The organism is Amnibacterium soli (assembly GCF_039544415.1).
GTDB lineage: Bacteria > Actinomycetota > Actinomycetes > Actinomycetales > Microbacteriaceae > Amnibacterium > Amnibacterium soli.
In genome coordinates, this window is the sequence record NZ_BAABLP010000001.1 from 503414 (window position 1) to 612594 (window position 109181).

The 109181-nt window shown below is 72.8% G+C and carries 121 protein-coding genes, 1 tRNA gene and 3 pseudogenes (2 of these 125 running past the window's edge); 72 read left to right on the forward strand and 53 right to left on the reverse strand.

Annotation, left to right across the window (positions count from 1 at the left end):
- Positions 1 to 348: the 3' portion of an amidase gene (locus ABEA53_RS02425; protein ID WP_345479334.1), read on the forward strand. It extends 1086 nt beyond the left edge of the window; the window shows 348 of its 1434 coding nt (coding positions 1087-1434); its start codon lies off the left edge, out of view; its stop codon occupies positions 346 to 348.
- A gap of 48 nt (positions 349 to 396) precedes the next feature.
- Here the strand turns inward: ABEA53_RS02425 and ABEA53_RS02430 are convergent, their stop codons facing one another.
- The 6 genes from ABEA53_RS02430 to ABEA53_RS02455 form a co-directional block, all read right to left on the reverse strand.
- Positions 397 to 1557 (reverse strand): ArsB/NhaD family transporter, encoded by a 1161-nt coding sequence (locus tag ABEA53_RS02430; RefSeq protein ID WP_345479335.1) that lies wholly within the window; start codon positions 1555 to 1557, stop codon positions 397 to 399.
- Positions 1558 to 1596: 39 nt separating this feature from the next.
- Positions 1597 to 2424 (reverse strand): SDR family NAD(P)-dependent oxidoreductase, encoded by an 828-nt coding sequence (locus tag ABEA53_RS02435; protein ID WP_345479336.1) that lies wholly within the window; start codon positions 2422 to 2424, stop codon positions 1597 to 1599.
- Between the two features lie 26 nt (positions 2425 to 2450).
- Entirely contained in the window at positions 2451 to 3878 is a 1428-nt protein-coding gene (locus tag ABEA53_RS02440) for a dihydrolipoyl dehydrogenase family protein (protein ID WP_345479338.1), read from the reverse strand.
- Between the two features lie 43 nt (positions 3879 to 3921).
- Positions 3922 to 4716: a crotonase/enoyl-CoA hydratase family protein gene (locus ABEA53_RS02445; RefSeq protein WP_345479339.1), complete on the reverse strand. Its 795-nt coding sequence runs from the start codon at positions 4714 to 4716 to the stop codon at positions 3922 to 3924.
- Between the two features lie 64 nt (positions 4717 to 4780).
- Positions 4781 to 5632 carry an arginase family protein gene (locus tag ABEA53_RS02450; protein WP_345479340.1) on the reverse strand — a complete coding sequence of 284 codons (852 nt, stop codon included), beginning with the start codon at positions 5630 to 5632 and terminating at the stop codon, positions 4781 to 4783.
- 68 nt (positions 5633 to 5700) lie between these two features.
- Positions 5701 to 6051, reverse strand: a complete 351-nt coding sequence (locus tag ABEA53_RS02455; RefSeq protein WP_345479341.1) for a hypothetical protein — start codon at positions 6049 to 6051, stop codon at positions 5701 to 5703.
- A gap of 192 nt (positions 6052 to 6243) precedes the next feature.
- On the opposite strand from ABEA53_RS02455, the gene ABEA53_RS02460 reads away from it, so the two are divergent.
- The 7 genes from ABEA53_RS02460 to ABEA53_RS02490 all read left to right on the forward strand — a co-directional run bounded on the left by ABEA53_RS02460 (position 6244) and on the right by ABEA53_RS02490 (position 11480).
- Entirely contained in the window at positions 6244 to 7020 is a 777-nt protein-coding gene (locus ABEA53_RS02460; RefSeq protein WP_345479343.1) for an alpha/beta fold hydrolase, read from the forward strand.
- Positions 7021 to 7048: 28 nt separating this feature from the next.
- The gene (locus ABEA53_RS02465) at positions 7049 to 7735 is read left to right on the forward strand and encodes a trimeric intracellular cation channel family protein (RefSeq protein WP_345479344.1); all 687 of its coding nucleotides are present in this window, start codon (positions 7049 to 7051) and stop codon (positions 7733 to 7735) included.
- A gap of 53 nt (positions 7736 to 7788) precedes the next feature.
- On the forward strand, positions 7789 to 7998 hold the full coding sequence (locus tag ABEA53_RS02470) for a hypothetical protein (RefSeq protein ID WP_345479346.1): 210 nt from the start codon (positions 7789 to 7791) through the stop codon (positions 7996 to 7998).
- A 4-nt stretch (positions 7999 to 8002) separates the two neighbouring features.
- The gene (locus ABEA53_RS02475; RefSeq protein WP_345479347.1) at positions 8003 to 9184 is read left to right on the forward strand and encodes an MFS transporter; all 1182 of its coding nucleotides are present in this window, start codon (positions 8003 to 8005) and stop codon (positions 9182 to 9184) included.
- Positions 9185 to 9264: 80 nt separating this feature from the next.
- Positions 9265 to 9744 carry a peptide-methionine (R)-S-oxide reductase MsrB gene (gene msrB / locus ABEA53_RS02480; RefSeq protein WP_345479348.1) on the forward strand — a complete coding sequence of 160 codons (480 nt, stop codon included), beginning with the start codon at positions 9265 to 9267 and terminating at the stop codon, positions 9742 to 9744.
- An 11-nt stretch (positions 9745 to 9755) separates the two neighbouring features.
- Complete coding sequence (gene msrA, locus ABEA53_RS02485; RefSeq protein ID WP_345479668.1) at positions 9756 to 10289, forward strand: peptide-methionine (S)-S-oxide reductase MsrA; 534 nt, start codon at positions 9756 to 9758, stop codon at positions 10287 to 10289.
- 102 nt (positions 10290 to 10391) lie between these two features.
- On the forward strand, positions 10392 to 11480 hold the full coding sequence (locus ABEA53_RS02490) for a DNA glycosylase AlkZ-like family protein (protein WP_345479350.1): 1089 nt from the start codon (positions 10392 to 10394) through the stop codon (positions 11478 to 11480).
- Positions 11481 to 11627: 147 nt separating this feature from the next.
- On the opposite strand, the gene ABEA53_RS02495 is transcribed toward ABEA53_RS02490, so the two are convergent.
- Positions 11628 to 13661 (reverse strand): potassium transporter Kup, encoded by a 2034-nt coding sequence (locus ABEA53_RS02495; RefSeq protein WP_345479351.1) that lies wholly within the window; start codon positions 13659 to 13661, stop codon positions 11628 to 11630.
- Positions 13662 to 13900: 239 nt separating this feature from the next.
- Between ABEA53_RS02495 and ABEA53_RS02500 the strand changes: the two genes are divergently transcribed.
- The gene (locus ABEA53_RS02500) at positions 13901 to 14161 is read left to right on the forward strand and encodes a DUF6458 family protein (RefSeq protein WP_345479352.1); all 261 of its coding nucleotides are present in this window, start codon (positions 13901 to 13903) and stop codon (positions 14159 to 14161) included.
- 26 nt (positions 14162 to 14187) lie between these two features.
- On the opposite strand, the gene ABEA53_RS02505 is transcribed toward ABEA53_RS02500, so the two are convergent.
- The gene (locus ABEA53_RS02505; protein WP_345479353.1) at positions 14188 to 15024 is read right to left on the reverse strand and encodes an undecaprenyl-diphosphate phosphatase; all 837 of its coding nucleotides are present in this window, start codon (positions 15022 to 15024) and stop codon (positions 14188 to 14190) included.
- Positions 15025 to 15262: 238 nt separating this feature from the next.
- Here ABEA53_RS02505 and ABEA53_RS02510 point away from each other — a divergent pair, with 238 nt between their 5' ends.
- The 4 genes from ABEA53_RS02510 to ABEA53_RS02525 are packed head-to-tail and all read left to right on the forward strand — an operon-like array spanning position 15263 to position 18185.
- Positions 15263 to 15934, forward strand: a complete 672-nt coding sequence (locus ABEA53_RS02510; protein ID WP_345479354.1) for a flagellar M-ring protein FliF C-terminal domain-containing protein — start codon at positions 15263 to 15265, stop codon at positions 15932 to 15934.
- A gap of 42 nt (positions 15935 to 15976) precedes the next feature.
- The gene (locus ABEA53_RS02515) at positions 15977 to 16474 is read left to right on the forward strand and encodes a DUF2127 domain-containing protein (RefSeq protein WP_345479355.1); all 498 of its coding nucleotides are present in this window, start codon (positions 15977 to 15979) and stop codon (positions 16472 to 16474) included.
- Entirely contained in the window at positions 16471 to 17166 is a 696-nt protein-coding gene (locus tag ABEA53_RS02520) for a response regulator transcription factor (RefSeq protein ID WP_345479356.1), read from the forward strand. The genes ABEA53_RS02515 and ABEA53_RS02520 overlap by 4 nt, the downstream gene beginning before the upstream one ends.
- 8 nt (positions 17167 to 17174) lie before the next feature.
- Complete coding sequence (locus tag ABEA53_RS02525; RefSeq protein ID WP_345479357.1) at positions 17175 to 18185, forward strand: sensor histidine kinase; 1011 nt, start codon at positions 17175 to 17177, stop codon at positions 18183 to 18185.
- Here ABEA53_RS02525 and ABEA53_RS02530 read toward each other — a convergent pair.
- Both ABEA53_RS02530 and ABEA53_RS02535 read right to left on the reverse strand, forming a co-directional pair.
- Positions 18155 to 18856 (reverse strand): response regulator transcription factor, encoded by a 702-nt coding sequence (locus tag ABEA53_RS02530; RefSeq protein ID WP_345479358.1) that lies wholly within the window; start codon positions 18854 to 18856, stop codon positions 18155 to 18157. The two genes, ABEA53_RS02525 and ABEA53_RS02530, sit on opposite strands and share 31 nt — an antisense overlap.
- Positions 18853 to 19650 carry a COG4705 family protein gene (locus ABEA53_RS02535; RefSeq protein ID WP_345479359.1) on the reverse strand — a complete coding sequence of 266 codons (798 nt, stop codon included), beginning with the start codon at positions 19648 to 19650 and terminating at the stop codon, positions 18853 to 18855. The genes ABEA53_RS02530 and ABEA53_RS02535 overlap by 4 nt, the downstream gene beginning before the upstream one ends.
- Before the next feature lie 99 nt (positions 19651 to 19749).
- On the opposite strand from ABEA53_RS02535, the gene ABEA53_RS02540 reads away from it, so the two are divergent.
- Complete coding sequence (locus tag ABEA53_RS02540; protein WP_345479360.1) at positions 19750 to 20349, forward strand: DedA family protein; 600 nt, start codon at positions 19750 to 19752, stop codon at positions 20347 to 20349.
- Between the two features lie 106 nt (positions 20350 to 20455).
- On the opposite strand, the gene ABEA53_RS02545 is transcribed toward ABEA53_RS02540, so the two are convergent.
- The 4 genes from ABEA53_RS02545 to ABEA53_RS02560 form a co-directional block, all read right to left on the reverse strand.
- Positions 20456 to 21025 (reverse strand): FMN-binding protein, encoded by a 570-nt coding sequence (locus ABEA53_RS02545; RefSeq protein WP_345479361.1) that lies wholly within the window; start codon positions 21023 to 21025, stop codon positions 20456 to 20458.
- Between the two features lie 17 nt (positions 21026 to 21042).
- A complete protein-coding gene (locus ABEA53_RS02550; protein WP_345479362.1) occupies positions 21043 to 22422 on the reverse strand; it encodes a ferredoxin reductase family protein in 1380 nt (459 codons plus the stop codon).
- A complete protein-coding gene (locus tag ABEA53_RS02555; RefSeq protein WP_345479364.1) occupies positions 22419 to 23243 on the reverse strand; it encodes an FAD:protein FMN transferase in 825 nt (274 codons plus the stop codon). Before ABEA53_RS02555 ends, ABEA53_RS02550 begins: the two co-directional genes overlap by 4 nt.
- A 193-nt stretch (positions 23244 to 23436) precedes the next feature.
- Positions 23437 to 23871, reverse strand: a complete 435-nt coding sequence (locus tag ABEA53_RS02560; protein WP_345479365.1) for a YsnF/AvaK domain-containing protein — start codon at positions 23869 to 23871, stop codon at positions 23437 to 23439.
- Positions 23872 to 24167: 296 nt separating this feature from the next.
- Between ABEA53_RS02560 and ABEA53_RS02565 the strand changes: the two genes are divergently transcribed.
- Positions 24168 to 25028 (forward strand): phosphatase PAP2 family protein, encoded by an 861-nt coding sequence (locus ABEA53_RS02565; RefSeq protein WP_345479366.1) that lies wholly within the window; start codon positions 24168 to 24170, stop codon positions 25026 to 25028.
- A 36-nt stretch (positions 25029 to 25064) separates the two neighbouring features.
- On the opposite strand, the gene ABEA53_RS02570 is transcribed toward ABEA53_RS02565, so the two are convergent.
- The gene (locus ABEA53_RS02570) at positions 25065 to 25895 is read right to left on the reverse strand and encodes an oxidoreductase (protein WP_345479368.1); all 831 of its coding nucleotides are present in this window, start codon (positions 25893 to 25895) and stop codon (positions 25065 to 25067) included.
- Between the two features lie 161 nt (positions 25896 to 26056).
- On the opposite strand from ABEA53_RS02570, the gene ABEA53_RS02575 reads away from it, so the two are divergent.
- Genes ABEA53_RS02575 through ABEA53_RS02590 form a run of 4 tightly spaced genes read left to right on the forward strand, consistent with a single transcriptional unit; the run spans position 26057 to position 31294 of the window.
- Entirely contained in the window at positions 26057 to 27703 is a 1647-nt protein-coding gene (locus ABEA53_RS02575) for an ABC transporter substrate-binding protein (protein ID WP_345479369.1), read from the forward strand.
- Positions 27700 to 29370, forward strand: a complete 1671-nt coding sequence (locus ABEA53_RS02580; protein ID WP_345479370.1) for a dipeptide ABC transporter ATP-binding protein — start codon at positions 27700 to 27702, stop codon at positions 29368 to 29370. The genes ABEA53_RS02575 and ABEA53_RS02580 overlap by 4 nt, the downstream gene beginning before the upstream one ends.
- A complete protein-coding gene (locus tag ABEA53_RS02585; protein WP_345479371.1) occupies positions 29367 to 30302 on the forward strand; it encodes an ABC transporter permease in 936 nt (311 codons plus the stop codon). Before ABEA53_RS02580 ends, ABEA53_RS02585 begins: the two co-directional genes overlap by 4 nt.
- Positions 30299 to 31294 carry an ABC transporter permease gene (locus tag ABEA53_RS02590; protein WP_345479372.1) on the forward strand — a complete coding sequence of 332 codons (996 nt, stop codon included), beginning with the start codon at positions 30299 to 30301 and terminating at the stop codon, positions 31292 to 31294. The genes ABEA53_RS02585 and ABEA53_RS02590 overlap by 4 nt, the downstream gene beginning before the upstream one ends.
- 3 nt (positions 31295 to 31297) lie before the next feature.
- On the opposite strand, the gene ABEA53_RS02595 is transcribed toward ABEA53_RS02590, so the two are convergent.
- From ABEA53_RS02595 to ABEA53_RS02630, 8 genes are all read right to left on the reverse strand, one after another.
- Complete coding sequence (locus tag ABEA53_RS02595; RefSeq protein ID WP_345479373.1) at positions 31298 to 31726, reverse strand: DUF6069 family protein; 429 nt, start codon at positions 31724 to 31726, stop codon at positions 31298 to 31300.
- Between the two features lie 116 nt (positions 31727 to 31842).
- Positions 31843 to 32205: a VOC family protein gene (locus ABEA53_RS02600; protein ID WP_345479374.1), complete on the reverse strand. Its 363-nt coding sequence runs from the start codon at positions 32203 to 32205 to the stop codon at positions 31843 to 31845.
- 425 nt (positions 32206 to 32630) lie between these two features.
- A complete protein-coding gene (locus tag ABEA53_RS02605; RefSeq protein ID WP_345479375.1) occupies positions 32631 to 33839 on the reverse strand; it encodes an MFS transporter in 1209 nt (402 codons plus the stop codon).
- A 236-nt stretch (positions 33840 to 34075) separates the two neighbouring features.
- Positions 34076 to 34993, reverse strand: a complete 918-nt coding sequence (locus ABEA53_RS02610) for a 5'-3' exonuclease (protein ID WP_345479669.1) — start codon at positions 34991 to 34993, stop codon at positions 34076 to 34078.
- 57 nt (positions 34994 to 35050) lie between these two features.
- Positions 35051 to 35413 (reverse strand): PRC-barrel domain-containing protein, encoded by a 363-nt coding sequence (locus tag ABEA53_RS02615; RefSeq protein WP_345479376.1) that lies wholly within the window; start codon positions 35411 to 35413, stop codon positions 35051 to 35053.
- 25 nt (positions 35414 to 35438) lie between these two features.
- Positions 35439 to 35603, reverse strand: a complete 165-nt coding sequence (locus ABEA53_RS02620) for a hypothetical protein (RefSeq protein ID WP_345479377.1) — start codon at positions 35601 to 35603, stop codon at positions 35439 to 35441.
- A gap of 326 nt (positions 35604 to 35929) precedes the next feature.
- Entirely contained in the window at positions 35930 to 36814 is an 885-nt protein-coding gene (locus tag ABEA53_RS02625; protein ID WP_345479378.1) for an NAD-dependent epimerase/dehydratase family protein, read from the reverse strand.
- Between the two features lie 87 nt (positions 36815 to 36901).
- Positions 36902 to 37672, reverse strand: coding sequence for an SDR family oxidoreductase (locus tag ABEA53_RS02630; protein WP_345479379.1), 771 nt, complete (start codon positions 37670 to 37672; stop codon positions 36902 to 36904).
- Positions 37673 to 37852: 180 nt separating this feature from the next.
- Between ABEA53_RS02630 and ABEA53_RS02635 the strand changes: the two genes are divergently transcribed.
- A complete protein-coding gene (locus ABEA53_RS02635; RefSeq protein ID WP_345479380.1) occupies positions 37853 to 38803 on the forward strand; it encodes a Gfo/Idh/MocA family protein in 951 nt (316 codons plus the stop codon).
- Positions 38804 to 38806: 3 nt separating this feature from the next.
- Here ABEA53_RS02635 and ABEA53_RS02640 read toward each other — a convergent pair whose 3' ends face one another.
- The 4 genes from ABEA53_RS02640 to ABEA53_RS02655 all read right to left on the reverse strand — a co-directional run bounded on the left by ABEA53_RS02640 (position 38807) and on the right by ABEA53_RS02655 (position 41571).
- Entirely contained in the window at positions 38807 to 39271 is a 465-nt protein-coding gene (locus tag ABEA53_RS02640; protein WP_345479381.1) for a class I SAM-dependent methyltransferase, read from the reverse strand.
- A 187-nt stretch (positions 39272 to 39458) separates the two neighbouring features.
- Positions 39459 to 39794: a hypothetical protein gene (locus tag ABEA53_RS02645; RefSeq protein WP_345479383.1), complete on the reverse strand. Its 336-nt coding sequence runs from the start codon at positions 39792 to 39794 to the stop codon at positions 39459 to 39461.
- 59 nt (positions 39795 to 39853) lie between these two features.
- The gene (locus ABEA53_RS02650) at positions 39854 to 40783 is read right to left on the reverse strand and encodes a chloramphenicol phosphotransferase CPT family protein (protein ID WP_345479384.1); all 930 of its coding nucleotides are present in this window, start codon (positions 40781 to 40783) and stop codon (positions 39854 to 39856) included.
- Between the two features lie 32 nt (positions 40784 to 40815).
- Complete coding sequence (locus ABEA53_RS02655) at positions 40816 to 41571, reverse strand: ribonuclease E inhibitor RraB (RefSeq protein ID WP_345479385.1); 756 nt, start codon at positions 41569 to 41571, stop codon at positions 40816 to 40818.
- Positions 41572 to 41728: 157 nt separating this feature from the next.
- Here ABEA53_RS02655 and ABEA53_RS02660 point away from each other — a divergent pair, with 157 nt between their 5' ends.
- Genes ABEA53_RS02660 through ABEA53_RS02670 form a run of 3 tightly spaced genes read left to right on the forward strand, consistent with a single transcriptional unit; the run spans position 41729 to position 44065 of the window.
- Positions 41729 to 42799 carry a CDP-glycerol glycerophosphotransferase family protein gene (locus ABEA53_RS02660; RefSeq protein WP_345479386.1) on the forward strand — a complete coding sequence of 357 codons (1071 nt, stop codon included), beginning with the start codon at positions 41729 to 41731 and terminating at the stop codon, positions 42797 to 42799.
- A gap of 7 nt (positions 42800 to 42806) precedes the next feature.
- Complete coding sequence (locus ABEA53_RS02665; RefSeq protein WP_345479387.1) at positions 42807 to 43562, forward strand: MFS transporter; 756 nt, start codon at positions 42807 to 42809, stop codon at positions 43560 to 43562.
- Positions 43502 to 44065: an MFS transporter gene (locus tag ABEA53_RS02670; protein WP_345479388.1), complete on the forward strand. Its 564-nt coding sequence runs from the start codon at positions 43502 to 43504 to the stop codon at positions 44063 to 44065. Before ABEA53_RS02665 ends, ABEA53_RS02670 begins: the two co-directional genes overlap by 61 nt.
- A 7-nt stretch (positions 44066 to 44072) precedes the next feature.
- Here ABEA53_RS02670 and ABEA53_RS02675 read toward each other — a convergent pair whose 3' ends face one another.
- Positions 44073 to 44402: a hypothetical protein gene (locus ABEA53_RS02675; RefSeq protein WP_345479389.1), complete on the reverse strand. Its 330-nt coding sequence runs from the start codon at positions 44400 to 44402 to the stop codon at positions 44073 to 44075.
- A 1-nt stretch (position 44403) separates the two neighbouring features.
- On the opposite strand from ABEA53_RS02675, the gene ABEA53_RS02680 reads away from it, so the two are divergent.
- Positions 44404 to 45651: an MFS transporter gene (locus tag ABEA53_RS02680; protein WP_345479390.1), complete on the forward strand. Its 1248-nt coding sequence runs from the start codon at positions 44404 to 44406 to the stop codon at positions 45649 to 45651.
- Positions 45652 to 45666: 15 nt separating this feature from the next.
- On the opposite strand, the gene ABEA53_RS02685 is transcribed toward ABEA53_RS02680, so the two are convergent.
- Together ABEA53_RS02685 and ABEA53_RS02690 are read right to left on the reverse strand one after the other, a co-directional pair.
- On the reverse strand, positions 45667 to 45960 hold the full coding sequence (locus tag ABEA53_RS02685) for a DUF2277 domain-containing protein (protein WP_345479391.1): 294 nt from the start codon (positions 45958 to 45960) through the stop codon (positions 45667 to 45669).
- Between the two features lie 66 nt (positions 45961 to 46026).
- Positions 46027 to 46902: a hypothetical protein gene (locus ABEA53_RS02690; RefSeq protein ID WP_345479392.1), complete on the reverse strand. Its 876-nt coding sequence runs from the start codon at positions 46900 to 46902 to the stop codon at positions 46027 to 46029.
- 417 nt (positions 46903 to 47319) lie between these two features.
- Here ABEA53_RS02690 and ABEA53_RS02695 point away from each other — a divergent pair, with 417 nt between their 5' ends.
- Genes ABEA53_RS02695 through ABEA53_RS02710 form a run of 4 tightly spaced genes read left to right on the forward strand, consistent with a single transcriptional unit; the run spans position 47320 to position 50976 of the window.
- Positions 47320 to 48273 carry an ABC transporter ATP-binding protein gene (locus tag ABEA53_RS02695; RefSeq protein ID WP_345479393.1) on the forward strand — a complete coding sequence of 318 codons (954 nt, stop codon included), beginning with the start codon at positions 47320 to 47322 and terminating at the stop codon, positions 48271 to 48273.
- On the forward strand, positions 48270 to 49085 hold the full coding sequence (locus tag ABEA53_RS02700; RefSeq protein WP_345479394.1) for a hypothetical protein: 816 nt from the start codon (positions 48270 to 48272) through the stop codon (positions 49083 to 49085). Before ABEA53_RS02695 ends, ABEA53_RS02700 begins: the two co-directional genes overlap by 4 nt.
- A 5-nt stretch (positions 49086 to 49090) precedes the next feature.
- The gene (locus ABEA53_RS02705; protein ID WP_345479395.1) at positions 49091 to 50311 is read left to right on the forward strand and encodes a sensor histidine kinase; all 1221 of its coding nucleotides are present in this window, start codon (positions 49091 to 49093) and stop codon (positions 50309 to 50311) included.
- A complete protein-coding gene (locus ABEA53_RS02710) occupies positions 50308 to 50976 on the forward strand; it encodes a response regulator (protein ID WP_345479396.1) in 669 nt (222 codons plus the stop codon). The genes ABEA53_RS02705 and ABEA53_RS02710 overlap by 4 nt, the downstream gene beginning before the upstream one ends.
- Before the next feature lie 9 nt (positions 50977 to 50985).
- On the opposite strand, the gene ABEA53_RS02715 is transcribed toward ABEA53_RS02710, so the two are convergent.
- The 3 genes from ABEA53_RS02715 to ABEA53_RS02725 all read right to left on the reverse strand — a co-directional run bounded on the left by ABEA53_RS02715 (position 50986) and on the right by ABEA53_RS02725 (position 53381).
- Complete coding sequence (locus ABEA53_RS02715; RefSeq protein WP_345479397.1) at positions 50986 to 51873, reverse strand: MBL fold metallo-hydrolase; 888 nt, start codon at positions 51871 to 51873, stop codon at positions 50986 to 50988.
- A gap of 143 nt (positions 51874 to 52016) precedes the next feature.
- Entirely contained in the window at positions 52017 to 52184 is a 168-nt protein-coding gene (locus tag ABEA53_RS02720; RefSeq protein ID WP_345479398.1) for a hypothetical protein, read from the reverse strand.
- 114 nt (positions 52185 to 52298) lie between these two features.
- Positions 52299 to 53381: a hypothetical protein gene (locus ABEA53_RS02725; RefSeq protein ID WP_345479399.1), complete on the reverse strand. Its 1083-nt coding sequence runs from the start codon at positions 53379 to 53381 to the stop codon at positions 52299 to 52301.
- A gap of 111 nt (positions 53382 to 53492) precedes the next feature.
- Between ABEA53_RS02725 and ABEA53_RS02730 the strand changes: the two genes are divergently transcribed.
- A complete protein-coding gene (locus ABEA53_RS02730) occupies positions 53493 to 53936 on the forward strand; it encodes a BLUF domain-containing protein (RefSeq protein WP_345479400.1) in 444 nt (147 codons plus the stop codon).
- 10 nt (positions 53937 to 53946) lie between these two features.
- Here the strand turns inward: ABEA53_RS02730 and ABEA53_RS02735 are convergent, their stop codons facing one another.
- The gene (locus ABEA53_RS02735; RefSeq protein ID WP_345479401.1) at positions 53947 to 54996 is read right to left on the reverse strand and encodes a hypothetical protein; all 1050 of its coding nucleotides are present in this window, start codon (positions 54994 to 54996) and stop codon (positions 53947 to 53949) included.
- A gap of 211 nt (positions 54997 to 55207) precedes the next feature.
- Here ABEA53_RS02735 and ABEA53_RS02740 point away from each other — a divergent pair, with 211 nt between their 5' ends.
- Both ABEA53_RS02740 and ABEA53_RS02745 read left to right on the forward strand, forming a co-directional pair.
- On the forward strand, positions 55208 to 55384 hold the full coding sequence (locus ABEA53_RS02740) for a hypothetical protein (RefSeq protein WP_345479402.1): 177 nt from the start codon (positions 55208 to 55210) through the stop codon (positions 55382 to 55384).
- Between the two features lie 172 nt (positions 55385 to 55556).
- Entirely contained in the window at positions 55557 to 56630 is a 1074-nt protein-coding gene (locus ABEA53_RS02745; protein WP_345479403.1) for a hypothetical protein, read from the forward strand.
- Between the two features lie 12 nt (positions 56631 to 56642).
- Here ABEA53_RS02745 and ABEA53_RS02750 read toward each other — a convergent pair whose 3' ends face one another.
- Entirely contained in the window at positions 56643 to 57122 is a 480-nt protein-coding gene (locus tag ABEA53_RS02750; protein ID WP_345479404.1) for a hypothetical protein, read from the reverse strand.
- Between the two features lie 28 nt (positions 57123 to 57150).
- A complete protein-coding gene (locus ABEA53_RS02755; RefSeq protein WP_345479405.1) occupies positions 57151 to 57429 on the reverse strand; it encodes a hypothetical protein in 279 nt (92 codons plus the stop codon).
- Between the two features lie 123 nt (positions 57430 to 57552).
- Between ABEA53_RS02755 and ABEA53_RS02760 the strand changes: the two genes are divergently transcribed.
- Positions 57553 to 57984, forward strand: coding sequence for a hypothetical protein (locus ABEA53_RS02760; protein WP_345479406.1), 432 nt, complete (start codon positions 57553 to 57555; stop codon positions 57982 to 57984).
- A 40-nt stretch (positions 57985 to 58024) separates the two neighbouring features.
- Here the strand turns inward: ABEA53_RS02760 and ABEA53_RS02765 are convergent, their stop codons facing one another.
- Positions 58025 to 58402, reverse strand: a complete 378-nt coding sequence (locus ABEA53_RS02765) for a bifunctional nuclease family protein (RefSeq protein WP_345479407.1) — start codon at positions 58400 to 58402, stop codon at positions 58025 to 58027.
- Positions 58403 to 58680: 278 nt separating this feature from the next.
- Here ABEA53_RS02765 and ABEA53_RS02770 point away from each other — a divergent pair, with 278 nt between their 5' ends.
- Positions 58681 to 58860, forward strand: a complete 180-nt coding sequence (locus ABEA53_RS02770) for a hypothetical protein (RefSeq protein WP_345479408.1) — start codon at positions 58681 to 58683, stop codon at positions 58858 to 58860.
- Positions 58861 to 58902: 42 nt separating this feature from the next.
- Here the strand turns inward: ABEA53_RS02770 and ABEA53_RS02775 are convergent, their stop codons facing one another.
- The 4 genes and pseudogenes from ABEA53_RS02775 to ABEA53_RS02790 all read right to left on the reverse strand — a co-directional run bounded on the left by ABEA53_RS02775 (position 58903) and on the right by ABEA53_RS02790 (position 60645).
- Positions 58903 to 59469: a hypothetical protein gene (locus tag ABEA53_RS02775; RefSeq protein ID WP_345479409.1), complete on the reverse strand. Its 567-nt coding sequence runs from the start codon at positions 59467 to 59469 to the stop codon at positions 58903 to 58905.
- Positions 59470 to 59576: 107 nt separating this feature from the next.
- Positions 59577 to 59699: a hypothetical protein gene (locus ABEA53_RS02780; RefSeq protein ID WP_345479410.1), complete on the reverse strand. Its 123-nt coding sequence runs from the start codon at positions 59697 to 59699 to the stop codon at positions 59577 to 59579.
- Positions 59700 to 60043 (reverse strand): annotated as a pseudogene (locus tag ABEA53_RS02785) (DUF1348 family protein); the annotation flags it as partial. It abuts the gene before it with no gap.
- Positions 60044 to 60102: 59 nt separating this feature from the next.
- Complete coding sequence (locus tag ABEA53_RS02790; protein ID WP_345479412.1) at positions 60103 to 60645, reverse strand: NUDIX domain-containing protein; 543 nt, start codon at positions 60643 to 60645, stop codon at positions 60103 to 60105.
- A 116-nt stretch (positions 60646 to 60761) separates the two neighbouring features.
- Between ABEA53_RS02790 and ABEA53_RS02795 the strand changes: the two genes are divergently transcribed.
- The gene (locus ABEA53_RS02795) at positions 60762 to 61031 is read left to right on the forward strand and encodes a hypothetical protein (RefSeq protein ID WP_345479413.1); all 270 of its coding nucleotides are present in this window, start codon (positions 60762 to 60764) and stop codon (positions 61029 to 61031) included.
- Positions 61032 to 61083: 52 nt separating this feature from the next.
- On the opposite strand, the gene ABEA53_RS02800 is transcribed toward ABEA53_RS02795, so the two are convergent.
- From ABEA53_RS02800 to ABEA53_RS02815, 4 genes are all read right to left on the reverse strand, one after another.
- Complete coding sequence (locus ABEA53_RS02800; RefSeq protein ID WP_345479414.1) at positions 61084 to 61512, reverse strand: hypothetical protein; 429 nt, start codon at positions 61510 to 61512, stop codon at positions 61084 to 61086.
- Positions 61513 to 61754: 242 nt separating this feature from the next.
- Entirely contained in the window at positions 61755 to 62141 is a 387-nt protein-coding gene (locus ABEA53_RS02805) for a hypothetical protein (RefSeq protein ID WP_345479416.1), read from the reverse strand.
- A gap of 134 nt (positions 62142 to 62275) precedes the next feature.
- Positions 62276 to 63379, reverse strand: a complete 1104-nt coding sequence (locus ABEA53_RS02810; RefSeq protein WP_345479417.1) for a DUF6226 family protein — start codon at positions 63377 to 63379, stop codon at positions 62276 to 62278.
- A 137-nt stretch (positions 63380 to 63516) separates the two neighbouring features.
- Positions 63517 to 63834, reverse strand: a complete 318-nt coding sequence (locus ABEA53_RS02815) for a cold shock domain-containing protein (protein WP_345479418.1) — start codon at positions 63832 to 63834, stop codon at positions 63517 to 63519.
- 94 nt (positions 63835 to 63928) lie between these two features.
- On the opposite strand from ABEA53_RS02815, the gene ABEA53_RS02820 reads away from it, so the two are divergent.
- From ABEA53_RS02820 to ABEA53_RS02830, 3 genes are all read left to right on the forward strand, one after another.
- A complete protein-coding gene (locus tag ABEA53_RS02820; RefSeq protein ID WP_345479419.1) occupies positions 63929 to 64255 on the forward strand; it encodes a hypothetical protein in 327 nt (108 codons plus the stop codon).
- A 178-nt stretch (positions 64256 to 64433) separates the two neighbouring features.
- Positions 64434 to 65012, forward strand: coding sequence for an RNA polymerase sigma factor (locus ABEA53_RS02825; protein WP_345479420.1), 579 nt, complete (start codon positions 64434 to 64436; stop codon positions 65010 to 65012).
- A complete protein-coding gene (locus ABEA53_RS02830) occupies positions 65009 to 66142 on the forward strand; it encodes a DUF4232 domain-containing protein (protein ID WP_345479421.1) in 1134 nt (377 codons plus the stop codon). Before ABEA53_RS02825 ends, ABEA53_RS02830 begins: the two co-directional genes overlap by 4 nt.
- Positions 66143 to 66504: 362 nt before the next feature.
- On the opposite strand, the gene ABEA53_RS02835 is transcribed toward ABEA53_RS02830, so the two are convergent.
- A complete protein-coding gene (locus tag ABEA53_RS02835) occupies positions 66505 to 66906 on the reverse strand; it encodes a heme-binding protein (protein WP_345479670.1) in 402 nt (133 codons plus the stop codon).
- Positions 66907 to 67475: 569 nt separating this feature from the next.
- On the opposite strand from ABEA53_RS02835, the gene ABEA53_RS02840 reads away from it, so the two are divergent.
- The 3 genes from ABEA53_RS02840 (at position 67476) to ABEA53_RS02850 (ending at position 70153) form a co-directional block, all read left to right on the forward strand.
- Positions 67476 to 67742 (forward strand): hypothetical protein, encoded by a 267-nt coding sequence (locus tag ABEA53_RS02840; protein WP_345479422.1) that lies wholly within the window; start codon positions 67476 to 67478, stop codon positions 67740 to 67742.
- Positions 67743 to 67748: 6 nt separating this feature from the next.
- Positions 67749 to 69305, forward strand: a complete 1557-nt coding sequence (locus ABEA53_RS02845) for a deoxyguanosinetriphosphate triphosphohydrolase family protein (protein ID WP_345479423.1) — start codon at positions 67749 to 67751, stop codon at positions 69303 to 69305.
- 239 nt (positions 69306 to 69544) lie between these two features.
- Entirely contained in the window at positions 69545 to 70153 is a 609-nt protein-coding gene (locus ABEA53_RS02850) for a dTMP kinase (protein ID WP_345479424.1), read from the forward strand.
- Here the strand turns inward: ABEA53_RS02850 and ABEA53_RS02855 are convergent.
- The 3 genes from ABEA53_RS02855 to ABEA53_RS02865 all read right to left on the reverse strand — a co-directional run bounded on the left by ABEA53_RS02855 (position 70115) and on the right by ABEA53_RS02865 (position 73497).
- The gene (locus ABEA53_RS02855) at positions 70115 to 71146 is read right to left on the reverse strand and encodes a nucleotide kinase domain-containing protein (protein WP_345479671.1); all 1032 of its coding nucleotides are present in this window, start codon (positions 71144 to 71146) and stop codon (positions 70115 to 70117) included. The two genes, ABEA53_RS02850 and ABEA53_RS02855, sit on opposite strands and share 39 nt — an antisense overlap.
- A 321-nt stretch (positions 71147 to 71467) precedes the next feature.
- Positions 71468 to 72307: a hypothetical protein gene (locus ABEA53_RS02860; RefSeq protein ID WP_345479425.1), complete on the reverse strand. Its 840-nt coding sequence runs from the start codon at positions 72305 to 72307 to the stop codon at positions 71468 to 71470.
- On the reverse strand, positions 72304 to 73497 hold the full coding sequence (locus tag ABEA53_RS02865; protein WP_345479426.1) for a toll/interleukin-1 receptor domain-containing protein: 1194 nt from the start codon (positions 73495 to 73497) through the stop codon (positions 72304 to 72306). Before ABEA53_RS02865 ends, ABEA53_RS02860 begins: the two co-directional genes overlap by 4 nt.
- A gap of 68 nt (positions 73498 to 73565) precedes the next feature.
- On the opposite strand from ABEA53_RS02865, the gene ABEA53_RS02870 reads away from it, so the two are divergent.
- The 3 genes from ABEA53_RS02870 (at position 73566) to ABEA53_RS02880 (ending at position 75369) form a co-directional block, all read left to right on the forward strand.
- Positions 73566 to 74033, forward strand: a complete 468-nt coding sequence (locus ABEA53_RS02870) for a TIR domain-containing protein (protein WP_345479427.1) — start codon at positions 73566 to 73568, stop codon at positions 74031 to 74033.
- Between the two features lie 6 nt (positions 74034 to 74039).
- Positions 74040 to 74684 (forward strand): Nmad2 family putative nucleotide modification protein, encoded by a 645-nt coding sequence (locus ABEA53_RS02875; RefSeq protein ID WP_345479429.1) that lies wholly within the window; start codon positions 74040 to 74042, stop codon positions 74682 to 74684.
- A gap of 226 nt (positions 74685 to 74910) precedes the next feature.
- Positions 74911 to 75369, forward strand: coding sequence for a hypothetical protein (locus ABEA53_RS02880; protein ID WP_345479431.1), 459 nt, complete (start codon positions 74911 to 74913; stop codon positions 75367 to 75369).
- A gap of 70 nt (positions 75370 to 75439) precedes the next feature.
- Here ABEA53_RS02880 and ABEA53_RS02885 read toward each other — a convergent pair whose 3' ends face one another.
- Positions 75440 to 76312: a TIR domain-containing protein gene (locus ABEA53_RS02885; RefSeq protein ID WP_345479432.1), complete on the reverse strand. Its 873-nt coding sequence runs from the start codon at positions 76310 to 76312 to the stop codon at positions 75440 to 75442.
- A gap of 1032 nt (positions 76313 to 77344) precedes the next feature.
- On the opposite strand from ABEA53_RS02885, the gene ABEA53_RS02890 reads away from it, so the two are divergent.
- The gene (locus ABEA53_RS02890) at positions 77345 to 78496 is read left to right on the forward strand and encodes a tyrosine-type recombinase/integrase (protein WP_345479433.1); all 1152 of its coding nucleotides are present in this window, start codon (positions 77345 to 77347) and stop codon (positions 78494 to 78496) included.
- Positions 78497 to 78545: 49 nt separating this feature from the next.
- On the opposite strand, the gene ABEA53_RS02895 is transcribed toward ABEA53_RS02890, so the two are convergent.
- Positions 78546 to 78617: transfer RNA gene (locus ABEA53_RS02895), tRNA-Arg, on the reverse strand.
- Positions 78618 to 78686: 69 nt separating this feature from the next.
- Positions 78687 to 79334: an NADPH-dependent F420 reductase gene (locus ABEA53_RS02900; RefSeq protein WP_345479672.1), complete on the reverse strand. Its 648-nt coding sequence runs from the start codon at positions 79332 to 79334 to the stop codon at positions 78687 to 78689.
- A gap of 80 nt (positions 79335 to 79414) precedes the next feature.
- On the opposite strand from ABEA53_RS02900, the gene ABEA53_RS02905 reads away from it, so the two are divergent.
- The gene (locus tag ABEA53_RS02905; RefSeq protein WP_345479434.1) at positions 79415 to 80125 is read left to right on the forward strand and encodes a transglutaminase-like domain-containing protein; all 711 of its coding nucleotides are present in this window, start codon (positions 79415 to 79417) and stop codon (positions 80123 to 80125) included.
- Between the two features lie 88 nt (positions 80126 to 80213).
- Here the strand turns inward: ABEA53_RS02905 and ABEA53_RS02910 are convergent, their stop codons facing one another.
- The gene (locus tag ABEA53_RS02910; RefSeq protein ID WP_345479435.1) at positions 80214 to 80888 is read right to left on the reverse strand and encodes a hypothetical protein; all 675 of its coding nucleotides are present in this window, start codon (positions 80886 to 80888) and stop codon (positions 80214 to 80216) included.
- Between the two features lie 129 nt (positions 80889 to 81017).
- Here ABEA53_RS02910 and argS point away from each other — a divergent pair, with 129 nt between their 5' ends.
- The 27 genes and pseudogenes from argS to ABEA53_RS03045 all read left to right on the forward strand — a co-directional run.
- Positions 81018 to 82685 carry an arginine--tRNA ligase gene (argS, locus tag ABEA53_RS02915; RefSeq protein WP_345479436.1) on the forward strand — a complete coding sequence of 556 codons (1668 nt, stop codon included), beginning with the start codon at positions 81018 to 81020 and terminating at the stop codon, positions 82683 to 82685.
- Positions 82682 to 83509 carry an LmeA family phospholipid-binding protein gene (locus tag ABEA53_RS02920; RefSeq protein WP_345479437.1) on the forward strand — a complete coding sequence of 276 codons (828 nt, stop codon included), beginning with the start codon at positions 82682 to 82684 and terminating at the stop codon, positions 83507 to 83509. Before argS ends, ABEA53_RS02920 begins: the two co-directional genes overlap by 4 nt.
- A 57-nt stretch (positions 83510 to 83566) precedes the next feature.
- Entirely contained in the window at positions 83567 to 84031 is a 465-nt protein-coding gene (locus ABEA53_RS02925; RefSeq protein WP_345479438.1) for an SRPBCC family protein, read from the forward strand.
- A gap of 90 nt (positions 84032 to 84121) precedes the next feature.
- Positions 84122 to 85504: an HNH endonuclease signature motif containing protein gene (locus tag ABEA53_RS02930; protein ID WP_345479439.1), complete on the forward strand. Its 1383-nt coding sequence runs from the start codon at positions 84122 to 84124 to the stop codon at positions 85502 to 85504.
- 93 nt (positions 85505 to 85597) lie between these two features.
- Entirely contained in the window at positions 85598 to 87010 is a 1413-nt protein-coding gene (lysA, locus tag ABEA53_RS02935; protein WP_345479440.1) for a diaminopimelate decarboxylase, read from the forward strand.
- A complete protein-coding gene (locus ABEA53_RS02940) occupies positions 87007 to 88314 on the forward strand; it encodes a homoserine dehydrogenase (RefSeq protein WP_345479441.1) in 1308 nt (435 codons plus the stop codon). The genes lysA and ABEA53_RS02940 overlap by 4 nt, the downstream gene beginning before the upstream one ends.
- Positions 88315 to 88324: 10 nt before the next feature.
- Positions 88325 to 89416, forward strand: a complete 1092-nt coding sequence (gene thrC / locus ABEA53_RS02945; RefSeq protein WP_345479442.1) for a threonine synthase — start codon at positions 88325 to 88327, stop codon at positions 89414 to 89416.
- Positions 89413 to 90363, forward strand: coding sequence for a homoserine kinase (gene thrB / locus ABEA53_RS02950; protein WP_345479443.1), 951 nt, complete (start codon positions 89413 to 89415; stop codon positions 90361 to 90363). The genes thrC and thrB overlap by 4 nt, the downstream gene beginning before the upstream one ends.
- A 170-nt stretch (positions 90364 to 90533) precedes the next feature.
- Entirely contained in the window at positions 90534 to 92819 is a 2286-nt protein-coding gene (gene rho, locus ABEA53_RS02955) for a transcription termination factor Rho (RefSeq protein WP_345479445.1), read from the forward strand.
- Positions 92816 to 93900 (forward strand): annotated as a pseudogene (gene prfA / locus ABEA53_RS02960) (peptide chain release factor 1). The gene rho and the pseudogene prfA overlap by 4 nt, the downstream one beginning before the upstream one ends.
- A 46-nt stretch (positions 93901 to 93946) precedes the next feature.
- A pseudogene (gene prmC, locus ABEA53_RS02965) lies at positions 93947 to 94765 on the forward strand (peptide chain release factor N(5)-glutamine methyltransferase); the annotation flags it as partial.
- Positions 94766 to 94837: 72 nt separating this feature from the next.
- Positions 94838 to 95518: an L-threonylcarbamoyladenylate synthase gene (locus tag ABEA53_RS02970; protein ID WP_345479446.1), complete on the forward strand. Its 681-nt coding sequence runs from the start codon at positions 94838 to 94840 to the stop codon at positions 95516 to 95518.
- A complete protein-coding gene (locus tag ABEA53_RS02975) occupies positions 95515 to 96753 on the forward strand; it encodes an MraY family glycosyltransferase (RefSeq protein WP_345479447.1) in 1239 nt (412 codons plus the stop codon). Before ABEA53_RS02970 ends, ABEA53_RS02975 begins: the two co-directional genes overlap by 4 nt.
- Complete coding sequence (locus tag ABEA53_RS02980; protein WP_345479449.1) at positions 96750 to 97178, forward strand: Cg1360 family ATP-synthase-associated protein; 429 nt, start codon at positions 96750 to 96752, stop codon at positions 97176 to 97178. The genes ABEA53_RS02975 and ABEA53_RS02980 overlap by 4 nt, the downstream gene beginning before the upstream one ends.
- A gap of 124 nt (positions 97179 to 97302) precedes the next feature.
- The gene (gene atpB / locus ABEA53_RS02985) at positions 97303 to 98127 is read left to right on the forward strand and encodes a F0F1 ATP synthase subunit A (protein ID WP_345479450.1); all 825 of its coding nucleotides are present in this window, start codon (positions 97303 to 97305) and stop codon (positions 98125 to 98127) included.
- An 80-nt stretch (positions 98128 to 98207) separates the two neighbouring features.
- A complete protein-coding gene (gene atpE / locus ABEA53_RS02990; RefSeq protein ID WP_345479451.1) occupies positions 98208 to 98438 on the forward strand; it encodes an ATP synthase F0 subunit C in 231 nt (76 codons plus the stop codon).
- A gap of 31 nt (positions 98439 to 98469) precedes the next feature.
- Positions 98470 to 99027: a F0F1 ATP synthase subunit B gene (locus ABEA53_RS02995; protein ID WP_345479452.1), complete on the forward strand. Its 558-nt coding sequence runs from the start codon at positions 98470 to 98472 to the stop codon at positions 99025 to 99027.
- Complete coding sequence (locus ABEA53_RS03000) at positions 99027 to 99815, forward strand: F0F1 ATP synthase subunit delta (protein WP_345479453.1); 789 nt, start codon at positions 99027 to 99029, stop codon at positions 99813 to 99815. The genes ABEA53_RS02995 and ABEA53_RS03000 overlap by 1 nt, the downstream gene beginning before the upstream one ends.
- A gap of 42 nt (positions 99816 to 99857) precedes the next feature.
- The gene (gene atpA, locus ABEA53_RS03005) at positions 99858 to 101495 is read left to right on the forward strand and encodes a F0F1 ATP synthase subunit alpha (protein WP_345479454.1); all 1638 of its coding nucleotides are present in this window, start codon (positions 99858 to 99860) and stop codon (positions 101493 to 101495) included.
- 3 nt (positions 101496 to 101498) lie between these two features.
- A complete protein-coding gene (locus tag ABEA53_RS03010; protein WP_345479455.1) occupies positions 101499 to 102395 on the forward strand; it encodes a F0F1 ATP synthase subunit gamma in 897 nt (298 codons plus the stop codon).
- Between the two features lie 15 nt (positions 102396 to 102410).
- Positions 102411 to 103868 (forward strand): F0F1 ATP synthase subunit beta, encoded by a 1458-nt coding sequence (atpD, locus tag ABEA53_RS03015; RefSeq protein ID WP_345479456.1) that lies wholly within the window; start codon positions 102411 to 102413, stop codon positions 103866 to 103868.
- A gap of 2 nt (positions 103869 to 103870) precedes the next feature.
- Complete coding sequence (locus tag ABEA53_RS03020) at positions 103871 to 104131, forward strand: F0F1 ATP synthase subunit epsilon (RefSeq protein WP_345479457.1); 261 nt, start codon at positions 103871 to 103873, stop codon at positions 104129 to 104131.
- A gap of 49 nt (positions 104132 to 104180) precedes the next feature.
- Positions 104181 to 104897 (forward strand): YaaA family protein, encoded by a 717-nt coding sequence (locus ABEA53_RS03025; protein WP_345479458.1) that lies wholly within the window; start codon positions 104181 to 104183, stop codon positions 104895 to 104897.
- A gap of 10 nt (positions 104898 to 104907) precedes the next feature.
- Entirely contained in the window at positions 104908 to 105996 is a 1089-nt protein-coding gene (locus ABEA53_RS03030; protein WP_345479459.1) for a dipeptidase, read from the forward strand.
- Between the two features lie 129 nt (positions 105997 to 106125).
- Positions 106126 to 107715 carry an ABC transporter substrate-binding protein gene (locus tag ABEA53_RS03035; RefSeq protein ID WP_345479460.1) on the forward strand — a complete coding sequence of 530 codons (1590 nt, stop codon included), beginning with the start codon at positions 106126 to 106128 and terminating at the stop codon, positions 107713 to 107715.
- Positions 107716 to 107782: 67 nt separating this feature from the next.
- Entirely contained in the window at positions 107783 to 108793 is a 1011-nt protein-coding gene (locus tag ABEA53_RS03040; RefSeq protein WP_345479461.1) for an ABC transporter permease, read from the forward strand.
- Positions 108790 to 109181: the 5' end (the start) of an ABC transporter permease gene (locus ABEA53_RS03045; RefSeq protein WP_345479462.1), read on the forward strand. Its footprint extends 484 nt past the window's final position; the window shows 392 of its 876 coding nt (coding positions 1-392); its start codon is at positions 108790 to 108792; its stop codon lies off the right edge, out of view. Before ABEA53_RS03040 ends, ABEA53_RS03045 begins: the two co-directional genes overlap by 4 nt.

Below are 109181 nucleotides of genomic sequence, written 5' to 3' on the forward strand. Positions count from 1 at the left end.
GCCGCCGCCGCGTTCGAGCGCCGCGCGATCAGGGCGTTCGCGTCCTACGACGCGGTCCTCACCCCGACGACCGCGCTGCCGCCGCGCCCGCTCGGCTGGCACTCGGCGGCCGGCGAGGACGCCGACGCGGTGTTCGACCGGCAGGTGCAGGCCGCGCCGTTCACCTCCTTCGTGAACGTCGCCGGGCTGCCCGCGATCACCCTGCCGGTCGGCGCGACCGACGAGGGCAGGCCCGCGGGCGTGCAGCTGATCGGGCGCCCCGGCGGCGAGCGCGCGCTGTTCGACCTGTCGCGGCAGCTCGAGCGCCGCTTCGGCTGGTCCCGCCGCCACCCGCCGGCCTTCTGGTAGTCCGGTCCCCGTGTCGGAGGCGATCCGCGGCGGCCCGCCGCGGATCGCCTAGACGAGGGAGAGGGAGAGGGTCGCCAAGCCGACCGTCAGCGGGGCGGCGATGAGGCCGAGGCCCGCGAAGCGCCACCACGAGATCTTCACGTCGAGCGCGGTGAGCCGCTCGTGCCAGAGCAGGGTCGCGAGCGACGCCCACGGGGTGATCAGCGGCCCGGCGTTGACCGCGACGAGCAGGGCGAGCAGCCGGTGCTCGTTCCCGGCGACCGGCTCGAGCGCGAGGTAGGCGGGCAGGTTGTCGGCCAGGTTGGCGGTGACCGTGCCGACGCCCGCGAGTCGGAGGAGCTCGAGCGGCCCGCCGCCCGTCCCCGCGGCGGCGGTCAGCACCTCGGTGAGCCCGAGGCGGCCGAGCGCCGTGACGGCGAGGAAGAGCCCGCAGACGAAGAGCACGAGCGGCACCGGCAGCAGCCGCAGCGACAGCACCTGCGGCCGCCGCACCGCCGCCGCGATCACGAGGACCACCGCTGCGATCGTCGCCGGGATCCACACGGGCACGTGGAGCACGGGGTCGCCCAGCGCGAGCGCCGGCACCAGCAGCGCGGTGACGACCGCCGCGACCGTGAACAGCACGCGGTCCTCGATCGGCTCGGGCGCCGGCGGCTCGTAGCGGTGCGCGAGCGCCTTGCGCGACAGCACCGCCAGGATCGCGACCGGCACCAGCACGGCGATCGTCGCGGGCAGCCAGGACCGCGCGACGTAGGCCGACCCGAACGCCGGGTCGGACTCCGCCAGCAGGTTGGTCAGGTTCGAGACGGGCAGCAGCAGCGAGCCGGTGTTCGCGAGCCACACGGTCGCGAGGGCGAAGGGGAGGGGCGGGAGCCCGACGCGGCGGGCGAGCGTCACGACGACCGGCGTCAGCAGCACTGCCGTCGTGTCGAGCGACAGGAACACCGTCGAGGCGACGGCGACGACCACGACGAGCACCCAGAGCAGTGCTCCGCGGCCCCGGGCCAGGCGGGCGGCGGCGGATGCGAGGCGGTCGAACAGCCCCGCCTCCGCGGCGATCGCGGCGACGATCGTGATCGCGACGACGAAGCCGAGGATCGGCGCGATGCGGTCGCCGAGGGCGGCCGCGTCGGCCGCGGGCAGCACCCCGGTCGCGACCGCGACGAGGCCCAGGAGGAGGAGCCCGCCACCGAGCAGCGCGAGCACCACGGGGAGGAACCTACCGGTTCCCTCGCGTGATCCTGGGAATCAGCCGACCCCGACGATCCGCGCGCTCGCCTCCCACAGCCCGCGCGCCAGGGCGGCATCGTCGGCCTGCCCCGGGGTGCGCCCCGGCGCCGTCAGGCGGTCGAAGAAGTTGCCGGAGGGGACGGGCAGGGGATCCGCCGCGGCGAGCCCCACGAGCGGCGCGGCGCCCGCCTCGGGCGGGATCGCCAGGCGCTTGACCGCCGACATCACCACGCCCTCGCCGCCGAACGACGTCGCGACGAAGCCCGGGTGGAAGGCGTAGGCGGAGACGCCCGTGCCCTGCAGCCGGCGGGCGAGCTCGCGCGTGAACAGGATGTTCTCGAGCTTGCCCGTGCCGTACGCGCGGAACCCGCCGAGCCAGGGCCCGGTGCGGTTCTCGAGGTCGTCGAGCCGCACGCGGCCGGACCGCGCCGCCGCGCTCGAGGTCTGCACGATCCGCACCGAGCCGGTCGGCGCCGCCTTCGCGGTCGCCTTCAGCCGGTCGAGCAGCAGGCCCGTCAGCAGGAAGCCGCCGAGGTGGTTCCGCTGGAACGTCAGGTCGTGCCCGTCCGGGGTCGTGTCCCGGGCCGCCGTCCCGCCCGCGTTGTTCGCGAGCACGTGGATGGCGGGGTACGCCTCGAGCAGCGCCGCGGCGAGCTCGCGCACCGACTCGAGGCGGTCGTAGTCGACGAGGAAGGCGCGCCCGCCGGTCTCCGCCGCGACCGCCTCCGTCCGCTCGCGGTTCCTGCCGACGACCGCGACGTCGGCGCCGAGCAGCGCCAGCTCGCGGGCGGCCGCCCGGCCGATGCCCGAGCTGGCGCCCGTGACGACGACCGTGCGTCCCTCCATGCGAGCCGGATCGGGGAGGCGGACGCTCATGCGACGCCGTCGGTCTCGAGCAGGCGCAGCCAGATCTCGCTCAGCGTCGGGTAGGCGGGCACCGCGTGCCAGAGCCGCTGCACCGGCACCTCGCCGACGACGGCGATGGTGGCGGACTGCAGCATCTCGCCGACGTCGTAGCCGGCGAAGGTGGCGCCGATCACGGTGTCCTTCGCGTCGTCGATCACGAGCTTGGCGCGCCCGACGTACGAGTCGTCGTAGACGCCGGCGCCCGCGACGGCCGCCATGTCGTACTCGGCGGTGCGGATCGTCCGACCGGCCTTGCGCGCGGCGTCCTCGGTGAGCCCGACGGAGGCGACCTCGGGGTCGGTGAAGGTCACCTGCGGCACGCCCTCGTGGTCGGCCGTCGCGGTGAAGCGGGTCCAGGCGCCGGTGTTCGGCGACCCCTTGGCCCGGGCCGCGATGACGCGGCCGGCGGCGCGCGCCTGGTACTTGCCCTGGTGGGTGAGCAGCGCGCGGTGGTTCACGTCGCCCGCCGCGTAGAGCCACGGGTCGGTCGCGTTCGTCTCGGCGTCGACCAGCATCGTGTCGTCCACCGCGATCCAGTCGCCGTCGGTCAGGCCGACCGACTCGAGCCCGAGCCCGTCGGTGCGCGGCGTGCGGCCGGTGGCGACGAGGATCTCGTCCGCCTCGACCGTCGAGCCGTCGTCGAGCGTCGCCGTGACGACGCCGCCCTCGCGGCGCACCGCGGTGATGGAGGCGCCGAGGCGCACGTCGGCGCCGCGGTCGCGCAGGGACTGCGCGACGAGCTCGCCCGCGAACGGCTCCATGCCGGCGAGCAGCTGCCCGCGCACGACGATCGTCACCTTCGAGCCGAGGGAGGTGTAGGCGGTCGCCATCTCGGCGCCGACCACGCCGCCGCCGAGCACGATGAGCCGACCGGGTGCCTCCGTCGCGCTCGTCGCCTCGCGCGAGGTCCACGGCTGCGCGTCGGCGAGGCCGTCGATCGGCGGGATCATCGCCGCGCTGCCGGTGCAGACCGCGACCGCGGAGCGGGCCACGAGCTCGACCTCGCCGCCGTCGGGCTTCGTCACGACGACCCGCTTCGGGCCGGCGAGCCGCGCGCTGCCGCGCACGAGGTCGATCCCGGCGGAGTTCAGCCACGACACCTGGCCGCTGTCGTCGAAGTCCGCCACCTCCTCGTCACGTCGCGCGAACACGGCGGCGACGTCGAGGCCGCCGGTGACGGCCTGCTTCGCGCCGGCCACGTGCTCGGCCCCGCGCAGCGCGGCGCCGGGGCGCAGCAGCGCCTTCGAGGGCATGCACGCCCAGTAGGAGCACTCGCCGCCCACCAGCTCGGCCTCGACGATCACCGTCGACAGGCCCTCCCGGTGCGCGTAGTCGGCCACGTTCTCGCCCACCGGGCCCGCACCGATCACGATCAGGTCGTACGTCTCCGCCATGTCCTCTTCCTCCTGGTCAGTCCGGTCGCAACGCGCCGGTGGTTCAGCGCCCGGTCCACACCGGGTCGCGACGATCCTGGAACGCCCGCGCGCCCTCTGCGGCGTCGGCGGACGCGGCGAGGGCCGCGAGCGCCGGCTGCAGCCCGGCGAGCACCGGGGCCTCGGCCGCGCGCCGCCCCGCCCGCGCGGACCGCAGCACGGCCTGCACCGCGAGCGGCGCCTGCGCGGCGATGCGCTCGGCGATCGCCGTGGCGGCCGACAGCTCGGTGCCGTCGGGCACGACCTCCTGCACGAGGCCGATCCGGAGCGCCTCCGCCGCGTCGAAGCGGTCGCCCGTCAGCATCCAGCGCATGGCGTTGCCCCAGCCGACCGCCGCGGGCAGCCGGGCGGTCGCGCCGCCGAACGGCAGGATGCCGCGGCTCACCTCGATCTGGCCGAAGCTCGACGAGTCCGCGGCGACCGCGACGTCGGCGGCGAGGATCAGCTCGATGCCGAGCGTCAGGCAGGTGCCGTGCACCGCGACGACGACCGGCTTCGTCCGCTCCGGGCCGGAGAGGCCCCACGGGTCGATCTCGTCCTCGGACCGGTAGTCGATCGTGCCGGTGGCGAGGGAGGGCCCGACGTCCGCGAGGTCGAGCCCGGCGGTGAAGTGGTCCCCCTCGGCGTGCACGACGCCGACGCCGACGGTGTCGTCGCGCTCGAGCCGCGTGTAGGCCGCGGCCAGCTCGTGCAGCAGCGCGCGATCGGCGGCGTTGCGCTTCTCGGGGCGGTTCAGGCCGATGCGCAGCACGGCGCCGTGCTGCTCGACCACCACGCGACCAGCACCCGTGTCCGACATCCCCCGCACGCTAGCCGCGCCCGGCGGGGCGCCCGCTGGGTGCCGGGGCGACCGGGTGCCGTGGTCAGCGGCGGCGGGTGGAGGCGGTGAGGGCGCTGACCACGCGGAGGATCGTCGCCTGGTCGCCGATGACGTCGTCGGGGGAGGCGGGCGCGAACATCGTGAGGCCGGCGCCGACGACGGTGCGTCCGGCGGAGGCGGCGGCGAGCGCCGCGGTCAGGTCGGCGACGCTCGCGCCGAAGGGCTGCGGGTCGGTGACGCCGTCGAAGACGCCCGGGTCGAGCACGTCGAGGTCGACGTGGAGGTAGACCTCGTCGACGTCGAGCGCGTCGACCGCCGCCCCGAGGCCGTCGCCGAGCGCGTCCGCGCCGACGACCGCGATGCCGGACGCCTGCACGAACTCGGCCTCCTGGTCGTCCATGTTGCGGGTGCCCGCGAGCACCACGTGCTTCGGATCGATCGGCGCGGCGGAGGCGAGCCCCTCCGCGCCCTCGCCGAGCAGGGCGCGCAGCACCATGCCGCAGAACGCGCCGCTCGGGCTCGTCGCGGGCGTGTTCAGGTCGGGGTGGGCGTCGAACCAGACGAGGCCGAGGCGGGCGCCGCGCGCCGCCGCCGAGCGGGCCGCGCGCTCCACCGCGGCGAGCTCCACGCCGCAGTCGCCGCCGATGACGACGGGCAGGTCGCCCTCCGGCACCGTGTCGAGCACGGTCGCGAGACGCTCCCGCACGGTCGCGACGGAGGAGTACCGGGCGACGCCGGTGCCCATGCCGTCCCCGGCGCCGAGCGGCACCTCGACGCGCACGGTCGCACCCGGCGGCAGGTCCTCCCGGATCGCCTCCGCCCCGTCGATGAGCCGCATCGCGCGGCTCGACGAGGACCCCTGCCACTGGGGCACGACGACGAACCTGGCCGGCATGGGGCGAGCCTATGTCGCCCGCGCCTCCCGGCCCCGCTGATCCGTGAACACGCGCGGGGCGGCGAGGGTCAGCGGCGAGGGCGGGTGTCGCACTCCCGGCAGATGACCCGGGTGGAGTGCGGCGAGATGCCCGCGGGCGTCATCGCGTAGAACGGGACCTCGTACATGCTCACGCGGTTGCACTTGTCGCAGGTGCCGCCGGTGCGCTTCGCGTCGCCGTTCGTGATGGTCGCCTTCGGGGCGGTCGGCTTCGTCTCGCAGACGCAGAAGACGCGTTCCCCGACCTGGCGGGGCCCGTCCATCGTCAGCACGAAGAGCGCGATCGTGAAGACGCCCTCCCGGCGGCAGCGGCAGCACACCGCGTCGACGGGCACGGGGCTGCCGGAGATGACGGCGGAGGAGGTGCGGGGCTCGGCCATGGCTCACGATCACCCGGGGCGGGGGACCCGCCCGCTCCACACCCTGAGCGTTCGCCCTGGGCGAACAGCCCTCCTCGGGGTGGGGGTCCGGCGGGCGCCTGACACGCGCTGACCGGACCCCGCTCGGGGCAGCACGAGTCTGCGCCCGTTCCGCCCTTGTCGTGCGCCCGCCGGGCGTGCTCGACTGGGCGGATGGAGACCGTCGAGTCCGCGGACGGCACCCGCATCGCCTTCTCCCGCACGGGCGCGGGCACACCGGTGGTGATCGTCGGCGGCGCGTTCTCGACCGCCGCGGCGGGGGAGCCGCTGGCGGCCGCGCTCGCCGCGGAGGGGCTGCAGGGCGTCACGGTCGACCGGCGCGCCCGGGCGGCCAGCGGCGACACGAGGCCGTACGCCCCGTTCCGCGAAGCGGAGGACGTGGCGGCGGTCGTCGGGGCGGTCGGCGGCCGGGCGGCGGTGCTCGGGCACTCCTCCGGCGCGGTCCTCGCGCTGTTCGCCGCGGGGGAGGGGGTGCCGATCTCGCACCTGTTCCTGTCGGAGCCGCCGTTCCTGTTCGGCGTCGGCGACAGCGCGGCGACGCTGCCCGAGCGGCTGCAGGCGCTCGTCGACGAGGGGCGGCCGGAGGAGGCGGTGCCGCTGTTCCAGCGGGAGGCGGTCGGCCTGCCGGAGCCGGTGATCGAGCAGATCCGGTCGAGCCCGATGTTCGCGCAGCTGGTGCCGCTCGCGCAGTCGCTGGTCTACGACGCGACGCTGACGAACGCCGTCGCGACGCCGACCCCGGCGATGACGGGCGCCTCGATGCCGGTCGTGATCCTGCGGGGCGACCCCACATACCCGGTGCTCGTGACGGCGACGGACCGCCTCGCCGCGGCGATGCCCTCGGCGGAGCTCGTGGTGGTGCCGGAGTCGCACGACCACGGCGTCGACCCCGCCGCCACGGCGCGCCTCGTGCGGTCGCGCATCGCCTGACCCGCGCGGATCGGGGACGATCGTCGGTGTGCATGAGACGTTCGTCATCCCCCTCTGGGCCGACCTGACCGCGGTCGGGCTGGGCGGGGTGCAGGGGGCGCTGTTCGCGTCCGGCTTCCAGGGGCAGCGCCGGCTCGACCTGCTCGGCGTCGCGATCATCGGGATCCTGATCGGCATGGGCGGCGGCCTCATCCGCGACCTGCTGCTCGGGGTGGAGCCCGCCACGCTGCAGAGCGACTGGTACCTCGTGACCGCGGCCGGCTCCTCCCTCGTCGGCATGCTGATCGCGCGCCCGCTGCAGCGCCTGAACCGGATGATCGTCGGCCTCGACGCGGTGGTGATCGGCATGTTCGGCGCCTTCGGCACGAGCAAGGCGATCGTGCTCGGCCTGCCCGTGGTGCCGGCCGTGTTCGTCGGCGTCGTCGCGGCGGTGGGCGGTGGCGTGCTGCGCGACGTGATCATGGGGCTGCCGGTCGCGGTGATGCACGTCGGCTCCCTGTACGCCGTCGCAGCGGCGAGCGGCTCGACCGTGCTCGTGCTGCTGCACCTGGTCGGCGTGCCCGTGCCGCTCGCCGCGGTCATCGGCATCGCGGTCACGTGCGTCGTGCGCCTGCTCGCGGTCGTGTTCGACGTGTCGCTGCCGGAGCAGCGCACCCTGCACCGCCGCCGCGTCGCCGCGGAGACGGGCGTCATCCCGGTCGTGCGCCGGCGCTGACCGCCGCGGGAACCCTGGCAGGGGGTGCGGCGGGCGCGCTGTACCGTGCACCGGTGCTCGGTCGCCCCTCCCGTCCCGGCGTCGTGCTGCTGCTCGCCGGCGTCCTGGTCCTGTTCGTCGGCGTCATCGCGCAGCTCGCGGTCACCGACGGCCTGGCGGAGACGCTCTGGGTGGTGGTGTCGATCATCGGGGCCGTCGGCATCGTCGCGGGCGTGACCGTGCTGGTGCGGCACGCGAACGCGAACCGGCCCCCGGAGGACTGATCCCGTGAGCCGCCGCCTCACCCTGCTCTTCGCGATCGCCGGCGGCGCCGCGGTCGGCAACCTCTACTGGGCGCAGCCGCTGCTCGACTTCATCGCGCGCGACCTGCGGACCGACACGGCCGTCGCCGGGGCGCTCGTGACCGCGACCCAGCTCGGCTACGCCCTCGGGGTGCTGCTGCTCGTGCCGCTCGGCGACGTGCTGGACCGCCGGGTGCTCGTGCCGGTCGCGCTGCTCTGCGCCGCGGTCGCCCTGCTCGCGAGCGCCCTCGCGCCGACGTTCGCCGTGCTGATCGCCACCCTCGCCCTCGTCGGGCTGACGACGGTGTCGGGGCAGATCCTCGCGCCGCTCGCGGGCGACCTCGCCGACGACGCCAGCCGCGGCCGCGTCGTCGGCACGGTGGTGTCGGGGATCCTCGTCGGCATCCTGGTGTCCCGCACGGTCAGCGGCCTGATCGCGGGCGCGCTCGGCTGGCGGGCGATCTACCTGGTGGCGGCGGTGCTCGCCGTCGTGCTCGCGGCGCTGCTCGCCCGGGCGATCCCGCACCTCGAGCCGCGGACCCGGCTGCGCTACCCGGCCCTGATCGGCTCGGTGTTCGGCATCGTGCGCCGCGAGCCCGCCGTGCGCTGGAGCCTGCTGCTCGGCGGCGCCTCGTTCGGCGTGTTCACGCTGTTCTGGACGTCGCTGACCTTCCTGCTCAGCGCGCCGCCGTTCTCCTACTCGGTGACCGTCATCGGGCTGTTCGGCCTCGTCGGGCTGGCGGGCGCGATCACGGCGCAGCGGGCCGGGCACCTGCACGACCGCGGGCTCGCGCTGCCCGGCATCGGGATCGCGTGGCTGCTCGTGCTCGCGTCCTTCGTGATCGCCGGGTTCGGCGCCCGGTCGACGGCGGTCGTGGTCATCGCGATCCTGCTGCTCGACGTCGCGATCCAGGGGCACAACATCCTCGTGCAGTCGCGGATGTTCCAGGTCGACCCGTCCGCGCGCAGCCGCATCAACACCGCGTTCATCACGAACAACTTCCTGTGGGGCGCGGTCGGCTCCGGGCTCGCCGCGTTCCTCTGGTCGCACGGCGGCTGGACCGCGGTCACGGTCGCCGGCGCGGTCGGCAGCGGGTTCGCGCTCACCGTCTGGGCGCTCGGCCGGCGCGGTCCGCTGCGGGTCGCGGCGCCCGGCGCCGCGGCCTGATCGGGAACGATCCGCACCCCCTCCGCGTTGCACCACCCGAGGGCCACAGCCGGTGGCCCGCGCACAGGAAGGTCGTCCGGATGACCACCACCCAGCCCGCTGCCGGGCAGTACCGCAAGGACCCCGCGGCGATCGCGAGGCTCACGCGGAACCAGTTCGCCGTCACCCAGGAGGACGCCACCGAGCCGGCGTTCCGCAACCAGTACTGGGACAACCACGAGGACGGGATCTACGTCGACGTGGTGTCGGGCGAGCCGCTGTTCGCCTCCACGGACAAGTACGACAGCCGCTCCGGCTGGCCGAGCTTCACCCGGCCGATCGACCCCGCCACGGTCGTGCGCCGGTCGGACGACAGCTACGGCATGGTCCGCACGGAGGTCCGCTCCGCGACCGCGGACAGCCACCTCGGCCACCTGTTCGACGACGGCCCCGCCGCCGAGGGCGGCCTGCGCTACTGCATCAACTCGGCGGCGCTGCGGTTCGTCCCCGTCGCCGAGCTCGAGACCCAGGGCTACGGCGAGTACCGCAGCCTGTTCACCACCGAGGAGGCACGCTCTTGACCGACACCGCCATGACCGACACGACGGGCACCACGACCGAGACCGCGATCCTCGCGGGCGGCTGCTTCTGGGGCGCGCAGGAGCTGCTGCGCCACCGCCCGGGCGTGCTGTCCACCCGCGTGGGCTACTCGGGCGACGACCGCACCCCGAACGCGACGTACCGCCGCCACGGCGACCACGCCGAGTCGGTCGAGATCGTCTTCGACCCGGCGCGGATCGGCTACCGCGAGATCCTCGAGTTCTTCTTCCAGATCCACGACCCGTCCACGCGCGACCGGCAGGGCAACGACCGCGGCCGCAGCTACCGCTCGGCGATCTTCTTCACCTCGGAGGAGCAGCAGCGCGTCGCGCTCGACACGATCGCGGACGTCGACGCCTCCGGCCTGTGGCCCGGGAAGGTCGTGACCGAGGTCGAGCCCGCCGGGGCCTTCTGGCAGGCGGAGGAGGAGCACCAGGACTACCTGGAGAAGCACCCCCACGGCTACACCTGCCACTACGTGCGCCCGGGCTGGAAGCTCCCGCACCGCGAGCAGCAGCCCGCCTGATCGCCCGACCCGCAGCGCGCCCGTCGACCCCGGTCGGCGGGCGCGTCGCCGTGCGCGGCCTCCCGCTTCCGTCGCGTCGGGAGCGCGTCCTACGCTCCCGCCATGACGCCGCACCGGCTGAGCCTCGACGAGGCGCGCCGCATCGCCGTGCGCGCGCAGCTGCTCGACGCCGAGCGGCCGGCTGCGCCGGTCGAGGTGGCGGAGCAGCTCGCCGCGATCAAGATCGACCCCACCTCGGTCGTCGCGCCCTGCGAGCACACCGTGCTGTGGTCGCGCATCGGGGACGCGTACGAGCCGGGCCAGCTGAAGAAGGCCGTCGAGCAGGACCGGCTGCTGTTCGAGCTCGACGGCGCCTTCCGGCCGACGACCCTGCTGCCGGACCTGCTCGTCGAGCTGCGCCGCTGGACGGAGCGGGACCGCGTGCGCGACTGGCTCGAGGCGAACGCGCGCTTCCGCGTCGAGGTGCTGGCCCGCCTCCGCGGTGAGGGCCCGCTGCTCGCCGCCGCGATCCCCGACACCGCCGCGGTCGCGCGCTCGAACGACGGCGGCTGGTACAGCGACAACCAGGTGCCCCGCATGCTCGAGGTGCTCGCGCTGCGGGGCGAGGTCGCCGTCGCGTCGCGGCAGGGGCGCAACCGCGTGTGGGACGTCGCGGAGCGCGTGTACCCGCCGGGCCTGCCCGAGCCGACGCGGGAGGAGGCGGTGCGGGCGATGTCCGAACGCCGCCTCCGCGCCGCCGGCGTCGCGAAGCACACCGCGTGGACGCCGGTCCGCGAGGCCGGGGAGCCCGTGGTCGTGGAGGACCTGAAGGGCACGTGGCGGGTGGACCCGGACGCGCTCGCCGCGCTCGACGAGGACCCGGGCGGCCGCGTCGCGTTCCTCAACCCCTACGACGGGATGCTCGGCGACCGCGCCCGGCTCAAGGACCTGTTCGGCTTCGCCTACGTGCTCGAGCAGTTCAAGCCGAAGCCCGAGCGGAAGTACGGGCTGTTCGCGCACCCGATCCTGCTCGGCGACCGCTTCGTCGGCATGCTCGAGGCCGAGCACGACCGGAAGCAGGGCGTGCTGCACGTGCGGGCGGTGCACGAGCTCCTGCCGTTCGAGGAGGAGGAGCGGCAGATGGTCCGCGCGGAGGTCGAGGCGCTCGCCCGCTGGCTCGGCGTCCCCCTCAGCGACACCAGCGACGTCTGACCCCGCCGCTCCATCGGGAGCACGACAGCAGGACGATCCGAGCAGGTCGGCAGGACGAACGAGCTCCAGCAGGAGGCAACGGGCCGTTCCGTCCTGCTGACGTCGTCCCGTCCTGCTGACGTGCTCGGCTCGCGGGGAGGCGGCGGGTCAGATGCCGACGTCGCTGCCCATCGTGACCGTGCGGTCGGAGGGGAGCTGGAAGCGGGCCGCCGGGTCCGCCGCGTTGTGGGCGAGGGTCACGAAGAGGCCCTTGCGCCACCACGCCATGCGGGTCGCCCGGGTGCGGCGGATGCCGCCGCGGGAGATGAAGAACGACGCGTGGTCCATCGCGTTCGGCTCGAGGTCGAGCACGTGGGCGACGCACGCCGAGCGCAGCGCCTCCGGCACGTCGGGCGTCTCGGAGAAGCCGAACCGGATGGTCAGGTGCTCGATGCCGTCGTCGGCGTACCCGAGCTCGTCGTAGGTGAAGCGCTTGCGCTGCGGCACCTGCGGCACCCCGACGACCTCGATGGAGACGACGATGACGCGCTCGTGCAGCACGTGGTTGTGGTCCACGTTCGCGCGCAGGGCGAGCGGCGTCGTGTCGCGGTTCGGGTGCGGGAACACGGCGATGCCGGGCACGCGCACGAGGCGCTCGGTGCGCACCTCCTCGACGAAGTCGGCGAGGGAGCCCTCCTTCTCGCGCCGGTCCTCCGACACGAGCTGCCGGCCGCGGCGCCAGGTCGTCATCACCAGGATGACGGCGGCCGCGATGAGCAGCGGCACCCAGCCGCCGTGGAGCACCTTCGACAGGTTGCCCGACAGGAACGTCAGCTCGAGGCCGCCGAACGCGACCGCCGCGAGCGCGACCTTCCACGGCCGCCAGTGCCAGAGCAGCGGTGCCACCGTGAGCAGCAGGACCGTGTCGACCACGAGCGCACCGGTGACGGACACCCCGTACGCCGTCGCGAGGCGGGAGGAGGACTGGAACGCGAGCATGATCGCGAGCACGCCGAGGAACAGCAGGGTGTTCACGACGGGCAGGTAGATCTGGCCGCTCTCCTCCTTCGACGTCTGCCGGATCGTCAGCGGCGGCAGCAGGCCGAGCTGCACGGCCTGCCGCGACAGCGAGAACGCGCCGGAGATGACCGCCTGGCTCGCGATGATCGTGGCGACGGTGGCGAGCACGACGACGGGCAGGCGCAGCACGTCGGGGAACAGGAGGAGGAACGGGTTGCTGCGCGCGGACGGCTGGTGCAGCACGAGCGAGGCCTGGCCGAGGTAGTTCAGGGTCAGCGCCGGGAAGACGACGAAGAACCAGGCGCGGCGGATGGGCGAGCGGCCGAAGTGGCCCATGTCCGCGTAGAGCGCCTCCGCACCGGTGATGACGAGCACGACGGCGCCCATCGCGACGAACGCGATCGCGGGGTGCTCGAAGACGAACAGCACGGCCCAGGTGGGGGAGAGGCCCTGCAGCACCGAGGGGTGCTGCACGACGGTGAACAGCCCGGAGACCGCGAGCACCGCGAACCAGAGCACCATCACGGGGCCGAACAGGTTGCCGACCTTGCCCGTGCCGAACCGCTGCACCGCGAACAGGATCGCGAGGATCACCGCGGCGATCGGCACGGTGAGGTGCCCGACCGCGGGCGCCGCGACCTGGAGGCCCTCGACCGCGGAGAGCACGCTGACCGCTGGCGTGATGATCGAGTCGCCGTAGAACAGGGCCACGCCGACGATCCCGATGACGAGGAAGACGCCCGTGCGCCGCTGCCGGTGCTTGTAGAGGCGCTGCGCCAGGGCGGCGAGCGCCATGACGCCGCCCTCTCCGTCGTTGTCGGCGCGCATCAGGATGCCGACGTACTTGATCGACACGATGATCGTGATGCTCCAGAACATCAGCGACACGACGCCGTAGACGTCGGGCGGGGTCGCCTTCACGATGCCGCCGTCGATCGTGAAGACCGTCTTCAGCGCGTAGAGCGGGCTCGTGCCGATGTCGCCGAAGACGACGCCGAGCGCGGCGAGCGCCATCGCCGCGACGCCGCGCTTCACCGCGCCGCCCTGCGACTCGTCCGCGGCGGTCCCGCCGCCGGGCGCCTCGCCGTCCTCCGGCTCCGGTGCCTCGGGGTCCGCGGGCTCGACGACGCCGTCGCCCGAGGGCTCGGGAGCCGATGCCCGTGCCGCGTCGTGCGACTCCACCGACCGCCTCATCGCGTGGCTCCCTGTTCGCCGTCACTCCATCGGCCGGCGGGCGTCGGCCTCCGTGAGGGTACGGCAGCGCGGGTCACGCGCCGTGCAGGTCCGATCGGGGCCCGCCGCGGCGGCCCGGAGGCGCTAGCAGGCGGTCAGGGCGCCGCACCCCCAGAACGGGGAACGTGCAGTCGGTTCCCAGCGAGCGCTGATACTCCTGTCGATTCCTGCTCAGAATCGGAGTCACCATGACCATGGGAACCGGCGTCGTCCTCTTCGTGATCGGCGCGATCCTCGCGTTCGCCGTGAAGATCCAGACGAGCTTCATCAGCCTGTCCACCGCCGGCGCGATCCTCATGGTCGCCGGCGCGGTGGTGTTCGTGATCGGCCTCGCGCTCGCGCTGCGCGGCCGCCGCACCGTCACCACCGCCCGCACCACCGCCGACCCGATGTCGGCGCAGGGCGTGACCGAGCGCAGCACGCGCACGACCGACCCGAACCAGCTCTAGCCGCGCCCGCGCCGGCGCGGTCGCCGTCAGACGGCGGCGATCGTGCCGGTCGCGAGCAGGACGATCAGCACGATCGCCAGGGCCACGCGGTACCAGACGAACACGGCGATCGACCGCCGCGCGACGAGCCGCAGCAGCCAGGCGATGGAGGCGTAGCCGACCACGAGGCTCACGAGCGTCGCGAGCACGGTCGGGCCCCAGCCGACGCTGTCGGCGACGTCGCCGGCGGCCGTGGTCGCCTCGAACCCGCCCGCGGCGATCAGCGCCGGGATCGACAGGAGGAACGCGAAGCGCGTCGCGGCGACCCGGTCGAGGCCGCGCAGCAGCCCCGCGCTGATGGTCGCACCCGACCGCGAGACGCCGGGCACGAGCGCCGCGCACTGCACGAGGCCGATGACGACCGCGTCGCGCACCGTGACGTCGCGCTCGCCGCGGTCCTGCCGGCCGAGCCGTTCCGCCACGAGCATCACGACGCTCCAGCCGATGAGCGCCGCCGCGACGACCCACAGGCTGCGCAGCGGGCCGCTGACGAGGTGGCGGCCCAGCAGCCCCACGATCCCGATCGGGATCGTGCCGATGATCACGGCCCACGCGGTCCGCCAGTCCTGCGACCCCCGCGCCTCCGCGTGCAGCAGCCCGCGGACCCACGCCCCGATCAGGCGGACGATGTCGCTGCGGAAGTAGATGATCACGGCGACGATCGCGCCGACCTGGATGATCGCGGTGAAGGCGGTGACGCCCGCGTCGTCGACGCGCAGGCCGAGCAGTCGTTCGACGATCGTCAGGTGGCCGGTGCTCGAGACCGGCAGGAACTCGGTGAGCCCCTCGACGACGCCGAGTACGACCGCTTGCAGGGGGTTCACGGGGCGACACGTCCTTCCGAGGCGGATGCGGGACCACGGAGGTGGACGCGGTCGGGAAGGCTAGCCAACCCGCGCCGCCGATCCGACGGGTCGGGCCCGCTGCCCCTGAGCGCGTCCAGGTCCCGTTGCGACGGCGTTCGAGCCCGCACGACCGGTCGGCGTCCCCGCGCGAACTGGGGAGGGGCGGCCGCGCCCGCCGAGCGGTTCACTGTCGCCCGACGACCTCGGAGGGGGAGCGATGCGGGAGCGACGGCGGGGGCTGCGACGCCGCGCGGGCGCGGCTGCGGTCGCGGGCGCGGGCGCGCTGCTGCTCGCCGCAGGGACCGCCGGCAGCGCCTCCGCCTCCACCGGCTCGGTGCCTGACGGCGACCGCGCCGCTGCGGTGCGGACCGTGCTCGACCGCGTGCTCGGCCCCGGCGGGGCGACGGTGGTGGTCGCCGCGACCGTCCGCACCTCCGCCTCCGCCACAACCCGCGTGCAGTGGGGCTCCGCCGTGCCGGTGTCGACCGCCGCGAGCCGCACCGTGGTGCCCGGCGTCGGCACGGCCGCGCAGGGGACGGCGCAGAACGCCGTCGGCGGCACGACCACGACCGTCACCACCCCGCCCGGCGCGGTGGTGCGGCAGACGGTCTCCGTGGCCGTCGACCGCGCACGGCTCGGGCGCAGGTCGGTGACTGCGCTGCGCCGGCTCGTCGCCTCGGCGGTCGGTCTGGTGCCCGCGCGGGGTGACCGGCTCAGTCTCGTCGTCACGCGCTTCGCGACGCCCGTGGCGGTGCCGGCGCCGCAGCCCTCCCTGCTGGCCGTGCTGCTGCCGGACGCGGTGCCCGCCATCTGGGGCGCCGGCGGGGTGCTCGCGGTGCTCCTGCTCGCCGGTGCCGCACGCGGCTGGAAGGCGCGCGCCCGCGCCTGACGTCTTGGCGCTTCCTTCGAGCGCGCCGTGCAGGGTCGCAGCGTGAGCACCGCTGTGACCCCCACCGCGACCCGCCGCCCGGTCTTCGAGCGGTGGTACACGGTCGTCGTGGCGGTGAAGGGCCTGGACGGGGCGGTCGAGCTGCTCGCCGGCCTGCTGGTGCTCGTCGCGCCGGGACCCACCGAGGTGGCGCTCTTCGCGATGGCGGGGGAGCTCGGTGAGGACCCGTCGCCGCTGCGGATCGCCGCGGCGCACTCGGTCGCGACCGCGGGTGCGCACCTGCCGGGCCAGGCGCTGCCCCTCGGGCTGTTCCTGCTCGTGCACGGCGTCGTGAAGCTGCTCACCGTGTGGGCGCTGCTGCGGCGCGCCCTCCGTTGGTACCCGTTCGCAACCGCGGCGGTCGCCGTGCTGCTCGTCGTGCAGGTCGTCGGCCTCGTCCGCTCGCCCACCGCGGGCGGGTGGGTGCTCACCGCGCTCGACGTGGCCGTCCTGGTGCTGGTCGTCCTCGAGTACGCGCGGCTCCGCCGTGCGCGGCGATGAGCGACACTGCTGCCGTGGCGAAGGCGGCGGGCAGGGCGCGGCCGCCGCTGCTGCTCGTCGAGGACGACCCGGAGCTCGGTCCGCTCGTGGCGGAGGTGCTCGGTGAGGACTACGAGGTCGTGCTGCTGCAGGACGGGCTCGAGGGCCTCGCGGCCGCCCGGTCGGGCGACTTCGAGGTCGTCGTGCTCGACCGGCGCCTGCCCGGCCTCGACGGGGTCGGCGTCGTGCGCGCCCTCCGCAGCGCGGGCGTCGTGACGCCGGTGCTGCTGCTGACGGCGCTTGGCGCGGTCGCCGACCGGGTGGAGGGGCTCGACGCGGGCGCGGACGACTACCTCGCGAAGCCGTTCGACTTCGCGGAGCTCGCCGCTCGCCTCCGCGCGCTGCGCCGCGTGCACGGGGCGGAGGAGGCGGTGATCGCGATCGGGGACTGGGAGTTCCGGCCCGCGAGCCGGCTGATCCACTCGCCGTACGAGGGCCGCCGCGTGCTCACGGAGACGGAGGCGAACCTGCTGTCCCTGCTGGCGCAGCACGCCGACGAGACCCTGACCCGCGAGCGGATCCTGCGCGAGGTCTTCCCCTCCGGCGACAGCGTCGGCACGGTCGACACCTACGTGCACTACCTGCGGCGGAAGACGGAGCGGGACATCATCACCACGGTGCGGGGCCGCGGCTACCGGCTGGGGCTGCTGTGAGGCCCGCGGTGCCGGACGACCTGGACGCCCGGTCCGTGCGCCGCGCCGCCCTGCGCACCGCCCTGCAGGTCGCGGCCGTGTCCACCGCGCTCGTGATCGGCGTGCTGGGGCTCGCCGCGATCGTGATCGTGCAGCAGTCCCGCCCCTCCGAGCTGCTCGAGCGGGCGAAGCCGGGCCAGTCGAAGATCTACGTCGACGCGAACGAGGTGCTCGTGGCGCTCGTCGCCATCGGCGTGGTGGCGATCGTCGTGGTCGGGCTGGCGAGCTGGGCGATCAGCCGACGGGCGGTCGCGCCGCTCGGCACCGCGCTGCGGATGCAGCGCTCCTTCGTCGCCGACGCGAGCCACGAGCTGCGCACCCCGCTCACCGTGCTCGACGCGCGCCTCCAGGTGCTCGACCGCAAGCTGCGGCGGCAGGAGCCGTACGACGACACCCTCGCGGCCGCCCGCCGCGACGCCCGGATCATGATCGACCTCGTCACCGACCTGCTGCTCGTCGCCGAGGCGTCCGCGATCGACTCCCGCACGGACGCGCTCGCGGGCTGCGACCTGCGGCCCGTCGTGCTGTCCAGCGTGCGGGACCTCGAGGTGCTCGCCGCGGAGCGGTCGCTGACCGTCTCGGCGACGGTGGAGAACGAGGCGCGGGTCGGGCTGTCGGAGCTGAGCCTCCGGCGCGCCCTCGTCGTGCTGATCGACAACGCGCTGGCGCACTCGCCGGACGGCGGCACGGTCGAGGTGGTCGCGGGCGTCGACCGCGGCCGCGCGGTCGTGCGCGTGACCGACACGGGCGGCGGCATCACCGGAATCGACGTCGACCAGGTCTTCGAGCGCTTCTCGCACGGACCCGACACGGGCCGGCGCCGCGGGTTCGGCATCGGCCTGTCCCTGGTGCGGGACCTGGCGGACCGGCACGGCGGCCGGGTGCTCGTCGACGCCACCTCCGAGCAGGGCACGACGATGCGGCTGGAGCTGCCGGTCGTGCACCCGCCTCAGCGGGGCTCGGCCGTCCGCAGCACGTAGCCGACGCCGCGCACCGTGTGGATCGTCGCGGTCGAGCCGAGCTCGCGCAGGTGCAGCCGGAGGCGGTGGAGGTAGGTGTCGAGGGTGTTGCCCTTCACCAGCGCGCCCGGCACCCACGCCGAGTCGATCAGCTCGGTGCGCCGCACCACCCGACCGGCGTCGGCGAGCAGCAGCGCGGCGAGCCGGAACTCGGTCGGCGTGAGCATGCGGGCCGCGTCGCCGGAGCACAGGGCGAAGCGCTCCGGGTCGAGGTGCAGGCCGGGGACCTTCGGGGGCGGCTCGGCGCGGCGGGCCAGCGCCTCGATGCGCGCGATCAGCTCGGCCACCGCGAACGGCTTCACCAGGTAGTCGAGACCGCCCGAGGCGAAGCCCTGCACGATGTCGTGCACCTGGTCGCGGGCGCTCAGGAACATGACCGGCGCGTGCTGCCCGTTCGCCCGGAGCACCCGGCAGAGGTCCCGGCCGTCGATGTCCGGCAGCCCGATGTCGAGCAGCAGCACGTCGATGCGCTCGTCGCCGACGAACCGGCGCACGGCCTGCCCGCCGGTCTGCGCGAACACCCCGACGTGGCCCGCCGCTCGCAGGCACTCCTCCAGCAGCCGCGCGAGCGCCGGATCGTCCTCGCAGCAGCCGACGACGAGCTCCCGCGTCGGGGCGGCCGGGTCGATCACGAGGACCGCCCCCCGAGGGCGAGGGGCTGCTGCGCCGTGCGCTCGGCGCGGCTGCGCACCGCGAGCGCGCCGACCAGCACGACGAGGAGCAGCAGGAGGGCGGCGCTGACCGGCCCGGTGCCGAGGCCCGCCCCGCCGCGGGCGGCGGGCACGGCGAGCTGGTCGGCGAAGGAGGCGCCGAGCGGCCGGGTCGTGACGTAGGCCACCCAGAAGAGCGCGACGCCCCAGCGCCGGGTCGCCGCGAAGAGCAGGCCCGGCAGGGCGAAGACGACCAGGAACAGCAGCCCCGAGCCGAGGTAGCCGAGCCCCAGCGAGGTCGCGGTGAGGTCGCCCGCGGCGGTGCCCAGCGCGAAGGTCGCCATGACCGCGGCCCAGTAGAAGCCCTCCCGCCGGGCGGTCGTGATGTCGTGCACGGAGAGCGTGCGCTCGCTCGCCCACCAGGCGGCGAACACGGCGGCCAGCGCGACGGCGAAGCCCGCGGTCGACACCGCGTACGGCACGCCGATGCCGACGTGCAGCACGTCGGCCGCCATGGTGCCGAACACGCTGACCATGAGCGCGGCGGCCCAGTAGCGCACGGGCCGGTAGGCGCGGGCGCGGAGCTGGACGACGAGCGCGAGCACCAGCACCAGCAGCGCCGCCGGCACCGCGAGCTCCGGCGCGAACCGGCGCACGAGGAAGTCGGACAGCGTCTCGCCCAGCCCGGTCGTCACGATCTTGACGACCCAGAACGCGGCGTCGGGCTCGGGCACGCGGCGGGGACGGCCGCGGTCGGCCGGGAGGGAGGTGCGCACGCGACGGATGCTGCCCGTGCGGTGGCAAGAATCCACGAAGACTCCGCACGAGAGCGTCGTCTTGGTCGTTCCTTGTCGAGGCTCCCGCAGGCTCGAGGCGTGGATGTGCAATCGCTGCTCTCAGCCGCCGGACCGTGGGCCCTGGTCGTGATCGCGGTGATCGTGTTCATCGAGTCCGGGCTGCTGTTCCCGTTCCTGCCGGGCGACTCGCTGCTCGTCAGCGCGGGGCTGGCGCACGAGCAGCTCGGGCTGACCGTTCCCCTGATCGCGGCGGTCGGGTTCGTGGCGGCGGCCGCGGGCGACCAGGCCGGCTACCTCCTGGGCCGCCGCTTCGGGTCCCGCCTCTTCAAGGACGACGCACGGGTGCTGAAGACGTCGCGCCTGCGGGAGACGGAGGCGTTCTTCGAGCGGTACGGCGGCCGCGCCCTGGTCCTCGGGCGGTTCGTGCCGGTCGTGCGGACCTACGTGCCGCTCGCGGCGGGCAGCGCGCGGTACCCCTACCGCCGGTTCCTGCCCTGGAACCTCGTCGGCGCCTTCCTCTGGGCCGTCGGCGTCACCGTCGTCGGCTCGCTGCTCTCAGGCGTCCCCTTCATCACCGACAACATCGACGTGCTGCTCGCCGTCGTCGTGCTCGTCTCCGTGCTGCCGGTCGTGATCGGCCAGCTGCGCAAGCGCCGCGCCCGCCGCCGGGAGGCCTGAGCGCCTCCCGCGCCCGCCCGGCGTCTGCACGACCGGCGGACACGTGCCCGCGCTGCGGCGGGTACGTGTCCGCGCGTCGTGCACACGGGGGGCGAGCGCCCGCGGCTCAGTGGCCGCCGGAGTCCTGGATGCTCGACACGTCCGTCGACGCCTTCGAGCCGTCTGCGGCCGTGAAGCCCGCCTGGTCGAGCGCCGACTGCAGCGACGCCTCGTACGCGTCGCTCGTGTACGTCGCCCCGCTGACCACGTCGACGGCGGCGGTCTGCTGCGCGAGCACCTCGGACCGCAGCGTCGGCGCAGCGCCGACGCTGATCTGGTACGAGCGCGGATCGGCCTCGTTCAGCTGCACCGTCGTGATCTCGGTGATCCTGCCGCCCGAGATCGTCGCCTTCACCTGCGTGGTGCCGAAGCGGGTCGTCTCCGCCTCCCCGGTCCAGGTGCCGTCCTTCGTGCTCGTGCCGCCGGTGCCGTCCGACGCCGACGCCGACGCCGAGGCCGCTGCGCTGGGCGTCGCGGTGCCGGCCGACGACCCCGTGCCGGTCGAGGTCGAGGTCGAGGTCGCGTCGCCCGCGCCGGGGGAGCCGCTCGCGGTGGAGGTGGTGGCCAGGGGCTTGAACAGCAGGACCCCGGCCGTGCCGAGGACGGTGGCGGTCAGGACGATCGGTGCGCGACGCATGGCGGGACTCCTCGGTGTCAGAAGGCGAACGACTCGTGGTGGATGCGCGCGTCGGGCACCCCGGCGGCGCGGCAGGCGGTGGCGACGGTCGCGGTGAACGCGTCCGGGCCGCAGACGAAGACGTCGCGGTCGGCGATGTCGGGCATCGCACGGCGCAGGGATTCCCCGGAGATCGTGATGCGCGTGCGGGCGCCGAGCGCCTCCCACATCCGGCCGCCGCGGCGCTCGACCTCCTCCGCGATCTCGTCGCGGAGCACCAGGGACGCCTCGTCGCTGCCGCGCAGCAGCACCGCGACGTCGGCGTGCTCGTCGAGGTCCTGCAGCAGGCTGCGCAGCGGCGTCGCGCCGACCCCGGCGCCGACCAGCAGCACCCGGTGACCGGTCGCCGCGTCGGCGGTGAACCGGCCGTACGGCCCCTCGATGAACACGGGCGTGCCGGCGGGCAGCGCCGCGAGGTCGCGGCTCGAGTCGCCGAGGTCCTTCACCGTGATGCGCATCCGGTGCTCGTGCGGCACGTGGGAGAGGGAGAAGGGGTGCGCCTGCCACCACTCGCCGCGGGTCAGGAAGCGCCACTGGAAGAACTGGCCGCCGGCGACCGGCAGCCGGTCGAGCCGCCGCCCCTCGAGGACCACGGACACCACGTCGGGCGACTCGCGCACGACCTCCACGACCCGGATCCGGTGCCGCAGCGATCGCGCGACCGGCAGGGCGACGCGCCATCCGACGACGGCCGCGAGCAGCGCGACCCAGAGGGCGGTCCACCACAGCGTGGCGAGCGGGTGACCGGCGAACGAGGCGCCGTTCTGCACCTGGTGCTGGAACGCGAGCAGCAGGGCGAGGTACGTGTAGAGGTGCACGGCCCACCACGTCTCGTACCGCATGCGGCGGCGGGCGCGGCGGTACGAGCTGATGCCCGCCATGAGCAGCAGCAGGGTGCCGACGGCCGCGCCGAGCATGCCCTGGTAGGTGAGCACGAGCTGCCACAGCTGCGCGAGCACGCCGGTCTGCGCGACGCCCGCGTACCCGAGCACGATCAGGATCACGTGCGCGAGCAGCAGGTAGAGGCCCCAGGGACCGAGCCGCCGATGCCAGCGGATGAGCCGGTCCTGCCCGATCGCCCGCTCGAGGGGGCCGATCCGCGCGGAGAGCGCGACCGTGACGATCATCGCGTAGCCCGACAGCAGGCCGGCCATGCGGCCGACCGCGGTGAGCAGGCCCGCCGGGCTCGAGACGCTCTGCCACGACTGCGCGCCGATCCCGAGCGCGATGGTGATGCCGAGCCCCAGCCCCGCGGCGCCGGCCAGCACGTCGACGACGACGGGGCGGCCGCGGCGCGGCAGCCGGCGGGGCGTGCGCGGGGAAGCGGCGTGCACCGGGCGCAGCGCGGTGGTGCTCATCGCGCCGGTCCGAGCGGGTCGGTCGTGCCGCTCGTGCGCACGGGGACGCCCGCGACCATGCGCGGGAAGCCGTCCGTGGCGAGCACGCGGCCGTCGTCGAGCACCGTCCAGCACTCGCAGCCCGGGATCCCGGCGATCCAGGCGGGCCCCTCGTCGCCGAGCACGAACGCCGCGGTCGCGAAGGCGTCGGCGAGGCCGAGGTCGGCGCCGCAGACCGTGGTCGAGGCGGCGGCCGTCGCCGGGCGCTCCGTGCGCGGGTCGAGGATGTGGTCCCCGCGCTCGTACCGGCCCGAGGTGGCGACCGCGAGGTCGTGCGCCTCGAGCACCAGCGCCGTCGCGCTCCGGTCGAACGGGTGCTGCACGCCGATCCGCCATGGGGACCGGGAGCGGTCCGAGGAGGCGACGAGCACGTCGCCGCCGGCGTTGACGGTCCAGTCCTCGCAGCCCGCGGCGCGGAGGAGGCGGCCCGCGCGCTCGACGGACCAGCCCTTCACGTACGCGGCGGGGTCGAAGCGGCCCGCGCGACGCGCGTCGAACGCGCCGCCGGACACCGCGGCGATCGCGTCGCAGGCGGCGACGACCTCGCGCAGGTCCGCGCTCATCGCGTCGGGACGCACCTCGCCTCGGCCGAACCGGGACGCCTCGCTGTCGGGTCGGTAGGTGCTGAAGCGCTCGTCGACCTCGGTGAACCACGCGACCGCGGCGGCGATGCCCGCCGCGTGGTCGCCCGTGCGGCGCAGGTCGAACGAGACGACGGTGCCCATCACGCGCTGCACGTGCACGGTGCGCGGAGCGGTCGCGGTGTCGCTGATCGAGGTCACCGGATCAGGGTGGAGGGGCGTCGCCGCCGGATCCGATGAGCCTGCTCGGTGCTCCCTATGAGCGTCGCGCCCGTCCGTCGTGGCGCGATGCGGCCGCGAAGCCGTGCAGGAACCGCGGAGCGCGGTGCCTGCGGCGTCGCGCGGCCGGCATGCGGACCGCGCGACGCCACGAGCACCGCGCGACGACGAGGGGTCAGGACCTGGCCGCGGCGTCCTCCACCTCGACCCGCTCCACGCGGACCTCGCCGCTGACCTCGCGGCGCTCGGTCACCTGCTCGACGACGGCGCGCACCCGCTCGACCGGCACCACTCGGGTCGTCACCTCGATCCGCTCCTCGTGCAGCACGAGCTCGGGCACGTCGTCGGTGCGCCGCGACAGCAGCGCCGCCGCGTCCTCGCCCGCGGGCACGTCCTCGTAGACGAGCCGCGCCTCCTCGTGACGGACCTCGACCGTGATGGTCCGCTGCTCGGTCACGATGAACTTCTGCAGGCGGGCGATGCGGGTGGGGATGCGCTCGCGGCCCACCCGCAGCTGCTCGGCGGAGAGGAGGGTGTCGATCGCGTCCACGCCGGCGTCGTCGCCGGAGGGGGAGCGGAGCGGTTCGGCGTCGGAGCTGTGCTTGGCCATGAGCGGATCCTTGCTGTCGATCGGACGGGTGGTCGCGGCGGGCGGCTGCTCGGCGACGAGCGCACCGCGCCGGCTCGTCGCGCGGTGCGTCGGGCTCCGGTGGCGCGAGAGGGCACCGCACACCAGCCTCCCGCAGCGACCCCTCATTAGCGTCCGCGCCACCTGCGTGAACGTCGACAGGAGGCTGAAGCGCCGCCCGCCGTGCGTGAACGGGCCGAGCGCCGGCCGCCGCTCCCAGCCGGAGGCGGAGCAGGTGCGCCACCATGCCTCCTCCCACCTGCGCAGAAGGAGATCCGATGACGGAGCCGAGGGGCGGCGGGCCGGCCGATGCGGGCGCACCGGAGGAGGTGCGGGCCGACGGTCGCGTGGGCCGCGTCGACCTCACGAGCTGGGTCACGCCCGTCGGCCGCGTCGTGGCGTCGTTCTTCACGTCGATCGGGCGGCGCATCGGCGCGCACCCCGCGCTCGCCCTGATCCTCGTCGTCGGGATCGGCGTCGCCGTCCTGCTCGCGTTCCTCGTCGCGCGGGTCTACGACGCGGTGACCGACGAGGACGGGATCGCTGCGCTCGACGTGCCCGCGCTGCGCGCCGCGATCGGGCTGCGCTCGCCGGGGCTCGACGCGTTCGCGGCGGGCGTCGCGTACCTGTTCGGGCCGGTCGGCATGCCGATCATGGCGCTGACCGCGATGCTGCTGCTCGCGCTCCGGCGCCGGTCCTGGACCCCGGTGATCCTGATCGGGGCGGCCGGCGTCGGCTCGCTGCTGATGACGATCGCGGGCAAGGACATCATCGACAGGAGCCGCCCGCTGCGGATGTACGCGGTGCCGCCCTACGAGTCCTCCCCGTCGTTCCCGAGCGGCCACACCTTGAACGCGACGGTCATCGCCGGGGTGGTCGGCTACCTGCTGTGGCTGCGGCGGCACGCCATCGCGGCGAAGGTCGCGTGCATCGTCGCGCCGATCGTGATCGCCGTCGTCGTCGGGCTCACCCGCGTGCTGCTCGGGGCGCACTGGTTCACCGACGTGCTGGCCGGCTGGCTGCTCGGCGCCTTCTGGCTGGCGCTCGTCGTGACGGCCCACCGGCTGTACCTCACGGCGCGGCAGCGCGGCGCGCCGGAGCGGCCGCCGGTGCAGGCCGCCGCGCGCCGGGCCCGCTGAGCCGGCGCGTGCGTCAGCGGGAGCCGCGGAGGCGGCTCAGGCGTCGAAGTCGGTGCTGCGGCTCTGCGGCTCCCAGCGGTCGACCTCGTCGAGCAGCTCGTGCAGCGCGGCGCGGAAGCCGTCCGACGCGTCGTTGCCGAGCAGCAGCATGAACGGCGGGTCCTCGGACTCGACGGCGGCGACGAGCACCTCGGCGCCCTTCGCCGGGTCGCCCGGCTGCGTGCCGTGCACGGTGTCGTGCTCCTTGCGCCGCTTGCCCGCCGTCTCGGCGTAGTCCGCGATCGGCTCGGCGGACTGGGTGAGGGAGCGGCCCGCGAAGTCGGTGCGGAACCCGCCGGGCTCGACGGCGATCGCCCGGATGCCGAGGTGCGCGGCCTCGCGGCGCAGCGAGAGGGTCAGCGCCTCGACCGCGGCCTTGACCGCGGCGTAGTAGCCGGAGCCCGGAGGGGAGATGCGCGCGCCGATCGAGGAGAGGTTCACGATCGTGCCGGAGCGACGGGCACGCATGCCGGGCAGCACCGCCTTGATCGTGCGGACCGTGCCGAAGACGTGGGTGTCGAACAGGCGCTGCACGTCCGCGTCGTCGCCCTCCTCCACCGCCGCGCGGTAGCCGTAGCCGGCGTTGTTCACGAGCACGTCCACGCCGCCGAAGCGCTCCTCGGCAGCCTGCACCGCGGCGGCGACCTGCGCGTCGTCGGTGACGTCGAGCGCGAGGGCCAGGGCGTGGTCGGGGTGCGCGTCCGCGAGGTCCTGCACCTTCGCGACGTCGCGGGCGGTCACGACGACGTCGTGGCCGTGAGCGAAGGCCGCCTCCGCGAAGGCGCGGCCGAGGCCGGTCGAGCAGCCGGTGATGAGCCAGGTGGCCATGGGGGGTGTCCTGCTTCCGCGTCGAAGTTCGAGAGCGATCCTGGCCCCGGCTGCCGGGGACGCGACTGAACGTGCAGCCCCGACCGGCGTGTTGTCGTCCCGTCTACGAAATGTGACGGCCGCGACACGTGCTCCCGGCCCGCGTGCTTCAGGCTTGACGCATGCGCACCACCCCACCGCTCGTCGCTCTGCTCGCCGCCACCGCTCTGGTGCTCACGGCGTGCAGCACCGGCGGGTCCTCCGCGAAGCAGGCGGGCGGCGGCACGCTCACCGTGCTCACGCCCTCCAGCACCCTGCTCCTCGACCCCGCCTCGAGCCAGAACCTCGCGACCACGTCGCTGAGCTTCCTCGACCGCCGCCTGACGACCTGGGACGTGAAGCAGGGGCAGGACGCGAAGGTCGTGCCCGACCTCGCGACGACCACCGGCACCGCCAGCGACGACGGGAAGACCTGGACCTACACGCTGAAGAGCGGGCTCAAGTTCTCCGACGGCAGCCCCATCACGAGCGAGTCGATCAAGTACGGCATCGAGCGCTCCTTCAGCGACCAGCTGCAGGGCGGCCTCAGCTACCACAAGACGCTGCTGCAGGGCGGCGACGGGTACAAGGGCCCGTTCGACGGGAAGCAGCTCGCCTCCATCGCGACGCCCGACTCCAGCACGATCGTCTTCCACCTGAACAAGGCCTTCGGCGACTGGCCGTGGATCGCCTCGATGCCCGCCTTCTCGCCCGTCAAGGAGTCGAACGGCAACCCCGCCGCCTACGTCAAGGCGCCGATCACCTCCGGCCCGTACAAGGTCGCGTCCATCAAGGACGGCACCTCGGTGACGCTCGTGCGCAACAAGTACTGGTCGAAGAAGACGGACTCGGTCCGCACGGCGCAGGCCGACACGGTCGTGTTCCAGGAGAGCCAGAACCAGACCACGACGGTGCAGAACCTCGTGAACGACACGGGGTCCTACAAGACCGCGTTCGGCGCGCAGTACCTCGGTGCGGCGGACCTCGCGACCGTGAACGGCAACGCCGCGGCGAAGGCGCGCCTCAGCACCTCGCAGGCCGGGCCGATCCAGTACCTCGCCATCAACACGCAGCGCGGGTCGCTGAAGCAGCTGAAGGTGCGCCAGGCGCTCGAGTACGCGGTCGACAAGAAGGCGTACCTCGTCGCCTCGGGCGGCTCGAACGCCGGCACCTACGCCTCCACCCTCATCACGCCGGGCATCGCCGGGCGTCAGGACTACGACCTGTACGAGGCGCCGGAGACGGGCGACGTCGCGAAGGCGAAGAGCCTGCTCGCGTCCGCCGGGGTGAGCGGCCTGAAGCTCGTGCTGCTCACGCAGAACGACTCCGCCTCGCTCGCGCAGGCGCAGGCGGTGCAGCAGGGCCTGAAGCGCGCCGGCATCACCGTGACGCTGAAGACGGAGGACGTCGACTCCTTCTACAAGGACGTCGCGGTGAGCAACCCCACGTTCGACCTGTCGCTGTCGAGCTGGCAGCCGGACTTCCCGTCCGCCAACGCGAACATCTCGCCGCTGTTCGACTCGAGCCAGATCGGCAACGGCAACTTCAACGTCTCGCAGTACAAGAACTCGTCGATCGACGAGGCGATCGCCGCGGCGCAGGCCGAGGTCGACCAGACGAAGGCGCAGGCGCAGTGGGCCGCGATCGACAAGCGGATCATGGCCGACGCGCCGATCGTGCCGCTCGTGTACGCGAAGCAGTCGTTCCTGCACGGCTCGGGGGTCGGGAACTTCTTCATCCCGTCGTTCCCGGCCTACCCGGACTACATGACCCTCACGCTCACGAAGTGACGGAGGCCGCATCCGCCGACCTCCCGGTCCTGGCGGTCCGCGACCTCACGATCACCTTCAGCGGGGCGCAGGACGAAGCGCAGGACGGGGCCGGCCGGGTCGTGGACTCGGTCGGCTTCGACCTGCGCGCCGGGCGCGTGCTGGCGCTCGTGGGGGAGTCGGGGTCCGGCAAGAGCCTGACCGCGATGAGCGTGCTGGGGCTCGTGCCGGCCGCCGCGACCGTGACGGGCGCCATCCGGCTGCAGGGCGACGAGCTGCTCGGCGCGGACGCGGCCACGCTGCGCGCGGTGCGCGGCGGCCGCGTCGGCACCGTGTTCCAGGAGCCGATGAGCGCCTTCGACCCGGTGTATCGCGTCGGGGACCAGATCGCCGAGGCGATCCGCGCGCACCGCGCGGGGCGGTCGGGCATCCGCAACCGCGTGCTCGATCTGCTCGCCGCCGTCGGGCTCGCCGACCCGGAGCGCATCGCCGCCTCCTTCCCGCACCAGCTGTCGGGCGGGCAGCTGCAGCGCGCGATGATCGCGATGGCGATCAGCAACGACCCCGTCGCGCTCATCGCCGACGAGCCGACGACGGCGCTCGACGTCACCGTGCAGGCGGGGATCCTCGACCTGCTGCGGTCCCTCGCGCACGACCGCGGCACCGCGATCCTCCTGATCACGCACGACATGGGCGTCGTCGCCGACCTCGCCGACGACGTGCTCGTGCTGCAGCGCGGTCGCGTCGTGGAGACCGGCACCGTGCGCCAGGTGCTGCTCGCGCCCGCGCAGCCGTACACGCGCGAGCTGCTCGCGTCCGTGCCCTCCGTCGACGCGGCGGGCCCCGAGCAGACCGGCGCGGGGGAGGGCGAGCCCGTCGCGGTGCTCCGCGGCGCCGCCGTCACCTACCGCCGCCGCGGACGGCGACCGGCCGCGCTCGACGGCGTCGACCTGCGCATCGGCGCGGGCCGGGTGGTCGGGCTGGTGGGCGAGTCCGGCTCGGGCAAGTCCACCGCCGGGAGGGCGCTCGTCGGGCTCGTGCCGCTGAGCGGCGGCGACGCGTCCGTGACCGGGGTGGACCTGCGCCGCGGCGGGCACCGCGCCCGCCGTGCGGTGCGCGCCCGCATCGGCTACGTCTTCCAGGACCCCGCGTCGTCGCTCAACCCGCGCACGACGATCGGCTGGAGCATCGCGGAGCCGCTGCAGCTGCACACGGCGCAGACGCCGGAGCAGCGCCGGGCACGGGTCGAGGAGCTGCTGGAGGCCGTGCGCCTGCCCGCCGCCTTCGCCGACCGGTACCCGCACGAGCTCTCCGGCGGCCAGCGCCAGCGCGTGGCGATCGCCCGCGCCCTCGCGCTCGACCCCGAGCTGCTGATCGCCGACGAGCCGACGAGCGCGCTCGACGTGTCGGTGCAGGCCGCGGTGCTCGACCTGCTCGCCGACCTGCAGCGGCGGCGCGGCTTCGCCTGCCTCCTGATCAGCCACGACCTCGCCGTCGTGCGGCGCCTCGCGGACACGGTGGTGGTGCTGCGCGACGGCCGCGTCGTCGAGCAGGGGCCGACCGACCGGGTGCTCACCGAGCCAGCCGACCCGTACACGCGGCGCCTGCTCGCCGCGGTGCCGGTCGCGGACCCGGAGGCGCAGGCGGTCCGCCGCGAGCAGCGGCGCCTGCTGGGAGCGGGCGCATGATCGTCTGGCGCCACCTCCGCCGCGACCCCTGGGCGCTCGCCGGCGCGGCCGTGGTCCTGCTCTTCGTCCTCGCGGCGCTGCTCGCTCCGGCGATCACGGCGCTCAACGGGCAGGACCCGTACCGGTACCACCTGTCGGCGCTCGACGACTCCGGGGCGCCGCGCGGCGCCGGGGGCGGGATCTCCTGGCAGCACTGGTTCGGCGTCGAGCCGCTGAGCGGCCGGGACCTGTTCGCGATCGTGCTCTACGGCGCCCGCACCTCGATCCTCGTCGGGGTCGGCGCCTCGCTCGCCTCCGTCGTCGTCGGCGTGCTCGTCGGCCTGGTCGCGGGCTACTTCGCCGGCTGGGTCGACCGCGTGATCAGTCGCGTGATCGACGTGATGCTCGGGTTCCCGAGCCTCGTCTTCATGATCGCGCTGACCGCGGTGGTCGCGGCCTCGTTCCCGAAGCCGCTGCTGATCGTGCTGATCATCGCCTTCTTCGGCTGGCCGGCGGTCGCCCGCGTGATCCGGGGCCAGGTCCTGTCGCTGCGGTCGCGGACGTTCATCACCGCGGCGGAGGCGATGGGCGCGCCCGCGGGGCACGTGCTGTTCCGCCTGCTGCTGCCGAACGTCGGCGCCACGATCATCGTCTACGCGACGATCCTCATCCCCGCGTCGATCGGCACCGAGGCGGCGCTGTCGTTCCTCGGCGTCGGGGTGCCGCCGCCCACGCCCTCGTGGGGCCGATCGATCGGCGATGCGGTCGCCTGGTTCTCCACGGACCCCGCGTACCTCGCCTTCCCGGGCGGGGCCCTGTTCCTGCTGACCCTCGCGTTCAACGCCTTCGGCGACGGCCTGCGCGACGCGCTGGACCCGAGGGTGAACCGCGGCCGCCGCGGCCGGTCGGACCAGAGTCCCGTCGTCGACGACCGGATGGTGCCGGGATCATGACCGTCGTCCGCTTCCTCGCGCTCCGCCTCGCGGGCATCGTCCTGGTGCTGCTGGCCGTCGCCGTCGTCACCTACATCGTCTTCTACCTCCTGCCCGCCGACCCCGCCCGGCTGTCCTGCGGCAAGCCCTGCACGCCCGAGCGCTACGCCGCGGCGCAGCGCTACCTCGGGCTCGACGTGCCCTGGTTCGCACAGCTCTGGAACTACCTCACCGGCATCGTCACCGGTCGCTCGTACGGCTCGGGCGCCGGCCTGATCAGCTGCCCCGCGCCCTGCTTCGGCTACTCCTTCCAGCTCAGCACCCCGGTGACCGAGCTGATCCTGTCCCGCCTGCCGGTCACCGCCTCCATCGCGATCGGCGCCGCGGTGCTTTGGTTCGTGACGGGCGTGACCGGCGGCGCCGTCGCGGCCGTCCGCCGCGGGCGGGCGCTCGACCGGGCCGTGATGACCGTGGCGATCGCCGGCGTCTCCGCTCCCGCCTACCTGGTCGGGCTGCTCGCGATCCTGCTGTTCGGCTTCGCCCTCGGGTGGCTGCCGACCGGCGGGTACGAGCCGCTGACGGAGGACCCGGGCGGGTGGTTCCTGCACCTGCTGCTGCCGTGGTGCGCGCTGGCGTTCATCAGCGCCGCGGTGTACGCCCGGCTGACCAGGGCCGAGCTGATCGACCAGCTCGGCCGCGACCACATCCGCACCGCGCGGGCGATCGGCCTCAGCGAGTCCGCGGTGGTCGTGCGGCACGGGCTGCGGAACGCGCTCATCCCGGTCGTGACCGTGTTCGGGCTCGACCTCGGCAGCCTGCTCGGCGGTGCGGTCATCACCGAGAAGGTGTTCTCGATGCAGGGCCTCGGCTCGCTGCTGATCACCGCGATCGGCACGACCGACCTGCAGGTCGTCGTCGGCGTCACGCTGTTCGCGGCGCTGCTGATCACCCTGGCGAACTTCCTCGTCGACGTCGTCTACGGCTTCCTCGACCCGCGGGTGGCGCTCGGCTGAGCGTCAGGCCGCCCGGTTCCGGACCGGCAGCACCCGCGCGTACACCGCGACCGCGACGACGATCGTCGTGAGGTGCATCAGCGCCAGGGCGAGGACCGGCGCGGGGCCGGTGCCGGTGGCCGTCGCGACGCCGAGTGCGACGTCGGGCACGAAGGACACGGCGAGCACGATCGGCACCAGTCGCGTCAGCAGGCGGCGCGGGTCGGCCGACCGCCGGCGCACGAGCTGCCAGCCGATCGCGCCGACCACCGCAGCGACCACGGTGAAGGCGACGACGCCGGCGGGCATCAGCTGCGGCAGCACCGGCAGGCCCAGCGCGGGCACGGCGAGCGCGATGCCGACGTTCACGGCGCTCGCGAGCACGGCGGCGGTGCCCGCGGCGAGCAGGACCCGCGGCGTCGCGGCGGTGGAGGGGGCGGTGGTGGCGGTCATGACGGGCCTCGTTCCCGGCGCCCCGATGGCGCCTGCTCGAAGCCTCGCCGGACGGCCGCGCCGCGTCGTCCTCCCGTCGCCGTATCCCGCGCTGCTCCGTCGGGAGCAGCGGCCGCTCAGGCGTCGCCCGTCGGCGCCTCCCACAGCTCCACGCGGTTCCCCGCGGGATCGGTGAACCAGCCGAACCGGCCGAACCCGAACGCGTCGCGGCGCGGATCGATCTCGACGCCGGCTGCCGCCAGCGCGTCGAGCACGGCGTCGAGGTCGTCGACCCGCAGGTCGAGCATCACCGGCTGCTCGGCCGGGAGGTACGGGTCGTCGCGCGAGAAGAACGCCAGCGCGACCGGGCCGCCCGCCTCGGGCAGGACGAACGAGGTGCCGGTGCGGGCGAGCCCGAGGTGCTGCTCGTACCAGCGGGCGAGCGCCTTCGGGTCGTCCGCCCGCAGGAACGCGCCGCCGAACCCCGTCACCGATGCCACACGGCCTCCTCCGTCGCGCCCCACGGTAGGCCCGGTGCCGACGCCCGCACCAGGAGCTGCGGCGACGCTCAGCGGCGGCTGCTCCGGCCGCAGCCCGGGCATCGCCAGCGGGCCTTGACGCGCCCGGAGGGGGTGCTGACGAGCATGTGGCTGCCGCAGCGGCAGGAGCGGGTGCTGTACGCGGAGGAGTCGTGGGCGAACGAGAGACCGGTCATGTCGATCTGCTGACTCGAGGTTCGTGGCCTCGGTTGCAGGTGCCGGCAGGTCGCGCTCGCTTCGCATGCAGCGGATCGTCTTCGCGCGAACCCGGAGAACCGGTCCTGGGGGAAGTCTAACTTTCCGAGGGAGTCGCCGCGAAGAGGAGGATCGCCCGGGCGCGGCGGACGTGCGGCCGTCCCTCCTGCGAGCGGTGCTCCGCCGCCCGGTCAGGCGGCGGCGGCCTTCCGGCGACCGCGGACGGACAGGGTCAGCGCGCCGAACACGACGAGGACGAGCGCGGCGCTGACCGCGCCGATCAGGATCGCGGCGCGGGCGCCGAGGCTCGAGTGCAGGCTCACCGAGGCGATGCCGGTGCCGACCGCGGTCCCGAGGTTGAAGGCCGAAGGTGTGAGCGCGCTCGCCAGCGTCGGTGCGGAGCCGCCGAAGCGGATCGCGAGGATCCCGAGCACCGGATTCGCCGACAGGCCGGTCAGGCCGAGCAGCGCGATCACCGCGAGCGTCGGCGCGGGCATCGGCGCGACCAGCCCGAGCGTCACGATCGCGAGCAGCGTGACGGCGGAGGCGCCGAGGATCGTCGCGTACGGGCGGGCGTCGCCGACCCGCCCGCCCACGATCGTGCCCACGAGCGCGGTCGCCCCGAACAGCACGAGCGCGAGCGGCACGGCGCCCGCGGGCAGGCCCGTCACATCGGTGAGCAGCGGGGAGACGTAGCTGTAGACGGTCAGCACGCCGCCGGCGACGCAGGCGCAGGAGAGCAGCACCAGCCAGAGCCGGCCCGACCGGAGGGCGGTCAGCTCGGCCCGCAGGTCGGGGACCGCTGCGGCCCGGGTGCTCGGGACCAGCCGCCGGACCACGACGGCGGCGAGCGCGGCGAGGACCGCCAGGATCCAGAACGGCCCGCGCCAGCCGATCAGCTGACCGAGCACGGCCCCGAGCGGCACCCCGACCACCGTCGCGAGCATCGCGCCGCCCTGCACGACGCCGAGCGCCCGCGTGCTCGAGCCCGGACCGGCCACCTCCGCGGCGACGAGCGAGGCGACGGCCCAGAACGCGCCGGTCGCGACCGCGGTGAGGAAGCGGGCGGCGAGCAGCGCGGGGAAGACGCCGCTCATCGCGGCGAGCACGTGCCCGACCGCGAAGATCGCGAGCGCCAGGGCGAGGGTCGACCGCCGCGAGAGGCGCAGGGTCAGCAGCACCATGACCGGCGATCCGATGATCATGCCGGCCGCGAACGCCGTGATCGCGAGTCCTGCCTGCCCGATGCCGACGGAGAAGTCGCCCGCGACCTCCGGCAGCAGCCCCGCCACGATGAACTCGCTCGTGCCCATGAGGAACGTGCCCGCCGCGAGCACGGCGATCACGAGCCCGGGCCGCACGCGGTCCGTCGGTGCAGCGATCGCAGCGCTGGTGGTCATGCGTGCCGGCTCCCCGCGGACGACGGCGGAGCTCGGCCGAGCTCCGGTCGGCAGCGCGGACCCGCAGCCCTCGGGGGCGGACGGGCGGGATCCCGGCGTCGTGTGCGGTCGCACCGATGTCGGGATCGAGCAGCGGTGCCGGACGGCCACGAGCCTAATCGCGGCCTTTCCGCGCCTCCCGGCCCGGCGACGATCGCAGGCGTTCGCACAGGCGGCGGACGCCCGGCTCGACGCCGTCAGCCCTTCGTGCCCGACAGCGCCGCGAGCACGCGGTCCATGGACCCGCCGAGCCCCCACTGCTCCGCCAGCGTCGCGCCGGCTGCGCGCTGCGCGTCCGTGAGCGCCACGGTCGCGTCCACCGTCGGCAGCGGCAGGTCGCGGACGACCCGCACGGCCGGCAGCGCGCGGCGCGCGTACTCGGCGCCCGCCCGCAGCTTCGCGGCCTGCCCCGCGGGGATGCCGCTGCTCGTCGTCGAGGCGGCCGCGAGCACCCCCTCCAGGTCGTCGTGCTTCGCGAGCAGGGCCGCGGCCGTCTTCTCGCCGATGCCCGCGACGCCCGGCAGCCCGTCGGAGGGGTCGCCGCGCAGGGTCGCGAACTCGGCGTACTGCACGGCCGAGACGCCGTACTTCGCCCGGAGCACGTCGTCGGTCACGAGCTCGAGGTCCCGCATCCCGCGGGCCGTCGAGACGACGCGCACCCCGCGGGCGTCGTCGATCACCTGGTACAGGTCGCGGTCGCTCGTCACGACGTCCACCGGACCCGACGCCGTGGCCGCGAGGGTGCCGATCACGTCGTCGGCCTCGTGGTCCGGCGCCCCGACGACCGCGATGCCGAGCGCGTCGAGCGCCTCCCGGATCATCGGGATCTGCGCGGTCAGCGCCTCCGGCACGACCTCCCGGTCCGGCCGGTCGCCGTCGCCGGCCTCCGCGAGTCGCTGGGCCTTGTAGGAGGGGACGAGGTCGACCCGCCAGCGCGGGCGCCACGCGTCGTCCCAGCACGCCACGAGGTCCGTCGGCTCGAACTCGCCGACCAGCCTCGCGATGATGTCGAGCAGCCCGCGCACGGCGTTCACCGGCGTGCCGTCAGGGGTCGTGATCGTGTCCGGCAGGCCGTGGAACGCGCGGAAGTACAGCGCTGCCGTGTCGAGCAGCATCAGGCGGGAGACGGGCACCGCCCCAGTGTGCCCGGTCGCGCTTCCGGGCCGCGGTGGTCAGCGGCGGCCGAGGCGCCGCTCGCCGTTGGCGCCGAGGGCGTAGGGCAGGCCGTAGTGCTCGAACACCGCGGGCTCGGCCTCGCTCGTCAGCTCGCCGTCCACGTCGATCGACGGGGCGTCCTTGATGGTCTTCTTGTCGGCCTGCACCTTGAGGTAGCGGGGTGCGACGACCGCGCCGACGAGCGGCGCGAAAACGAGCCGGCGCCGGCCGGGGATCCCGATCTGCACCGCGGCGAAGATCGCGGAATCGGTGGCGGTGTCGAAGTAGACGGACTCCAGGGAGCCCACCTTGTCGCCGGCGGCGTCGACCACGTCGTGATCGCGCCAGTCGCGGATGTTCTCCGCCGGGAAGTCGGCCATGGGTGCTCCTTGGGAACGGGGTCGGTCAGCGGGTCGGTCGCCGGCGCCGGCTCACGGCGCCGCCGAGCACGAGGGTGGCGAGGAACAGCACGGCGGCGACCAGGGTGAGCCAGAACAGCCCCTTGATCACCAGTCCGACGACGGCGAGGACCACCCACAGCAGCACGAGTGCCAGGACGAGTGCGAGCACGGGGCCTCCTGCCGATGCGATCGGCGCCATCCTCGCACCCGGCCGCTGCGACCGCGCCCTCCAGTCCGCGGGGTGCGGCGGCGCCGCGCGGCGGATCAGGGATCCGTCGCGCAGCGCCCGGAGGTCACTCCGCCTTGCGCTTCGCGGCCGACTTGTCCTTCTTCTCGACGCGCTTCTCCTTCAGCGTCTTCGCCGCTGCGGACTTGCCGTTGGACTTCTTCGGGGACTTGTCTGCCATGGCTGGTTCCTCCTCGGAACGGACTGGCGCCCGACCGTACGCCCCGGACGGCGCTGGCGGTGCACGCCGTCCGGCGGCGGTGCGCTCCTCAGCGGTGCAGCGCGTGCCCGTCGGAGTCGAGGTAGTCGCGCCACGAGCGCTTCGGATCGAAGCCGAGCAGGCGTCGCGCCTTCGCGATCGAGATGCCGGAGGCGTCGACCCGGTCGAGCTCGCGCAGCTCGATCTGCTCGCCGTAGAAGCGGTGGAGCGTCGCGGCGAAGTCGTGGCCGCCGGCGTTGTCGGGGGAGGCGATGTAGAAGACCTCGTGCCCCGGCAGGTCCGACTGCGCGGCGAGCAGCAGCGCGTCGGCGAGGTCGTGCACGTCGATGTAGCTCCAGAAGTTCGCCGACAGGTTCGACGGGTCCCGCACCTGCTTGCCGAGATTCGACTCGTAGTTGTCCTCGTTGTGCACCGTGCTCGGGCGGATCGAGATCGCCCTGATGTCGGAGCGGCGGACCGCGGCGTCCATCAGCTGCTCGCCGAACGCCTTCGACAGCGCGTACGGGTCCTGGGGGAGGAGGGGGTGCTCCTCGTCCATCGGCAGGTAGTCCGGCAGGAACGGGCGCTCGGGGAAGAAGTTGCCGACGATGCTCTCGCTCGACACGTTGACGAAGCGCGGCACCCCGAAGCGCACGGCGGCCTCGACGAGGTTGAACGTCGACATCAGGTTCGTCTGCAGCACGACGTGGGGCGGGTTGCCCGTCGGCTGCGGGATCGCGGCGGTGTGCACGACCGCGTCCGCGCCGGCGACGACGGAGAACGCCGCGCCCGCGTCGGTCAGGTCGGCCTGCACGTAGCGGCCGGGCACGACGACGCCCGCGTCGAAGACGGGACGGACGAGGTCGACGCCGAGCACGTCGTGCCCCGCGTCGGCGAACGCCTGCACGGTGGCGCGCCCGACCTTGCCTCGAGAACCGGTGACGACCACGCGCATGCTGCTCCTCCTCCAGGACCCCGCCGCGGACGTCGATCCGTCGGTGGACGGCCCGACGGTACCGCCCCGCCCCTGCGCGATCGCGGGTCAGCCCACGTGGAAGGCGCCGTTGCTGTGCAGGACCTGCCCGGAGATCCAGCCGCCGCGGTCGGACAGCAGGAAGCGCACGAGGTCCGCCGTGTCGGCGGGGGTGCCGAGCCGGCCCGCGGGCGTCTCGGCGAGGCAGGCGGCGCGGATCGCGTCGTCCATCCAGCCCGTGTCGATGGGGCCCGGGTTGACGAGGTTCGCGCGGACGCCGCGCGGTCCGAGCTCGACCGCGGCGGCCTGCACGAGCCGGTCGAGCGCGCCCTTGCTCGCGCCGTACGGCAGGTTGAAGGCGGTGTGGTCGCTCGTCAGGGCGACGATCCGGCCCGTCGTGGCGACGCTCGGCGCGTCCGGCAGCAGCTCGGCGAAGTGCTTGATCAGCAGCCACGACGCGCGGCTGTTGACGGCGAAGTGCCGGTCCCACGCCTCCACGGAGGTGTCGAGGATCCCGCTGTCGATCGACTCGCTGTGCGACATCACGAGCGCGCGCACGTCTCCGGCGGCCGACGCCTCGGCGAGGACCGCTCGTGGCGCGTCCGCGTCGGCGAGGTCCGCCTCGATCGTCGTGACGGTCGCGCCGAGCGCGCGCGCCTGCTCGGCGACCGCGGTCACGTCCTCGCGCCCGCCGCCGATGCCGAGCCGTCGGTCGTAGGGCGTCCAGTGGGTGAGCGCGAGGTCCCACCCGTCCTCCGCGAGCCCCGTCGCGATCGCCGCCGCGATGCCCCGGGCGCGTCCCACGCCGGTCAGGACCGCCACACCCCGTCGTTGCGTCATGGGTTCAGTGTGGCGCTCGCAGCAGCCGCGCGACGAGCCGCTGCAGTCGCCGCTCCGGTCGGGCGCCGTGGCAGCGTCCGCCTGCCCGTCGGCGTCGTCGAGACCGCTGTCCGGGCCTGCGCAGGATCTGGGAGCCTGACTGCTGGCGGCGCGCTCCTGCGCCCGCTCGGAGGGAGCCGCATGCGGGTCGCGGTCGTCGGGGCCGGGCGGATGGGTGAGACGCACGCCGCGGCGTGGAGCGCGCTCGCACCGGAGGCGGAGGTCGTCGCCGTCGTGGGGCGGCGCGGACCGGTCGCGCTGGAGGCCGCGCCGGCGGCCCGGAGCACCGATCTCCTCGGCGTCCTCCGGGATCCCGACATCGGGATCGTGTCGATCTGCACCCCGACGGGCACGCACCTCGAGCTGACGGAGCGGGCGCTCGCGGCGGGCAAGCACGTGCTGCTCGAGAAGCCGCTCGCGCTGACCGCGGCGGAGGGGGAACGGCTCGTCGAGCTCGGTCGCCGGTCCCGCTCGGTGCTGATGGTCGCGCACGTGGTCCGCTTCTTCCCCGGGTCCGTCGCGGTGCGGGAGCTGGTCGAGCAGGGGCGCCTCGGCGCGGTGCGGGAGGCGCGGTCGGACCGGCTCGCCCCCGCCGACGGCCGACCGGCCTGGCTCGACGACGAGCAGCGGTCGGGCGGGTTCCTGCTGGACCTCGCCGTGCACGACTTCGACCAGCTGCTCCTGCTGCTCGGCCCGGCCGTCCGCGTCGAGGCCAGGCACGGCGCCGACGGGACGGCGGAGGTGACCGTGCAGCACCGGGGCGGCGGGGTCGGGCACGTCCGGGCCGGATGGGACCTGCCTCCGTCCTTCCCGTTCAGCACCCTCCTCGAGGTGACGGGGGAGCGGGGCAGCGCCCGGTACGCGGCGGCGGGCGGCAGCAGCGAGCTCGTCGTCGACGCCGGGGGCGCCTCGTCGCGCACGCCCGTCGATCCCGGTGCGCCCTACACGGCGCAGGCGCGCGTGTTCCTCGACTGCATCCGGTCGGGCGCCCGGCCGGTGCACGGCGATCCGGCCGCGTCGCTCGCGGCGGTGCGGCTGGCGATCGCGGCGCGGGAGGCGCTCGCGAGCGGAGCGGCCGTCGAGCTCGCTTGAGGGCTAGGGGCGCTGCGCGACGAGCGATGCGTTGCGCCTGCCGTTCGGTGCGACCCGGTCGCGCGTGCTCTCGACGGTGAACCCGGCCGCCTCGACCGCCGCGCTCAACCCGTCGATGGGCCATGCCCACGCGGTGACGACGCGGTGGTCGAACGGCTGGAGGCGGTCGCCGCTGAAGAAACCGACCAGCAGGCGGCCGCCGGGCCGCAGCGCGCGGGCGAATGCGGCGAGGATGCCGGGGACCTCCTCCGGGTCGGTGTGGATCACGGAGAACCAGGAGAGGACGCCGCCGAGCGAGCCGTCCGCGAGGTCGAGCCGTCGCAGGTCGCCGAGCCGGAAGTCGACGCCCGGCCACGTGCGCCGCGCGTGCTCGACGAACCGCGGCGTCGCGTCGACCCCCTCCACCGCGACCCCGAGGTCGTGGAGGTGCCCCGACCAGTGCCCGGGGCCGCATCCGGCGTCGAGCACGGGACCGTGCACCGCCGCGCCCAGTCCCGGATCAGGTCCCGGTCCTCGGCGTCGGCCAGGTCCGCCGACCCGATGCGCTCGATGTACGACGGCGCCGCGGCGCCGTACGCCTCGGTCACGAGGTCGAGGTCCGCCGCTGCCGCATCGCGCTCGATCACGGCTGCACCGAACCACCCGGGTCGGACGGTCAGCGGTGCTGCACCCGGACGTTTCCCTCGGTCATCGAGCCGAGGTCCGCATCGAGGTCGATCCGCAGCGGACCGAGCCCGCCCGGCACGACGTGGTCGCCGGAGGTCTCGAAGGCCGGGCCCGTCCACTCCGCCCATGCGGCGACGGGCGCCCGGAGGACCTGGGAGGCGTGGGCCGTGCCCAGGATCCGCCCGCCGATCCGCACGTGCGTGCGCAGCCACGGGTCGAGCGGCAGCCCGTCGTCGCGCGTCCACGACGCGTACTCGTCGATGCCGACGAGCGGGAAGGAGCGGCGGCCGCTGTTCTTCGGCTGCGCGACGAGCTGGAGCGGCACCCGCGTCGGCTGAGCGCGAGCGGGTGCTCGCGGATCCGGATCGGCGAACCTGCGGGCGGTCAGCGGAACCAGTGCTGGAGGACCACGTCGGCCACCTCCGCCGGCTCGCGCGCCGTCGTGTCCACCTCCAGGTCGTAGTCGATCCCGACGTGCACCGACTCCGCCTGCAGCCGGGCCATGCCCTCGCCGCGGTCGCCCCGCATCCGCTCGCGGTCGGCGGCGACGCCGGGGTCGCAGCGGACGCCGACCCAGCCGACCGGCACGTGCTGCAGCGCCCGTCGCCACCGCTCCTGCGCCGCGCGTCCGCTGACGAAGCCGTCCTCGACCAGCACCTGCGCTCCGAGCTCCGCCATGCGCGCGATGCCCGCCATCCAGCGCTCCTCGACCTCCGTGAAGGCCGCGCCGACGTGCACCTCGCCGTCGGGCGCCAGGTCCAGCCCGTCCGGCGCGAGCAGCGAGGGCGGGCAGGCGTCGATGAGCGTGTCGACGCTGAAGCGCAGCCAGACCCCGGGCAGGACGAGCTGGAGCGCGCGGGTCAGACTCGACTTGCCGGAGCTGGAGCCGCCGTTGCAGACGAGGACGCGCGGTCGCGTGTGCTGCGCCAGCGCGACGGCGGTCGCCTGCTCGACCGCGGAGCCGTGCCACCGCACGGCGGCGGGGTCCGGCACGAGGCCGTCCGCCCACGGCACGTCGAAGTGCCGTCCGGGTCCGTCCGGCTCCTGGATCTCGAGGATCGCCTCGGACGCGAGGTCGTCGAGCGATGCGGCCGGGTCGCTGAAGACCTCGCGGCCGTAGTCGTCGAGCACCCAGCGGCGGGCGTCGACCGGGTGCGTCTCGAACCGGCCGCGCACCTGGGAGATCCAGCGGTACAGCACCACCACCGCATCGCCGTCGACGCGGCCGGCGACCCACTCCACCCACGCCTCGTCGTCCTCGACCAGCCGGAAGGACGCCCGGATCCGGTCGAGGAACTCCTGCTCGCGCGACATCGCAGCAGCATGCACCCGAAGGCGCCCGCGGCTCAGCCCGGGACCTCGGTGCCCCAGCCGTCGAACTCCGCGCCGTGCTGCGCCGCGACCTCGACCATCCGATCGGTCCACGCGTCGATCGCGTCGGGGTTCAGCGTCATCGGCGGCGTGGACGCCTCCACGGCCCAGACGTGCCGGCGGCGCAGGAAGCCCTGCTTCACGACCTCCACCCGCACGCTGTAGCCGAAGCCGTCGCGGAGGTGCACGGCGAGGTCCTCCGCCTCCGCGCCGGATCGCGCCCAGAAGTTCGCGTCCGGCGTGAGCGGGGTGCCCGGAGTGACGCCGTGCCGCTGCAGCTGCTGCCAGATCTCGATGTTGTCCCGGTGGTGCGCCCGCTGGTCCTGCTCGAGCCGCGGCGCCGGCCGCACGGTCGCGGCCGTCCACTCCATGAACACCAGGCCGGGGACCGGACGGGTGGCGCGGATCATCTCGTCGGTCCACTCGTCGATGGCGCGCAGCGTCCAGGTGCCCACGGGCAGCACCGCGGTGAGGACCCACGGCATCCCGCCGCTGCCGTCCGGCTCCCGCCCGACCTCGACCTCGTACCCGTAGTCCGTCTCGAGGATGCGCTGCATCGGCACGACGTCCTCGTCGTCCCACGTGCCGAAGCGGCCGCGCACCCGGATCAGGGTGTCGGGCGTGACGCCGCTGCGCTCGCACACCTCCCACAGCTCCGCGTTCTGCGCCCGGATCTGCTGCTGCCAGTCGCGCGACAGCGGGTCGAGGTCGTCGCCGGGGTCGCTGGGCATGCGTCGATCCTCGTCCCGATCGCCGACGCCCGCGCCCCGGGCGCGGAGGACCGGCGTCCCCGCGGCGTGGGACGATCACGGCGCAGGTGCACGGCGATCCCGCCGAGGAGGTCACCGGACGGCCCGTCGGGTCGGGCTCGACGAGGAGGGGGACGGCGTGAAGGTCGTCTGGAACGCGCACAACGGCCGTTGGGCCGACAACCCGCGCGCGCTGTACGAGACGCTGATCGCCCGCGGCGACGCGGGCGACGAGCACCTGTGGCTGGCGGACATGCGCCGCATCGACGCCTTCCCGCCCGAGGTGCCGACCGTGCCCATCGGGACCCCGGAGGCGGTCGCGGCGCTCGAGGCCGCCGACGTCGTCGTCTCGAACACCCACATCCAGCTCGACTCCTGGCGCAAGAAGCCGGGCGCGGTGTACCTGCAGACCTGGCACGGCACCCCCTTGAAGCGCATCCACCGCGACGCCGCATCGCAGCCGGCGGACGACGTGATGGCGGAGCTCGACGAGGACATCGCGCGCTGGGACCTGCTGGTCTCGCCGACGCCGGAGGGCACGCGGCTGCTGCGCTCGGCCTTCGGGTACACGGGGCGCGTGCTCGAGACGGGCTACCCCCGCAACGACGTGCTGCTCGCCCCCGACGCGGCCGAGCGCCGCGCCCGCCTCCGCGCCCGCTTCGGCATCGCCGAGGGCACGAAGGCCGTGCTCTACGCCCCGACCTACCGCGACGACGAGGCCGACGTCGGCGTCGACGCGCCGCTCGGGCTCGACGCCGAGGCGCTCGCCGCATCGCTCGGCAACGACGCGGTCGTGCTGCTGCGCCTGCACCATTACATGTGGCACCAGCCGCGCCCGGCGAGCAGCGAGACGGTGCTCGACGTGTCGGAGCACCCCGACATCGCCGACCTCTACCTGGTCGCCGACGCGCTCGTCACCGACTACTCGTCGTCCATGTTCGACTTCGCGGTCACCGGCCGGCCGATCGTGCTGTTCGCCTACGACCTCGAGCGGTACCGCGACCGCCTCCGCGGCTTCACCTTCGACCTCGAGACGGAGGGGCCCGGCCCGGTCGTGCTCGAGCAGGAGGCGCTCGCGGACGCGCTGCGCGACCTGCCGGCGCTCGCCGCGGCGGAGGCGGAGCGGTACGCCCGCTTCGTCGAGCGGTGGTGCGCCCTCGAGGACGGCCGCGCGAGCGAGCGGGTGCTCGACGCCCTCCGGCCCCGCTGAGCGGCTCGTGTCCGAGCGCGTCGAGACGGCACCGCCCGCGCTGACGGCCGACGAGCTGGCGCGCGTGCAGCGCCGCACGCTCGCCGTCGTCGTGCTCGCCCAGGTGCTCGGCGGCGCCGGGCTCGCCGCCGGGCTGACGGTCGGCGCCCTGCTCGCCGCGCAGCTGCTCGGCGGGGAGGGCTACGCCGGCCTGCCCGTCGCGGTGCTGACCGTCGGCTCGGCGCTGACGGCCTACCTCGTCGGCCGGCTCACGAACCGGTTCGGGAGGCGGCCCGGGCTCGGCCTCGGCTTCGCGGCCGGGGGAGCGGGCGCCGTCGGCGTCGTCGCGGCGGCCGCCCTGCATTCCGCGCCCCTGCTCTTCGCGGCGCTGTTCGTCTACGGCGCCGGGTCCGCCACGAACCTGCAGTCGCGGTACGCGGGCACCGACCTGGCCGCGCCGCAGCGGCGGGGCACGGCCGTGAGCATCGCCCTGGTGTCGACGACCGTCGGCGCGGTCGCGGGACCGAACCTCGTCACGCCGATGGGGCGGGTCGCGACCGCGCTCGGCGTGCCGGCGCTGGCCGGCCCGTTCCTGCTCGCCGCCGCGGCCTACCTCGCCGCGGGGCTCGCGATCACGGTCCTCCTCCGGCCCGACCCCTACCTCCTCGCCCGGCGCAGCGCGGAGGCCGCGCGGTCGAGCGCGACGGGCGCCGCGGAGGGGGGATGGACCTGCGCGGCGTCGTCGCCGGCGCGACCGTGCTGGTCGTCGCGCAGATCGCGATGACCGCCGTGATGACGATGACGCCGGTGCACATGCGGCAGCACCACCGGGGCCTCGACGCGATCGGGCTCGTGATCGGCCTGCACATCGCCGCGATGTACCTGCCGTCGCTGCTGACGGGTGCCCTCGTCGACCGGGTCGGGCGCACGCCGGTCGCGATCGCGTCCAGCGTGTTCCTCGCGCTCGCGGGGCTGGCCGCGGCCCTGCTCGACGCGACGGTCGCCTCGAGCGTGATCACGCTCGTGCTGCTCGGGTTCGGCTGGAACCTCGGCCTCATCACCGGCACCGCGATGGTCGTCGACGCGACGACGCCCGCGACCCGCGGCCGCGTGCAGGGCCGGGTCGACGTGCTGGTCGCCCTGTCGGGCGCCGGCGGCGGCGCGGCCTCCGGCGTCGTGGTCGCGATGACGAGCTACGGCGTGCTCGCGCTGCTCGGCGGCGCGCTGGCGCTGCTGCTCGTCCCGGTGCTCGCGGTGCGGGCGGGACGTCGGCCGCGGGTCGGCTGACCCGGGGTCAGCGCGCGAGCGCCTCCGGCGCGAGCGTGCGGCGCACGGTCGCCGCGTCCCGCGTCCACACCGCCGCGTCGAGGCGCAGGACGACCGCGGCGTCGCCCGGCCGCGCGATCCGCACCCGCACGCCGTCGGCGGCTGCGAGCCGGCGGACGCGCCGGCGCACCACGGCGGCGGCCAGGTCGTCGGGCACCGTCCGCACGCACTGCTCCTCGTCGCGGCCCGTCGCCCGGATCGGCGCCGCGAGCCCCTCCGCCTCGACCGTCGCGGCAGCAGCGTCCTCCTCGGGCCCGTTGCGGAGCGCCCGGCGCCCCCGGGTCCTACAGTGCTCCACCGTGAGCGGGCTGGTGGAGGCGGTGGCGCCCGCGCGGATCGGCGCCTCGTTCCGCTGGCTGCTCGCCTCCACGTGGACCTCGAACCTCGGCGACGGGCTCGCGCTGGCCGCGGGGCCGCTGCTGGTCGCACGGCTCGCGGGCTCGCCGGTCCTGGTCGCGCTGGCCGCGGCGCTGCAGTGGCTGCCGCCGCTCGTGCTCGGGCTGGTCGCCGGGGTCGTGACCGACCGGGTCGACCGGCGGAGGATCGTCGTCGCAACCGGCCTGGTGCGCGTCGTGGTGCTGGGCGTGCTCGTCGCCGCGGTGGTCACGGGCGCGGTCGGCATCGCCCTGGTGCTCGCGGCCCTGTTCCTGCTCGGGGTCGCGGAGGTGTTCGGCGACAGCGCGGAGGCTACGCTGCTGCCCGTCGTCGTCGAGCGCGACGACCTGGCGCTCGGCAACGCCCGCCTGCTCGGCGGGTTCGTCACCCTGCAGAACCTGGTCGGACCGCCGGTCGGCGCCCTCCTGTTCGCGGCCGGTTCCGCGTGGCCGTTCGCGGCGCAGGCGGTGCTGCTGCTCGCCGGCGCGCTGCTGGTGACCCGGATCGTGCTGCCCGCCGCGCCCGCGCGGCCGTCCGCTGCGCCGCACCGCGAGATCGGGGAGGCGCTGCGCTGGACCTGGGCGCACGCGAACGTGCGCACCCTCGTGCTGACGATCCTGCTCTTCAACACGACCTACGGCACCGCCTGGTCCGTGCTCGTGCTCTACGCGACCGAGCGGCTGGGGCTCGGCCCGCTCGGGTACGGCGCGATCACGGCCGTGATCGCGGTCGGCGGGATCGTCGCGACGGTCGGCTACGGCGCGCTCACCCGACGGGTGTCCTTGGCGGCGCTGATGCGGGTCGGGCTGCTCGTGGAGACGGCGACCCACCTCGCGCTCGCGCTGACGACCACGCCGTGGGTCGCGTACGTCGTGTTCGCGGTCTTCGGCGCCCACGCGTTCGTCTGGGGCACGACCTCCGTCACGGTCCGGCAGCGCGCCGTGCCGCAGGCGCTGCAGGGCCGGGTGGGCAGCGTCAACACCGTGGCGAACTTCGGCGGCCTGGTGATCGGCTCGGCGATCGGCGGCGCGCTCGCGGAGGGCTTCGGCGTCGTCGCGCCGTTCTGGTTCGCCTTCGTCGGCTCGGCGGTGCTCGTCGTCGCGCTGTGGGGGCAGCTCGCGCACATCGCGCACGCCGATGCCGACGCGGGGCGCCCCTCCGGCGCTCGCTGATCCGGAGGCGGCGCGTCAGACGGCGGTGCGGATGCGGACCTCGCGCTCCATCCGCTTCTCGTGCCGCTCCCGGCCCTTGATCGCCTCGAGCTCGCGGCTCTTCGGCGGCGCGGTCGTCACCAGACGGTCGAGCATCCGCCGGGTCGCGGCGGCGATCTCGTCGATCGCCTCGTCGAAGGCCTCGGCGTTCGCGCGCGAGGGCCGGGTCGACCCGCTCACCTTCCGCACGAACTGCAGCGCCGCCTCCCGCACCTCGGCGTCGCTCGTGGCGGGTTCGAAGTTGTGGAGGCAGCGGATGTTCCGGCACATGCGCGCGACCATAGGCGTCGCCGAGCGGGTCCGCCAGGGGTCCGGCCGAGGAGGCTGCGGCGCGGTTCAGCGGCCGCTGGTGTGCACGATCGGCACGTCCCTGCAGGACGAGCCGTTCGCCTCCTGGACCTGCTCGCTGTCCGCCGCGTAGGTCGTGGTGCCGCGCCTGGTCGTGCCGTTCGTCGCGGTGCGGCCGTCGGCGGACACGTTCACGGGGGTGGTGTCGATCCGGTAGCGCCCGTCCGCCAGGCGCACGGCGTCCAGCCCGACGAGCCCCAGCGTGCCGTCGACGTACGAGGAGCAGCCGACGCCGGTGCCCTTCGTGCCGAAGCCGCGCAGGGCGAAGGAGTACGGGCGCCCGTCGACGCCCTTCGGCTGCACGAAGCGGCAGTCGACGAACGCGTGCAGGGTGGCGGTCCTGCCGTCATCGGTCACCGCGAGCACGTTGACGGCGAACCTCGTCATCCACCCGTTGTGCATCGCCGGGCCCGCCAGGTCGTCGGGCAGCACGATCGTCGCGCCCGACTTCGTGTGCACCCCGAACTCGAAGGCCGGGGTCTCCGAGTAGAACTCGACGGCGTCCGAGTCCGTCTCGTCGACGTCCCGGATCGTCGCGGTGTCCGCGCCGGCCGGGATCCGCACGCCGTTCGGCGAGCAGCCCTTCCCGCTGCCCTGCTGCGAGGAGGCGGGGGAGGGGGCGGCGGTCGCGGTCGCCGACGCGACCGGGGTCGCGGAGGCGGTGACGGTCGGCTCGGGCGTCGCGGAGCGGCCGACCGCGGTCGTCGGCGAGCCGACGGCGACGGTCGCGGAGGGCTCCTCCGCGGGAGCCGTGCAACCGGTGAGCAGCGCCGCGGCGGCGGCCACGGCCGCGACGCCGGCGATGCGCCGCGCCGGGCCTCCGAGCCTCGAGCGGCCGGGGATCCGAGTCGACGACGTGTGCATGCGGTCCTCCTCGTCGAGCGCAGGATGCGCCCTCCACCCGGGTATGTCCGGTGGAGGCGGCGGTGTCACAGATGCTCGGGCCCCGTGGTCAGCGCCGCTGCAGGAGACGCCCCGGCCGCAGAATGCGCACGTCGGCGTCGTCGGTGCTGTCGACCACGTCCTGGTCGAGGTGCGTTGCGGTAGGCACGGCGGCTGCGCTCCTCCCTACGTCCGGTACATGTCCGGACCGGCGGCGGCGCTAACCGCTCGCGTCGACATCCGCTGCACCGGGCGACGGTAGGAGGAGGGGAACGGGTCGCGGATCCTCCCGAGGGCCCGACCGCATGCGCCCGCAGGAGGAACGTGGTCCCGCGGTACCACGGGCGATGACCCGTCCGGTCGATCCGCCGCGGGCTGCGCCTTCCTAGCGTCGGGAGGGTGATCGAAGTCAGCCACCTCACCAAGCGCTACGGGACCCGCACGGCCGTCGACGACGTCTCCTTCCGCATCGAGCCCGGCCGGGTCACCGGCTTCCTCGGCCCGAACGGCGCGGGCAAGTCCACGACGCTGCGCATGATCCTCGGCCTCGACCGCCCGACGTCCGGCCGCGCGACCGTCGACGGCCGCGCCTACGCCGACCTCGCCGCGCCGATCCGCAGCGTGGGCGCGATGCTCGACGGCCGGACCGTCCACCCGGGTCGCACCGCCGCCGCCCACCTCCGATCGATCGCGGACACGCACGAGCTGCCGCGGACCCGCGTGCAGGAGGTGCTCGAGCTCACGGGTCTGCGCGAGGTGGCCCGACGCCGGGTCGGCACCTTCTCGCTCGGGATGACGCAGCGGCTCGGCATCGCCGCCGCGCTGCTCGGCGACCCGCGCACGATCCTGCTCGACGAGCCGGTCAACGGGCTCGACCCCGAGGGCGTCCTCTGGATCCGCGCGCTCACGAGGCGGATGGCGGCGGAGGAGCGGGCCGTGCTGATCTCGAGCCACCTGATGAGCGAGGTCGCGCAGACCGTCGACCAGGTGCTCGTCCTCGGGGCCGGCAGGGTGCTCGCGGACGCGCCGCTGCACGAGCTGCTGACCGCCGAGGCCGCGCCGCTCGTGCGACTCCGCGCCGACGACCTCGCCCGCCTCGTCGGGCCGCTGATCGCCGCGGGCGGCTCCGTCAGCGAGACCGAGCCGCGTGCCGCCGACGTCGTCGGCCTCACCGCCGAGCAGGTCGCCCGCATCGCGGCCGATCGCGGTGTCGTGCTCTCCGAGCTCACCGCCGTCGAGCGCTCGCTGGAGGACGCGTACTTCGCCCTCACCGCGGACGCCGTCCAGTACCGCTCGACCGCCGCCGGCGACGAGCCCCGCCCCGCCCAGCGCACGAAGGAGCCCCGCCGATGACCGCCCTCGAGAATCCCCGCACCACGACGGCGACCGAGCGGCGGGTGCGCTTCCGCGGCGTGCTGCGCGCGGAGGCCGGCAAGACGACCTCCCTCCGCTCCCTGCGGATCTCGATGGCGGCGCTGCCGCTGCTGATCGCCGCGGGCATGCTGCTGCGGGCGTGGGCGTACGCGCAGACCGCCGCGAACGGGCCGGTCGGCGTGCCGCCCGCCTTCGGCTGGCAGGACGTGCTCGGCATCGGCGTGCACGCCGGCGAGCTCGGCGCCGTGGTGCTCGCGGCGATCCTCGCCGGGTCGGAGTACACGGCGAGGGCGGCCGTCAGCACCTACCTCGCCGTGCCGCACCGGCTCGTCGTCCTGGCGGCGAAGGCCCTGGTCCTCGTCGCGGCCACCGCGGTGCTCGCCGCGATCGGCCTCCTCGTCGGCGCGGCCGTCTCGGCGCCGTTCATGGCGCAGGCGCACCTCGCGCAGCCGTGGTCCGCGACCGCGGGGGACGCCGCGTCGGGCGCGGTGCTCCTGGTGATCGTGGCGGTCCTCACCCTCGCCGTCGGCACGCTGACCCGCAGCACGGCGGCGGGCATCGCGATCGTGCTCGCCGTCCTGCTGGTCGGCGGCACGGTCGCGGGGCTGCTCGGCGCGGTGACTGGCGTCGACCTCGGACCGTTCGTGCTCACCTACGCTGCCCCCATGCTGACCGCGCTGCACGACCCGGCCGGGCCCGGCGCCCTGGCCGGCGACGCGGTCGTGACCGCGCTCTGGCTCGCCGTGCCCGCCGCGGCCGCCGGCGTCGCGCTCGTCCGCAGGGACGTCTGAGGACCATGGCGGCCGCTGCTCGCGCGACGGACGACCACCTCCGGCTGCCGCGGCCGCCCGGGGTGGTCCGCCGCTTCGGCGCGGCCCACCCGCGCGCGGTGGACGTGCTCGTGGTCGTGATCGCGCTGCTCGCCGGGTGGGTGCAGGTCGACCGCGTCGGGCTGACCGGCCCATTGTGGGAGGTGCTCGGCGGCCCGTGGTCCGTCGCCATCCTGCTCACGAGCGCGGCGCTGCTCGTGCGCCGCACCCGCCCCGTCCTCCCGCTGGTCGTCGCGGGCGCCGCCGTGCTGCTGAGCGCCGTGGACGACCGCGGACCGCTCGTCGTCCCGCTCGCGGTGTCGGTCTACTCGCTGGCCGTGCACCGGTCGACGCGGGCGGCCGTCGCCGGCGCCGCGGTACTCGTGGTGGCGGTGCTGACCCTGCAGTACGCGGAGGGCGAGGCGCTGGGACGCTCGCCCTTCCTCGCGATCGTGTTCCTCGTCGCCGCGCTGCTGATCGGCGCGAGCGTCGGCGACCGCCGCCGCTACCTCGCCGCGGTGCTCGCGCGGACCGAGCAGCTCGCCGCCGAGCGCGACACGCGGGCCCGGCTCGCCGTGGTGCAGGAGCGCGGCCGGATCGCGCGCGAGCTCCACGACGTGGTCGCGCACGGCCTCAGCGTCATGGTCCGGCTCAGCGACGGTGCCGCGGCGACCGCCGAGTCGGACGCTGCGCGGTCCCGCGCGGCCGTCGAGCAGGTGGGCGAGGTCGGCCGCGGCGCGCTCCGCGACATGCGCCGGCTGCTCGGGGTGCTCGGCGAGGACGAGCCCGGCGCCGGCCACGCGCCCCAGCCCGGCCTCGACGACCTCGACGCCCTGATCGGCACCTACCGGTCCGCCGGGCTGCCGGTCGTCCTCGAGCGCAGCGGCGAGGCCGTGCTCGACGCGGCGGCGCAGCTCGTCGTGTACCGCGCGGTGCAGGAGGGCCTCACGAACGCCCTCCGCTACGCGCGGCTCCCCAGCCGGGTCCTCGTGCGGGTGCGCCTGGCCCGCCAGACCGTGGTCGAGATCACGGACGACGGCGCCGCCGGCCCGCCGGCACCGTCCGTCGGCACGGGTCGCGGGCTGGTCGGTCTGCGGGAGCGGGCCGCGCTCTACGGCGGCTCGGTCGAGGCCGGGTCGCAGGAGGGGCGGGGCTGGTGCACCCGCCTCAGCATGACCGTCGACACCCCGCAGGGAGACCCCGCATGACCGCCTCCGGCATCCGCGTGCTGCTCGTCGACGACCAGGAGCTGGTGCGCGTGGGACTGCGCATGGTGCTCGACGCCGCCGACGGCCTCGAGGTCGTGGGGGAGGCGGCCGACGGCGCCGCCGCGATCCGCCGCGTGCACGAGCTGCGCCCGGACGTCGTGCTGATGGACGTGCGGATGCCCGGTCTCGACGGCATCGAGGCGACCCGGCGCATCACCGCGGAGTCCGACGCCGTCCGGGTGATCCTGCTGACCACCTTCGACCTCGACGAGTACGCCTTCGGCGGGCTGCACGCGGGCGCGAGCGGCTTCCTGCTGAAGGACGTGGCGAGCGACGAGCTCTTGCGGGCGGTCCGGACCGTCGCCTCGGGCGACGCGATCGTCTCGCCCCGCGTCACGCGCCGCATGATCGAGCTGACCCGTGGCATCCTCCCCGCCGCGACCGCGCAGGAGGCGGACGACGGCCTGACGGAGCGCGAGCGCGAGGTGCTGCAGGCGCTCGCCGCGGGCGCCTCGAACCAGGAGATCGCCGCGCAGCTGTTCCTGTCCGAGTCGACGGTCAAGACGCACGTCGGCCGGGTGCTGTCGAAGCTGCACCTGCGCGACCGCGTGCACGCGGTCATCTACGCGTACGAGCACGGCCTCGCGGGACCCGGCAGGGCCTGACCGGGCGCGCTATGCACCTCGGTCCGCGGGGAGGAGGGGGACGAGCTGCGGCGAGGAGGCCCGGTCGTACCGCCGGAACACGACGTCGGGGAAGTGGGGCCCGACCAGAACCGTCTCCGAGCCGTCCAGGCGGGTCGCGATGCCCCGGCGCGTCTCGACCGCCGCGCCCGGGTCGACGTCGCCGACCCAGCGCAGGTCGGGGCGCAGCACCTCGGCGGGGCAGTGCACGGCGTCCCCGACGACGAGGGCGCTGCCGCCGCTGCCCCGCACCTCGAAGGCGACGTGCCCGGGCGTGTGCCCGGTCGTCGGCACCGCGGTGATGCCGGGCACGGGCTCGACGCCCGCGGCGAGCGACCGCCGGCGGCCGCCGATCAGGTCGAGCTCGTGCTGCCGCGGGCCGACCGCCTCGCCGCGGGTCTCCGGCAGGTTCCAGTGGGCCCACTCCGCGTCCGCGACCCAGAAGTCGGCGTTCGGGAAGGTCGGCGTCGTGCCGTCGCTCCCGCCCCCGATCCAGCCGACGTGGTCGGCGTGCAGGTGCGTGAGCAGCACCGCGTCGATCTGCTCGGGCTCGACCCCGAGCCGGCGCAGGTTCCGCAGCAGCGCGCCGCCGCGCATGAAGGCGTCCCGCGCGGCGCCGGGTCGCACGAGCGGGATCGTGCGGTCGCCGATGCCGACGTCGATCAGCACGCGGTGCGCGGGCGTGCGCACGAGGATCGCGCCGATGCTCAGCAGCAGCATCCCGTCCTCGTCGACGACGTCGAGGCCGTCCGCGAAGAGGTCGTCGTGCCCGGTCGGGTACGCGATCGCCGGGTCGGCGCGGAACTCGCCGTCCGGCAGGTAGGTGATCGTGATCGAGCCGAGGTCGAGCTCGGACACGGGGGCGGGCGCTGCGGTCATCGGTGCTCCTGTCCGCGAGCCGCCGCACGCGCGGCGGCATCGCGAGGACCACTCGACCAGCCCGGCACCTCTTGCGGCGTCGGTGGTACCACCGATCTTCCCGCGGGCGATCGACCGCGCACGACGGCGTCAGCCGGAGCGGCTCACCGCGTCGGCGCGGTCTCCGCGGCGATCTCCGGGTGGGTCAGCTCGTTGTGCTCGTCGAGCCGGACGCCCGCGCCGATGGTGTCGTCGCCCCAGTCCTCCTCGAGTCCGCACTCGATGTCGACGACGAACACGTGCTCGTCGATCTCGCGCAGCTCTGCTGCCATGCGGTGCTCCTGTCGCGGGCGTGTGCGCACACGCTATCCCCGCCGAGCAGGTCGGACGACGCCCCGTGGCCGGATCGCGCGGGGACCGCCCGCGCGGTCCGCCGCGCTGCGCGATCAGGCCGTGACGACGAGCACCGGCTTCCGGGTCACGCCGGTGGTCGAGTACAGGTGGCGCTGGTCCCGGTCGCCCACGACGGCCCGGCCGTAGGCCGTCTCGATCCCGCCGGCCGCGTCGAAGCGGTACCGGCTGCTGCCACCGACGAGTGCGCCGTCCTCCTGCAGGCGGAAGAGCTTTCCCTCGGTGCAGACCCCGGCGTCGCTGGTCTCGAGCGCCCAGAGGCTCGAGCCCTTCGTCGCCCAGGTGACGGCGGTGCAGGCCTTCGGGTGCGTCCGGTGCAGCCAGGTGGCGTGCCCGTCCCGCAGTCGGAGGAGCACCAGTCCGGGGCCGCCGCTGTCCAGGCCGTCCACCCGGCAGGCGACGTCCGTCCTGCTCGACGGGGCGCACCCGATGTACCGGGGCCGCCCCGCGTCGTAGAGCTGTCGCCACACGCCGGGGCGCGCCCAGGTCATGTAGGCGACGCGGGAGGGAAGGGTCTGCTCGTCGCTGCCCGGGCTGACGGCCATGAGTCCCGTGTCGGTCGCCCCCAGCGCGTAGTCCTGGCCGTGCGCGAACGGGACCGCGATGTCGGCGGTCGATCCGTCGGCGTGCCGGTAGGTGAGCGTCGTGGTGCCGGCGGTGCTGCCGCCGTCACCGCCGCCCAGATCGTGCCGCACCAGGTAGCCGTCGGGGGCCACGGCTGCCATCGACTCGAACGGCCGCAGCGTCGTCACGTGCTCCTGCCGGGTCGTGAGATTCCGGTACCGCACGCGCTGGACGCCGATCGTGCCACCGTCGACCGGGACGTTCGTGAACGTCTTCTCGACGACGCTGTGCCCGGTCTGCTGGATCACCCCGACGCCGTCCGCGAAGTGCCGCAGCGCCTGCACCCGTCCCCTCCGGTCGCGGTCGTACACGGCGCCTCCGACGTCATGGGGGTGGACGGCCTTCGTCGATCGCTCGACCTTGTAGACGAGGTAGCCGTCGCTGCCCGCCAGCGTCACGACGTGCGCGCGCGGCACCGCGGCCTGCGCAGGTGCGGCGCCGACCGCGCTCGCGACGAGCGCCGCGACGAGACCGAACATCAGGGCTCTGGGCACGAGGGCCTCCCGTTCTCCGGCCGCGCGCGATGTGCGGCTCCGGAAGGGGATGTCCGCTCACGGGCTGGATGTCACGCGTCGCCCGCAGCCCCTGCCGGTCCTTCAGGGTCGATGTGGTCTCGTGATGTCGTGCTCGGCGCCCGGCCCTCGATCCTGTCCGTGATCTACCACAGCGCGGCGGTCGCGGGTCTGGGGTCGATCGACGTGGACGAGATCCTCGCCTCCTCCCGGTCCTGGAACCGGCACAACGGCGTGACCGGCATGCTGCTGCTCGAGAACGGCCGCTTCCTGCAGGCGCTCGAGGGGCCGGAGGAGGCGGTGCGGGCGCTCATGGACCGCATCGCGCAGGATCCCCGCCACGAGCACGTCCGGGTCCTCGTCGAGGAGACGCAGTCGGGGCGGCGCTTCCCGGACTGGGCGATGGCGCACGGCCACGTCGCGGAGCTGGAGTCGATGCGGCTCGACGAGTACTTCGAGGCGCTCCTGGAGGCGAGGGACGAGCTGCCCCCGGCCCCGACCAGGACCGAACGGATCCGCGCATGGTTCCGCAGCTGACGGAGCGGCGCTACCGCTTCGCCTCGGGCCGCAGCACCTGCATCCGGCTCCACGGGAAGCCCTTCAGCACGCTGTAGGACGGGCCCTTCAGCAGCGTCGCCCAGTTCTCGCGCTTCGGTCCCATGGAGGAGGAGACGTCCTCGGCGATGACGGAGACCGCGCCCGCGGTGTCGGTGACGATGAACCCGTACCGCTGCGCCGCCCGGGCGATGACCTTGCCGGCGCGCGACAGGTGCAAGCTCGACACCTTCACCCGGGGGTCGAGCCGCAGCCGGGTGCCCTCGGGCAGCGCGGCCGGGTCGGTGCTCCACCCGTCGCTGCGCTGCGCGGGGTAGACGAAGCGGTCGTACCGCGCAGCGCGGGGGATCGCGAGCGACATCGCGTGGTCGATCCGGCCCTTCGCGATCTCCCGGTACTGCACGAGGCCGCCCGTGATCGAGAGGCCCGTCGCGGCGACGCCGAAGCCCCCGGTGAAGTACCCGGGGCTCGTCGAGACGTGGTCGATGCGACCGCCCCAGCAGGCGGACCAGGTGCCGTCGGCGCTGCGGTGCGCCTTCCACAGCTCCCACAGCTGGTCCGTGGCGGGCGAGTAGATGCTCAGCGTGCCGTCGGTGCCCTTCGCCGGCACGGCCTTCGCGGGGATCGGGACGCCGGTGAACTGCCCCTTCGCGCCGAACAGGCCGGAGGGGACGTACGACTTGCGCTGGCAGTTCGAGAAGGCGATGGTGCGCTTCGGGGTGGACCGCGGCACCACGTAGACCGGGCTGTTGTACTGGTAGGCGTTGAAGGCGGCGACGCCGGCGTACCGGTCCGTGATCGAGCCGACGAGGTGCTCGACCTGGCGGCGGGAGTCCGCGGCCACCTTCGACCGGGTGACGGAGGCCCGCCAGACGCTCGAGGGCCCGAACGGGTACGCGACCTTCGACTGCGAGAGCGTCGTCACGGTGCCGGGAACGGTCCGCTTCCGGCCGGCGTCCGCCGCCAGCGCGGGCGAGCCGAGCGCCAGCAGCACCGCGGACGCCGAGGCGGCGGCCGTGAGCCGCAGGAGGATCGGGCGCATCCGCTGCTTCCGGAACAGGGTCCCGCGAGCGGGACGGAACGGTCCTCTCGAGGCTAGATCGCCTGATGAGGGGCGGATGCACCGTCCTCACCCCCAGATCGAGTGGGCCGCCCCGGACTCCGTGGGCGGGCCCTGGCCTGCGACGAGCCGCGGGTATACCGTCGCGCTCACGACGGGGTGAGCCCGCCGGACCATCCGCAGGGGAGCAGCGATGCAGCGCGAACACTCCGAGCCGGCCGACCTCGAGCCGCACGTCTTCGACCAGACGAACGGCGTCGTCGACCTCGGCGAGGCCACGCCTCCGCGCCCGGAGGCGGAGCGCGGCGCCGAGCGGAACCGCACGGTCCGCGGCATCGCGATGCTCTCCGCCAACCGCCCCGCGGGCTGATCGGCGCAGGCGCGCTGCCACGGCTTCCCCCGTGACTCGCGTGGGGGCTTGCACCGCCGACCCCTCGCCGGTTCCATGCAGCATGCGCTCGATGACGAGGCCCGACGTGTCGACGTCCGCCAGGTCTTCACGAACCGGCACCGCTCGTCGGCGGTCGATCCTTCGACGCGCGGTGGTGCGCCGAGCAGTCGTCGCCGCCGTCGCGGTCGGGGCGACCGTCGTCTCCGGGCTCGGTGCCGCCGCTCCTGCTGAGGCCGCCTCCGCGAAGCACCCCCGCGTCCTGCCGGTGTCGGCGTCGGACGACTACCTCGTCTACCGGCAGAAGACCGCGTCGGTCGCCGGTCTGTACCTCACGAAGAGGAGCACCCTGTACTGGATCGGCCGCTCCGGCGGGCGGCACCTGCTGACGGACTTCGACCCGGAGCTGTTCCCGACGGTGCAGGGCTCCACGGTCACGCAGTCGGCCCGCCCCAACTCGATCTTCGACCCGGACCACGACCCCGCCCTGCCGGAGCACGTGCGCTGGCGCGACCTCCGCACCGGCGCGCACGGCACGACCGAGCTCCCCGCCTCCGACGACTACGCCGGCGCTGCGCCCGGCGGATGGGTCGCGAAGCGCGACGTCGGCGCCGCGGCGGGCGCGCACCTGGTGCGCTGGTCGACGACCGGCGCGGTCACCGACCTCGGTGTGCCGATCCCCGGCAGCTCGCTCTTCACGGCGTCGTCCGGCCCGAAGGGCGTGCTGGTCTCCGCGCAGAACGACGTCGACGTGGACAGCACCGGCCTCATCCGCTACATGCCGTACGCGCCGCCGGGCAGGTGGCGGACCGTGTACGCCGCAGGAGCGGGCCACGACGCCACCTGCGGACGACCGACGAGCTCGGTCGTCGTGTGCGACGTGCACTCGCACGGGAAGCACTCGGGCGAGGTGCTGCTCTCCCTCACGACGAGCCGGAGGGTCTGGATGAGCGACCACCGCACGGTCTGCCCGACCACCGCCTTCGTGGCGGTCGGGTCGAGCGCCGTCGGGAAGGACACGACCGACCTCGGGCCGTGCGTCCGCAGCCGGCTCACGAAGGTCGGCCTGACCGGGAAGGTCACGCACTCGCGCGTGCGCTGGGGCCTGCACGGCAGCGGGATCACCGCCGGACTGGGGCGGATCCTCCTCGACTCGCCCGATCAGCGGCGCATCGTGCGCCTCGCGAGCGTGCGGAGCACGCCGCACACCGTGGTGACGGCGCGCTGACGCCCGGCGCCGTCAGGCGGCGAGTGCCGTCAGAGCGCGCAGGTCGTCGTCGACCGACTGGTCGAAGGCCTCCGCCAGCATCCGCCTGCCGAACGGCGTCAGCAGCAGCGCGCGCAGGAGCGCCCGGTCCAGGAGGCCGCCGGGTGCGCGGAGCGACGGGCTGACCCGCAGCACCGACTCGACCTCCACCCGGTCGTCGCGCACGTGCAGGAGCGTCGTCGCGCGCTGCAGCGCGCCGGACTGCAGCCCCTCGATCGTGATCGAGCGGTCGGCGTCGAGGGCGGTGCATCGCCAGCGGACCGAGTCGAAGTCGCAGCCGTCGTCGAGGTGGTACTCGTCCCACACCGACCCGACCTGCAGCGGTCCCTCGATCGCCACGACGGTCGGGTGGCTGGAGGAGGCCGCGACGGCGGCGGGGTCCGCGAGGTGGGCCCAGGTGACCGACGCGGATGCCGGCGACGTCCACCTCCGCCGGAAGGTGCGATGGAACACGGCGCCGACGCTAGCGTCGCCGTCCGCCTCAGGCGCGCGGACCGCGACCGGACCAGTCGAGCGGGATCCACCGGCCGTGCAGGTTGCCGATCACCAGCACGTCGTCCTCGGGGTCCCAGAGCAGCACGACCCCGTCCCGGACGATGCTCGCGAGGGCGGTCAGATCGCCCGCGCTGATCGAAGTGGTGCGCCGACCGCCGTCCTCCGTGACCACCAGCAGCGCGAAGGTCCCGTCGCCGGTCGCGGCCGGGGTCCAGTTCGCGTTGAGGTGGGTGACCCGCAGGGTCGCGGTGCTCGTTCCGGTCATGCCCCGACGGTGCCGCGCACCGGACGTACCCGCACACCATTCGTCAGGAGCCGAAACCCTCCCGCCCGGACCCGGCCGGTCGACCTCGCGGCGTCGAGGGTGCGCCGTCGATACTGTGCCCGCGTGCGCATCATCTCCGTCGTCCCCGTCCTCGCCGCGGCGGTCGTGCTGCTGTCGGGGTGCGCGAGCTCCACGGCGGGAAGCGCGCCGAAACCCGCGAGCCACCAGACGCTCGACGCGCTGAAGTCGGCCTACACCGATGCCGGAGGCCGGTGCCCGGTGTGGGTGGAGGACGACGACATCCAGGCCGCCGCCCAGTCCGGCACCTGCGGCGACGGCGTCACGCTGTCGACCTACTGGACCGCCGCCGACCTGGTCGGCGAGGTGAAGCTGCTCCGCGACACCGCCTCGAGCGGCGACGACCCCGGCAGCGCTCCGCCGAAGACCGAGGTCCTGATCGGTGCGAACTGGCTCCTGACCGGGCGGCACGTCCGGCAGCTCCAGCCGAAGCTGGGCGGCCAGCTCGTCGTGATCAACCCCGCGGCGAGCAGCTGACGCGTCGGCAGCACGGACGCTGCCGCAGCGCCGGCGGCGGCTAGGAGGCGGGTTCGTCGGCGAGGAACATCGGGGCGCCCTCCCGCAGCGCGAGGGCGATCGCGTCGGCGGGTCGGCAGTCGATCCGCGATCGACCGCCTCCGCCCGAGACGACGAGCTCGGCCACGAACAACCCGTCCTCGCCGTGGGCGATGAGGACCCACTCGAGCGCCAGCCCGAAGTCGTGCATCAGCGTCTGGATCAGGTCGTGGGTCAGCGGACGCGAGGAGCGTCGGCCGGTCGCGGCGATGGACACGAGCGCGGCCTCCCGCGACCCGACCCAGATCCGCAGCGCGGGGACGACCGCGCCGCCGGCGAGGACGACGATCGCGCGGTCGTCGTCGATCAGCTCGACGCGCTCGAACTCGATCCGGCGCACCCGTCGCCCTCCTCTCCCTGCGCCTCCACTCGAGGAGGGCGCCATAGGAAAGAGGGATCGACGGACCATTTCGTCACGAAGAGACCTGATCGTGACCGAATCGTCAGCATGACGCTCAGGCGCTGGGCGCCCCTCCACTGCACGAATGCTGCGAAAGCGACGAAGGCCGTGACACCCGGGGCCTGCTGCCCCTCTTCCTCGACGTCGGCATCGCCGGCGTCGCTCGCGCAGACCGGAACGACAGCACGCGCCTCACGGCACCGAGAAGAAGGAACCCCGTGCTCTTCACGCAGCTCACCCGCATCGCCCGAGAGGTCGGCCGCGTGCTCGACCGGCCCACGCGGCAGCGCTACACGCCCTACCAGCGGGCCGCGCTGCTGTGGACGTCGCCGGGGCTCAAGCCGGTGCGCCGCGCCCTGCGCGACCGGGCGCGGCGACGGTCGGCGAAGCGCTCCTGAGCAGCGCCGACCGCTGCACGAGTCGGCGATCGAACGGTCCGGTCAGCTCCAGTTCCAGGACTGGAGCACGGGGCCGGTCACGGCCTGGCGGTCCGACTCCGACACCTTCGGGCTGAACGAGAACGTGACGATGTAGCCCTTGCTCTTGCGGAGCACGTAGAACTGGTCGACCCGGTACGTGCCGCCCTTCTGCAGAGCGGTGATGTGCGGGCTCTCGACGCCGGCGACCTGCACGCGGTCCTCCAGCGCGACCTTGGTGAAGCCGGCCGACTTCAGCTGCTGCGGGCCCTGCGACTCGATCTGCTCGGACGTCACGCTGCCGGCGTCGACCACGACCACGTTGACGTTGTCCGCGAAGCCGTCCTTGTCCGTCAGGTCCGCGGCGAGGGTGTCGGCCGCGGACTGCCCGACGTCCGTCTTCGGCTCGCCCCAGCCCTCGGGCACCGTGTATCGGTAGCCCTTGCCCGCGATCGAGCGCCCGGAGCTCGCCTCCTGCGACGGGGAGGCGGACGCGGACGGGGTGGAGGAGGCCGACGCGGACGCGGCGGCGGTGCGCTCGTGGACGTCGAGGCCGCCGGGCTGCCCGAGCAGGCGCTCAGGGCCAGGCATGCGGCGAGGGCGACTCCGGCGAACCCGATCTTCTTCACCGGTGCACCATACGGGGCGCCCAGGTCAGCGCCCCAGCCGCACCCCGGAAGCCGCGGGCTCGCGGGGGCTCAGAGCCCCAGCTCGGTCAGCCCCGGGTGATCGGCAGGGCGGGGCGCCGAACGGTCCCACCGGAAGAGCCGGTCGGCCTCCTCGATCGGCACGTCGTTGATGCTCGCGTGCCGCTCGGCCATCAGGCCGTCGGCGTCGAACGCCAGTTCTCGTTGCCGTAGGAGCGGAACCACGAGCCGGAGGCGTCGTGCCACTCGTAGGCGAAGCGGACGGCGATGCGATCGTCCGTGAAGGCCCAGAGCTCCTTGACGAGCCGGTACTCGAGCTCGCGCTCCCACTTGTCGGCGAGGAACCGCACGATGTCCTCGCGGCCGCGGAGGAAGTCCGACCGGTTCCGCCATCGCGAGTCCGGCGTGTAGGCCAGCGACACCTTCTCCGGGTCCCGCCCGTTCCAGCCGTCCTCGGCGGCGCGCACCTTCCGGGCGGCGGTCTCAGCGGTGAACGGCGGAAGCGGCGGGCGCGGCATGGTCCGAGCGTCGCACGCCCGGTGCGTCACGGCTACTGCGCCGACAGGGAGGCGAGCTCTCAGTCGACGCGGCCCACCGCGACCAGCGCCATCAGCAGCGCGGCGAGGGTCTCGGAGTCGGTGATCCGGCCGGTCGCCACCGCCTGCGGCACCTCCGACAGCGGCAGCCAGGACAGCGACGTGATGCCCTCCTCATGCCGCGCCGCGGACGAGTCGGACACGACGCGCAGGTCCCGGGCGAGGAAGACGTGCTCCGGCGCCCGGCAGATGCCGTTCAGCGCGGTCATCCCGCCGATGCGCGTCCACGAGCCGGCCGCGAGGCCCGTCTCCTCCAGCAGCTCCCGCTGCGCGGCGATCAGCGGGTCCTCGCCGTCGGAGCCGCCCGCGGGCACCTCCAGCGAGACCCCGACCGTGTGCCGGTCGACCTCGACCAGCAGCACCCGGTCCTCCTCGTCGAGCGCGACGACGAACACGGCGTCGTTCCGCATCGTGACGACCCCGTAGACGCCGGGGGAGCCGTCGGGCATGACGACCGCGTCCTCGTCCACGCGGATCCAGCGGTTCTCGTAGACGGTGCGGGTGGAGGTGACGGGCCAGGCCATGCGTCGATCCTGGCTCACGCGGTCGGCGACCGACTCTGCGACGGGTGGCCCAGGAGACGGGTCGGAGCGGCGTCCGCTCGAGTGCGGGCCCTCTGCGGGCGCAGGATCATGGGCGGGTGTCCGTGGAGCGCGAGTTCGTCGTCGACGGCGAGACCTTCCTGGTCCGACTCGGGGAGGACGGTCGGTACGACTGCGTCTGGTTGACGGGCCCGAATCCGGGGTACGGATTCGGGTCGGGCGCTCCGGCCGCCTTCGGCATGCGGGACGGGCACTCCCCGACGCCGGCCGCACTGCCTTCAGGGCCCGCCTCCGACGAGCGCGTCACGGACGGCATCCGCGACTTCCTCTCTGCGATCGACCCGAAGACCGGCTTCATCTGCGGCTGAGCGCGCGCGGCAGAGCGATGCCTTCCGCGCCGCCGAGGACACGCGGGGCCGACTAGTGCTCGGGCGTCCTTCGCGCGCCACCGACGTGGAAGCGGAGCAGGAGGGAGATGGCGAGGGCGATGTTCGTCACGAGGAGCCAGGCGCCGACGCTCGTGAGGTCCTGGTACCAGGTCAGATGGAAGGACGGCGCGCAGAAGCCGTTGTCGGTGCAGTCGCTGACCGCGATCTCAGGGTGGAGGAGGCGGAGGACGAGAGGGATCCCGATCACGACCGGGCCGATGACCGTCCCGAGCGTCTTGTCGAGCGTCCGCCATCCCGCCGAGCTCCAGAGCAGGACGACGCCGACGAGCCAGCCGATGACCGGTGCGACGAATGCGCCGAGCGTCAGCAGGAGGACGACGAGCACCGCACCGCCTCTGCGCTCGAGCAGCCTGGGATGCGCGTCGCGCTGCATGACGTCGAGGGACGAGTCGGCGCTCACGCTCGGAAGCTATCGGCGCGGCTGCCCGGAGGGAAGCGCAGGAGTCGGAGCGGGACGCTGGAATCGTGTTCAAGCGGCCGCTGTGCTTTCAGGTCGACGGGTCCAGTCGGTGCGGCTCGGCGGGCCGGCGGCCGTCGGGTGGTTCGGCGGGGCGAGCGCGTCCGCTGGTCCTCGGTGTCGCCAGCGGAATCGAGTGGGCCGTTGCCGCACGAAGTGCCGGATCGCCGGCCCGTTCCCCGGCGTCAGCTCCCCGCGCCGAGCAGCAGGGCCGTGGCGGCGAGCGCTCCGCCGATGATGAACAGCGCCGTGCCCCACTGCATCGTTCGCGTCTTGTTGCGGTCGGCGGTCGGGACGTCGACCTCGAGGATCGGGCACCCGGACCAGCCGAGCAGGCCGATGCTGAGCACCACGACGAGCGCGCCGATCCACCACAGGACCTGATCGGGCGCCGCGAGTCTCGCCGGACGCCAGCCCGACGCGAGCACGAGGCCGAGGAAGACGCCGACCGTCCCGATCGCAGCGGCGAACCACACGGTGCCGGTCCGCATGATCCGCTGCACGTTCACCTCGGGGGTCATCAGCTCGTGCACCCCGCTCGAGGACTCGCGCTGCTCGTGACCGATGCTCATCGGTGAGGCCTCCCAGTCGTCGCTTCGGTCCGCGCCGGGGCGGTCCGGGCCGTGCCGACCATCGTGCGCCTCGGGCGACGACCGTCTTCTGGGTGCGGGTGGCGCAACCCAGACCTCGGCGGCCTCGCCTGCTCTCAGGCGGGCGTGCCGCCGCGGTGCGGCCAGGCGGGCCAGCGGCCGTCGGGCAGTTCCGCGAGTCGGGCGCGCAGCTCCGAACGCTGCTTCCTGGTGTCGAGTGCGGGGTCGAGCGGGCCGGCGCTGCTGCTGCTGCCGCCTCCCGGTGTCGTGAGTGCGACGTGCGTCCACTTCTTGCGGCCGACCGGGTACTGCTCGCGGAGCCCGCCGCCGATGATCGCCAGGAGTGCGCTCTCGAGGTCCGCCGCGACGGTGGTCGCGGACTCGTTGCAGGCGTCGCAGGTGCAGGGAGGGAAGTAGCCCTCGTAGAGGACCCCGGCGCGGACGATCACTCCGGTGGGTGTGCTCGTGATGCGGACCGGGCTCCCGACGGCGGGGGTGAGGGTGATGGTGCGGGAGCCGTCCGCAGCGGACGCGTGGTCCACGGCGACGTCGCACGTGCGGGCGAGGTAGTCCACGAGCGCATCGACCTCGATCTGCAGGGGCGCGAAGCGCTCCTGGTGGGTGAGCCGCTCGTACGCGTCGTCGGGCGGTCCGTCGGGCCAGCGGTCGTGATCGCCGTAGGGGATGGGCTGCCCGGCGTCGTCCAGGTAGACCTGCTCGCGCAGGTCGGGAGGTCGGAAGGCCTCCTCCGGCAGGTGGAGCTCGGTCTGCTGGTGCTCCTCGAAGTCATGGAGGCGTTCGAGCTCGTCGTCGTCCTCGTCGTCCTGATCCCAGGTCTGGAGCATCTCGAGGAACTCGTCGTGGCGCTCGGGATGCTCGATGAGCATCCGCACGGCGTGCTCGACGGGGATGGAGCGGGTGCGGGTGCCGACTTCGAGCTCGGCGAGCGTGCTCCAGCTCGCGCGGGGATGCAGCACGACGAGGGCATTGCCGAAGAACACCGCCGATGCGCGGAGGAGGGCGCTGTCTCCGGGAATGTCCGGATGGGCGGCAAGGAAGCGCAGCAGCGCGGGCAGGTCGCGAGCGAGCGCGTGCGCATCGGCTCTCTGCTCGGCGAGGGAGCGGACGAAGCCCTCGTAGCCGGTCGCGTGGCGCACCGGCGGCGGGATCTCGGACACGAGGCGGAAGACGGCGCTTCCCTGCGGAGGGATCTCAGGCATCGCGGCAGCCGGCTCCGGGAACACGTCTCGATCCATGATCGGGCTCCTGACTGCTGCCGTCGCGAGAGGGACCGCCCGCGTCCCCGAGCGCGGGCTCGGCGTCGTTCTGCAGGATGCCAGACGACCAGCACGAGGCGTCAGGGCGAAGGCCGGCTTCGTCTCGGGGTGAGCGGCGTCTCCGGGGCGTCCGGGTCGGCGATGACGACCTGGTCTCCGACGCGTCGGAGGGTGGGCGCAGGCCCGTGCGCGACGAACCGCGCTCGTGTGGCCCGGTAGCGGAAGCCGTCCTGCACGGCTGACTCGACGTCGAAGTCGACCTCGTCGCCGGCCTCGAGCTCGCGGAACCCGTCCCCCTCGATGACCGAGAAGTGCACCCACACGTCACTCGGCAGCTCCGGCGTGACGAGGGCGCCCCAGCCCTTGTCGGCCTTGAAGAACTTGACGATCCCGCGCACGATCCCAGCCTGCTCCCTCTGACCAGCAGCTGGTGCAGGCGCAGCGTGTGGTTCTCCCCTTGTCCTGGCCGGCGCCCGGGTCGATCATGACGAGATGACGCTGCAGGCGGTACCGAGCCCGGAGCCGCCGCCGGGGCGCTGGCTCTGGGAGGCGGCTCGCGGAAGCACCCGCGCCGTGCGCGTCTCCCCGCACCCGCAGGGCGGCGTCGTCGCGCTCAGCATGTGGCGTGACGATCGATGCGTCGGCACGATGCGACTCGCTCCGGCGGAGGTGTCGTCGCTCGTCGCCAAGCTCACCGCAGCGCTGGTCGAGCTCGCCGTGACGCCCGAGGAAGGCGCTCCGGCCGGTTCGCCGGACGTCGCAGCACGGCTCGAGGTGCTTGAAGCGCGCCTCGCTGCGCTCGAGGACGCTGCCGGCTAGCACGGCGACCGACTGACGGCTGCGGTGACGCCGGAGGAGTTGGGCGGCTACCACCGACGACGAGGTCGCGGCCGGTGCTCCAGCCGTCTCGCCGGAACGGCTGCGCGCCGCGGATGCGGCAGACGCCGTGCTGTAACGATCCGAGGTCGCGCGCACATCCTTGGTTGTGAGTGCTGAGGTGGCCGACGAGCAGGCCGACTGGCGTGCGGCGCAGGCCCACGACGCGGACGCCTTCGCCCGGATCTTCGACCGGCACCGCGACGCGGTGTTCCGTCAGGCGCTGCGGGTGATGCGGCAGCCGGCCGATGCCGAGGAGGTCGCGTCCGCGGCGTTCTTCGAGCTCTGGCGGAAGCGCTCGTCGGTGCAGCTGGTGGGCGGATCGGTGCGGCCGTGGCTGCTCGTCACGGCCCTGAACCTTGCGCGGAACAGCCATCGGTCGCGCCTTCGACACGAGGTCTTCCTCCGGCGACTCGAGCGGGAGTGGCGGGACGACGCCGGCCTCGATGCGTTCTCCCGCATCGACGACGCGGTGGACCGCGAGAGCCTGATCGCGGCACTGAAGCGACTGTCACCGCAGGATGCGGCGCTGGTCACGATGACCGCGCTCGACGGCTACCGGGCGAGCGAGATCGCGGGGCTCCTCGGCATCTCTCCCGGAACCGCCCGGGTCCGGCTGTCACGCGCACTGGCACGACTCCGCGGACTGCTCACGCCGATGACCGAGGCGCACTCGGGATCACAGGAGGTCGCGCGATGAACCCGCCGAGCTGGAACAGCGGCAACGCCGCGAAGGTCCGCGAGGAGCTCCTGCGCCGCGTCGCCGAGCCGGACACCGTCGACGGGCCCCTGGTGCGTTCAGATCCGAGAAGGTCAGTGGCCATGCAGTGGCCGGCGATCCTGGTGACCGCGGTCGTCCTGGTCGCCGTCGTGGCGCTGTCCCTCGTCGCCGTTCGCCTCAGCGGCGATCGCGAGCTCCCTGCGACCACCGGAGGCTCCTCGCCCGCCGTGCTGCAGGACTCTTCGCCTCCTGAGCAGACCCTGCCGCCGGGCAAGGTCCTCGGTCGGTTCACGAGCGAGGACGGGCCGAACCAGGATCACGTCCTCCGACCGAACGGCCTCGCGCTCGCCACGCAGTTCATCTGCACGGGCGAGGGCAAGTACTCGGTGTTCACCTCCGGCGGAACAGGCGAGAGCGGCGACGGAGGCTGCAGCGGCGGCGGAGTCGGCGCGGGCGGCGGAGGCGTCAACGGCACCTCCCACGTCAAGATCCGGACCGACCCCGACATGACGTGGACGTACACCATCGTCGGATTCACTCCTCCGAAGCACATCACGCCCCGACCGATCGCGACCCCCACGACCACGGGCGGCGAGCCAGTGCCGTACTGCACCGGCGACGACCTCAGCGCCCGCTTCGACCGCATCTCCGCAGCGGCCGCTTCCGCGATCGGCTACGAGCCGTCGGGCGAGATCACCTTCACGAACACGACGAAGCGGACCTGTGCGCTCGCGGGCTACCCCGAGGTCCGCTTCCTCGACGACGGCAAGCCGCTCGGTCACAACACGATGAACCAGATCGACCCGCGACGCAGCGTGGTGAACGGACTGCGGGCGGTGATCCTGGCCCCGGGCGGCTCCGCCTACTCGCAGGTCAACTGGTACAAGCCGGGCGACAACAAGCAGGAAGGACCCTGCGTCGCACGCGCCGTCACCTCGGTCGACGTCGACCTGCACTACGACCTCGCAGCCTCCGGTCAGACCGGACGCTTCACCGTGCCCATCGGCAGAGCGACCGCCTGCCTCAACGGAGCACACGGAGCGCTCGGCAAGTACGGGCAGATCATGTCGACCGTGTTCGTCGCCTACTCGCTGAACCAGGAGCGTTGATGGTTCCAGTTCGACGCTGTCCACAGCGGGCTCTTCTAGCGAGGTGGATCAGCGGAAGCGCGGGCGAAGTTGCGCCCCTGCCTCCGGAGAGCGAACAGGCGTCGCCGCGACATTGCCAGTATTGCCGTCTGACCAGGATACCTAGTATCACCAGGATCGTCCCAAATCACCGGTTTGAGCCCTGAATCGCGTTCGATTGCGTCCAAAATGCGTCCACGGGCGGGATTCGACGACGCGTGCGGCACGCGCTTCGCTTACTGGGCGCGGACCGGATCCTCGCCGATTGCTCGTCCATGAGCCTTGCTATTAGTCCCGGTGCAACACCCCGCCGGCCCGGCGCTCATGTGCGGCGGTGAACCCCGCTAGTCGCGGCGTTGTAGCTCGAGGTAGCGCCGCACGGTCTCTGCGGTCGGTTCGTGGTCCACGACGTCCGGTTCGCCCGAGGTCGCGACGGTGCCGGCGAGCGTGCCGTTGACGAAGATCGGGATCCAGCCCCCCCAGAGGCGGGCGTCGTCGCCGAGGTCCGCGTCGTAGGTCGGGTCTGCCTCGTGACGTCTGCGCACCAGTAGGGAGCTGACGCCGAGCGCGGTGACGGTGGCGACCTTGCCCGAGATGGCTGCGGCGTTCTCCTCGCCGGTGGTGCCCAGCTGCGCGCGGAAAGCGAGCTCGGTGCCCATACGAACCTCGATCGCCAGGTTGCGGTTCCACTCTCGGATCACCGCGATGCCGACCTCGCCGAGCCGCACTGCGTCTTCGCGGGTCAGCGACGAGAAGTCCGCGCGGGGGCTCGGCCTCGAGCGAGGCGAGGGTGTACCCGGGTTAGAGGCGAGCCATGGTCATTCCATTCGCGGCGGCGAGTGTGCAGTTCGACTCGCGTCGGAACGCTGCCAGCCCACCATGCACGGCTCCTGGTGCGTGCTCGGCTGGCCCCGACCGGTGCGCGTGAGCGACTCGAGCTTTGATCCAGGCCCAGCTTCTGTGCAGGTCTGCTGCTGGTCTGGAGTGCGGGGGCAATGCGGGCACCAGCGCCTGGGCAGGAGTCGCGCGAACCGAGGGCACTGGCCTTCCGGATGCGGCCTCTTGGTCGGCACCGTGGGCGAGGGTGGTGCTGTCCGCAGCGCGGGCCCTCGCGCTCGCTCGCGTGCTCGTGGCCAGTCCGCTCCCTCTTGCCGGCCCTCTGAGGAATGATCCAAGCCCCCCGGCAGGTCACTCACGGTGTCGGCGGCCGTATGCGGGATGATGGCCACCGCTCGATGCTTGGAGGTCCACCGTGACAGATGCCCATTCCGTTCCGCGCGTGTCCGCCGCAGTCACACGGCAACGCGTGCGTCGGATGAGCGAGGTCCAGCGGTGGGATCTCGCCGTGGCAGCCGCCCGCGCCCTGCTCGGCCCAACCGATGCGCGGTCTGCGCTGCCACTGCCGAAGTTCCTTGAGGCAGTGTGCGCGAAGAGCGGAGCAGATATCGAGCTCGCTCAGCGCGTGTTCAATGCGCTGCTCGAGGCGGGTGAGTTGAGCTTCGACCTCGCCGACGGGGTGCGTCCCGTCGGCGAGGAGCAATCAAGTTCGAGTCCCGAGGACGAAGAGCTCGAGATCGAGTAGCGCGCCGTGCCTGCGTCCAGCTTCGGCTCCACGCGTCCAGTTGGCCGGCATCGCGACGACGAGGCATGGCGGTCGAGTTATCAGACGGATTACGACCGCCTGCTATACGCGCCTGAGTTTCGGCGTCTATCCGGGGTCACCCAAGTGATGTCCCCTCAGCAGAACTACGTGATGCACGACCGTCTTACGCACAGTTTGAAGGTGTCGCAGACAGCCGAGCGAACGGCGCAGTTTGTCATCTCAACCTACGCGAAGGAGCATGGCCAGACCTACGGAGCGTCGGCTCGCGCGCTCAAGGATCAGTTAATTCCCGCGGTTTGTGCCGTGGCCGGCTTGGCCCATGACCTCGGCCACCCGCCCTTTGGGCATGCTGCTGAGCAGGAGCTTCAGGCGCTCCTTGGCTCGGGACTCAGCGTTCTCTCGGTCAAAGGGCGGCCCGTGCTGACTGACTCCTTCGAGGGGAACGCGCAGTCATTCCGGATCGTGGCACGTCTCAGCCTGAGGAAGCACGAACTCGACGCGAAGCGCGAAGAGAAGGGGCTCAATTTGACCTGGCGCTCCCTCGGAGCGATCGCGAAGTACCCCTGGTTGCACGGTGAGCACCCGCCGCAGTTTCCGAAGTTTGCGGACAAGTGGAACTTCTACAACGCGGAGGGCGCGTACCTCGAACACCTGCGGTCGACGGGGGTGACCCATCGGTACGGCGACTCTGCTCTGCGGCAGTCTCTCGAGGCGCAGGTCATGGACTGGGCCGATGACATTGCATATGCCGTTCACGATCTCGAGGACTTTTACCGCACGCAGCGAATGCCGCTAAACGAACTGCGGGCCCGTCCGGTTCATCTCGCAGTGGACAAAGACGACGACGAGATCGCTGAAGATCCGCCCAGCTTGCCGGATGTCGACGAGGTCTGGGAGTCACTCATTGAATTGACGTTCAACCGACTCCGAGGTGAGCTTCCAAACGTATATGCGGGTACGTCAGATCCGATCGACCGTGCGTCGTTGTTCTCGATCGCCGAAAATGTCCGGGGGCTCTTCCCGGCGCGTCCGTTCGACGGTTCTCTTGACGCGCACGCGGTGCTCCAAGCGTTTAGCAGCTCACTCATCCGACAACTTCAGAGTGGCGCGCGCCTCGTTGAAGCCAAGACCGGTGCTCTTCTGCTTGAGGTGGCACCTGTTGCGCGACTGACCGCCGAATTGTTGAAGAGCATCACACACATGTATGTGATAAATACCCCCGGGGTAGCGATGATGCAGCGTGGTCAGCGCAGGGCAATTCGAGAGCTCTTCACCTACCTGCACGAGATGGCTGTCGCGACATTTGTTGATGGACGAGGTGGGGCCGCGGGGGAGCGCCGGCTCCCGGCCAAGCTGGTCGAGTACGGCCGTCTCGCCATGGCGTCGACGGACCTCGACGACTACCGGAACGACGAGGCCCGAGTAGCCCGTGCTGTCCTCGACTACCTGTGCACCCTCACCGATGCTCAGACGTCCCTCTTGCATCAGCGCCTCACGGGCGATGCGATCGCAGACCAGGCGCCGTACTGGTTGAACACCTGACGCGGGCTCGGCTGTATCGGGCGATCTGCGCTGGGTCGGGCTGGCCTCCCCAAGGAGGCGGCTGGCGAGCAAACGACGCTCGATCTTGGATGTACGTGCTCCGGGGAGTGCTGGCGGAGTAGTTCACCTGACACCCGCGCCCGCTCCCGGTTCAACCAACGTGGCTGCGCAGCGTCCTCCCCGGGCTTCAGGCGCAACAACCTGAAGATGTTGTCGGAGCGAGGATCCATGCTGGGGACGTGGAGTCAGTTCATCTGCGTCCGGGCGCGCTCATCGTTTTCGAGGGGCTGGATGGTGCGGGTAAGACGACGCAGCTCAACTGCCTGCGGGGTCGTGTGCGGCCCGAATCGGCGACATACGTGCACATGCCGACGGGCTTCAGTCGCTTCACCCAGACTGTCCGAACGCTCCTCGACGACCGTGAGGTGCGGCCGGTCTCCGGGCTCGCGCAGCAGCTGGCACACCTGGCCTGTCACGCGGAGTCGCAGGCCACACTCCACGAGCAACGCTCCCGCAGCGCGGTGGTGCTAGATCGTTGGTGGTGGTCGACTCTGGCTTACGGGATACTCAGCGGGGTCATCTCCGATGCGGACATGCCGCGGGATGCTTTCGAGCGGGTGGTCGAGTCGACGTGGGCCGGGATGACTGCCGATGTGGTGTTCCTCTTCGGTCACGTCCATGGTTTTGACTCGAACAACAGCGATGCAATCGCTGCCGGATACGAGACGCTCGCCGCGCGGTATCCAGCGCTGGCCGTGTGGGTGCCGGATTTCACGATCGAGGAGGTGACGGATACTATTCTCGAGGAATTAGACCACCGCCATCTGCTCCTGCCCGAACGGTCCTGAGTTCGGTGACGCCCTACCAGCCGTGGTCCGAAGTCGCCACTTGGGCGGAAAGAACAGTTCGATAGGATCGGGGTTCGGGCGGAAGGTCGCCTTTATCTTGGTCCTCGCGCTCGCGAGTTCAGGGGCTGCGACTCGAAGGTATTTGTCCACCTCGCAGAGAAGATTCTGCACGTCAATCGCATGCAGGCGTCGCCCGAATAGGCCTGCGAAGGGAAGGTTGCGGGAGGTGAACTCGTCCTCCTGCCGGTCCACGAGCCACATTACGAGTTCACTTGGGGACAATCCGCCAGGACTGAGGAAAGTCTTCCTCAAGCCCCGCAATGCGCCTGGTCCAGGCTGCGTGAAGTCATCCTCAGAGAAGTTGATTACTTCTGAGTAATTGAGATCGATCGCTATTTGATACGACATGAAGTTCCCCATGAGCGGGAAGCTCTTCAGGGTGTCAAACACTGCGGCGAGTGTCGGCGCAGTCCGCACTTTCTCGACGAGGTCGGACCGCAGAAACATGTGTCGGAACAATTCGACGTGATTCAGGTGCTTCACGCTCCGCCCGTAGGCGTCGGTTGCGCAGAGGATGAATGCTCCGGTGTAAAGACGGCCGTTGTGGTGGCGGGTGGCGGACAGCGCGTCCTCGAACGCGTCCGAAGCGAGATCCTCGAGGGTCGGAGCATGCCCAAGGAGTTGGCACACGTCCACCCAAGTGCGGATGCTGCTGAAGTGCCGGTACGCCACGATCTGGAAGATGCGATCGGCGACAGCGCCGGCATCGGGTCGGTAGGCGACGTCATGGATGAGGTGCTGACTGACCCGATCGGCAGCTCGGTAGACGTTGCAGAACTTGAACCGCGCGAGGATTGGGTCACGCGTCCACGGTCCGGGTAGACCGAGTAGGCGCCGTTCGAAGATCTGCTGTCGCTCAGAGGTGAACGTCCAGAAGTGGTCGTAGGCGTACTCGCGGACCTGCGGCCGCGCGTCGGTACTGGACGAGGTCATTGAGGTCACATCTTGTCGTCGTTCGCCGTCCCTGCATGTCAGCGCGCCGTGCATGGGCGCGGAAGAGCTGCTACCAGACGGTGTCGCCGACGTTCCTCAGGCCGAGTTCGTCGATCGCGTGGTTGTGGCAAGTCGTGCCTCACCGAGCTCGTGTTCGGCACCGAATCATGCATTGAGTCGCTCGTTGAGCTGGTGCCAACTGTTGGTAAACCGCGGACTGGGTCGGTTCGTCGTGTCGGGACTGAATGCTGAGCGCTGCAGGTTGGTCAGTCGGCTCGAGGAGGCGTAGACGTGGGCCTCGCCGTGACGGCGGCGGTCGAGTTAGGCGCGTCGCCTGCCCACGTTTGCGAGGCCGCGGACGACGAGTGTGGCGATGTCAGCGGGTCGGTGGGTTCGCTCCAGTAGTTCGCGATCGGCGTCGTCGAGCCCGTCCCAAGCTGACTTCGGGGCGCGAGCGCTGGCGTGTAGCGACGCCATCGCGTTCTGCACGGGCTCCGTGTCGGCCGCATCGGGGAAGAGCGAGGGCATCCAGGCTGGGCGACTGGATGCGCGTGCCAACGACACTGCGGCGGCGGCTCCGCCGAACCCGGCAACTGCGTAGAGCACGGCTCCGTGCTCTATGGACAGCCGGGCCTCTTCGATGAGGCCGGGCTCTCGGCCGGCGTATCCGCGCAGCTTCCCGCCGACGAGGACCCGGGCGTCCGTGCTCTGGGTCACAATTCTCCGCATCGCGGTCAGCGCATCTATCGGCGAGACAGTCCGTGGGGTCGTCGGGAGCGCCGAGAGTGGCACCTCTCGGCCTTCTGCGAGGATGTAGCGGATTCGGCCGAGCCTGCCGAGGCGTTGCTGCGCAGCATCGAGCTCATCGACGGTTAGCTTCTGGAACTCCGTTTCCGCCAGCACAATCTCAATCGATGCCGTGCCGTCCTGGAAGCGTTGCGCCTCCTCGAGCATGATCTGGGTGTACCCCTCAGGCTTCAGCCGCCCGCCGTAGACCACCGTGCCGCCAGCGAGGAGCACCGCGCGGGTCACCTCGGCGACGACCAGCTGGCAGTGAAGCTCGGTGAGACCGAGACGCCCGAGATCAGCGCTCTCCGACACCGAAAACCCGACCCGCGTCCCCGCGAGTGCGTCTCGGGCGACAACCGTGGGCTCACTCATCGCGGCAGTCTTCCACCCCGGTTCGCGAAGGTCCGGGGCGTGAGCACGTCGACTGTGGCGTCCTCGTAACCGGCAATCGCGCACAGCTCGGTAACCACCTCCCGCTCACGAGGCCCGAGTGGGGGATCAGGGTGCAGAATCCACACGTGCCGGTCGTCTGGACTGGTGACCCGATGCTCCTGCAGCCACGGGCCGAGCGTGACGGGCTCCGGAGCGTGCACGGGCAACCAGTCGAACCCTTGCGCCTCGAGGTACACGCGCTGTCTCTGCCAGAGCGCCCGTTTGAGCGCCTCGTCGACGAGGCGGTTCAACGCCGCGGCGATCCCTGCATCGGGGTTGACGGGATCACACACGACGGACGGGACATGGTCCATCAAGAACGAGCCGCGCTCCTCTCCGCCGCGGAGCGCGAGCATCGCCACGATCGGCACGTCATGCCGTTTCGCCTCGAAGACCTCGCGCTGCGTCCACTCACGGCCTGCATACCGGTCGGTGCGGACCATCAGCAGCGCCGACTCGGCGGCCGCCTCGTTCAGCACACGCACCCAATCGTCGCCGGCCTGGATGTCTTGGGCGTCAAAGAAGCTGCCGAGGTGGGTCTCAGCGATCGCTGTGCGGACCTTCGCAAACAACGGCTGACCATCGAAGGTCGAGTCCTCCAGCAGCGACGCCGTCTTCGTGTGGCTAACGAAAACCGTGATCTGGCCCCGGCCCGCGACGTGCTGCGTGATCGCTTGGCTCACCTCGCGGCCCAGCACCGCCGCGTCGGTCCACGACGCGCCGGTCAGCGCCTGCATGCCGTCGACGAGCTCGTGGAGGACCCCGCCGCCTCCGCGGTAATCGGCCTTGCGAAGGACCAGCACCGCTCCGCCGCGGTCCCGCACCGCGAGTGCGGAGCGGATATATCCCGCCCACGCGGGCTCGGTGTCGACGGCCCGTGCTAGCTCCGTCCCCTCGACGATCACGACGACCTCGGTTTGCGCGGGCTGGGTGCCGACGTCGATCGGGCGAGGAGCGCCGCGATCGTCCCACGCCGCACTGCGTCCGTACACCTCCACTGCGCCGCCCGCGAGCCCGGAAAATGCCGAGGAGTGGAAGTGCTGCTGCAGCCCGGTCAGGACCTGCTCACCGCCGCGCTCGTCCGGGTGCCAGACGACGAATACGTCGAGGATCGGTGGCGGTACGGGCATGGCTCCTCGCGATCCCGCCAGCGCTGTCGCCGGCTGCGCCTAGCGTAAGCAGCCGAAGGAGGATCCCGATGGCCGACCAGCACAACATCTTCATCCCGCACCGCCACGAGGACGATCAGCTGGTCGGGGAGCTGAAGAACCTGCTACGCCGCCACGGGGCAGAGGTGCGAGATTCCTCCATCACGTCGAAGACGCCGAACAACGCGAAGGCGCCCGGGTACATCAAGGACCTCCTCGCCGACCATATTCGGTGGGCGGGCAAGATCATCGTGATCATCTCGCCCGACACGAAGAACCACCCCTGGGTCGACTGGGAGGTGGAGTACGCGAACCGGTTCGGTGACAAGCGGATCATTGGTGTCTGGGCTCCCGGCACGGAGCCCGGGGACATGCCGGCTGCGCTCGAGGACTACGCGGACGCAATTGTGAACTGGGACGGACCGGCAATCCTCGACGCGATCGACGGCGCCGACAATTGGACCGATCCGGACGGCGGCCGCGCCCCGGAGATGGTGATCGCTCGAGCGCGCTGCTGACGGCCCATGACGCTGTACAGCTACGTCGTCCGGTACGACATCGGTTTCGCCCCGAACCCGTTCCGCGGGCTGTGCTCCGTCGCGACCTGCAAGCCCGTCATCCGCGCGCATGCCGCGATCGGCGACTGGGTACTAGGCGTCGGGTCCGCGGAGCACGATCTGCGCGGGCGTCTGGTGTACGCGATGCGTGTTGAGGAGACCGTCAGTTACGACCAGTACTGGTCCGACTCTCGCTTCAGGGACCGTCGGCCAAGTCTCGGGGGCAGCCGGATGCAGGCATTCGGTGACAACATCTACCACCGCGACCCTGTCACCGGCGCGTGGGTACAGGAGAACGGCCGGCACAGCCTGCCGGACGGCAGACCGAACACGGACCACATCGAGCGGGACACCCGCAGTGACCGTGTGCTGCTGAGTCAGGAGTTCGTGTACTTCGGTGGCGACGGGCCCGTCATCCCGGCCGGGCTGCGCTCCGGCGACCGCGATTTCTTGAAGAACCCGCGCGGTCATGCGGTCGTCCGCGACCCCGCCCACATCGACGCGATCGTCGAGTGGGTGCAGACCCTTGGCTCCGGCCGCCTCGGCCGGCCCGCAGACTGGCCCTCGCTCGAGCGTCCCGACCGGCGCGTGTCGGAGCGCTGGCAGCCGTGACCGGCACCGGAGCCGCGTTGCGGGACTACCAGGAGGCGGCGGCGTTCTTCGCGAGTTCGTATTCGCTGCGGAGACCGACGTCCGCGTGCAGGGCGCGCGGACGACACACGCCATCGACGTGCTGGCGACCTACGCCCACGTCCGCCTCACCGTGACGTGGGCGGTGAAGTGCAAGCACTAGCGCACACCCGTCGGCAAAGCCCAGGTGTTGACCCTGCGAGCGGTCGTGGAGGACATAGGCGCCGACCTAGGCATCCTCGCCGAGTATGGGTTCCAGCCCGGAGCAAAGCAGGCGACCGTGCGCAGCGAGGTCGTGGCGATTTCGTTGGCGGACCTCCGCCGCGCGGCAGCGTCCCTCGCGGAGCAGCGGCTGCGGAACTTCCCGGCGCGGCTCTCGCGCGTCAACGCTAACCACTGGGCGATGCCGAAGGAACATCGAATTGAGCATGGACTCCGACCGGGGGTCGGCTTCAACGGCTATTCCGCGACACACGTACTAGCTGGCGCTCGCGCCGTGCTGCTGGCTGGTCTCACCGACGACTTCCGGATGGACTCGTTCTTCGGACTGCCGGACGCCAAAATCCAGGACCGTGCCGCCGCGATCGCGTGGCTGGACTCAAACCTGGACGACCTGGAGCGGCGCATTAATATCGCCCGAGCCGCTTTCGACCAGTCGACACCGTAGGGCGGCGGGCAGGCAGAATTACCTAGATTTTACTGGAAAATGCAGCGTGGTGGTACGGCGCAATACCGGGTCAAGACTCAAGAGGATCGGCCGATATCGGCAGGTGCGACGAGGCTTCGCGACGAGCATCGGCGAACCATGCTGTCGCCCCGATCCGCTTCAGCAGTTCCGATTCCTCGGATGCCCACGTGTCGCCGATCAGATACCCAAAGAGGTCTGAGCGTTCCGCTGTAGAAAGGGGGTATTTGTTGTTGATCGCCAGGTAGGTCGCGACAGCCCGCTCCCAGATCTCTACTTCTCGTTCGGGATGCATGTCAGAGCGGAAATTTGTGACGGTCGTCACCCAGTCGACCGGCATGATCTCCCACAGTGCCTGTTGGATGATGCGGATGCGTCGCAGGAGTGGTTGCGGGAGGGTCTCCCAGCGAGGGGCGCTCAGGACCAGGTCGGACAGCTTCACCTTCTCGATGGGAGAGTCGTAGACGACCTGCCAGTATGCCGCTTCTCGTGAAAGCTGCGCGAAGCGCTGAGGTTCGACGGCTTCGAGTATTCGGATGGCGAGTTCGAGTGGTTCCATCGCTGTCGCATCGATGGCGAACTTGTCGGTAAGGGTCGGGCTATGTGCGACGACGTCGCTGCGCGTGACGCCGAACCAGACCGGGAGGATTACCTTCCCCTCGCTGATCTCTCGAGCGACCAGTCCTCTGTACTCGTAGTCCGGCCAGCGCTTCGCGAGGAACGACTTGCTGATGATCACAAGACCGAAGCGGCTCTGCAACAGTCCCTTGTCAATGCTCGCAGACAGACTGTCGCCGACCTTCAGTGCGAACTGGTCATACCAAACGCGGAGTCCGAGCCGGGTTAGCGCCTCCGTAAGCGGACGAACAAGACCCTTGTCCTCCGAAGCGTGCGAGATAAAGAGGTCGTAAATCTTTGGCGTCATCCGGGGTGCCCACAATCGCTACTGATTCGTCGTCGCGAGCGTAGGGCGGAGAACGCCCGGTGCGAGTCGGCCACGCGGCATTGCCGCCCTCCATGCGCGAGGTGCGGTCCCAGACCAGCGAGTCAACTGTTACCTCTGCGTGCTTGGTGTGTCAGCTGCGAGCGGAATGTGGCCGGTGAACCAAGTGTGCCGTCGAGACGTTCGACCCTTCCCGATGGTGGGGTGGGTGGCGTCGGAGATCTGGAGGCGCGTGTCGTGCGTGCTGGTGCGCAGACGCACCGCCGCGTGATGGTCGGGTGGCAGAAATCTCCTCCGCGATGCTCCCACAGCCTTCGCTGCGATGCGGGAGCGACTGGACCCCTCGCTGGACCCCTCGCTGAGTACGAGGGGTCCAGCGAGGGGTTTCGGGCGTCTTGCCCTGTCCTGGCCTGCCACCTCCGCGGACGCGGCTCCTGAACCACCCACACACAACTTAAAAGCAAGAGCAGTTGTGAGTGGGTGGTTCAGGAGTACAGGTGGCAGGCCAGGACAGGGCAAGACAAAGGAGTAGGGGAGGAGTGGGATGGAGGGGAGTGCGTGGTGGGGATGGATGGGTGGTGGCGTGAAGGAGGAGATGCGGGGTGCGGTCGCGGGCGAGAAGGGGAGACGGGTGAGCGTTGGGCGTCGACGGAGAGTGGGGCGCAAGGGAGGGACGGTTTGAGAGGGGAGGCGTGGGCTGGAGGCGACGATCAGCAGGTGGAGAGGTGAGTGGTCGACATCAGAGGACCTGGGCGTTCCGAACCCGTCCGCTGAGGTTCGGGGTTCCGTACGAGCGAGATGGTGCTGACGACCGTGGCAATCCGAGTGCTGTCGGAAGGGCGATGCAACATGCGGCACGCGTTTGTCGCCGACTGATTGAGGAGCGTGCTTGATGCCACCTCGGACGCTGAGGAGACGTTCTCGCACCGAACCCTCGCTCAGTGAGGCGCGCGTTCGAGCTGCTGCAACCACTCGACCTCGGTGGAAAGCCCAGGGCATCGGCTGGTCGGTCTGATGGGGTTCATTTCCTCCTACGAGACCCCGGCCGGAAGGCGCTACAAGGTCCGCTACCGCAAACCCGACCACTCCGAGGGTGCGAAGCGGGGGTTCACGTCGAAGCGCGAGGCGAAGCTGTGGCTCGCCAGCGTCGAGGTCGACGTGTCGCGCAACAGCTACGTCGACCCGGCCCGAGCTCGGATCACGGTCGAGGCGTGGATGAACACCTGGCTTGGCACTCGGTCGGACCTTCGGCCCACGACGCGAGAGCGAGTCCGCGGGATCATCGACCGCGACGTCGTCCCGGCGCTCGGTCGCTATCCACTCGGTGATCTCTCGCACAGCCGCTGTCAGGAGTGGCTGCACAGCCTCTCGAAGCGGCTCGGGCCGGCGAGCGTCCGCAAGTGCGCGGCCGTCCTCAGCGGTGCGCTGGAGGCTGCGGTGCGCGATGGACGGCTGACCGCGAACCCGGCGCGCGGTCTGCACCTGCCGCGGGTCTCGACGAAGTCCAAGCGCTACCTCATGGTCGCGCAGGTGCATGACCTCGCCGAAGTGGTCGACGGGATCGGTGCCGGGAAGCAGAACGGCGCCGCGAACGGGTACGGCACCCTCATCCGCGTCCTCGCCTTCTGCGGGCTCCGCTGGGGTGAGGTGTCCGGCCTCCGCGTCGGCGACGTGAACTTCCTCCGCGGCCGCCTCGAGATCCAGCACACGGTCGTCGAGTCCGGGGGAGTGCAGGTCGAGTCGACGCCGAAGGACTACGAGGCCCGCAGCGTGCCGATCCCGAAGTCGATCCTCGACGAGCTCGCCGTCCTCGTGGCCGGCCGACGGGCAGACGAGCCCGTCTTCCGCGGCTCCCGCAGCGGCTCGTGGGTGCGCGGCAAGGTCTTCCGCCGGGGGTGGCTGGACAAGGCCGCGGTGCTCATCGGGGAGCCCGGGCTGACGCCGCACGAGCTTCGGCACACGGCCGCGAGCATCGCGGTGAGCCTCGGCGCGAACGTGAAAGCGGTGCAGCGGATGCTCGGCCACGCCTCGGCCGCGGTGACCCTCGACGTGTACGCGGACCTGTTCGATGCGGACACCGATGCGCTCAGCGCCGCGCTGGACCGGGTGGCGTCGCGTCCGATCGCGTCCATTTCGCGTCCACGGGCCGTGGGAGGCGGGAAATGAGAAGCGGCCCGCCTCAGGTTTTCCCTGATCACGAGCCGCTTTCCCGATGCGCCCCCAGCAAGATTCGAACTTGCGCCCCTGCCTCCGGAGGGCAGTGCTCTATCCCCTGAGCTATGGGGGCCTAAGGGACGCCCAAGGCTATCAGGCCCGAGCGTCCCCCTCCTCGCGGCGCGAGCCGCGAGCGGCCGGATCAGCCGTTGATGTCGCGCTTGCCCTGCGCGAGCGCGGCGGTCAGCTGGTCCTTGTCGAACGGCTTCACGTACGCGGGCTGGTCGCGCTCGGAGCGCCAGCTCTCGGCCAGCGGGCCGCCGTCGACGGTGTCGAAGCCGAACTCGTCGACCAGGGCGGACACGGTCGCGCGGGCGTCCGCGTCGTCGCCGTAGACCGCGAGGGCGCGGCGGCCGGGGGTGCCGGAGGGCTGGTTCGCCGTCGTCAGGTCCGCGGCGAAGATGTGGTTGAACACCTTCACGACCTTCGAGTCCGGCAGGTGCGACTGGAGGAGCCCAGCGGTGGTCGTCTCCGCCGAGTCGAGGCCCGCGATGCGGCCGTCGCGCTCCGGGTAGTAGTTGTTCGTGTCGATCACGGTCTTGCCCGCGAGGGGCGCGACCGGCACGTCGGGCACGTTCTTCAGCGGCACGGTCACCACGACGATGTCGCCCGCCTTCGCCGCGTCCTCAGCGGTCGCCGCGGTCGCGCCGTCGCCCAGCTCCGCGATGAGGCCCGACAGGGTCTCGGGGCCGCGGGAGTTGCTGATGACGACCTTGTAGCCGTGCTGCACCGCGAGGCGGGCGAGCTGCGAGCCGATGTGGCCGGCGCCGATGAGACCGATGGTGGAGATGTTGCTGACTGGCATGTCCCGTTCCAAGGCGCGGCGTCCGCGCACTATGCCCGCGATCGGCGACCTGTCAGGGTGCAGTCATGCGACGCACCGTCTCCGCCGCCATGGACCTCGACGTCACCGACGCCTCCGACCTGGTGCTCGCGGTCTCCGTCGCGCGGCTGCCCGGGCTCGCGGTCGACGAGCGCCTGCGGGTCGAGCTCGACGGCGGACCGCTGGCGGTGGAGGAGCTGACGGAGGCCACGGGCACCCGCCTCCACCTCGTGCACGCGCCGACCGGCACCGTGACCGTCCGCTACGACGCGACGGTGGAGGGGCGCGCGGAGCCGGTGCCGGTCGAGGACCTGGACCGCATCGCCGCCCTGCGGCCCAGCCGCTACAGCGAGTCCGACCAGCTGCTGCCGACCGCGCAGGCGGAGTTCGCCGGGCTCGAAGGCAAAGCGCTGCTGGACGCCGTCTCCTCCTGGGTCGGCGCGCACCTCGTCTACGTGCCGGGGTCGAGCAAGCCCACCGACGGGGCGACGGAGACGCTGCTCGCGCGCCAGGGCGTCTGCCGCGACTACGCGCACCTCGTCGTCGCGCTGCTGCGGGCGCTCGATGTGCCGGCGCGGCTCGTCGCGGTCTACGCGCCGGGACTGCAGCCCATGGACTTCCACGCGGTCGCCGAGGCGCTCGTGGAGGGGGAGTGGCACGTCGTCGACGCGACCGCGCTCGCGCCGCGCGCCTCCCTGCTGCGCATCGCGACGGGCCGCGACGCCGCGGACACGGCCTTCCTCACCACGCGTCGGTGACGCGGTTGATCCGGCTGGCTGCTCGTGACCGCGGTCGTCGACGACCTGCCCGCGGACGACGTCACCGCGCTGGTGCGACTGGGCTGACTCAGCCCGCAGTGGGGGCCGGGGTGGCGCCGGGCGTCACCGGCGCGGTCGGTGTCGGCGTGGGCGTCGCGGTCGGCTTCGGGCCGTACCCGAGCGACTTCAGCGCCGCGGCGACGACCGCGGAGGCGTCGCCCGGCTCGAAGAACTTGTTCGAGCGCAGGAACACCCACGTGCGGCCGCGGAACACGTCCGCCTGCCCGACGTGGTCGACGACCTGGAAGTAGGCCTCGCCGCCGAACGTCGGCACGGACTGGCTGCGCAGCACCAGGTCGTTCTTCAGCGACGTGCCGTCTCCGACCGACGGCTTGGCCACCGACACCTCGAGCACGTCGCCCGCGGGGGTCGTCCACCGGCAGGTCGTGCCGTTCAGGTCCGCGAGGCGGTGCGACGGGTCGCTGTCCTCCGGCTGCCAGCCGCGCACGACCGTGAAGTCCGGGTTCAGCGCCTTCACCACGGCGGTCGGCACCAGGGTGCGGCACTTGATCGACACCGGCGTCGCGTCCGCGGCGACCTGGGTCGGGGGAGGCGTGGTGGGCGTCGGCGCCGGAGTGGAGGCGGCCGCGGTCGGCGCAGCGCTCGTCGGCCGTGCAGCGACGGGGTTCGAGGTGCAGCCCGCGAGGGCGGTCAGTGCGAGCAGTGCAGCGACGGCTGCGCCTGCGCGACGGATCGTCGACATGAGTCCTCCCGTAGCGCCACGTCCCCCGTCCGGGTGGCATCCGAACGCTAGCAACGCGCCCCGCCGCGGGCCGTGCGGCGCGTCGGCGCGGCGGATCCGGCGTGTCGGCCGCCGGTAGGCTCGACGACCATGACTCCGGCCGAGCTCCAGGTCGCCGTGGGCGATCTCGTGCGGTCGGCCGCCGCTCGACGCGGTGCCGACCTGACCCTTTCCGACGCCGACCTGCTGCTCGAGCGCCCCCGATCCCGCGAGCACGGCGACTGGGCCAGCACCGTCGCGATGCGGGTGGGCAAGCGCATCGGCGTGCCGCCGCGCGACCTGGCGCAGCAGCTCGCGACCGACCTCGGCGCGCTGCCCGGCGTCGCCGCCGTCGCGGTGGCCGGGCCCGGCTTCATCAACATCACGCTCGAGGCCGCCAGCGCCGGCGCGCTCGCCGCCCGCATCGTGCAGGAGGGGGAGGCGTTCGGCCGCTCCGAGATGCTCGCCGGCCGCTCGGTGAACATGGAGTTCGTCTCGGCGAACCCGACCGGCCCCCTCCACCTCGCCCACACGCGCTGGGCGGCGCTCGGCGACGCGATCTCCCGCGTGCTGCGCGCCTCCGGTGCCGAGGTCGTCGACGAGTACTACATCAACGACGCGGGCAGCCAGATGGACCACTTCGGCGCAAGCGTGCTCGCGGCGGCCCGCGGGCTGCCGACGCCCGAGGGCGGCTACCCGGGGGAGTACATCAGCGACCTGGCGAAGGCGCTGCTCGCCGAGGACCCCGAAGTGCTCGACCTGGCCGACGCGGCCGCGCTCGCCCTCGCGCGCGACTTCGGCTACAAGCGGCAGCTCGAGGAGATCAAGCGCTCCCTCGCCGACTTCAACGTGCACTTCGACGTGTGGTTCAGCGAGCGCTCGCTGCACGACGACTCCGACGGCCCCTCCGCGATCGAGGTCGCCGTGGAGCGCCTGCGCGCGCAGGGCCGCGTGTTCGAGGCGGACGGCGCGCTGTGGCTGCGCACCAGCGAGTTCGGCGACGACAAGGACCGCGTGCTGATCCGCGGCAACGGCGAGACGACGTACTTCGCCGCCGACGCCGCCTACTACCTGGACAAGCGCGACCGCGGGTACGACGAGAAGGTGTACCTGCTCGGCGCCGACCACCACGGCTACATCGGCCGGCTGAAGGCGCTCGCCGGTGCGGCGGGCGACGACCCCGACTCCGTGACCGTGCTCATCGGGCAGACCGTCAAGGTGAACGGCGCGCGGCTGTCGAAGCGCGCGGGCAACATCGTCGAGCTCGTCGACCTGCTCGACTGGCTCGGCTCCGACTCCTTGCGCTACTGGCTGGCCCGGTACCCCGCGGACACCCCGCTCGACCTCGACGGCGAGCAGCTGCGCCGCCGCACGAACGACAACCCGGTCTTCTACGTGCAGTACGCCCACGCCCGCACGCGGTCCGTGGCGCGGAACGCGGTGATCGCGGAGGTGACCCGGCAGCACGACGGGGGCGATGCGTTCGACCCCGCCCTGCTGACGCACCCGACGGAGTCGGACCTGCTCGGCGAGCTGGAGCAGTTCCCGCGCACCGTCGAGCGCGCCGCCACCCTCCGCGAGCCGCACCGCGTCGCCCGCTACCTGGAGCAGCTCGCCGGCGCCTACCACCGCTGGTACGACAACTGCCGGGTCATCCCGGTGGCGGGGGAGCCGGTGGAGGACGTGCACCGCACCCGCCTCGTGCTGAACGAGGCCGTCGGGCAGGTGCTGCGCAACGGGCTCGACCTGCTCGGGGTGACGGCGCCGGAGCGCATGTGACCGACGGAGCGCGACCTCCGCTCGGCGCCCGCGCCGACCCGACGCTGCCGATCCCCGTGCAGCGCACGGTGCGGCGCAGGCGCCGGGGGCGACGTGCGCTGCTGATCACGCTCATCGTCCTGGTCGTGCTCGCGGTCCTCGCGGTGATTGCGTTCGTCATCGGCGACCGCGTGTTCCGCAGCACCGCGGAGGCGCAGATCGAGCAGACCGTCTCGCAGAGCCTCCCCGACGGCGTGACGGGGAAGGTCACGGCGAAGATCGGCGGCTCGTCCGCGCTGCTGCAGTACCTGCACGGCTCGTTCGACGACGTCACCCTCACCTCGCAGTCCCTCCGAGTGGCCGGTGCGCCCGCCAGCGCGGTCGTGCACGTCGCCGGGCTGCCCGTGAAGGGCGGCACCGTGGACCGGGCGACCGCCTCCTTCGTCATCGGCCAGGCGGCGTTCAAGGACGTGCCGGCCCTGCGGAACGCGGGGGCGACCGCCCCGACGCTCGGGAACGACAGCGTCGCCACGACGCTCACCCGCAAGGTCCTGGGGCTCGACGTGAAGGTCGGCGTGCGCCTGAAACCGTCGCTGTCCGGGCAGACGGTGCACCTGCGCCCGACCTCCGCGACGCTCACGGCCGGCCCGGCCACGATCCCGGCGACCGCGATCGTGCAGCAGCTGCTGCCGAACGGCGTCTCCGTGTGCGCGGCGAGCTACCTGCCGCGCGGCATCGACGTCACCTCGGTCCGCGTGCGGACGGGGGAGGCGGTCGTCGGCCTCGTCGCGAACGGCGTCGACCTGAACACGCTCGAATCGGCGCCGACGGGCTCCTGCGGCTGACGCATCGAGATGCGCGACGAGGACGCCGACGTCTCCGGTCCAGGGTCTGGCGATGCGTTGACGCTGACTGCGACCGCCAGGGCGCAGCCCGCCGCGCTCTGGCGGTCGCTCACGGAGCGCCGTGAGCAGTGGTGGCCCGGCATGCGCTTCGACGCCGAGCCGGGCGCGGCCCTCCGCGAGGAGTGGACCGAGGACGGGCAGGTCCGCATCGCGACGGGGGTCGTGCTCGAGAGCAGCCCCGGAGTCCGCCTCGCCTTCGCGTGGCAGCAGCCCGAGTGGGAGGCGCCGCTGCGGGTCGTCTTCTCGCTCGCTCCCGCTCCCGACGGCACGGTGGTGCGCCTGCACGAGACCGGCTTCGCCGCGCTCGGCGTCGGTGCTCGGCTCCTCGGCGAGCATCTCGAGGGCTGGCGGTTCCACCTCGCGAACCTGGCCGCTCACGCTGAGGACGACGAGCGCGGGCACGCCCCGGAGCGGTGGAACGAGGGCGTGTCGGCTGTCCATCTCGACCGCATCCGTCCATGAGGGGTGCACCGAGGCGCGCCGTTCCGCTGAGCGGAGAACACCTGGTCCAGATTTGTACTGAGTGTCGGTGGCCCGTGCTCGGATACGGGCATGAACCGGAGTGCGGCAAAGGTCGTCGAGCAGGCGGAGGCCTACGCCTCGCTGTTCAGTCGCACCTCCGTGAGCGGCCGGTTCGACGAGGGGTCCTCCGACGGGCCGGTGCGGCTGGCGTCGGATCAGGAGCTGCTGGAGGCGACCGCGTCGGTGACGCGGTTGATCCGGCTGGCGGAGCCGGAGCGGGTCAAGCTCGCGGGGGAGATCGCCCGTCGCAGCGAGGTGTCGGACGAGTCCTCGCTGTCGAAGCGGATGGGTGCGACGAACGCGGGCGATCTCCTCGCGCAGGTCGCCGGGGTCGCACGGGAGGAAGCGGGTTCGGTCGTCCGTCTCGCTGCCGCGGTGCGGGCGCAGGAGGGGCTGAGCGGCGAGCCGCTGCCGGCGAAGCGGGCGTGCATCGCCGACGCGCTCGCGCACGGGCGACTCGATCTGACCGTGGCGTCGGCGATGGTGCGAGCACTGCGCAAGTCCGAGCCCGGGCTCACTCCGTACGAGGTGGACGAGCTCGAGCGGCAGCTCGTGGACCGCGCGCAGGAGGGGTGCACCGCGGATGAGCTGCTCGCCTTCCTCCGGCAGGTGCCCTCCTCCGCGCACCCGGAGGGGCAGGACTCGCGCGACGAAGAGCTCGCCGCCGCGGCGTCCGTGTCGAAGCGGAAGCTCGACAACGGGCTCACCCGCTGGATCCTCGACCTGGACCCGCTGACGAACGGCTTCTTCGAGACCGCTCTCGACGCGAACACCTCGATCCGCCGCTTCGCGATCGTCGACTCCGATGCACTGCCCGACCCCGTCGCGGATCAGGACCGGCGCCCGCTGAACCGGCGCCGGGTCGACGGGGTGCGACTGGTCGCCAAGCGGGCGCTGAAGAGCGACGACGGCCAGCAGGCGGGCACCGCGGTGACCCTCGTCGTGACCATGACCGAGGAGGCGTTGCGGACCGGGCTCGGCGTCGCCGGCCTCCCGGGCTGCATGGACACGATCGCCGCCTCCACCGCTCGCATGCTCGCCGCCGAAGCGGAGATCGTCCCGGTCGTGCTCGGCGGGAAGTCGCAGCCGCTGGACCTCGGGACCGGACGCCGGTTCTTCTCCGAGGCGCAGCGGCGGGCGATGGCCGTCCGAGCCGGTGGGTGCGAGGGGCCGTCCTGCGACGCGCCGCTCGCGTGGTGCGACGCCGCTCACCTGAAGCCGGCCGGCTGGGGTCCCACCTCCGTCGACAACGGGCTGCTCCTGTGCTGGCGCTGCCACCTCCTGCTCGACGAGCACGGCTGGCAGGCCCGGCGCGAGGGCGAGCGGTGGTGGTGGACGCCGCCGCCGTGGGTCGACTCGACCGGTCGTCGACGTCCCGGCGGCCGGGTGCCGCCCCTCGACCTCAGCGCCTGAACCGGTGTCCGGCGTCCCGATACAATCCTGAGCGGCTTCAGGGACCACGCCGGGTCCGCTCGCTCCACACCGTTCGAACGACGAGAGCCACCCGTGACCACGCCGAACCCACTCGCGCCCGCACGGCTCGCCGATGGCGACCCGCAGGCGCTGCACCCGCACGTCTGGCCCGCAGGCACGCGCCGCGACGACTCCGGCCGCATCGAGGTCGGCGGCGTCGCCCTCGCCGCGCTGGCCGAGCGCCACGGCACCCCGCTCTACGTGCTCGACGAGCAGGAGGTGCGGCACCGCGCCCGCCGCGTGCTCGCCGCCTTCCTCAGCGCGGCCGCCCCGCACGGCGCGCAGACGCACGCCTACTACGCCGCGAAGGCGTTCCTCTCCGCCGACGTTGCCCGCTGGATGCACGAGGAGGGCCTGCGGCTCGACGTCGCGACCGGGGGCGAGCTCGCGCTGGCCCTCGCAGCCGGCGTGCACCCCGAGATGCTCGGGTTCCACGGCAACGACAAGTCCGACGCCGAGCTGCGCACCGCCGTCGAGGCCGGTGTCGGCTCGATCGTGCTCGACTCCGCGGAGGAGGTCGACCGCGTCGCCGACACCGCCCGCCGCGCGCACCGACGGCAGGCCGTCCGCCTCCGGGTGAACAGCGGCGTGCACGCCTCCACCCACGAGTACCTCGCCACCGCCCGCGAGGACCAGAAGTTCGGCGTCGCGCTCGCCCAGGTGCCCGCGATCGTCGCCGCGATCCGCGCCCGGCCCGAGCTGCGCCTGCTGGGGCTGCACAGCCACATCGGGTCCCAGATCTCGGCCGTCGGCGGGTTCGAGGAGGCCGCGCGGCGCCTGCTCGCCGTGCACCGCGACCTGCTCGAGGGCGGCCCGGTGCCCGAGCTCAACCTCGGCGGCGGCTTCGGCATCGCCTACACGGGCAGCGACGAGGCGGTCGACATCGACGCCCTCGCCGCCGGCGTCGTCGGCACCGTCGCGGCGACCTGCGCGGCGCTCGGCATCCCGATGCCCGACCTGGCGATCGAGCCCGGCCGCTGGATCGTCGGCCCGGCCGGCGTCACCGTCTACACGGCGGGCACGACGAAGGACGTCGAGCTGCAGACGGAGGAGGGCGCCGCGACCCGGCGCTACGTCTCCGTCGACGGCGGCATGAGCGACAACCTCCGCACCGCGCTCTACGGCGCCGAGTACGAGGTGCGGCTCGCGAACCGCACCTCCGGGGTCGACCCGGTGCTCGTGCGCGTCGTCGGCAAGCACTGCGAGTCCGGCGACGTCGTGGTGCAGGCCGACTGGCTGCCCGGCGACGCGGGCCGCGGCGACCTGCTGGCCGTGCCGGCGACCGGGGCGTACCACCACAGCCTCGCCAACAACTACAACCTGCTCACCAGGCCGCCCGTGGTGGCCGTGAACGAGGGCAAGGACCGCGTGCTGATCGCCCGAGAGACCCTCGCCGACCTGTTCTCCCGCGACGCGGGCCTCACCCGGAACGAGGGCGGCCGATGACCCCGGGCGCGCAGCCGATCCGGGTCGCCGTGCTCGGCGCGGGCACGGTCGGCGCCGAGGTCGCCCACCAGCTGCTGACCCGCGCGGGCGAGCTCGAGGCGCGCGTCGGCGCCCCGCTCGTGCTCGCCGGCGTCGCCGTCCGCGACCTCGAGGCGCAGCGCACCCCGGCCCTGCCGAAGGAGCTGCTGACCACCGACGCGGAGAGCCTCGTGCTCGGCGCGCACATCGTCGTCGAGCTGATCGGCGGCGTCGAGCGCGCCCGCGAGCTCGTGCTGCTCGCCCTCGAGAGCGGCGCCGACGTCGTCACCGGCAACAAGGCCCTGCTCGCGACCCACGGCTCCGAGCTGTTCACCGCCGCCGAGCGCGTCGGCGCCCAGCTGAACTACGAGGCCGCCGTGGGCGGCGCGATCCCGATCATCCGGCCGCTGCGCGACAGCCTCGCGGGCGACGACGTGCGCCGCATCCTCGGCATCGTCAACGGCACGACGAACTTCGTGCTCGACCGCATGGACGAGCACGACGACACGTTCGAGGAGGCGCTGGCGGAGGCGACCCGCCGCGGCTACGCGGAGGCGGACCCGTCCGGCGACGTGAGCGGCACCGACGCGGCGCACAAGGCCGCGATCCTCGCCGGCCTCGCCTTCCACACCCGCGTGCCGCTCGACGCGGTGCCGGTCGAGGGCATCGAGCGCATCACGCCCGAGCAGGTGCGCGGCGCCCGCGAGACCGGCCACGTCGTCAAGCTGCTGGCCATCTGCGAGCGGCTCACCGGCCCGGACGGCACGGAGGGGGTCAGCGCGCGCGTGCACCCCGCGCTGCTGCCGCGCCGCCACCCGCTCGCCTCGGTGCGGGCCGCGAACAACGCGGTGTTCGTCGAGGCGGAGTCCGCCGGCGACCTCATGTTCTACGGCGCGGGCGCGGGCGGCCCCGAGACCGCCTCCGCGGTGCTCGGCGACCTGGTGTCCGCCGCGCGGCGCCACGTCATCGGCGGCCCCGGCCTCGCGGCCCCGCCGTCGTCCGGCCTGCCGGTGCTCGACCCGGGCGTCGTCACCAGCCGGTACCAGATCTCGTTGACGGTGCGGGACGAGCCGGGCGTGCTCGCGCGGCTCGCCGGCATCGTCGCCGGGCGCGGCGTCTCCATCGAGACGGCGCAGCAGTCGAGTGCCGACGACGGCGGCACCGCTACCCTCGTGATCGGCACGCATCGCGCGCCGGAGGCGTCGCTGGCGGCCGTCGTGACGGCGCTGGGCGCAGCGCCCGAGGTCGAGGCCGTGGCGGGCGTGCTCCGCATCGAGGGCGAGTAGAGGACGGCTCATGACGGTGGAAGTGCGCACGGCGCATCAGTGGCGCGGAGTGCTCCGCGAGTACGCCGACCGGCTCGACGTCACGGACGCGACGCCGATCGTCACCCTCGGTGAGGGCGGCACGCCGCTCATCGAGGCGCCCGCCCTGTCGGCCCGCACGGGCGCGCGGGTGTTCGTGAAGTTCGAGGGCATGAACCCGACGGGCTCCTTCAAGGACCGCGGCATGACCATGGCGATCTCGAAGGCGGTCGAGCACGGCGCGAAGGCCGTCATCTGCGCCTCGACCGGCAACACCTCCGCCTCCGCGGCGGCCTACGCGACGCACGCGGGCATCACCGCGGCGGTGCTGGTGCCCGAGGGCAAGATCGCGATGGGCAAGCTGTCGCAGGCGATCGCCCACGACGCGCAGCTGCTGCAGGTGCAGGGCAACTTCGACGACTGCCTCGACCTCGCGCGCGAGCTCGCCGCGAAGTACCCGGTGCACCTCGTCAACTCGGTGAACAACGACCGCATCGAGGGGCAGAAGACGGCGGCCTTCGAGGTCGTCGAGGTCCTGCGCGACGCCCCCGACTTCCACTTCGTGCCCGTCGGCAACGCCGGCAACTACACGGCCTACCACCGCGGCTACCGCGAGGAGGTGGACCGCGGCGCGACCACGAAGCTGCCCCGCATGTTCGGCTTCCAGGCCGCCGGCTCCGCGCCGATCGTCGAGGGCCACGTCGTGCGGCACCCCGAGACCATCGCCTCCGCGATCCGGATCGGGAACCCCGCCTCGTGGCAGCTCGCCATCGCGGCCCGCGAGGACAGCGACGGCTACTTCGGCGCCATCGACGACGCCGGCATCCTCGCCGCGCACCGCATCCTGTCCGCCGAGGTCGGCATCTTCGTCGAGCCCGCCAGCGCGATCAGCGTCGCCGGTCTGCTCGAGCGCGCCGACGCGGGCGAGATCCCGGCCGGCGCGACCTGCGTGCTGACCGTCACCGGCCACGGCCTCAAGGACCCGCAGTGGGCGCTCAAGGGCCCCGGCGGCGAGGAGGCGAAGCCGACGATCGTGCCGGTCGACGCCGCCGCGGTCGCGAGCACCCTGGGCCTCGCAGGGTGACCACCCGCGTCCCCGCCGGGCGCTCGGTCGTCGTGGAGGTCCCGGCGACCACCGCCAACCTCGGTCCCGGCTTCGACACCCTCGGGCTGGCGCTGAGCGTCTACGACGTGCTCACCGTCACCGCCTCCGACGTGCCCGGCGTCCGCGTCGACGTGCACGGGGTCGGCGCCGGCGAGGTGCCGACCGACGAGACCAACCTGGTCGCCCGCGCCATCCTCCGCGTCTTCGAGGAGGTGGGGGAGGAGGCGCCCGGGCTCGACCTCGTCGCGCGCAACACCATCCCGCACGGCCGCGGGCTCGGCTCCTCCGGCGCTGCGGTCGTGTCCGGCATCGTCGCGGCGAAGGGCCTGCTCGACGGCATCGTCGACCTCGACGGGGACCGGCTGCTCGACATCGCCACGTCGATGGAGGGGCACCCCGACAACGTCGCGCCGGCGCTCTTCGGCGGCCTCACCATCGCGTGGACCGGGCCGAACGGGCCGCAGCACAAGCGCCTCCTGCCGCACCGCAGCGTCTCGCCGCTGCTGCTCGTGCCCGAGCAGACCATGTCGACCGCGCTGGCGCGGAGCCTGCAGCCCGCGAGCGTGCCCCACGCGGACGCGATCTTCAACGTCTCCCGCTCCACGCTGCTCATCGCCGCGCTGATCCAGTCGCCCGAGCTGCTGAGCACGGCGACCGAGGACCGGCTGCACCAGTCGTACCGCGCGAGCGCCATGCCGGAGACCGACCGCATGATCACGCTGCTGCGGGAGGCGGGCCACGCGGCCGTCGTCTCGGGCGCGGGACCGTCCATCCTGGTGCTCGCGAGCGACCCCTCGCAGCGCCTCGCGGCGGCGGAGCTGGTCACCTCCAGCGCCGCCCAGCGGTGGACCGCCCTCCTTCCTGCCGTCGACATCAAAGGTGCTACGCTCGGGCTCCAGCAGGCATCCGAGCGCGCCCACTCCTGACGGCGGGCCCGGACACGCCTCCCGGCCGGATCTGAGGCCGGAGCTGCCTTCCCGGAGACGCGGTTCCACCGCGAGCCGGGCGGCGTCCCGTCGGACGCCGTGCTGAACACCGGGGGCGCGGGAAAGACCCGTCAGCCTCCTCGGGGCCCGAGGACCCCATCATCCCGATCGTGACCGACGTCGAACCCCGGCCTCGAGCCGCAGGCACCCCTGTGCCGCGCCTCTCCCGCACCCGCCTCATCGCCATGGGTGTCGACGAGCTGCGGAGGCTCGCCGTGTCCCTCGGCATCGGGAACACCTCCACCATGCGAAAGGGCAGTCTCGTGGACGCCATCGATGACCAGTACGAATCCGACACGGATCTCCGCGAGGGCGAGCAGGCGACGGCGCCTGAGCAGCCCGCGGGGGAGCAGCAGGACGAGCAGGCCGCGGTCGAGCCGCAGGCCGAGCCGGAGGCCGTGACCCCGGCCGAGGACGCCGTCGACGAGGCCGAGGGCGGCGCCGAGCAGCCCGCCGCCGACGACGCGCAGCCGAGCGCCGAGGCGGCCCCCGAGGTCGTCGAGCCCGTCGAGATCAGCGAGCCGGAGGCCGCGCAGGCCGAGGCCGCCGAGCCCGCGCAGCAGCCCGCCTCGGGCGTCGCGCAGGCCGAGCCGAGCACCGAGCAGGCGACGACGGTCCGCGTCGACGTCCCCACCGGCACGGCCGCCACGTCGCTTCGCGACGCGTCGGAACCGGCCGGCGTGGGCCCAGCCGAGGGCGGGGCCGAGATCCCCGACGCCGTCGCCGAGTCGACCGGGACGAACGAGCCGAAGTCGGCCGTCGCGCACGTGAACGCGGGCCTCACGGGCATCGCCGAGGACCTCGAGGCGCTGCAGCGCAGCGAGCAGGCCGAGGGCGCAGCCCCGGCCGACGCGGAGGAGCAGCCCGCCGAGGGCGAGCGCACCGGCGGCCGTCGTGGCCGCGGTCGCGGTCGCGGCCGCGGGCGCGACGCCTCCGGCGAGCGCGCGCAGCAGGGCGGCGAGCAGCCGAAGGCCGACGAGCAGGCGCCGAAGACGGAGCAGCAGCCGAAGGACGAGGCGCAGCAGGCGAAGGCCGACGCGCCAGCCAAGGGCGAGCAGAACCCGCAGCGCCAGGCCCAGAACGGTCAGAACGGCCAGGGCAACCAGAACGGCCAGGGCGCGCAGAACGGCCAGGGCGCGCAGAACGGTCAGGCGCAGAACGAGCAGGCGCAGGACGGCGAGGGCCGCCGCGGTCGCTACCGCGACCGCAAGCGCCGCGGCCAGGGCACCGACTGGGACGAGCCCGAGATCCGCGATGACGACGTCCTGATCCCGATCGCGGGCATCCTCGACGTGCTCGACAACTACGCCTTCGTGCGCACCTCCGGCTACCTCGCCGGCACCAACGACGTGTACGTCTCCCTCGGCCAGGTGAAGAAGTACCACCTGCGCCGCGGCGACGCGGTGGTCGGCGCGATCCGCCAGATCCCCGAGACCGAGCAGCCGAGCCGCCAGAAGTACAACGCGCTCGTCAAGGTCGACTCCATCAACGGCCTGCCCGTCGCGGAGGCGGAGGGTCGCCTCGAGTTCGAGCACCTCACCCCGCTGTACCCGGCCGAGCGCCTGCGCCTCGAGACCGAGGCGGGCAAGGTCACCACGCGGGTCCTCGACCTCGTCGCGCCGCTCGGCAAGGGCCAGCGCGGCCTGCTCGTCGCGCCGCCCCGCTCCGGCACCACGCTGCTGCTGCAGGCCGTCGCGAACGCGATCACGAAGAACAACCCCGAGGTCCACCTCATGGTCGTGCTCGTCGACGAGCGCCCCGAGGACGTCACCGAGATGCAGCGCACGGTGAAGGGCGAGGTCATCGCCTCCACCTTCGACCGCCCCGCCGAGGACCAGACCACGGTCGCCGACCTCGCCGTCGAGCGCGCGAAGCGCCTCGTCGAGCTGGGCTACGACGTCGTGATCCTGCTCGACTCGATCACCCGCCTCGCCCGCGCGTTCAACCAGACGGGCCACCAGTCCGGCCGCCAGGTCGCGGCGGGCATCGACGCGGCGGCCCTGCTGCCCGCGAAGCAGTTCTTCGGCGCGGCGCGCAACATCGAGAACGGCGGATCGCTCACCATCCTCGCCTCGGCGCACGTGGAGACGGGTTCGCCCGCGGACGAGGCGATCCTCGCCGAGTTCACCGGCGCGGCGAACCAGGAGATCGTGCTGTCCGGCGCCCTCGCCGACAAGCGCATCTTCCCCGCCATCGACATCACCCGCTCCGGCACCCGCCGCGAGGAGATGCTGATGGGCCCCGACGAGGTCAAGGTCACCTGGCAGCTGCGGCGCGCGATCGCGGGCCACACGCCGCAGGAGGCGCTGGACGTGGTGACGAGCAAGCTGCGCGAGACGCAGACGAACGTCGAGTTCCTCGTCCAGATGCAGAAGTCGCTGCCGAGCGGGAAGTGACCGACCAGAGCTTCGACTCCGTCGCGCCGCTCGTCGCGGAGCACGCGGACCTCGAGCGCCAGCTGGCCGACCCGGAGCTGCACGCCGACGCCGGCCGTGCGCGCCGGGTCGGCCGGCGGTACGCCGAGCTCGGCCAGATCGTCGGCGCCTGGGAGACGTACAAGCAGTACCGGGACGACCTCGCGGCCGCGCGCGAGCTCGCGACCGAGGACCCCGCGTTCGCCGCGGAGATCCCGGACCTCGAGCTGGCGGAGACCGCCGCGTCCGATCGCCTCCGCAGCCTGCTGATCCCGCGCGACCCCGACGACGGCCGTGACGTGATCCTCGAGATCAAGGCGGGGGAGGGCGGCGAGGAGTCGGCGCTGTTCGCCGCCGACCTGCTGCGCATGTACCTGCACTACGCGGAGTCGAAGCGCTGGAAGACGGAGCTGCTCGAGCGCACCGAGAGCGACCTCGGCGGCTTCAAGGACGTCCAGGTCGCGGTCAAGGGCACGTCGAACGACCCCGCCGAGGGCGTGTGGGCGCACCTGAAGTACGAGGGCGGCGTGCACCGCGTGCAGCGCGTGCCGAAGACCGAGGCTCAGGGCCGGATCCACACCTCCGCCGTCGGGGTGCTCGTGTTCCCCGAGGTCGACGAGCCCGAGGAGGTGGTGATCGATCCGAACGACCTGAAGATCGACGTCTTCCGCTCCTCCGGCCCCGGCGGCCAGAGCGTGAACACCACGGACTCCGCGGTCCGCATCACCTCCCGACCGGGATCGTGGTGTCGATGCAGAACGAGAAGAGCCAGCTGCAGAACCGCGAGGCGGGCATGCGCGTGCTGCGCGCCCGCATCCTCGCGGCGCAGCAGGAGGCGGCGGAGGCGGAGGCCTCGGCGGCGCGCAGGAGCCAGGTCCGCACGGTCGACCGCTCGGAGCGCATCCGCACGTACAACTACCCCGAGAACCGGATCAGCGACCACCGCACCGGGTACAAGGCGTACAACCTCGACGCGGTGCTCGACGGCGCGCTCGAGCCGATCGTGCGGTCCGCGATCGAGGCCGACGAGGCCGCCCGGCTGCGGGCCCTCGCCGACGCCTGAGATGACCGCAGCCCCGGCGCCGCGGCGTGCCGACGAGCTGCTGCGCGCGGCGATGGGCCACCTGCAGCTCGCGGGCGTGCAGGATCCCCGCGTCGACGCGGAGCTGCTGCTGGCCCACGTGCTCGGCGTGCCCCGCGGGCGGGCGCAGGCCCTCGCGCTGATGGGCTCGGCGCTGCCGGCGCCTGTCGCCCAGCGGTACCGGGACCTGGTGCTGCGCCGCGGCGCGCGGGAGCCGCTGCAGCACCTGACCGGCACGGCCGGCTTCCGTCGCATCGAGCTGCTCGTCGGCCCGGGCGTCTTCGTGCCCCGGCCCGAGACGGAGGTGCTCGTCGAGCACGCGCTGCTCGGTCTGCCGCAGGGCGGCAGCGCCGTCGACCTCGGCACCGGCAGCGGCGCGATCGCGCTGTCGATCGCCCACGAGCGGCCCGACGCGCGGGTGCTCGCCGTCGAGCGCAGCCCGGAGGCGTTCGCGTGGGCGGAGCGCAACCGCGAGCACGTCGGCGCCGCCAACGCCCGCATCGTGCAGGGCGACCTCGCCGACGCGGTGGGGGAGGAGGACGGCCCGTTCGACGTGGTCGTGTCGAACCCGCCGTACGTGCCGGACGGCATGGTGCCCCGCGACCCCGAGGTGCAGCGCTTCGACCCTCCCGCCGCCCTCTACGGCGGCCCGGACGGGCTCGACCCGATGCGCGCCGTCGTCGCCGTCGCGCTGCGGGTGCTCCGGCCCGGCGGCCTGCTCGCGGTCGAGCACGGCGAGCTGCAGGGCGCCGAGGTCCGCGGCCTGCTCGGTCCCGAGTGGCGGGACGCGGCCACGCATCCGGACCTCACGGGCCGCGACCGGGTCACCACCGCGCGCCTCGGCTGACGGCGCGGGATCGCGGGAAGCGCCGCCCTGCGCTGCCGGGCTCTCCGCGGTGCTGCGGCTACCATCGTGGGCATGGCGACCGTGGTGGACTGCGCCGATCCGGTCGCGCTGCTGCCGGGGATGCGGGAGGCGCGCGCCGCGATCGCGCGCGGCGAGCTCGTCGTCGTGCCGACGGACACCGTGTACGGCATCGCCGCGGACGCGTTCCAGCCCGACGCGGTGCAGGCGCTGCTCGACGCGAAGGGCCGCGGGCGCACCGCTCCGCCGCCCGTGCTCGTGCCCAACCGCGGCACGCTCGACGCGCTGGCCGAGACCGTGCCCGACGCGGTGACGAAGCTCGCGGACGCCTTCTGGCCGGGCGGCCTCACCATCGTGCTGCCGGCGCGGACGACGCTCGCCTGGGACCTGGGGGAGACCGGCGGCACCGTCGCGCTCCGCATGCCGGACGACCGCATCGCGCTCGAGCTGCTCGCCGAGACCGGGCCGCTCGCCGTCAGCTCCGCCAACCGCACCGGGCAGCCCGCCGCCGAGTCCGTCGCCGACGCGCTCGAGCAGCTCGGCGACTCGATCGAGGTCTACCTCGACGCCGGCCCGACGCCCGGGCCGCTGCCGTCGACCATCGTCGACGCGACCGGGCTCGCGGACGGCACCGGCCCGCTCCGGGTGCTGCGGGAGGGCGTGATCCTCAAGGAGGCGCTCGAGGCCGTGGCGCCGGAGGCCTTCGCGGTCGTCGAGGCGGAGCCGACCGAGTGATCGTCACCCTGCTCGTCGCGCTCGTGGCCGCCGTCGTCAGCTTCCTGATGTCGGTCGTGATGTGGCGGGTCGGCATCCGGTACAAGCTGTACCCGGAGATCCGCGCGCGCGACGTGCACACCCGTCCGACGCCCCGGCTCGGCGGCATCGCGATGTACTGCGGCCTGCTGTCCGCGCTGCTCGTGGCCTGGCTGATCGCCTCGCGCACGCCGTACTTCCGGCTCGTGTTCTTCGACGGCAACGAGCGGCAAATCGTCGCGATCCTCTGCGCCGCGACGCTGATCGTGGTGATGGGGGTCCTCGACGACTTCCTCGACCTCGACTGGACGACGAAGCTCATCGGCCAGGTGATCGCGGCCGGGCTGCTCGCCTGGCTCGGCGGCCTCCAGATCGACAACCTGCCCATCGGCGGCGTGACGATCCCGTCGACGTGGTCCTCGCTGGCGCTGACCCTGATCGTGGTCGTCGTCGTGATGAACATGATGAACTTCATCGACGGCCTGGACGGGCTCGTCGCGGGCATCGCGATCATCGCGAACGGTGCGTTCTTCCTCTACAGCTACATGGCGCTGCAGGTCAGCGGCGCCACCAGCTACTTCAGCCTCGGCACGCTGCTGTCCGCGACGATGTGCGGCGTCTGCCTCGGCTTCCTGCCGCTGAACTGGCACCCCGCCCGGCTCTTCATGGGCGACGCCGGCAGCCTGCTCGTCGGCCTGATGATGGCCACGGCGTCGATCAGCGTCACCGGGTCGATGGACCCCCAGGTGTTCACGAACCCCGACGGCGGCTACCTCCGTGCGCACTACGCGCCCGCCTTCCTCCTGCTGCTGCTGCCGATCGCGATCCTGATCGTGCCGATCCTCGACTTCGGCCTCGCGGTCGTGCGCCGGATCGGCGCGGGCAAGAGCCCGTTCAGCGCGGACCGCAAGCACCTGCACCACCGCCTGCTCGACATGGGGCACAGCCGCCTCCACGCGACGCTGATCTTCTACGCGTGGACGGCGGTCATCTCCGTCGGCTCGCTGCTGTTCTTCGTGGCCGAGCAGGCCGTCGCGTGGAGCTTCATCGGCGCCGGCCTCGTGGTCTGCGCGGTCGCGACCCTCGCGCCGCTGTCCCACCGCAAGCGCCGCGAGTACGCGGTGCAGGTCAAGCCGCTGGACGCGACCACCCGCGAGATCGCGGTGCTCGACCCCCTCGACCGCGCCGCCACGGCACCCAAGGAGCGCTCAGCGTGACGACGACCCACCCCTTCGACAGCGCGGCCGCCGTGCTCCGCCGCGCCCTCGTGCTCGGCGCGCTCGTCGCGCTGGTCATCGCGGTCGTGTACGCCGTCGTGGGCGTCGTCGTCGCAGGTGCGCCCGGGCTCGTCAGCGGCCTCGTCGGGTCGGCGTTCGCCCTGCTCTTCCTCGGCGTGACCGCGATCAGCCTGCTCGTCGCGGGCCGGTTCCAGGGCCTCGGCACGAACGCGTTCTTCGCGGCGCTGCTGGCGGGCTGGCTCGTGAAGTTCGTCGTCTTCCTGGTCGCGATGCTCGCGCTGCGCGACCAGCCCTGGGTGGTGCCCGGCATGCTCTTCGCGGCCATCGTCACCACGGTGCTCGCCTCGCTCGTCGTCGACGCCGTCGTCGTGAGCCGCGCCCGCATCCCCGTCGGCACGCGCTGACGCGCCGCATCTGATACCGGGTCTCCCTGCTCTCTTCCTGAATCCGCGGTCCTGGGCGGCAGCCGCGTCCGATAGGCTTGGGCACGGCCACCTGACCGCGAGGCACGAAGACGCGCCCACGACCATGGAGAGAGCGCTGCTTCACCACGCCTTCACCCAGATCAGCATGGCCGCCGGCGACGGCGGCTTCCATGCGCCGTCCCTCGACGAGTTCTTCCCCCCGATCGTCCTGTTCGCCGGGACGCCCTTCGCGCTGAACCGGATCATGCTGATCCGCCTCCTCGTGATGGTGCTCCTCGTGCTGTTCGTGGCGGTCGCGACGCGGTCCCTCAAGGTCGTGCCGACCCGCGGGTCGTCGATCGTCGAGTTCCCCTTCAACTTCGTGCGCAACTCCATCGCGTACGAGACGCTGGGGGAGCGCGACGGCCGCCGCTACCTGCCGCTGCTCACCACGATCTTCCTGGTGACGCTCGGCATGAACCTCACGAGCGTCATCCCGTTCCTCAACATCGCGGGCACGAGCGTCATCGGCCTGCCGCTGCTGATGGCGGTCATCTCGTGGATCGCGTTCATCTACGCGGGCCTCAAGAAGCACCCGGGCGCGTTCATCCGCAACTCGCTGTTCCCGCCCGGCGTGCCGTGGCCGCTGTACATCATCGTGACGCCGATCGAGTTCTTCTCGACCTTCATCCTCCGGCCCGTCACGCTGACCCTGCGGCTCACGATGAACATGCTCGTCGGCCACCTGCTGCTGGTGCTGTTCTTCTCGGCGACCTGGTTCTTCTTCTTCCAGCAGGGCCCGAACGGCTTCACGCTGTTCGGTATCGGCACGCTCGTGTTCGGCTTCGCGTTCACGCTCTTCGAGCTGTTCGTCGCCGCGCTGCAGGCGTACATCTTCACGCTGCTCACCGCCGTCTACCTCCAGCTCTCGCTCGCCGAGGAGCACTGACACACCTCCGGCCTCCCGGCCGGGACGACCCTGAGGGCGCGTGCTGCACGCGCCTGACGCCCACGAAAGGAAAACCACAAGTGGACATCACCACGCTCGCCGCCCTGAACGGCAACATCGCGACGGTCGGCTACGGCCTCGCGGCGATCGGCCCCGGCATCGGCGTCGGCATCGTCGTCGGCAAGGCGATCGAGGGCATCTCGCGTCAGCCCGAGCTCCAGGGCCGCCTGACCACGCAGATGTTCATCGGCATCGCGTTCACCGAGGCGCTGGCGCTGATCGGCATCGCCACCGGCTTCATCTTCGCCTGATCCACCCGCGACCTTCTCGAAAGGAGCCGTCATGGGTGGAGTCATCCTGATGGAGACCTCCGGCGGGAACTCGCCGCTCGGACCCCTGCTGCCCGAGGTCTACGACCTCGTCTGGTCGCTGGTGATCTTCGCTGTGATCCTGTTCGTGGTCGTGCGCTTCGGCGTGCCCCGGATGAACAAGATCCTCGACGCGCGCTCCGCCGCGATCGAGGGCAACATCCAGCAGGCCCAGGCCGCGCAGCGCGAGGCCAACGAGGCGCTCGAGCGCTACAACGCGCAGCTGGCCGACGCCCGCGTCGAGGCCGGCAAGATCCGCGACCAGGCCCGCGAGGACGCCAAGCGCATCCTGGCGGAGGCGCGCGGCCAGGCGCAGACCGAGGCGGACCGCATCGTCGCGTCGGGCAACGCCCAGGTCGAGGCGAACCGCGCCAAGGCCGAGGCGGACCTCCGCAACGGCGTCGGCGCCCTCGCGATCAGCCTCGCGTCCGGCATCGTCGGCGAGCACCTCGAGAACGACGAGAACTCGACGGCCTACGTCGACCGCTTCCTCGCCGACCTCGAGGTCGGCGGCGGCGCGGCCAAGCGCTGATGGGCGCCGCCACGCGCGCGTCGACCGCTGCGGCGGTCGACGCCCTCTCGGCCATGAAGCGCCCGGGCGAGGACCTCGGCGAGCAGCTGCTCGCCGCGGCCCGCGCCGTCGCGTCCTCGCGCCAGCTCGTGACCGTGCTCGTCGACCCTGGCGTCCCGGCCGACCAGCGCTCGCTGCTCGCGCAGCGCGCGGTGGGCGGACAGCTCGGCCTGCAGGCGCGCACGCTGCTCGGCGTGCTCGCCGGCGGCCGCTGGTCCGAGCCGGAGGACCTCGTCGCCGCGATCGAGGAGATCGGCTTCCGGGCCCTCGCCGGCACGGCGTCGGCCGACTCGCTCGAGGCCGAGCTGTTCACGGTCCGCCGCGCGGTCACCTCCGACGGCCGGCTCGAGCTCGCGCTCGGCAACCAGGCCTCGCCCGTCGCCGCACGGCTCGGGCTCGTCGACTCGCTGCTGCGGAGCGCGAACCCCGCGACCACCGCGATCGTGCGCCACGTCGTGCAGCTGCCGCGCGGTCGCAAGCCCGCCGAGGCGCTCGACCGCGCCCAGGAGGTCGTGGCCGACGCCACCGGCCGCCTGGTCGCCGTCGTCCAGACAGCACGTCCGCTGAGCGCCGCCCAGGCGGATGCCGTCGCCCGCCGCCTGGAGACCGCCTACGGGCGTAAAATCGCCCTCAACCAGGTGATCGAGCCGGACCTCGTCGCCGGCCTCCGGATCACGGTGGGGAACGACGTGATCGACGGCACCGTGCGCTCCCGCCTCGACGACCTCCGCCTGCGCCTCGCGGGCTGACCCCACGCACTTGAGCACCACCGAAATCAAGGGACATCACCGATGACCGACCTCAGCATCAGCCCAGACGCGATCCGCGACGCCCTCGCGGACTTCGCGGCTGCCTACGACCCGGGCAAGTCCTCCGCGAGCGAGGTCGGCACCGTCATCGACGCCGCCGACGGCATCGCGCACGTCGAGGGCCTGCCCAACGTGATGGCGAACGAGCTCGTCGTCTTCTCCGACGGCACGCGCGGCCTCGCGCTGAACCTCGACGAGGACGAGATCGGCGTCATCGTGCTCGGCGAGTTCCAGGGCATCGAGGAGGGCATGGAGGTCCGCCGCACCGGCGAGGTCCTCTCCGTCCCCGTCGGCGACGCCTACCTCGGCCGCGTGGTCGACCCGCTCGGCCAGCCGATCGACGGCCGCGGCGCCGTCGAGACCACCCAGAGCCGCGCCCTCGAGCTGCAGGCCCCCGGGGTCATGCAGCGCAAGAGCGTCAACCAGCCGATGCAGACCGGCATCAAGGCGATCGACGCGATGATCCCGATCGGCCGCGGCCAGCGCCAGCTGATCATCGGCGACCGCCAGACCGGCAAGACGGCGATCGCGGTCGACACGATCATCAACCAGCGGGCGAACTGGGAGTCGGGCGACCCCGAGAAGCAGGTGCGCTGCATCTACGTCGCGATCGGCCAGAAGGGTTCCACGATCGCCTCCGTGCGCGGCGCCCTCGAGGACGCCGGCGCGATGGAGTACACGACGATCGTCGCGGCCCCGGCTTCCGACCCCGCCGGCTTCAAGTACCTGGCGCCCTACACCGGCTCGGCCATCGGCCAGCACTGGATGTACGACGGCAAGCACGTCCTGATCATCTTCGACGACCTGTCGAAGCAGGCCGCGGCCTACCGCGCCGTGTCCCTCCTCCTGCGCCGTCCGCCGGGACGCGAGGCGTACCCGGGCGACGTGTTCTACCTGCCCTCCCGCCTGCTGGAGCGCTGCGCCAAGCTGTCCGACGAGCTCGGCGGCGGCTCGATGACCGGTCTGCCGATCATCGAGACCCAGGCGAACGACGTGTCGGCGTACATCCCGACCAACGTGATCTCGATCACCGACGGCCAGATCTTCCTGCAGTCCGACCTGTTCAACGCCAACCAGCGTCCGGCGGTCGACGTGGGCATCTCGGTCTCCCGCGTGGGCGGCGACGCCCAGGTGAAGAGCATCAAGAAGGTCTCCGGCACGCTGAAGCTCGAGCTGGCGCAGTACCGGTCGCTCGAGGCGTTCGCGATGTTCGCGTCCGACCTCGACGCGGCCAGCCGCCGGCAGCTCGCCCGCGGCGCGCGCCTCACGGAGCTGCTGCGCCAGCCGCAGTACTCGCCGTACCCCGTCGAGAACCAGGTCGTCTCGATCTGGGCCGGCACGAACGGCAAGTTCGACGAGGTCGCGGTCGAGGACGTGCTGCGGTTCGAGAGCGAGCTGCTCGACTACCTGAAGCGCAACACCTCGATCCTCGACACGCTCCGCGAGACGAACGCGCTCTCCGACGACACCGTCGCGGCGATGCACGAGTCCATCGACGAGTTCAAGAAGCAGTTCACGACGGGCGAGGGCAAGCCGCTCGCCTCCGTGGGCAAGGAGAGCTTCGAGGCCGCGGACCGCGACGACGTCGAGCAGGCGCAGATCACCCGGAACAAGCGGTAGCGCATGCCGGCTCAGGTCCGCGTCTACCGCTCCCGCATCAAGAGCGCGCAGACGACGAAGAAGATCACCCGCGCGATGGAGCTCATCTCCGCCTCGCGGATCGCGAAGGCGCAGCAGCGCGTCGCGGCGAGCCTGCCGTACGCCCGTGCGGTGACGCGCGCGGTCTCGGCGGTCGCGACCTACTCGAACGTCGACCACATCCTCACCAGGGAGGCGGAGAACCCGCGTCGCGCGGCGATCGTCGTGTTCTCCTCCGACCGGGGCCTCGCCGGCGCGTTCAACTCGAACGTGCTGCGCAAGAGCGAGGAGCTCGCCGAGCTGCTCCGCGGCGAGGGCAAGGAGGTCGTCTCGTACCTCGTCGGCCGCAAGGCCGTCGGCTACTACCGGTTCCGTCGTCGCGAGTACGTGCGCGACTGGGTCGGCGAGACGGACAACCCGGTCGCGGAGACCGCTCGGGAGATCGCGAAGGCGGTCGTGGACGCGTTCGTGCAGGACACCGACGAGGGCGGCGTGGACGAGATCCACATCGTCTACAACCGCTTCGTGTCGATGCTCACGCAGACGCCCGAGATGCTGCGGCTGCTGCCGCTCGAGGTCGTCGAGGGCGTGGAGGAGCCGGACCGCAACGAGGTCCTGCCGCTCTACGAGTTCGAGCCGGACTCCTCGGAGGTGCTCGACGCCCTCCTCCCCGTCTACATCGAATCGCGGATCTACGCCGCGATGCTGGAGAGCGCGGCGAGCAAGCACGCCGCGACCCAGCGTGCGATGAAGGCCGCAAGCGACAACGCGGACAAGCTGATCCGCGAGTACACCAGGCTCGCGAACAACGCGAGGCAGCAGGAGATCACGCAGCAGATCTCCGAGATCGTCGGCGGCGCGGACGCGCTGTCCGGCAGCTGAGGAAGGACGTAAGCCATGACGCTCACCGCTCCGGAAGAGCAGAAGACGGTGGAGCCCGGCGTGGGTCGCGTGTCCCGCGTGACCGGACCCGTCGTCGACATCGAGTTCCCGCACGATGCGATCCCCGAGGTCTACAACGCCCTCAAGACCTCGATCGTCATCGGTGACGAGTCGACCGAGATCACCCTCGAGGTCGCGCAGCACCTCGGCGACGACGTCGTGCGCGCCATCGCCCTGAAGCCGACGGACGGCATGGTCCGCGGCCAGGAGGTGCGCGACACCGGTGCGCCCATCTCGGTGCCCGTCGGCGACGTCACCAAGGGTCACGTGTTCAACGTGATCGGCGAGCCGCTCGACCTGAAGCCGGGCGAGCAGCTCGAGATCACCGAGCGCTGGCCGATCCACCGCAAGGCCCCGCAGTTCGACCAGCTCGAGTCGAAGACCACGCTGTTCGAGACGGGCATCAAGGTCATCGACCTGCTGACCCCGTACGTGCAGGGCGGCAAGATCGGCCTGTTCGGCGGTGCCGGCGTCGGCAAGACCGTGCTCATCCAGGAGATGATCTACCGCGTCGCGGCCGACCACGGCGGTGTGTCCGTGTTCGCCGGCGTCGGCGAGCGCACCCGCGAGGGCAACGACCTCATCGGCGAGATGGAGGAGGCGGGCGTCTTCGACAAGACGGCCCTCGTCTTCGGCCAGATGGACGAGCCGCCCGGGACGCGCCTCCGCGTGGCCCTGTCCGCGCTGACGATGGCGGAGTACTTCCGCGACGTGCAGAACCAGGACGTGCTGCTCTTCATCGACAACATCTTCCGGTTCACGCAGGCCGGCTCCGAGGTGTCGACGCTGCTCGGCCGCATGCCGTCCGCGGTGGGCTACCAGCCGAACCTCGCCGACGAGATGGGCGTCCTCCAGGAGCGCATCACGTCGACCCGAGGCAACTCGATCACCTCGCTGCAGGCGATCTACGTGCCCGCGGACGACTACACCGACCCGGCGCCGGCCACCACGTTCGCGCACCTCGACGCGACCACCGAGCTGTCGCGCGAGATCGCGTCGCGCGGCCTGTACCCGGCGGTCGACCCGCTGACCTCGACGAGCCGCATCCTCGACCCCCGCTACCTGGGCGAGGACCACTACCGCGTCGCGACGACCGTCAAGCAGATCCTCCAGAAGAACAAGGAGCTGCAGGAGATCATCGCGATCCTCGGTGTCGACGAGCTGTCGGAGGAGGACAAGATCACGGTGTCGCGTGCGCGCCGGATCCAGCAGTTCCTCTCGCAGAACACCTACATGGCGAAGAAGTTCACCGGCGTGGAGGGTTCGACCGTTCCGCTGAAGGACACCGTCGAGTCGTTCGACGCGATCGCCAAGGGCGACTTCGACGACGTGCCCGAGCAGGCGTTCTTCAACGTCGGCTCGATCTCGGACGTCGAGGAGAAGGCCGCCCAGATCGCGAAGGAGAACGGCTGATCATGGCCGACCTCACGGTCACCGTCGTGTCGGCGGACGAGCAGGTCTGGTCCGGGCAGGCGACCATGGTCGTCGCGAAGACCAAGGAGGGGGAGATCGGCATCCTCGCCGGTCACCAGCCGCTCCTGGGCGTGCTGTCCGCGGGCGAGGTGCGCATCACCGCCGCCGACGGCGGCCGCGTCACCGCGAACGCGGAGGACGGCTTCATCTCCGTCGAGAACGACACGGTCACCATCGCCGCGCGCGCCGCGGCGCTGGCCTGATCACTGCTCCGAAGGGGCGGTCCCGCCGGGGCCGCCCCTTCGGCACGTCGTGATCGTCCTCATCCCGCCGTCGGAGACGAAGGCGGAGGGCGGCGCGGGCGTCCTCGACCCCGCGACCCTCTCCTTCCCGTCCCTGCGCGGACGGCGGCGCACGGCGCAGGCGGCGCTGAAGCGCGTGCCGCTGAAGGACGCGCCCTCCGTGCTGAAGCTCGGCGCGCGCAACGCGCACGAGGCGCGCTGGAACCGCGAGCTGACCACCGGGCCGGTGCTGCCGGCGATCGAGCGGTACACCGGCGTGCTCTACGACGGGCTCGACGCCTCGACGCTGCCGCCGGCTGCGCGGACGTGGGTCGACGCGCACGTGGTCGTCGCGTCGGCGCTCTTCGGCCTGGTCCGGGCGACCGACCCGATCCCGCTCTACCGGCTGTCCGGGTCGACGACGCTGCCGGACCTGTCGCTGAAGGCGCACTGGCGCGAGGCGGTCGCGTCCGCGATCGCCGCGACGGGGGAGTGGGTGCTCGACGCCCGGTCCGAGGCCTACGCGGCGCTCGGGGCGGCACCGGCCGGCAGCGCCTTCCTGCTCGTGGAGACCGCGGAGGGGCGGGCGCTGAACCACTTCAACAAGCACGCCAAGGGCGCGCTCGTGCGGCGGCTGGCGGAGACCGGGGCGGAGGCGGGCTCGCGCGACGAGCTGCTGCACTGGGCCGCCGCGCACGGCGTGCCGCTCGAGCCGCGCGGCGACTCGGACGTCGTCCTCCGCGTCTAGCGTTGACCCCATGACCGAGGTGACGGCGACTGCGGCGGCCGAGGCGGTGCGGCGCGCGCTGGAGCTCGCGCCGATCGTCGACGGGCACAACGACTGGCCCTGGGAGCGGCGCCTCGGGCACGGCTCCTCCGTCGAGGGCCTGGAGGGGCCGCTGCCCGGCCACACGGACATCGTCCGGCTGCGGCGCGGCAAGGTCGGCGCGCAGTTCTGGAGCGTCTTCGTCGAGGACGAGGACCGCGGGAACGACGCGGTCGCCGAGACCCTCCAGCAGATCGACCTCGTGCACCGCATGGTCGAGGCGTACCCGGACGACTTCGTGCTCGCCCGGTCCGCCGCGGACGTCGAGGCCGCCCGCGCCTCCGGTCGCGTCGCCTCGCTGCTCGGCGCCGAGGGGGCGCACAGCATCGCCGACTCGCCCGCCGTGCTGCGCATGCTCGCCGCCCTCGGCGTGCGCTACCTGACGCTGACCCACAACCGGAACAGCGCGTGGGCCGACTCCGCGACCGACGAGCCCGTGCACGGCGGCCTCACCGAGCGGGGCCGCGCGTACGTCCGCGAGCTGAACCGCCTCGGCGTGCTCGTGGACCTGTCCCACGTCGCCCCGAGCACCATGCACGCCGCGCTCGACGTGACGAGCGCGCCGGTGATCTTCAGCCACAGCTCCTGCCGCGCGCTGAACGACCACCCGCGGAACGTGCCCGACGACGTGCTCGTGCGCCTGGCGGGCAACGGCGGCGTGATCATGGTCACCTTCGTGCCGCAGTTCCTCGACGCCGACTACATGGCGTGGGACCGCGACGGCCGCGAGGGTCCGGCGCCTCGCGTGCCGCTCTCCCTGCTCGCCGATCACGTCGAGCACGCCCGCGAGGTCGCCGGCGTGCGGCACGTCGGCCTCGGCGGCGACCTCGACGGCGTCGACGCGCTGCCGGAGGGGATCACCGGCGTCGACGGGTACGGGCTGCTGCTCGACGAGCTCGCCCGCCGGGGCTGGAGCGCCGCCGACCTCGCGGGGCTCGCCGGCGCGAACGCGCTGCGCGTGCTGCGGGAGACGGACGCCGCCTTCGCGGGCTCGCGGCGCGCCTCCGGGCTCCTCCGCTGACGTCACGGAACGGTGTCGATCCCGGCCGAGCGCCGAAGCTGAAACGCACCTGAAACGTCGAGCCCCTACCGTCGTCGGGCGGCCGGGTGCCCGGGGAACCGGGGGCGGCCGCCGACATCGAGGAGACGCATGAAGCACCTGCCGGCACGCCTGACGGCGATGACCGCGACCGCAGCCGCCGTCGCGCTGATCGTGAGCGGGTGCTCGTCGAGCACCGGCGGCGGTCAGAGCACGGGCGACAAGACGCTGGTGGTCGACAACGCCTTCGACCTGAAGACCTCCGACCCGGCGCGCGCCTTCGAGCTCACCGGCTCGATCGTCGACAAGGCGCTCTACGAGACGGCGCTGACGTTCGAGGGCTCGGACGTGACGAAGCCCGTGCCGCAGCTCACGACCTACAAGATGAGCGACGACGAGAAGACGATCACGCTGACCCTGAACGGGAAGCACGTCTTCGCGAGCGGGAACCCCGTCACGATCGACGACATCGTCTGGTCCTACAAGCGCGTGCAGGGCATCGCGGGCAACCCGTCGTTCCTGCTCTCCAACCTCTCGACGGGCAAGCCGTTCGCGATCGCGAAGACGTCCGACACGACGATGACGATCACCGACACCCAGGCGAACCCGGCGCTGCCGACGATCCTGCCGAACCCGTCGCTCGGCGTGCTCGACTCGAAGACGCTGCAGGCCCACGGCGGCACCACCGACAAGAGCGACGGCGCCGAGTCCTACCTGAACGCGACGTCGGCCGGTTCCGGGCCCTACGCGCTGTCGTCCTACAACGCGACGAGCAAGGTCGTGTTCAAGCGGAACCCGAAGTACGTCGGCGACAAGCCGGCCTACGGCCGCATCGTGCTGCAGAACGTCAAGGGCCCCTCGCAGAAGATCGACGTGCAGGGCGGCCAGGCGCAGCTCGCGCTGAACCTCAACGCGCAGCAGGTGAACGGCCTCGGCTCCGGCGACATCAAGGTCATCAAGACCCCGTCGGCGAACGTCGGCTACCTGTGGCTGAAGCAGAACGCCGGCGTCTCGGGCGGCGTGACGGACGAGCCGGACTTCGTGAAGGCCGTGCGCCACGCGATCGACTACAAGGCGATCCAGACCATCGCCGGCAGCGGCTCGACGCAGCCGGGCGGCATCGTGCCGTCGCAGTTCCTCGGCTCGCTCGCGACGGACGAGAACAACACGACCGACGTCGCCGCGGCCAAGTCGGACCTCTCCGCGGCGAAGTACAGCGGCCAGTCGATCACGCTGTCCTACCCGACGGACGCGGCGCTCGACGGCGTCTCGTTCGCCGACATGGCGCAGTCGATCCAGTCGGACCTGAAGGCCGCGGGCATCGCGGTGAAGCTGAACGGCCTGCCGATCGCCACGCTGCTCGACTCCTACCGGGCGGGCAAGCTGCAGGCCGGCCTCATGTACTGGGGCCCGGACTTCCCGGACCCCTCCGACTACCTGACCTTCAGCCCCGGTGAGGGCCTCGGCCTCCGCGCCGGCTGGGCGAAGGACATGGCGCCCGAGGTGACGAAGGCCAAGGAGGCGGCCATCGCCGCGCAGGGCGACGAGCGGGCCGCGGCGTACCAGGCGTGGCAGAAGGCCGCCAACGCGGACGGCGCGTTCGTGCCGCTCGTGCAGGCCGCCAAGTACGCGGTGACCAACGGGGTCGGCGGCGTCACGCAGAACGCGATCTGGACGGTTGACCTCGCCACGATCGAGTAGCGCACTCGACGAGCGCGCGGAGACCGCCGCCCGGGCCGCGAGGTCCGGGCGGCGGCTGCCGCCGCTGGTGCGCTACATCGCCATCCGGCTCGGCCTGTCCCTGGTCCTCATCGTCGGCGTGACCGTCGTCACGTTCGTGCTGACGAACCTCGTCCCCGGCGATCCCGTGATCGCCGCCCTCGGGCAGCGGGCGGCCGACGACCCGAAGATCGTCGCGACCTACCGCGCCGAGCAGGGCCTCGACCAGCCGCTCGTCGTGCAGTACTTCGTGTACCTCGGGCACCTGCTGCAGGGGAACCTCGGCACCTCCATCGGCACCCGCAACCCGGTCGTGCAGGACCTCGGCTACGCCTTCCCGGCCACCGCGGAGCTCGCGATCTTCGCGATCGTCGTCGCCGTGGTCATCGGGCTGGTCCTCGCCGTGGTGGCGGCGCTGCGCCGCAACCGGTTCAGCGACCAGCTGATCCGCGCGATCAGCGTGGTCGGCATCTCGGTGCCGACCTTCTGGCTCGCGGTGGCGGCGTACTTCCTGTTCTTCTTCGTGCTGCACGTCACCCCGGGCTCGGGGCGGCTCAGTGCGATATACGACGCCCCGCCGCGCGTCACCGGGCTCTTCACGATCGACGCGCTGCTCGCCGGGCAGCCCGACGTCGCCGCGGACGCGTTCGCGCACCTCGTGCTGCCGGGCTCGGTGCTCGCGGTGTACACGCTCGGGCTGCTCGTCCGGTTCGCCCGCTCGTCGATCCTCGACGTGCTGAACCAGGACTACGTGCGGGCCGCCCGCGCGAAGGGGCTCCCGCCGCTGCGCGTCGTCACCGCCTACCTGCTGCGCGGCGCGCTGCTGCCGATCCTGACGATCGTCGGCCTCGCGTTCGGCTCGCTGCTGTCCGGCGCCGTGCTCACCGAGCAGGTGTTCGCCTGGGGCGGCATCGGCCAGTACGCCTACCGCGCCGCCACCTCCCTCGACCTGCCCTCGATCATGGGCGTCGGGCTGATCGTCGGAGTCGTCTACATCACCGTGAACTTCGTCATCGACCTCGTGTACGGCTTCGTCGACCCGCGGGTGCGCGTCGGATGACCGCCGTCCCGCTGCGGCGCCGGAGTGCGCTGCGAGTCCCGGCCGCCTGGCGGCGCCCGGCCGCCCTCGGCGGCGCCGTGGTCCTGCTCGCCTGGGTGCTGGTCGCGCTGGTCGACCCGCTGCTCGGGCTGCAGGACCCGCTCCGGCGCAGCATCGACGTCGCGCTGCAGGCCCCGTCCGCCGCGCACCCGTTCGGCACCGACGAGCTCGGCCGCGACGTGCTCGCCCGCACGCTCTGGGGCGTCCGCGCCTCCCTGCCGCTCGCGGTCCTGCTCGTCGCCGGCTCCCTGGTCGTCGGCTCGGTGCTCGGCGCGATCGCCGGCTACCTCGGCGGCGTGGTCGACGAGGTGATCATGCGCCTCGCGGACCTCGTCTTCGCGTTCCCGAC

Bases quoted from the DNA above. Each gene is read 5' to 3' on its own strand.
- ABEA53_RS02435 (WP_345479336.1), bottom strand. From the start codon at position 2,424: ATGGAGGGACGCACGGTCGTCGTCACGGGCGCCAGCTCGGGCATCGGC.
- ABEA53_RS02440 (WP_345479338.1), bottom strand. From the start codon at position 3,878: ATGGCGGAGACGTACGACCTGATCGTGATCGGTGCGGGCCCGGTGGGC.
- ABEA53_RS02445 (WP_345479339.1), bottom strand. From the start codon at position 4,716: ATGTCGGACACGGGTGCTGGTCGCGTGGTGGTCGAGCAGCACGGCGCC.
- ABEA53_RS02450 (WP_345479340.1), bottom strand. From the start codon at position 5,632: ATGCCGGCCAGGTTCGTCGTCGTGCCCCAGTGGCAGGGGTCCTCGTCG.
- ABEA53_RS02455 (WP_345479341.1), bottom strand. From the start codon at position 6,051: ATGGCCGAGCCCCGCACCTCCTCCGCCGTCATCTCCGGCAGCCCCGTG.
- ABEA53_RS02460 (WP_345479343.1), top strand. From the start codon at position 6,244: ATGGAGACCGTCGAGTCCGCGGACGGCACCCGCATCGCCTTCTCCCGC.
- msrB (WP_345479348.1), top strand. From the start codon at position 9,265: ATGACCACCACCCAGCCCGCTGCCGGGCAGTACCGCAAGGACCCCGCG.
- msrA (WP_345479668.1), top strand. From the start codon at position 9,756: ATGACCGACACGACGGGCACCACGACCGAGACCGCGATCCTCGCGGGC.
- ABEA53_RS02490 (WP_345479350.1), top strand. From the start codon at position 10,392: ATGACGCCGCACCGGCTGAGCCTCGACGAGGCGCGCCGCATCGCCGTG.
- ABEA53_RS02500 (WP_345479352.1), top strand. From the start codon at position 13,901: ATGACCATGGGAACCGGCGTCGTCCTCTTCGTGATCGGCGCGATCCTC.
- ABEA53_RS02510 (WP_345479354.1), top strand. From the start codon at position 15,263: ATGCGGGAGCGACGGCGGGGGCTGCGACGCCGCGCGGGCGCGGCTGCG.
- ABEA53_RS02520 (WP_345479356.1), top strand. From the start codon at position 16,471: ATGAGCGACACTGCTGCCGTGGCGAAGGCGGCGGGCAGGGCGCGGCCG.
- ABEA53_RS02545 (WP_345479361.1), bottom strand. From the start codon at position 21,025: ATGCGTCGCGCACCGATCGTCCTGACCGCCACCGTCCTCGGCACGGCC.
- ABEA53_RS02550 (WP_345479362.1), bottom strand. From the start codon at position 22,422: ATGAGCACCACCGCGCTGCGCCCGGTGCACGCCGCTTCCCCGCGCACG.
- ABEA53_RS02560 (WP_345479365.1), bottom strand. From the start codon at position 23,871: ATGGCCAAGCACAGCTCCGACGCCGAACCGCTCCGCTCCCCCTCCGGC.
- ABEA53_RS02565 (WP_345479366.1), top strand. From the start codon at position 24,168: ATGACGGAGCCGAGGGGCGGCGGGCCGGCCGATGCGGGCGCACCGGAG.
- ABEA53_RS02570 (WP_345479368.1), bottom strand. From the start codon at position 25,895: ATGGCCACCTGGCTCATCACCGGCTGCTCGACCGGCCTCGGCCGCGCC.
- ABEA53_RS02575 (WP_345479369.1), top strand. From the start codon at position 26,057: ATGCGCACCACCCCACCGCTCGTCGCTCTGCTCGCCGCCACCGCTCTG.
- ABEA53_RS02585 (WP_345479371.1), top strand. From the start codon at position 29,367: ATGATCGTCTGGCGCCACCTCCGCCGCGACCCCTGGGCGCTCGCCGGC.
- ABEA53_RS02590 (WP_345479372.1), top strand. From the start codon at position 30,299: ATGACCGTCGTCCGCTTCCTCGCGCTCCGCCTCGCGGGCATCGTCCTG.
- ABEA53_RS02595 (WP_345479373.1), bottom strand. From the start codon at position 31,726: ATGACCGCCACCACCGCCCCCTCCACCGCCGCGACGCCGCGGGTCCTG.
- ABEA53_RS02605 (WP_345479375.1), bottom strand. From the start codon at position 33,839: ATGACCACCAGCGCTGCGATCGCTGCACCGACGGACCGCGTGCGGCCC.
- ABEA53_RS02610 (WP_345479669.1), bottom strand. From the start codon at position 34,993: ATGCTGCTCGACACGGCAGCGCTGTACTTCCGCGCGTTCCACGGCCTG.
- ABEA53_RS02615 (WP_345479376.1), bottom strand. From the start codon at position 35,413: ATGGCCGACTTCCCGGCGGAGAACATCCGCGACTGGCGCGATCACGAC.
- ABEA53_RS02625 (WP_345479378.1), bottom strand. From the start codon at position 36,814: ATGCGCGTGGTCGTCACCGGTTCTCGAGGCAAGGTCGGGCGCGCCACC.
- ABEA53_RS02630 (WP_345479379.1), bottom strand. From the start codon at position 37,672: ATGACGCAACGACGGGGTGTGGCGGTCCTGACCGGCGTGGGACGCGCC.
- ABEA53_RS02635 (WP_345479380.1), top strand. From the start codon at position 37,853: ATGCGGGTCGCGGTCGTCGGGGCCGGGCGGATGGGTGAGACGCACGCC.
- ABEA53_RS02650 (WP_345479384.1), bottom strand. From the start codon at position 40,783: ATGTCGCGCGAGCAGGAGTTCCTCGACCGGATCCGGGCGTCCTTCCGG.
- ABEA53_RS02655 (WP_345479385.1), bottom strand. From the start codon at position 41,571: ATGCCCAGCGACCCCGGCGACGACCTCGACCCGCTGTCGCGCGACTGG.
- ABEA53_RS02670 (WP_345479388.1), top strand. From the start codon at position 43,502: ATGGACCTGCGCGGCGTCGTCGCCGGCGCGACCGTGCTGGTCGTCGCG.
- ABEA53_RS02685 (WP_345479391.1), bottom strand. From the start codon at position 45,960: ATGTGCCGGAACATCCGCTGCCTCCACAACTTCGAACCCGCCACGAGC.
- ABEA53_RS02690 (WP_345479392.1), bottom strand. From the start codon at position 46,902: ATGCACACGTCGTCGACTCGGATCCCCGGCCGCTCGAGGCTCGGAGGC.
- ABEA53_RS02700 (WP_345479394.1), top strand. From the start codon at position 48,270: ATGACCGCCCTCGAGAATCCCCGCACCACGACGGCGACCGAGCGGCGG.
- ABEA53_RS02705 (WP_345479395.1), top strand. From the start codon at position 49,091: ATGGCGGCCGCTGCTCGCGCGACGGACGACCACCTCCGGCTGCCGCGG.
- ABEA53_RS02710 (WP_345479396.1), top strand. From the start codon at position 50,308: ATGACCGCCTCCGGCATCCGCGTGCTGCTCGTCGACGACCAGGAGCTG.
- ABEA53_RS02715 (WP_345479397.1), bottom strand. From the start codon at position 51,873: ATGACCGCAGCGCCCGCCCCCGTGTCCGAGCTCGACCTCGGCTCGATC.
- ABEA53_RS02720 (WP_345479398.1), bottom strand. From the start codon at position 52,184: ATGGCAGCAGAGCTGCGCGAGATCGACGAGCACGTGTTCGTCGTCGAC.
- ABEA53_RS02730 (WP_345479400.1), top strand. From the start codon at position 53,493: ATGTGGTCTCGTGATGTCGTGCTCGGCGCCCGGCCCTCGATCCTGTCC.
- ABEA53_RS02735 (WP_345479401.1), bottom strand. From the start codon at position 54,996: ATGCGCCCGATCCTCCTGCGGCTCACGGCCGCCGCCTCGGCGTCCGCG.
- ABEA53_RS02740 (WP_345479402.1), top strand. From the start codon at position 55,208: ATGCAGCGCGAACACTCCGAGCCGGCCGACCTCGAGCCGCACGTCTTC.
- ABEA53_RS02755 (WP_345479405.1), bottom strand. From the start codon at position 57,429: ATGACCGGAACGAGCACCGCGACCCTGCGGGTCACCCACCTCAACGCG.
- ABEA53_RS02775 (WP_345479409.1), bottom strand. From the start codon at position 59,469: ATGCCTGGCCCTGAGCGCCTGCTCGGGCAGCCCGGCGGCCTCGACGTC.
- ABEA53_RS02780 (WP_345479410.1), bottom strand. From the start codon at position 59,699: ATGGCCGAGCGGCACGCGAGCATCAACGACGTGCCGATCGAGGAGGCC.
- ABEA53_RS02790 (WP_345479412.1), bottom strand. From the start codon at position 60,645: ATGGCCTGGCCCGTCACCTCCACCCGCACCGTCTACGAGAACCGCTGG.
- ABEA53_RS02805 (WP_345479416.1), bottom strand. From the start codon at position 62,141: ATGAGCATCGGTCACGAGCAGCGCGAGTCCTCGAGCGGGGTGCACGAG.
- ABEA53_RS02810 (WP_345479417.1), bottom strand. From the start codon at position 63,379: ATGCCTGAGATCCCTCCGCAGGGAAGCGCCGTCTTCCGCCTCGTGTCC.
- ABEA53_RS02820 (WP_345479419.1), top strand. From the start codon at position 63,929: ATGACGCTGCAGGCGGTACCGAGCCCGGAGCCGCCGCCGGGGCGCTGG.
- ABEA53_RS02830 (WP_345479421.1), top strand. From the start codon at position 65,009: ATGAACCCGCCGAGCTGGAACAGCGGCAACGCCGCGAAGGTCCGCGAG.
- ABEA53_RS02840 (WP_345479422.1), top strand. From the start codon at position 67,476: ATGAGCGAGGTCCAGCGGTGGGATCTCGCCGTGGCAGCCGCCCGCGCC.
- ABEA53_RS02855 (WP_345479671.1), bottom strand. From the start codon at position 71,146: ATGACCTCGTCCAGTACCGACGCGCGGCCGCAGGTCCGCGAGTACGCC.
- ABEA53_RS02860 (WP_345479425.1), bottom strand. From the start codon at position 72,307: ATGAGTGAGCCCACGGTTGTCGCCCGAGACGCACTCGCGGGGACGCGG.
- ABEA53_RS02865 (WP_345479426.1), bottom strand. From the start codon at position 73,497: ATGCCCGTACCGCCACCGATCCTCGACGTATTCGTCGTCTGGCACCCG.
- ABEA53_RS02870 (WP_345479427.1), top strand. From the start codon at position 73,566: ATGGCCGACCAGCACAACATCTTCATCCCGCACCGCCACGAGGACGAT.
- ABEA53_RS02875 (WP_345479429.1), top strand. From the start codon at position 74,040: ATGACGCTGTACAGCTACGTCGTCCGGTACGACATCGGTTTCGCCCCG.
- ABEA53_RS02885 (WP_345479432.1), bottom strand. From the start codon at position 76,312: ATGACGCCAAAGATTTACGACCTCTTTATCTCGCACGCTTCGGAGGAC.
- ABEA53_RS02890 (WP_345479433.1), top strand. From the start codon at position 77,345: ATGGGGTTCATTTCCTCCTACGAGACCCCGGCCGGAAGGCGCTACAAG.
- ABEA53_RS02905 (WP_345479434.1), top strand. From the start codon at position 79,415: ATGCGACGCACCGTCTCCGCCGCCATGGACCTCGACGTCACCGACGCC.
- ABEA53_RS02910 (WP_345479435.1), bottom strand. From the start codon at position 80,888: ATGTCGACGATCCGTCGCGCAGGCGCAGCCGTCGCTGCACTGCTCGCA.
- argS (WP_345479436.1), top strand. From the start codon at position 81,018: ATGACTCCGGCCGAGCTCCAGGTCGCCGTGGGCGATCTCGTGCGGTCG.
- ABEA53_RS02930 (WP_345479439.1), top strand. From the start codon at position 84,122: ATGAACCGGAGTGCGGCAAAGGTCGTCGAGCAGGCGGAGGCCTACGCC.
- ABEA53_RS02940 (WP_345479441.1), top strand. From the start codon at position 87,007: ATGACCCCGGGCGCGCAGCCGATCCGGGTCGCCGTGCTCGGCGCGGGC.
- thrC (WP_345479442.1), top strand. From the start codon at position 88,325: ATGACGGTGGAAGTGCGCACGGCGCATCAGTGGCGCGGAGTGCTCCGC.
- ABEA53_RS02970 (WP_345479446.1), top strand. From the start codon at position 94,838: ATGGCGACCGTGGTGGACTGCGCCGATCCGGTCGCGCTGCTGCCGGGG.
- atpB (WP_345479450.1), top strand. From the start codon at position 97,303: ATGGAGAGAGCGCTGCTTCACCACGCCTTCACCCAGATCAGCATGGCC.
- ABEA53_RS02995 (WP_345479452.1), top strand. From the start codon at position 98,470: ATGGGTGGAGTCATCCTGATGGAGACCTCCGGCGGGAACTCGCCGCTC.
- ABEA53_RS03000 (WP_345479453.1), top strand. From the start codon at position 99,027: ATGGGCGCCGCCACGCGCGCGTCGACCGCTGCGGCGGTCGACGCCCTC.
- atpA (WP_345479454.1), top strand. From the start codon at position 99,858: ATGACCGACCTCAGCATCAGCCCAGACGCGATCCGCGACGCCCTCGCG.
- ABEA53_RS03010 (WP_345479455.1), top strand. From the start codon at position 101,499: ATGCCGGCTCAGGTCCGCGTCTACCGCTCCCGCATCAAGAGCGCGCAG.
- atpD (WP_345479456.1), top strand. From the start codon at position 102,411: ATGACGCTCACCGCTCCGGAAGAGCAGAAGACGGTGGAGCCCGGCGTG.
- ABEA53_RS03020 (WP_345479457.1), top strand. From the start codon at position 103,871: ATGGCCGACCTCACGGTCACCGTCGTGTCGGCGGACGAGCAGGTCTGG.
- ABEA53_RS03030 (WP_345479459.1), top strand. From the start codon at position 104,908: ATGACCGAGGTGACGGCGACTGCGGCGGCCGAGGCGGTGCGGCGCGCG.
- ABEA53_RS03035 (WP_345479460.1), top strand. From the start codon at position 106,126: ATGAAGCACCTGCCGGCACGCCTGACGGCGATGACCGCGACCGCAGCC.